Source organism: Nonomuraea sp. LPB2021202275-12-8, assembly GCF_037044575.1.
GTDB lineage: Bacteria > Actinomycetota > Actinomycetes > Streptosporangiales > Streptosporangiaceae > Nonomuraea.
The window spans coordinates 1-112,929 of sequence record NZ_JBAHWD010000012.1; the positions used below are offsets into that span (position 1 = coordinate 1).

General features: G+C 71.9%; 112 protein-coding genes, 1 pseudogene and 2 riboswitches (1 of these 115 only partly in view). Of the genes and pseudogenes, 74 read left to right on the plus strand and 39 right to left on the minus strand.

Features of this window, described 5'->3' with window-relative positions; translation table 11 throughout:
• Positions 1-128 precede the first annotated feature (128 nt).
• The 4 genes from mmuM to V5E28_RS22570 all read right to left on the minus strand — a co-directional run bounded on the left by mmuM (position 129) and on the right by V5E28_RS22570 (position 4,935).
• Positions 129-995, minus strand: coding sequence for a homocysteine S-methyltransferase (mmuM, locus tag V5E28_RS22555; RefSeq protein WP_336209005.1), 867 nt, complete (start codon positions 993-995; stop codon positions 129-131).
• Positions 996-1,078: 83 nt separating this feature from the next.
• The gene (otsB, locus tag V5E28_RS22560) at positions 1,079-1,882 is read right to left on the minus strand and encodes a trehalose-phosphatase (RefSeq protein WP_336209006.1); all 804 of its coding nucleotides are present in this window, start codon (positions 1,880-1,882) and stop codon (positions 1,079-1,081) included.
• A gap of 129 nt (positions 1,883-2,011) precedes the next feature.
• A complete protein-coding gene (locus V5E28_RS22565; protein WP_336209007.1) occupies positions 2,012-4,303 on the minus strand; it encodes a VIT domain-containing protein in 2,292 nt (763 codons plus the stop codon).
• Positions 4,300-4,935 (minus strand): helix-turn-helix domain-containing protein, encoded by a 636-nt coding sequence (locus V5E28_RS22570; RefSeq protein WP_336209008.1) that lies wholly within the window; start codon positions 4,933-4,935, stop codon positions 4,300-4,302. Before V5E28_RS22570 ends, V5E28_RS22565 begins: the two co-directional genes overlap by 4 nt.
• 49 nt (positions 4,936-4,984) lie before the next feature.
• On the opposite strand from V5E28_RS22570, the gene V5E28_RS22575 reads away from it, so the two are divergent.
• Both V5E28_RS22575 and V5E28_RS22580 read left to right on the plus strand, forming a co-directional pair.
• Positions 4,985-5,491 carry a Dps family protein gene (locus V5E28_RS22575; RefSeq protein WP_336209009.1) on the plus strand — a complete coding sequence of 169 codons (507 nt, stop codon included), beginning with the start codon at positions 4,985-4,987 and terminating at the stop codon, positions 5,489-5,491.
• Between the two features lie 246 nt (positions 5,492-5,737).
• A complete protein-coding gene (locus V5E28_RS22580; RefSeq protein WP_336209010.1) occupies positions 5,738-6,772 on the plus strand; it encodes an alkaline phosphatase PhoX in 1,035 nt (344 codons plus the stop codon).
• Here the strand turns inward: V5E28_RS22580 and V5E28_RS22585 are convergent.
• The gene (locus V5E28_RS22585) at positions 6,691-7,353 is read right to left on the minus strand and encodes a TetR/AcrR family transcriptional regulator (protein ID WP_336209011.1); all 663 of its coding nucleotides are present in this window, start codon (positions 7,351-7,353) and stop codon (positions 6,691-6,693) included. The genes V5E28_RS22580 and V5E28_RS22585 overlap by 82 nt on opposite strands.
• 103 nt (positions 7,354-7,456) lie before the next feature.
• Between V5E28_RS22585 and V5E28_RS22590 the strand changes: the two genes are divergently transcribed.
• The gene (locus V5E28_RS22590; RefSeq protein WP_336209012.1) at positions 7,457-9,631 is read left to right on the plus strand and encodes an MMPL family transporter; all 2,175 of its coding nucleotides are present in this window, start codon (positions 7,457-7,459) and stop codon (positions 9,629-9,631) included.
• On the opposite strand, the gene V5E28_RS22595 is transcribed toward V5E28_RS22590, so the two are convergent.
• The gene (locus tag V5E28_RS22595) at positions 9,600-10,502 is read right to left on the minus strand and encodes a bifunctional helix-turn-helix transcriptional regulator/GNAT family N-acetyltransferase (protein ID WP_336209013.1); all 903 of its coding nucleotides are present in this window, start codon (positions 10,500-10,502) and stop codon (positions 9,600-9,602) included. The genes V5E28_RS22590 and V5E28_RS22595 overlap by 32 nt on opposite strands.
• Before the next feature lie 31 nt (positions 10,503-10,533).
• Between V5E28_RS22595 and V5E28_RS22600 the strand changes: the two genes are divergently transcribed.
• Positions 10,534-11,448, plus strand: coding sequence for a lactonase family protein (locus V5E28_RS22600; protein ID WP_336209014.1), 915 nt, complete (start codon positions 10,534-10,536; stop codon positions 11,446-11,448).
• A 3-nt stretch (positions 11,449-11,451) separates the two neighbouring features.
• Here the strand turns inward: V5E28_RS22600 and V5E28_RS22605 are convergent, their stop codons facing one another.
• A complete protein-coding gene (locus tag V5E28_RS22605; protein ID WP_336209015.1) occupies positions 11,452-12,168 on the minus strand; it encodes a Clp protease N-terminal domain-containing protein in 717 nt (238 codons plus the stop codon).
• Between the two features lie 74 nt (positions 12,169-12,242).
• On the opposite strand from V5E28_RS22605, the gene V5E28_RS22610 reads away from it, so the two are divergent.
• On the plus strand, positions 12,243-13,052 hold the full coding sequence (locus V5E28_RS22610; protein WP_442945854.1) for a class I SAM-dependent methyltransferase: 810 nt from the start codon (positions 12,243-12,245) through the stop codon (positions 13,050-13,052).
• Positions 13,053-13,110: 58 nt separating this feature from the next.
• Here the strand turns inward: V5E28_RS22610 and glpK are convergent, their stop codons facing one another.
• On the minus strand, positions 13,111-14,574 hold the full coding sequence (gene glpK, locus V5E28_RS22615) for a glycerol kinase GlpK (RefSeq protein WP_336209017.1): 1,464 nt from the start codon (positions 14,572-14,574) through the stop codon (positions 13,111-13,113).
• 115 nt (positions 14,575-14,689) lie between these two features.
• Between glpK and V5E28_RS22620 the strand changes: the two genes are divergently transcribed.
• Positions 14,690-15,715: a 6-phosphofructokinase gene (locus tag V5E28_RS22620; RefSeq protein ID WP_336209018.1), complete on the plus strand. Its 1,026-nt coding sequence runs from the start codon at positions 14,690-14,692 to the stop codon at positions 15,713-15,715.
• A gap of 136 nt (positions 15,716-15,851) precedes the next feature.
• Here the strand turns inward: V5E28_RS22620 and V5E28_RS22625 are convergent, their stop codons facing one another.
• Both V5E28_RS22625 and V5E28_RS22630 read right to left on the minus strand, forming a co-directional pair.
• Positions 15,852-16,631: an MHYT domain-containing protein gene (locus V5E28_RS22625; RefSeq protein WP_336209019.1), complete on the minus strand. Its 780-nt coding sequence runs from the start codon at positions 16,629-16,631 to the stop codon at positions 15,852-15,854.
• A 91-nt stretch (positions 16,632-16,722) separates the two neighbouring features.
• Positions 16,723-17,667, minus strand: coding sequence for an MHYT domain-containing protein (locus V5E28_RS22630; protein ID WP_336209020.1), 945 nt, complete (start codon positions 17,665-17,667; stop codon positions 16,723-16,725).
• Positions 17,668-17,883: 216 nt separating this feature from the next.
• On the opposite strand from V5E28_RS22630, the gene thiI reads away from it, so the two are divergent.
• A complete protein-coding gene (gene thiI / locus V5E28_RS22635; RefSeq protein ID WP_336209021.1) occupies positions 17,884-19,080 on the plus strand; it encodes a tRNA uracil 4-sulfurtransferase ThiI in 1,197 nt (398 codons plus the stop codon).
• Here thiI and aroF read toward each other — a convergent pair.
• Positions 19,077-20,105 carry a 3-deoxy-7-phosphoheptulonate synthase gene (aroF, locus tag V5E28_RS22640; protein ID WP_336209022.1) on the minus strand — a complete coding sequence of 343 codons (1,029 nt, stop codon included), beginning with the start codon at positions 20,103-20,105 and terminating at the stop codon, positions 19,077-19,079. The genes thiI and aroF overlap by 4 nt on opposite strands.
• A gap of 238 nt (positions 20,106-20,343) precedes the next feature.
• Between aroF and V5E28_RS22645 the strand changes: the two genes are divergently transcribed.
• The 5 genes from V5E28_RS22645 (at position 20,344) to V5E28_RS22665 (ending at position 25,024) form a co-directional block, all read left to right on the plus strand.
• Positions 20,344-20,940 (plus strand): sulfite oxidase-like oxidoreductase, encoded by a 597-nt coding sequence (locus tag V5E28_RS22645; protein WP_336209023.1) that lies wholly within the window; start codon positions 20,344-20,346, stop codon positions 20,938-20,940.
• A gap of 54 nt (positions 20,941-20,994) precedes the next feature.
• Positions 20,995-22,137 (plus strand): histidine kinase, encoded by a 1,143-nt coding sequence (locus tag V5E28_RS22650; protein WP_336209024.1) that lies wholly within the window; start codon positions 20,995-20,997, stop codon positions 22,135-22,137.
• A gap of 66 nt (positions 22,138-22,203) precedes the next feature.
• Entirely contained in the window at positions 22,204-22,944 is a 741-nt protein-coding gene (locus tag V5E28_RS22655) for a LytR/AlgR family response regulator transcription factor (protein WP_336209025.1), read from the plus strand.
• Positions 22,941-23,240, plus strand: a complete 300-nt coding sequence (locus V5E28_RS22660) for a hypothetical protein (RefSeq protein WP_336209026.1) — start codon at positions 22,941-22,943, stop codon at positions 23,238-23,240. The genes V5E28_RS22655 and V5E28_RS22660 overlap by 4 nt, the downstream gene beginning before the upstream one ends.
• Positions 23,237-25,024, plus strand: a complete 1,788-nt coding sequence (locus tag V5E28_RS22665; protein ID WP_336209027.1) for a sodium:solute symporter family transporter — start codon at positions 23,237-23,239, stop codon at positions 25,022-25,024. The genes V5E28_RS22660 and V5E28_RS22665 overlap by 4 nt, the downstream gene beginning before the upstream one ends.
• Before the next feature lie 505 nt (positions 25,025-25,529).
• On the opposite strand, the gene V5E28_RS22670 is transcribed toward V5E28_RS22665, so the two are convergent.
• The 4 genes from V5E28_RS22670 to V5E28_RS22685 all read right to left on the minus strand — a co-directional run bounded on the left by V5E28_RS22670 (position 25,530) and on the right by V5E28_RS22685 (position 29,766).
• Complete coding sequence (locus tag V5E28_RS22670; protein ID WP_336209028.1) at positions 25,530-25,910, minus strand: STAS domain-containing protein; 381 nt, start codon at positions 25,908-25,910, stop codon at positions 25,530-25,532.
• Complete coding sequence (locus tag V5E28_RS22675) at positions 25,907-27,019, minus strand: cobalamin B12-binding domain-containing protein (RefSeq protein ID WP_336209029.1); 1,113 nt, start codon at positions 27,017-27,019, stop codon at positions 25,907-25,909. The genes V5E28_RS22670 and V5E28_RS22675 overlap by 4 nt, the downstream gene beginning before the upstream one ends.
• Positions 27,016-28,626: a PP2C family protein-serine/threonine phosphatase gene (locus V5E28_RS22680; RefSeq protein WP_336209030.1), complete on the minus strand. Its 1,611-nt coding sequence runs from the start codon at positions 28,624-28,626 to the stop codon at positions 27,016-27,018. The genes V5E28_RS22675 and V5E28_RS22680 overlap by 4 nt, the downstream gene beginning before the upstream one ends.
• Before the next feature lie 300 nt (positions 28,627-28,926).
• Positions 28,927-29,766, minus strand: a complete 840-nt coding sequence (locus tag V5E28_RS22685; RefSeq protein ID WP_336209031.1) for a deoxyribonuclease IV — start codon at positions 29,764-29,766, stop codon at positions 28,927-28,929.
• Positions 29,767-29,979: 213 nt separating this feature from the next.
• Here V5E28_RS22685 and V5E28_RS22690 point away from each other — a divergent pair, with 213 nt between their 5' ends.
• The 9 genes from V5E28_RS22690 to V5E28_RS22730 all read left to right on the plus strand — a co-directional run bounded on the left by V5E28_RS22690 (position 29,980) and on the right by V5E28_RS22730 (position 36,480).
• Positions 29,980-30,969: an aldo/keto reductase gene (locus V5E28_RS22690; protein WP_336209032.1), complete on the plus strand. Its 990-nt coding sequence runs from the start codon at positions 29,980-29,982 to the stop codon at positions 30,967-30,969.
• Positions 30,970-30,982: 13 nt separating this feature from the next.
• A complete protein-coding gene (locus tag V5E28_RS22695; RefSeq protein ID WP_336209033.1) occupies positions 30,983-31,567 on the plus strand; it encodes a TetR family transcriptional regulator in 585 nt (194 codons plus the stop codon).
• Positions 31,568-31,682: 115 nt separating this feature from the next.
• Positions 31,683-32,192, plus strand: coding sequence for a 2-oxo-4-hydroxy-4-carboxy-5-ureidoimidazoline decarboxylase (gene uraD / locus V5E28_RS22700; protein ID WP_336209034.1), 510 nt, complete (start codon positions 31,683-31,685; stop codon positions 32,190-32,192).
• Positions 32,189-32,488 (plus strand): hydroxyisourate hydrolase, encoded by a 300-nt coding sequence (gene uraH / locus V5E28_RS22705; RefSeq protein WP_336209035.1) that lies wholly within the window; start codon positions 32,189-32,191, stop codon positions 32,486-32,488. The genes uraD and uraH overlap by 4 nt, the downstream gene beginning before the upstream one ends.
• The gene (gene pucL, locus V5E28_RS22710; RefSeq protein WP_336209036.1) at positions 32,489-33,349 is read left to right on the plus strand and encodes a factor-independent urate hydroxylase; all 861 of its coding nucleotides are present in this window, start codon (positions 32,489-32,491) and stop codon (positions 33,347-33,349) included.
• 4 nt (positions 33,350-33,353) lie between these two features.
• Positions 33,354-34,214, plus strand: a complete 861-nt coding sequence (locus tag V5E28_RS22715) for an FAD binding domain-containing protein (protein ID WP_336209037.1) — start codon at positions 33,354-33,356, stop codon at positions 34,212-34,214.
• Positions 34,214-34,687 (plus strand): (2Fe-2S)-binding protein, encoded by a 474-nt coding sequence (locus V5E28_RS22720; RefSeq protein WP_336209039.1) that lies wholly within the window; start codon positions 34,214-34,216, stop codon positions 34,685-34,687. The genes V5E28_RS22715 and V5E28_RS22720 overlap by 1 nt, the downstream gene beginning before the upstream one ends.
• Complete coding sequence (locus V5E28_RS22725) at positions 34,684-36,051, plus strand: 8-oxoguanine deaminase (protein WP_336209040.1); 1,368 nt, start codon at positions 34,684-34,686, stop codon at positions 36,049-36,051. The genes V5E28_RS22720 and V5E28_RS22725 overlap by 4 nt, the downstream gene beginning before the upstream one ends.
• A 126-nt stretch (positions 36,052-36,177) precedes the next feature.
• Entirely contained in the window at positions 36,178-36,480 is a 303-nt protein-coding gene (locus V5E28_RS22730) for a hypothetical protein (protein ID WP_336209041.1), read from the plus strand.
• On the opposite strand, the gene V5E28_RS22735 is transcribed toward V5E28_RS22730, so the two are convergent.
• Positions 36,434-37,582 carry a winged helix DNA-binding domain-containing protein gene (locus V5E28_RS22735; RefSeq protein WP_336209042.1) on the minus strand — a complete coding sequence of 383 codons (1,149 nt, stop codon included), beginning with the start codon at positions 37,580-37,582 and terminating at the stop codon, positions 36,434-36,436. The genes V5E28_RS22730 and V5E28_RS22735 overlap by 47 nt on opposite strands.
• Before the next feature lie 139 nt (positions 37,583-37,721).
• On the opposite strand from V5E28_RS22735, the gene V5E28_RS22740 reads away from it, so the two are divergent.
• The 3 genes from V5E28_RS22740 to alc are packed head-to-tail and all read left to right on the plus strand — an operon-like array spanning position 37,722 to position 41,116.
• Positions 37,722-38,864 (plus strand): glycerate kinase, encoded by a 1,143-nt coding sequence (locus tag V5E28_RS22740; protein WP_336209043.1) that lies wholly within the window; start codon positions 37,722-37,724, stop codon positions 38,862-38,864.
• A complete protein-coding gene (allB, locus tag V5E28_RS22745) occupies positions 38,861-40,168 on the plus strand; it encodes an allantoinase AllB (protein ID WP_336209044.1) in 1,308 nt (435 codons plus the stop codon). The genes V5E28_RS22740 and allB overlap by 4 nt, the downstream gene beginning before the upstream one ends.
• Positions 40,169-41,116 (plus strand): allantoicase, encoded by a 948-nt coding sequence (alc, locus tag V5E28_RS22750; protein ID WP_336209045.1) that lies wholly within the window; start codon positions 40,169-40,171, stop codon positions 41,114-41,116.
• Positions 41,117-41,122: 6 nt separating this feature from the next.
• Here the strand turns inward: alc and pknB are convergent, their stop codons facing one another.
• The 4 genes from pknB to V5E28_RS22770 all read right to left on the minus strand — a co-directional run bounded on the left by pknB (position 41,123) and on the right by V5E28_RS22770 (position 45,187).
• Positions 41,123-43,003: a Stk1 family PASTA domain-containing Ser/Thr kinase gene (gene pknB / locus V5E28_RS22755; RefSeq protein ID WP_336209046.1), complete on the minus strand. Its 1,881-nt coding sequence runs from the start codon at positions 43,001-43,003 to the stop codon at positions 41,123-41,125.
• 72 nt (positions 43,004-43,075) lie between these two features.
• Positions 43,076-43,831: a thiazole synthase gene (locus tag V5E28_RS22760; protein WP_336209047.1), complete on the minus strand. Its 756-nt coding sequence runs from the start codon at positions 43,829-43,831 to the stop codon at positions 43,076-43,078.
• Positions 43,824-44,024 carry a sulfur carrier protein ThiS gene (thiS, locus tag V5E28_RS22765; RefSeq protein ID WP_336209049.1) on the minus strand — a complete coding sequence of 67 codons (201 nt, stop codon included), beginning with the start codon at positions 44,022-44,024 and terminating at the stop codon, positions 43,824-43,826. The genes V5E28_RS22760 and thiS overlap by 8 nt, the downstream gene beginning before the upstream one ends.
• A complete protein-coding gene (locus V5E28_RS22770; RefSeq protein ID WP_336209051.1) occupies positions 44,021-45,187 on the minus strand; it encodes an FAD-dependent oxidoreductase in 1,167 nt (388 codons plus the stop codon). Before V5E28_RS22770 ends, thiS begins: the two co-directional genes overlap by 4 nt.
• A riboswitch (TPP riboswitch) is annotated at positions 45,177-45,292 on the minus strand. Its footprint overlaps the gene before it by 11 nt.
• Before the next feature lie 58 nt (positions 45,293-45,350).
• Here V5E28_RS22770 and V5E28_RS22775 point away from each other — a divergent pair.
• The 3 genes from V5E28_RS22775 to thiE are packed head-to-tail and all read left to right on the plus strand — an operon-like array spanning position 45,351 to position 47,553.
• Positions 45,351-46,514, plus strand: coding sequence for an NAD(P)/FAD-dependent oxidoreductase (locus V5E28_RS22775; protein ID WP_336209052.1), 1,164 nt, complete (start codon positions 45,351-45,353; stop codon positions 46,512-46,514).
• A gap of 30 nt (positions 46,515-46,544) precedes the next feature.
• On the plus strand, positions 46,545-46,919 hold the full coding sequence (locus V5E28_RS22780) for an Rv2175c family DNA-binding protein (RefSeq protein ID WP_336209053.1): 375 nt from the start codon (positions 46,545-46,547) through the stop codon (positions 46,917-46,919).
• Entirely contained in the window at positions 46,897-47,553 is a 657-nt protein-coding gene (gene thiE / locus V5E28_RS22785; protein WP_336209054.1) for a thiamine phosphate synthase, read from the plus strand. The genes V5E28_RS22780 and thiE overlap by 23 nt, the downstream gene beginning before the upstream one ends.
• A gap of 9 nt (positions 47,554-47,562) precedes the next feature.
• Here thiE and V5E28_RS22790 read toward each other — a convergent pair whose 3' ends face one another.
• Positions 47,563-48,630 (minus strand): polyprenyl synthetase family protein, encoded by a 1,068-nt coding sequence (locus V5E28_RS22790; protein WP_336209055.1) that lies wholly within the window; start codon positions 48,628-48,630, stop codon positions 47,563-47,565.
• Positions 48,631-48,733: 103 nt separating this feature from the next.
• Between V5E28_RS22790 and metF the strand changes: the two genes are divergently transcribed.
• Both metF and V5E28_RS22800 read left to right on the plus strand, forming a co-directional pair.
• Positions 48,734-49,657 carry a methylenetetrahydrofolate reductase [NAD(P)H] gene (gene metF, locus V5E28_RS22795; protein WP_336209056.1) on the plus strand — a complete coding sequence of 308 codons (924 nt, stop codon included), beginning with the start codon at positions 48,734-48,736 and terminating at the stop codon, positions 49,655-49,657.
• 26 nt (positions 49,658-49,683) lie between these two features.
• Positions 49,684-50,286, plus strand: coding sequence for a DsbA family protein (locus V5E28_RS22800; RefSeq protein WP_336209057.1), 603 nt, complete (start codon positions 49,684-49,686; stop codon positions 50,284-50,286).
• A 131-nt stretch (positions 50,287-50,417) separates the two neighbouring features.
• Here the strand turns inward: V5E28_RS22800 and V5E28_RS22805 are convergent, their stop codons facing one another.
• Together V5E28_RS22805 and V5E28_RS22810 are read right to left on the minus strand one after the other, a co-directional pair.
• Entirely contained in the window at positions 50,418-51,008 is a 591-nt protein-coding gene (locus V5E28_RS22805; RefSeq protein ID WP_336209058.1) for a GNAT family N-acetyltransferase, read from the minus strand.
• 29 nt (positions 51,009-51,037) lie between these two features.
• Complete coding sequence (locus V5E28_RS22810; protein WP_336209059.1) at positions 51,038-51,514, minus strand: YbaK/EbsC family protein; 477 nt, start codon at positions 51,512-51,514, stop codon at positions 51,038-51,040.
• A 96-nt stretch (positions 51,515-51,610) separates the two neighbouring features.
• On the opposite strand from V5E28_RS22810, the gene V5E28_RS22815 reads away from it, so the two are divergent.
• On the plus strand, positions 51,611-52,441 hold the full coding sequence (locus V5E28_RS22815) for a L,D-transpeptidase family protein (RefSeq protein WP_336209060.1): 831 nt from the start codon (positions 51,611-51,613) through the stop codon (positions 52,439-52,441).
• A gap of 36 nt (positions 52,442-52,477) precedes the next feature.
• On the opposite strand, the gene V5E28_RS22820 is transcribed toward V5E28_RS22815, so the two are convergent.
• Positions 52,478-53,104 (minus strand): TetR/AcrR family transcriptional regulator, encoded by a 627-nt coding sequence (locus V5E28_RS22820; RefSeq protein ID WP_336209061.1) that lies wholly within the window; start codon positions 53,102-53,104, stop codon positions 52,478-52,480.
• 97 nt (positions 53,105-53,201) lie between these two features.
• Between V5E28_RS22820 and V5E28_RS22825 the strand changes: the two genes are divergently transcribed.
• Together V5E28_RS22825 and V5E28_RS22830 are read left to right on the plus strand one after the other, a co-directional pair.
• Entirely contained in the window at positions 53,202-54,401 is a 1,200-nt protein-coding gene (locus tag V5E28_RS22825; RefSeq protein ID WP_336209062.1) for a cytochrome P450, read from the plus strand.
• Between the two features lie 5 nt (positions 54,402-54,406).
• Positions 54,407-54,598, plus strand: coding sequence for a ferredoxin (locus V5E28_RS22830; RefSeq protein ID WP_336209063.1), 192 nt, complete (start codon positions 54,407-54,409; stop codon positions 54,596-54,598).
• A 36-nt stretch (positions 54,599-54,634) separates the two neighbouring features.
• Here the strand turns inward: V5E28_RS22830 and V5E28_RS22835 are convergent, their stop codons facing one another.
• Entirely contained in the window at positions 54,635-55,483 is an 849-nt protein-coding gene (locus V5E28_RS22835) for a class I SAM-dependent methyltransferase (RefSeq protein WP_336209064.1), read from the minus strand.
• Between the two features lie 37 nt (positions 55,484-55,520).
• On the minus strand, positions 55,521-55,907 hold the full coding sequence (locus tag V5E28_RS22840) for an SdpI family protein (RefSeq protein WP_336209065.1): 387 nt from the start codon (positions 55,905-55,907) through the stop codon (positions 55,521-55,523).
• A gap of 528 nt (positions 55,908-56,435) precedes the next feature.
• Between V5E28_RS22840 and V5E28_RS22845 the strand changes: the two genes are divergently transcribed.
• Positions 56,436-56,822: an SAV_6107 family HEPN domain-containing protein gene (locus V5E28_RS22845; RefSeq protein WP_336209066.1), complete on the plus strand. Its 387-nt coding sequence runs from the start codon at positions 56,436-56,438 to the stop codon at positions 56,820-56,822.
• Positions 56,823-57,569: 747 nt separating this feature from the next.
• Here the strand turns inward: V5E28_RS22845 and bldD are convergent.
• The 5 genes from bldD to V5E28_RS22870 all read right to left on the minus strand — a co-directional run bounded on the left by bldD (position 57,570) and on the right by V5E28_RS22870 (position 62,885).
• Positions 57,570-58,064: a transcriptional regulator BldD gene (gene bldD / locus V5E28_RS22850; protein ID WP_026214021.1), complete on the minus strand. Its 495-nt coding sequence runs from the start codon at positions 58,062-58,064 to the stop codon at positions 57,570-57,572.
• A gap of 315 nt (positions 58,065-58,379) precedes the next feature.
• Complete coding sequence (locus tag V5E28_RS22855; RefSeq protein WP_336209067.1) at positions 58,380-59,246, minus strand: universal stress protein; 867 nt, start codon at positions 59,244-59,246, stop codon at positions 58,380-58,382.
• Entirely contained in the window at positions 59,246-60,667 is a 1,422-nt protein-coding gene (locus tag V5E28_RS22860) for an amino acid permease (protein ID WP_336209068.1), read from the minus strand. Before V5E28_RS22860 ends, V5E28_RS22855 begins: the two co-directional genes overlap by 1 nt.
• A gap of 19 nt (positions 60,668-60,686) precedes the next feature.
• Entirely contained in the window at positions 60,687-61,625 is a 939-nt protein-coding gene (arcC, locus tag V5E28_RS22865; protein ID WP_336209069.1) for a carbamate kinase, read from the minus strand.
• A 15-nt stretch (positions 61,626-61,640) separates the two neighbouring features.
• Complete coding sequence (locus V5E28_RS22870; protein WP_336209070.1) at positions 61,641-62,885, minus strand: arginine deiminase; 1,245 nt, start codon at positions 62,883-62,885, stop codon at positions 61,641-61,643.
• Between the two features lie 146 nt (positions 62,886-63,031).
• Here V5E28_RS22870 and pyrR point away from each other — a divergent pair, with 146 nt between their 5' ends.
• From pyrR to V5E28_RS23030, 32 genes are all read left to right on the plus strand, one after another.
• A complete protein-coding gene (gene pyrR, locus V5E28_RS22875) occupies positions 63,032-63,577 on the plus strand; it encodes a bifunctional pyr operon transcriptional regulator/uracil phosphoribosyltransferase PyrR (protein WP_336209071.1) in 546 nt (181 codons plus the stop codon).
• The gene (locus V5E28_RS22880) at positions 63,574-64,491 is read left to right on the plus strand and encodes an aspartate carbamoyltransferase catalytic subunit (protein ID WP_336209072.1); all 918 of its coding nucleotides are present in this window, start codon (positions 63,574-63,576) and stop codon (positions 64,489-64,491) included. The genes pyrR and V5E28_RS22880 overlap by 4 nt, the downstream gene beginning before the upstream one ends.
• Positions 64,488-65,777, plus strand: a complete 1,290-nt coding sequence (locus V5E28_RS22885) for a dihydroorotase (protein ID WP_336209073.1) — start codon at positions 64,488-64,490, stop codon at positions 65,775-65,777. The genes V5E28_RS22880 and V5E28_RS22885 overlap by 4 nt, the downstream gene beginning before the upstream one ends.
• Complete coding sequence (gene carA, locus V5E28_RS22890) at positions 65,774-66,892, plus strand: glutamine-hydrolyzing carbamoyl-phosphate synthase small subunit (RefSeq protein ID WP_336209074.1); 1,119 nt, start codon at positions 65,774-65,776, stop codon at positions 66,890-66,892. The genes V5E28_RS22885 and carA overlap by 4 nt, the downstream gene beginning before the upstream one ends.
• A complete protein-coding gene (gene carB / locus V5E28_RS22895) occupies positions 66,879-70,166 on the plus strand; it encodes a carbamoyl-phosphate synthase large subunit (RefSeq protein ID WP_336209075.1) in 3,288 nt (1,095 codons plus the stop codon). The genes carA and carB overlap by 14 nt, the downstream gene beginning before the upstream one ends.
• 22 nt (positions 70,167-70,188) lie before the next feature.
• Positions 70,189-71,055 carry a dihydroorotate dehydrogenase electron transfer subunit gene (locus V5E28_RS22900; RefSeq protein WP_336209208.1) on the plus strand — a complete coding sequence of 289 codons (867 nt, stop codon included), beginning with the start codon at positions 70,189-70,191 and terminating at the stop codon, positions 71,053-71,055.
• A 15-nt stretch (positions 71,056-71,070) separates the two neighbouring features.
• Positions 71,071-72,048 (plus strand): dihydroorotate dehydrogenase, encoded by a 978-nt coding sequence (locus tag V5E28_RS22905; protein WP_336209076.1) that lies wholly within the window; start codon positions 71,071-71,073, stop codon positions 72,046-72,048.
• A complete protein-coding gene (gene pyrF, locus V5E28_RS22910; RefSeq protein ID WP_336209077.1) occupies positions 72,045-72,743 on the plus strand; it encodes an orotidine-5'-phosphate decarboxylase in 699 nt (232 codons plus the stop codon). The genes V5E28_RS22905 and pyrF overlap by 4 nt, the downstream gene beginning before the upstream one ends.
• Before the next feature lie 703 nt (positions 72,744-73,446).
• Positions 73,447-73,770, plus strand: coding sequence for an integration host factor, actinobacterial type (gene mihF, locus V5E28_RS22915; protein WP_020541698.1), 324 nt, complete (start codon positions 73,447-73,449; stop codon positions 73,768-73,770).
• Between the two features lie 100 nt (positions 73,771-73,870).
• The gene (gene gmk / locus V5E28_RS22920) at positions 73,871-74,482 is read left to right on the plus strand and encodes a guanylate kinase (protein ID WP_336209078.1); all 612 of its coding nucleotides are present in this window, start codon (positions 73,871-73,873) and stop codon (positions 74,480-74,482) included.
• A 5-nt stretch (positions 74,483-74,487) separates the two neighbouring features.
• Positions 74,488-74,757, plus strand: coding sequence for a DNA-directed RNA polymerase subunit omega (gene rpoZ / locus V5E28_RS22925; protein ID WP_336209079.1), 270 nt, complete (start codon positions 74,488-74,490; stop codon positions 74,755-74,757).
• An 8-nt stretch (positions 74,758-74,765) separates the two neighbouring features.
• The gene (coaBC, locus tag V5E28_RS22930) at positions 74,766-75,965 is read left to right on the plus strand and encodes a bifunctional phosphopantothenoylcysteine decarboxylase/phosphopantothenate--cysteine ligase CoaBC (RefSeq protein WP_336209080.1); all 1,200 of its coding nucleotides are present in this window, start codon (positions 74,766-74,768) and stop codon (positions 75,963-75,965) included.
• A 316-nt stretch (positions 75,966-76,281) separates the two neighbouring features.
• Positions 76,282-76,611, plus strand: a complete 330-nt coding sequence (locus tag V5E28_RS22935; protein ID WP_336209081.1) for a hypothetical protein — start codon at positions 76,282-76,284, stop codon at positions 76,609-76,611.
• 125 nt (positions 76,612-76,736) lie between these two features.
• Positions 76,737-77,924: a methionine adenosyltransferase gene (gene metK, locus V5E28_RS22940; protein WP_336209082.1), complete on the plus strand. Its 1,188-nt coding sequence runs from the start codon at positions 76,737-76,739 to the stop codon at positions 77,922-77,924.
• Positions 77,925-78,184: 260 nt separating this feature from the next.
• Positions 78,185-80,650, plus strand: a complete 2,466-nt coding sequence (locus V5E28_RS22945; protein WP_442945855.1) for a primosomal protein N' — start codon at positions 78,185-78,187, stop codon at positions 80,648-80,650.
• 49 nt (positions 80,651-80,699) lie between these two features.
• On the plus strand, positions 80,700-82,202 hold the full coding sequence (locus V5E28_RS22950; RefSeq protein WP_336209083.1) for a hypothetical protein: 1,503 nt from the start codon (positions 80,700-80,702) through the stop codon (positions 82,200-82,202).
• A gap of 37 nt (positions 82,203-82,239) precedes the next feature.
• Positions 82,240-83,562 (plus strand): hypothetical protein, encoded by a 1,323-nt coding sequence (locus tag V5E28_RS22955; protein WP_336209084.1) that lies wholly within the window; start codon positions 82,240-82,242, stop codon positions 83,560-83,562.
• Between the two features lie 36 nt (positions 83,563-83,598).
• The gene (gene def / locus V5E28_RS22960) at positions 83,599-84,147 is read left to right on the plus strand and encodes a peptide deformylase (RefSeq protein ID WP_336209085.1); all 549 of its coding nucleotides are present in this window, start codon (positions 83,599-83,601) and stop codon (positions 84,145-84,147) included.
• A gap of 2 nt (positions 84,148-84,149) precedes the next feature.
• Complete coding sequence (fmt, locus tag V5E28_RS22965) at positions 84,150-85,079, plus strand: methionyl-tRNA formyltransferase (protein WP_336209086.1); 930 nt, start codon at positions 84,150-84,152, stop codon at positions 85,077-85,079.
• Positions 85,080-85,264: 185 nt separating this feature from the next.
• On the plus strand, positions 85,265-86,761 hold the full coding sequence (locus V5E28_RS22970; RefSeq protein ID WP_336209087.1) for an RsmB/NOP family class I SAM-dependent RNA methyltransferase: 1,497 nt from the start codon (positions 85,265-85,267) through the stop codon (positions 86,759-86,761).
• A gap of 80 nt (positions 86,762-86,841) precedes the next feature.
• Positions 86,842-87,501, plus strand: a complete 660-nt coding sequence (gene rpe / locus V5E28_RS22975) for a ribulose-phosphate 3-epimerase (RefSeq protein ID WP_336209088.1) — start codon at positions 86,842-86,844, stop codon at positions 87,499-87,501.
• A gap of 96 nt (positions 87,502-87,597) precedes the next feature.
• Complete coding sequence (locus V5E28_RS22980; RefSeq protein ID WP_336209089.1) at positions 87,598-88,407, plus strand: oxygenase MpaB family protein; 810 nt, start codon at positions 87,598-87,600, stop codon at positions 88,405-88,407.
• An 87-nt stretch (positions 88,408-88,494) separates the two neighbouring features.
• Positions 88,495-88,625: riboswitch (FMN riboswitch) on the plus strand.
• Between the two features lie 99 nt (positions 88,626-88,724).
• Positions 88,725-89,867, plus strand: a complete 1,143-nt coding sequence (gene ribD, locus V5E28_RS22985; protein ID WP_336209090.1) for a bifunctional diaminohydroxyphosphoribosylaminopyrimidine deaminase/5-amino-6-(5-phosphoribosylamino)uracil reductase RibD — start codon at positions 88,725-88,727, stop codon at positions 89,865-89,867.
• Positions 89,867-90,457, plus strand: a complete 591-nt coding sequence (locus V5E28_RS22990; protein WP_336209091.1) for a riboflavin synthase — start codon at positions 89,867-89,869, stop codon at positions 90,455-90,457. The genes ribD and V5E28_RS22990 overlap by 1 nt, the downstream gene beginning before the upstream one ends.
• On the plus strand, positions 90,454-91,125 hold the full coding sequence (pnuC, locus tag V5E28_RS22995) for a nicotinamide riboside transporter PnuC (RefSeq protein ID WP_336209092.1): 672 nt from the start codon (positions 90,454-90,456) through the stop codon (positions 91,123-91,125). The genes V5E28_RS22990 and pnuC overlap by 4 nt, the downstream gene beginning before the upstream one ends.
• A complete protein-coding gene (locus V5E28_RS23000; protein ID WP_336209093.1) occupies positions 91,122-92,342 on the plus strand; it encodes a bifunctional 3,4-dihydroxy-2-butanone-4-phosphate synthase/GTP cyclohydrolase II in 1,221 nt (406 codons plus the stop codon). Before pnuC ends, V5E28_RS23000 begins: the two co-directional genes overlap by 4 nt.
• The gene (ribH, locus tag V5E28_RS23005; protein WP_336209094.1) at positions 92,339-92,809 is read left to right on the plus strand and encodes a 6,7-dimethyl-8-ribityllumazine synthase; all 471 of its coding nucleotides are present in this window, start codon (positions 92,339-92,341) and stop codon (positions 92,807-92,809) included. Before V5E28_RS23000 ends, ribH begins: the two co-directional genes overlap by 4 nt.
• Before the next feature lie 19 nt (positions 92,810-92,828).
• Complete coding sequence (locus V5E28_RS23010; protein WP_336209095.1) at positions 92,829-93,281, plus strand: PH domain-containing protein; 453 nt, start codon at positions 92,829-92,831, stop codon at positions 93,279-93,281.
• Between the two features lie 60 nt (positions 93,282-93,341).
• Positions 93,342-94,208, plus strand: coding sequence for an AAA family ATPase (locus tag V5E28_RS23015; protein ID WP_336209210.1), 867 nt, complete (start codon positions 93,342-93,344; stop codon positions 94,206-94,208).
• Positions 94,201-95,268: a vWA domain-containing protein gene (locus tag V5E28_RS23020; protein WP_336209096.1), complete on the plus strand. Its 1,068-nt coding sequence runs from the start codon at positions 94,201-94,203 to the stop codon at positions 95,266-95,268. The genes V5E28_RS23015 and V5E28_RS23020 overlap by 8 nt, the downstream gene beginning before the upstream one ends.
• Positions 95,261-96,349 carry an XdhC/CoxI family protein gene (locus tag V5E28_RS23025; protein ID WP_336209097.1) on the plus strand — a complete coding sequence of 363 codons (1,089 nt, stop codon included), beginning with the start codon at positions 95,261-95,263 and terminating at the stop codon, positions 96,347-96,349. Before V5E28_RS23020 ends, V5E28_RS23025 begins: the two co-directional genes overlap by 8 nt.
• Before the next feature lie 9 nt (positions 96,350-96,358).
• Positions 96,359-96,919 carry a nucleotidyltransferase family protein gene (locus tag V5E28_RS23030; protein ID WP_336209098.1) on the plus strand — a complete coding sequence of 187 codons (561 nt, stop codon included), beginning with the start codon at positions 96,359-96,361 and terminating at the stop codon, positions 96,917-96,919.
• Here the strand turns inward: V5E28_RS23030 and V5E28_RS23035 are convergent.
• Positions 96,905-97,792: an endonuclease/exonuclease/phosphatase family protein gene (locus tag V5E28_RS23035; RefSeq protein ID WP_336209099.1), complete on the minus strand. Its 888-nt coding sequence runs from the start codon at positions 97,790-97,792 to the stop codon at positions 96,905-96,907. The genes V5E28_RS23030 and V5E28_RS23035 overlap by 15 nt on opposite strands.
• 92 nt (positions 97,793-97,884) lie before the next feature.
• On the opposite strand from V5E28_RS23035, the gene V5E28_RS23040 reads away from it, so the two are divergent.
• Together V5E28_RS23040 and V5E28_RS23045 are read left to right on the plus strand one after the other, a co-directional pair.
• Entirely contained in the window at positions 97,885-98,925 is a 1,041-nt protein-coding gene (locus tag V5E28_RS23040) for an LLM class F420-dependent oxidoreductase (RefSeq protein WP_336209100.1), read from the plus strand.
• Between the two features lie 290 nt (positions 98,926-99,215).
• Positions 99,216-100,613 (plus strand): serine/threonine-protein kinase, encoded by a 1,398-nt coding sequence (locus V5E28_RS23045; protein ID WP_336209101.1) that lies wholly within the window; start codon positions 99,216-99,218, stop codon positions 100,611-100,613.
• A 245-nt stretch (positions 100,614-100,858) separates the two neighbouring features.
• Here the strand turns inward: V5E28_RS23045 and V5E28_RS23050 are convergent.
• Positions 100,859-101,272, minus strand: a pseudogene (locus V5E28_RS23050) (glycoside hydrolase family 9 protein); the annotation flags it as partial.
• Positions 101,209-101,439 carry a cellulase N-terminal Ig-like domain-containing protein gene (locus tag V5E28_RS23055; protein WP_336209102.1) on the minus strand — a complete coding sequence of 77 codons (231 nt, stop codon included), beginning with the start codon at positions 101,437-101,439 and terminating at the stop codon, positions 101,209-101,211. The gene V5E28_RS23055 and the pseudogene V5E28_RS23050, both read right to left, overlap by 64 nt.
• Positions 101,440-101,551: 112 nt before the next feature.
• Between V5E28_RS23055 and V5E28_RS23060 the strand changes: the two genes are divergently transcribed.
• The 3 genes from V5E28_RS23060 to nusB are packed head-to-tail and all read left to right on the plus strand — an operon-like array spanning position 101,552 to position 103,586.
• Entirely contained in the window at positions 101,552-102,589 is a 1,038-nt protein-coding gene (locus tag V5E28_RS23060; protein ID WP_336209103.1) for a M24 family metallopeptidase, read from the plus strand.
• 24 nt (positions 102,590-102,613) lie between these two features.
• A complete protein-coding gene (efp, locus tag V5E28_RS23065; protein ID WP_336209104.1) occupies positions 102,614-103,174 on the plus strand; it encodes an elongation factor P in 561 nt (186 codons plus the stop codon).
• A 1-nt stretch (position 103,175) separates the two neighbouring features.
• Entirely contained in the window at positions 103,176-103,586 is a 411-nt protein-coding gene (nusB, locus tag V5E28_RS23070) for a transcription antitermination factor NusB (RefSeq protein ID WP_336209105.1), read from the plus strand.
• A gap of 77 nt (positions 103,587-103,663) precedes the next feature.
• Here the strand turns inward: nusB and V5E28_RS23075 are convergent, their stop codons facing one another.
• Positions 103,664-104,047, minus strand: a complete 384-nt coding sequence (locus tag V5E28_RS23075; protein ID WP_336209106.1) for a MerR family transcriptional regulator — start codon at positions 104,045-104,047, stop codon at positions 103,664-103,666.
• A gap of 64 nt (positions 104,048-104,111) precedes the next feature.
• Here V5E28_RS23075 and V5E28_RS23080 point away from each other — a divergent pair, with 64 nt between their 5' ends.
• Entirely contained in the window at positions 104,112-104,291 is a 180-nt protein-coding gene (locus V5E28_RS23080) for a hypothetical protein (RefSeq protein WP_336209107.1), read from the plus strand.
• A 7-nt stretch (positions 104,292-104,298) separates the two neighbouring features.
• Here V5E28_RS23080 and V5E28_RS23085 read toward each other — a convergent pair whose 3' ends face one another.
• Complete coding sequence (locus V5E28_RS23085) at positions 104,299-105,864, minus strand: MDR family MFS transporter (protein ID WP_336209108.1); 1,566 nt, start codon at positions 105,862-105,864, stop codon at positions 104,299-104,301.
• Between the two features lie 71 nt (positions 105,865-105,935).
• Positions 105,936-106,538, minus strand: coding sequence for an acyl-CoA-like ligand-binding transcription factor (locus V5E28_RS23090; protein ID WP_336209109.1), 603 nt, complete (start codon positions 106,536-106,538; stop codon positions 105,936-105,938).
• Between the two features lie 156 nt (positions 106,539-106,694).
• Here V5E28_RS23090 and V5E28_RS23095 point away from each other — a divergent pair, with 156 nt between their 5' ends.
• From V5E28_RS23095 to V5E28_RS23105, 3 genes are all read left to right on the plus strand, one after another.
• On the plus strand, positions 106,695-107,447 hold the full coding sequence (locus tag V5E28_RS23095; protein WP_336209110.1) for a methyltransferase domain-containing protein: 753 nt from the start codon (positions 106,695-106,697) through the stop codon (positions 107,445-107,447).
• A gap of 60 nt (positions 107,448-107,507) precedes the next feature.
• Positions 107,508-108,749, plus strand: a complete 1,242-nt coding sequence (locus tag V5E28_RS23100; RefSeq protein ID WP_336209111.1) for a DNA polymerase IV — start codon at positions 107,508-107,510, stop codon at positions 108,747-108,749.
• Positions 108,750-108,951: 202 nt separating this feature from the next.
• Positions 108,952-109,347, plus strand: a complete 396-nt coding sequence (locus V5E28_RS23105; protein ID WP_336209112.1) for a DUF3040 domain-containing protein — start codon at positions 108,952-108,954, stop codon at positions 109,345-109,347.
• Positions 109,348-109,423: 76 nt separating this feature from the next.
• On the opposite strand, the gene V5E28_RS23110 is transcribed toward V5E28_RS23105, so the two are convergent.
• Complete coding sequence (locus tag V5E28_RS23110) at positions 109,424-111,862, minus strand: transglutaminase TgpA family protein (protein WP_336209113.1); 2,439 nt, start codon at positions 111,860-111,862, stop codon at positions 109,424-109,426.
• Positions 111,859-112,929, minus strand: partial view of a DUF58 domain-containing protein gene (locus V5E28_RS23115; RefSeq protein ID WP_336209114.1) — the 3' portion only. It continues 186 nt past the right edge of the window; the window shows 1,071 of its 1,257 coding nt (coding positions 187-1,257); its start codon lies off the right edge, out of view; the stop codon is at positions 111,859-111,861. The genes V5E28_RS23110 and V5E28_RS23115 overlap by 4 nt, the downstream gene beginning before the upstream one ends.

The window sequence follows — 112,929 nt, forward strand, 5'->3', positions numbered from 1 at the left end:
CCCGGGGGGGGGCCGGCGGCGCGGGGCGGGGGGGGGGGCCCGCCCCGGGCCGGGGGGGCCCGCCGGGGGGGGGGCGGGCCCCGCCGCGTGGCGCCGGGGGGGGGGGGGGCCCCGCCGCCGCCCGCCGCTCAGGACAGGTGGGAGCGGATCTGCCTGATGTGCTCGGGAGTGGTGCGGCAGCAGCCGCCGATCAGCGAGGCGCCCGCGGCCTGCCACTCCTTGGCCGCCTGGCCGTACTCCACGGGGTCGGCGAGGCCCAGCCACCGCCGCTGGTCGGCGTCCCAGGTCTCGCCCGAGTTGGGGTAGACGACGACGGGCAGCATCCCGGTGAGCGAGGCGATGAGGCCGGGGATGTGGCGCGGCGCGGTGCAGTTGGCGCCGACGGCCACCACCTGCGGGTTGCCGGTGAACAGCGCCGCCGCCTCGGTGATCGGGGTGCCGTCGTTGATGCTGGTGGCGTCGCGGCAGGAGAAGCTCACCCACGCCTTGACCGACGGCGTCTCGGTCAGCAGCCTGGCCAGCGCCCGGGCCTCAGGGTAGGAGGGGATGGTCTCGCAGGCCAGCAGATCGGCCTCCGACGAGGCGAGGATCTCCCAGCGCGGCCGGTGCCAGGCCAGCAGGCCCTCCTCGTCGAGGTCGTAGTCGCTGGTGTACTCGGCGCCATTGGCGAGAAAGGCGCCGTAGGGGCCGATCGAGGCGGCAACCAGGCCGCCACCGGCCTCGTCGCGGGCCTGTGCGGCCAGCTCCACCGACAGCCTGATCAGCCGCTCCGCCAGCGCCCCGTCCAGCCCTCTGCGGGCGAAGCCGGGAAGGGAGGCCTGATAGCTCGAGGTGATGGCCACGTCCGCGCCCGCGGCGAAATAGGCGGCGTGCGCGCTCAGGATCAGCCCGGGATCCTCCAGCAGCAGCCGCGCAGACCAGAGCTCGTCGCCTAGGTCGGCGCCGAGCGCTTCGAGATGGGTGGACAGGCCGCCGTCCAGGACGAGTGTGGTCACCTGTCCAGAGTATGGTCCCCGCACCGCTGCCCGGCGCCGCGCGTCCCTCTCCCTCACGCCGACGGTCGCACCGGTGGCGGGAGTCACCGCGCGAACGCGCGGAGGACGTCGTCGAGCAGCGCAGGAGTGTCCTCGGGGGAGCCCACGGTGAAATCGGCGTGGCGGGACAGCTCGTCGCCGGTCTCCGGGCCGGCCACCGCCACCCTGATGCCGAGAAAGGCCGGATCGCGCTCCTCCCTGGCCCGCAGCGCCTCGAAGGCCCGCAGGTCGCCGAGGTCGTCGCCGAAATACCACGCCAGGGCCAGCGCGCCGATCTCCCGGGCCACCACCGTGCCCTGGTCGTCGCCGCCGGGCGGCCCGAGCTCCACCACCGTGCGGCCGAGCCGCTCGGCCAGGCCCAGCTCCGCCGCTCTGGCCGACGACCACCTCTCCACCGCGCCACGCAGCTCCGGCGCGCCCCTGTAGTGCAGCGCCACCATCAGCGCCGTGTCCTGCACCAGCACCTCGCCCGGCAGTTCCAGCGCGGCCCGCTCGGCCAGGCGGCGCATGACCGGGCGCCACGGCTCGACGGCGCTGTGCGTGCGGATGCCGCCCCCGGCCTCCGTCTGCATCCCGTACAGGCCGAACAGCCGCACGCCGGGGGCGGCCGAGAGGCGCTCGCGCAGGAACGCCACCGGGCGGGCGGAGACGACGGCGACCCCGCGCACCAGCTCCGACAGGGCGCCCAGCCGTGCCACCGAACCGGCGACCGGGAGGGCCGTTTCCGGGTCGCTCGTCACGGGCGCGATGGTGCCGTCGAAATCGAAGAAGAAACCCGTGTCGCGGGCGGCGGAAACGGTGGCGGAGACCGCCTCGTCAAAGCGGAGCCGGGCGCGTGCGGTCGCCATGACGGCGACGATAGAACAGCCCGGCGACCTCCGATAGACACCCGTCCGTACGGCCCGCCTGTCCGCGCGGTCAAGCAGCGGACCCCCGAAGACCGGCGGCGCCGAATGGCCGGCGCCGCCGGAGGAGGGTCAGGCGCGCTTCCAGAAGGGGCGGCGCGGCTCGTCCCGCCCCGTCGCCGGCGAGCCGCCGGTCAGGGACGTCAGGACCTCGACGGCGTGCCGTCGCAGCGCCTCCGGGTCGGTGCCCGGCTGCTCGGCCGCCTCCAGCTCGCGGGCCAGGGCAACGAGCTCGGCGTGCCCGCCGAGGAACGCCGACAGCGCCGACAGCCGGGAACCGAGGTCCGCCAGGTAGAGCACGTCCGGCGTGCGCAGGGCCCGCAGACGGTCGAGCTCGGCCACGAGCTGTGCCCTGATCGTGTCCAGGGAACGCGTCGCCTGGCGGGCCGGCGCGGGCCGGGCGAACATCGGGCCGCGCGGGCCCCCTGAACCGCCTGCCAGGCCGGTCGGTTGCCCTTCGGCGCTGAGGGCGGCCGAGAAGCCGGGCGCGGGCGGGGTCATGGGGCTCATCCCGCGGGGAGCCGGCGCCGCCATCGCGGTGAGGCCGAAGGACATCGGCGCGTTCGCGGGCTGCTCCCAGCCGCTCGGCGGCTCCACCGGCTGGATGACGCGGTGCTCCGGGCCGCCTTCCGCGACCTGCCGGCTGTCGACGGCCACGTAGGCGGTGAACCGGCACAGCACGCCGTACTCCAGTGAGGTCCGCACGATCTGCGACTCCAGCTCGTGCTCGCCCATGGCGTAGCGGTCCTCCAGCTCGCGCAGGTGGGCCCGCGCCCACACGGCCCGGATCGCCGGGTTGTCCACGACCGTGCCGGAGACCTGCCGCTCCCACGGCGCTCCCGCCGCCAGCCCGCGGACGGTCACCGACGAGCCGCCCCGGTAGCGGCCGTGCACCCGCAGCGGCACGCCGGGGAAGATCGAGCCCAGGTGGGTGACCGTGCCGGGCTCCACGTCGAGGTCCTTCAGCGACAGGTCGGTGACCAGCGGCGCGCCGATCCGCCGGTGGATCTGCTCCATGGCGGCGTCCAGCCGGTCCTCCGACTCGACCAGCTCGCAGCGGCCCGCGCCGATCCCGGCCAACCGGCCCAGGAAGGCCGCGTTCACCGCCCGGTCGATGCCGACCGCGTGCACCCGCATGGCCGACAGCGCCCCGCCGGCCTGCTCCAGGATCTGGTCCTCGTTGCCCACCTGGCCGTCGGTGACCAGCACCACGACCCGCTCCCTGCCCTCGTGGCCGTCCAGCAGGGCGATCGCCCGGCGCAGGGGCTCCAGCAGCTCGGTGCCGCCCCGGGAGTCCACCCGCGCCAGATGCTCGACCGCGCGGTAGCGGTTGCGGTCGGACCCCTCGGCGAGCCCCTCGAAGGCGGACTCGACCACCGAGTCGAAGGTCAGCACCGCGAAGCGGTCCTGCGGGGTGAGCGTGTCGACGATGCGCGCCGCCGCCCGGCGGGCGGCGACCATCTTCCAGCCGCCCATGCTGCCCGACCGGTCCAGCAGCAGCACCAGATCGCGCGGTCGGCGGGCTGACTCCAGCGCCGGCGGCACGACGGTCAGCGCGAACGTTCCCGCGCCGTCGAGCTGCAACGACGTGGACGCGTCGAACGCCAGCCGCAGGATGAAGTCGCGGTCCAGCCGCTCGCCAGGGCGCAGCCGTACGGTGCCGGCCTCCTCCTCGACCACGTGCAGGCTGGAGGCCAGCTCGCGCAGCTCCAGGCCGCCGGCGTCGACCACGGCGGTGAGGGAGAGCCGCACCGGGTCCGGGAAGCCGGGCAGCAGCACCGGGGGAGTGATCCTGGAGGCGTCGGGCACCGCGTCGGTGTCCGGCGCGGTGCCGTCGCCGGCGGGCGGGCCGTCGATCGGGCTGCCGGGGATGTAGCGCGGCGCCACCACCAGCGGGAAGCGGAACGTGGCCGCGCCGTCCTCGTACGGCAGCGGCTGGCTCATCGTCAGCCTGACCGTGACCCGCTCGCCGGGCAGGATGTTGCCCACCCGGATGGTGAACACGTCGGGCCGGTCCTCCTCGGCGATCGCCGCCCGCCTGCCCTCGCGCAGAGCCCGGTCGTAGTCGGCCCTGGCCTGGCCGCGCTCCTTGAGCACGCCCTCGATCACCCGGTCGTCCGCCTCCATGGTGAACGCCGTGACCGCCGCCCTGTCAGGCAGCGGGAAGACGTAGGTGGCCTCCAGCGTGACGTCGAACGGGTTGCGGAACCCCTGCGCCACCTCGACCCCGGCGTCGAGCCCCGAGATGCGGGCGGCGACGTCGACGCTCTCCAGCGGCAGGTTGCCGCGCTCGGTCCGCAGCGCGCCGAACCCGGCGTCGGGGACAGGCACGCATCGGGCGGGCTCGAGCGACGTGATGTTCATATCAGTTTCCTCTCTTCGAGCACCGCGAGCAGCGGCCCCGCCGCCGCGAGCACGGCCTGGATGTCGTCCTTCGCCGGGGTGCGGCCGGGCCCGTCGAGCAGCAGCGTGACGCCGCGGCCCAGCCGGACTCCGCGCACCGGCGTCCCCGCGCCGTCGTCGTTCCCGCGCCTGCCCGCATCACCCGTCGCGCCGGCCACGGCGTGCTCGGGACCCCGGGCCCAGAACCTGGCTGGGACCCCGTCCGGGGCAGCGTCCGGAGCAGCGACTGGGGCAGCGGGCGGGGCGCCGTCGGGAGTGCTGCGCGGGGTCGCCGGCTGAGGAGCCTGCGATCCGGCGGCCTCCTCCAGCATCGCGTCCGTCGCTCCGGTGAGGGCCGCCTGGATGTCGGCGATGGACATCCCGGCGGCCTGCAGCCGTTTGACGGCGACGAGCTGGAGCAGGTGCCGCCTGCCGTAGCGGGCGATCCTGCCGCGTCTGGTCAGCGGCGGGTCGACGAGCCCGATCGTGGTGTACCACCTGATCAGGCGCTCGCCCGGCACCTCGCGGACCCGGCCGTTGAGCGGCTGCCCGCGCGCGCGCAGCGCGTCGGCCGCGCGCTCCGCCAGTTCGCCGATGGTCCAGGTGTCGCTCATACCCTCACAGTGACACTGTCACTATTGCACTGTCAAGCGGACGGCGGGTGTGGGGAATGAAGGCCTGTTCGGCGGGGAGGAGTACGACATGGCTACTATTTCCGGCCCGATTTCGGGTGACGATAAAAACACCACCGTCCAGGCGCTTCAGGGGGCACTCACCGACCTGATCGACCTCTCGCTGGTCGCCAAGCAGTCGCACTGGAACGTGATCGGCTCGCACTTCCGTCCGATCCACCTGCAACTGGACGAGCTCACCGATCTCGCGCGCGAGCACGCCGACACCGTCGCGGAGCGGATCGTGGCGCTGGGCGCCAACCCCGACGGCCGCGCCGCCACCACCGCCAAGTCCACCAAGCTCGCGCAGCTGGAGCTCGGCTGGATCGAGGATGGCAAGGTCGTGGCGACCATGACCGACACCCTCGACGGGATCAGCAAGCGGATGCGCGAGCGCATCGACGCCACCGAGGAGCCCGACCAGGTCTCGCAGGACATCCTCATCGCCGTCACGCAGGACATCGAGAAGCAGCGCTGGATGTTCCAGGCACAGCGCTGAGCGAGGTCCGTCAAGCCCGGAGCCGGCAGGCCCCGGGCTTTCGCGTGTCATCAGGCGTTGCCGGGTGGCGGGGCCGGGCACACCGGTTTCCTCCTCGCGGACCGGGCAGGAAAGGCGGGGCGCCGGTTCGCCGTCCCGTGCGGCGGAGGCGCATGGCGGGGAGTTTCCACAGTGTTCGACCTCGGGAGTCCTTGCCATTCACGTGCGTGCGGTCGACTAGCGTGGCACCTAGAGGGAGGCCCAACGATGTCCCGCAAGACTCTCCTCCGCGCGGGCCCGCTCTGGCAGGGCGGTGTGAGCCCGTACGGCCTGATCGAGGATCCCGGCGCCGGCGGCCTGGCCCTGCCCGCCGGTTTCGGCGGCAGGGTGGTGGCCCGTTCGGGGCGCAAGGTGGCCGGGCTGACGTGGCACGCCGCGCCCGACGGCGGTGCCTGCTTCCCTGACGGCACCGGCTGGATCTACGTGTCCAACTCCGCGTTGCCGCTGGTCGGCGGAGCCTCGGCGCTGCGGTTCCGCGCCGACGGCTCGATCGGCGACGCCTACCGCATCCTGTCCGGCACCGAGCTCAACCGCGCCGGCGGCGCGACGCCGTGGCACACGTGGCTGTCGTGCGAGCTCGGCCATCGCGGGCGCGTCTTCGAGTGCGACCCCTACGGCACCCGCGCGGCGCGTCCCCGCCTGGCCATGGGGCGCTTCAAGCACGAGGCGGCGGCCTGCGATCCGGACCGGCAGGTGGTCTACCTGACCGAGGGGGAGCGCGACGGCTGCTTCTACCGGTTCAGGCCGGGTGACTGGGGTGACCTCACCGAGGGCGCGCTGGAGGTGCTGTGCGCCTCGGGCGGCTGGGAGCCGGTGCCGTCGCCGGCCGCCCTGCTCAAGGGGACCCGGCACCAGGTGCGTGGCGCGCGCCGCTTCGACGGCGGAGACGCCTGCCACTACACGGGCGGCGTCTGCTTCTTCACCACCAGGGGCGACGGAGTTCTGTGGGCGTACGACGCGCGGACCTCGGCGCTGGAGCGGGTCTGCGACGGCGTCCTGGCGATCACCTCCGCGCCGTCCGGTGACCTCTACGTGGCCACGCGGGAGGCCCGCGTCGACGTGATCACGCCGGAGCGGGCGGTCGCGCCGTTCCTCAGGCTCGACCGGCCCTCCGGGGCGGAGCTGACCGGGCTGGCGTTCGCGCCCGGCGGCGGGCGGCTCTACTTCTCCGCCAGGCGTGGCCGCACCGGTGGGGAAACCTTCGAGGTGGCGGGGCCCTTCCGCGGCGCCTGGGCCAGATAGGCGCCGAGCGCGAGCTTGAGCTCGTCCACCAGCTCCCGGGCTCGCTCGGGGGTGGCGGCGGAGACCAGCGGCATGACGGCCTTGACCATCGCCACGGCCATGGTGCCCATCAGCAGGGCGTGCTCCTCGGTCAGGTCGGGGGAGCGGCGGCGGAGCAGCGCGGCGACCTGCCGGGCGATGGCGTCGTGCAGTAGTTGCGAGGCCGAGGCCAGCTTGTCGCCGGTGGCGCTGCCGTACAGGAGCGACCAGTAGGCGGGCGAGCGCCCCTTGAAGGCCACGCTCTCGTCCACGACCCGGCCGACCAGCGTCTCCAGCGGCACCTGGGGAGTGACGGCGGTGAGCAGCGTCTCCCAGAACTCCTGCCGTTCGATCGTGTAGCGGGCCACCAGGGCGTCGAGGATCTCCTCCTTGTTGCGGAAGAACTGGTACAGCGAGCCCGGTGACAGGCCCGCCCTGGCGGCGACCTGGTTCGTGGTCATGTCCGGATAGCCGGCCTCGGCGATGACGAGCTCCGCGGCGTCGAGGATCTCCGCCATGCGCTTGAGCCCGCGCGCCTGCCGGCGCACCGTGCGCTCAGTCATGGAGGGCCACGTTGACAAATGCGAGCATTTACTTGTATTCCTTGCTCCGAAGGATAAAACACGAGTAGTTTACCGAATTTTGCTCGCGGGATGGAGCGTGGACGTGGTGCTGATCACAGAGAGGCCGGCGGTGCGTGAGGAGGCCGGGCCTCCGCTGCGCAGGCTGGGGTTCTTCCTGGTGAGGCGGCGGCGAGCGGTGCTCGGCCTGGCCGTGGCTCTGGCGGTCGTGGCGGGAGTGCTCGCGGCGGGGGCGGTGCCGCAGATGTCGCTGGCCAGGTTCGAGGCGCCGGGATCGGAGTCCGACCGGGCGCAGGCCGAGCTGGTCGAGCGGTTCGGCACCGGCAGCCCCGACATGATCTTCCTGGTGACCGCGAAGAAGGGGACCGTCGACGATCCCGAGGTCGCCGCAGCCGGGCAGGAGCTGGCCGAGCGGGTCGCGCGACACGAGGGCGTGGCGGAGGTCGAGTCCTACTGGAGCCGGGGCCGGCCCGCCACGCTGCGCAGCGGCGACGGCGAGCACGCGGTGATCCTCGTGCGCATCCCGGGCGACGCCGACCACGTGCGCGCGACGGTGCTGCCCGCGCTGGTGCCCGAGATCACCCGGGGCGGCGAGCTGCTCCAGGTGCGCGCCGGAGGCGGGGAGGAGGTGTTCAGGGCCACCGTGCCGCTGGCCAGGCAGGATTTCGTCCGGGCTGAGCTGGTGATCTTCCCGCTGGCATTCGCGCTGCTCTGGCTCTATCTGCGGCGCGCCATGGCCGCGCTGGTGCCGATCCTGGCCGGCGTGTTCGCCATGGTCATCGCCCTGGCGCTGCTGCGCGTCCCGCTGCTGTTCGTGGACATCTCCACCTTCGCCCTGAACCTGACCCTCGCCATGGGCCTGGGGCTCGGCATCGACTACTGCCTGTTCGTGATCTCGCGCTTCCGCGAGGAGGTGCGCGCCGGGCGGGACCGGGCCGCGGCCGTCGCCGGAGCCGTGGAGCACGCCGGTCGGACCGTGCTCTTCAGCGGGGCCACCGTCGCGGCGTCGCTGGCGGTGCTGTTCGCGCTGCCCTTCGACTTCCTGCGGTCCTTCGCCTACGCGGGCATCGCGGTGGTCGCCGGAGGCGTGGTCGCCGCCGTCATCGTGCTGCCCGCCGTGCTCGCCGCCATCGGCGGCGCGCTGCTGCCGCGCCGGGAAAGGAGCGTGCGAGGAGCCGGATTCTGGCGCTGGCTGGCCGTCCGGGTGATGCGGCGGCCGCTGCTGTCCGGCGCGCTCGCCTCGGCGCTGCTGCTCGTGCTGGCCTCGCCGTTCCTGGGCCTGCGCCTGGGCGCCGCGGACGACCGGATCCTGCCCCTGGACGCCCCGCCCCGGCAGACGCAGGAGATCATCAGGCAGGGCTTCCCCGCCGAGGAGACCGACGCCGTGCAGATCGTCTCCAGAGGCGCCGCCGAGCAGGACGTGACGGGCTACGCGAGCGCGCTGTCACGGGTGCCGGGGGTCGCCCAGGTGGACTCGGCGGCGGGGGCCTTCGCCGGCGGGCAGCGGGTGGGCGGCGGCGACGCGTCCAGGTTCGCCGGGAGCGAGGGCACCTGGCTGTCGGTGGTGCCCTCGGCCGAGGCGCTTGCCGATGACCCCGTCCGGTTCGTCGACGCGGTGCGCGCCGTCCAGCCGCCCTTCGAGGTGCTGCTCGGCGGCTACCCGGCCGAGCTGGCCGACTACCGCGCCTCGGTGGCCGACCGGCTGCCGCTGCTGCTCGCACTGATGCTCGGCGTGACGTTCCTGGTGCTGCTGCTCATGACGCGCAGCGTGATCCTGCCGATCAAGGCGACCATCCTGAACCTCCTCAGCCTGGGCGTCATGTTCGGCGCGATCGTCTGGGTCTTCCAGGAAGGCAACCTGTCCGGGCTGCTCGGCTTCACTCCCACCGGCACGCTCGACCCCAGCATCCCGATCCTCATGCTCTGCGTCGCCTACGGGCTGTCGATGGACTACGAGGTGTTCCTGCTGTCGCGGATCAAGGAGGAGTACGACCGGACCGGCGACACCGAGGAGGCGGTGGCGTCGGGGCTGCAGAACGGCGCCCCGCTGATCACCGCCGCGGGCGGCGTCCTGGCGCTCACCTTCGCCGCCTACGCCACCGCCTCGGTGTCGTTCGTGCAGATGCTCGGCCTCGGCATGGCGGTCGCGGTGCTGGTGGACGCGACCGTGATCAGGGCGGTGCTGGTGCCGAGCCTGATGCGCCTGGCCGGGCCGCTCAACTGGTGGCCTAGAGGTCGCGCGACCACATCTGCTCGCTGACCTCGATCCCGTTCTCCATCCCCTGCTCCTCCGAGTCCAGCCCGAACCCGGCCGCCTGGTAGATGCGCCTCGCGCTCACCAGGCTGCCGCGGGTCCACAGCACGATCCGCCTGTAGCCCTGCGCCCTGGCGTGTCGAAGGCACTCCTCGACCAGCCGCCGCCCCAGGCCGAGCCCGCGGGCGGACGGTTCTACCAGCAGCAGCCGCAGCCGCGCGGTCGTGTCGTCCTCGCGCACGCAGAACACGCAGCCCGCGCGCTCCCCGCCGGCCTCGGCGATCCAGCACATGTCGCGGGCCTGGTCGAAGTCGGCGACGATCCGCGCGACGGTTCGCTCGAAGTCCATGCCCCAGCCGTACTCCTGGGCATAGAGCGCGCCGTGCCGCTGGACGACCCAGCTCAGGTCGCCGGTGCGGGGCGGCCTGATGAGGGACGGCGGTCGCTCGGCGGGGGTGTCGAGCAGGCCCCTGATCGTCCTCATGCTGGTGACCAGCCGCTCCTGGCCCTGCTCCGGCAGACCGGCCAGCAGGCGCTCGATCTCCTTGGCGGAGCTCGCGTCGAGGGCGGCGAAAGCCTCGGTGCCCGCCGGGCTGAGCCGTACGACGTGCTTGCGGGCGTCGGTGGCCGAGCGCTCCCTGGCGATCAGCCCGTCACCGTCGAACCGGGCCAGGATCCTGCTCAGGTAGCCGGCGTCGAGGTCGAGCAGCCCGCGCAGCTCGCCCGTCTCCATCCGGCCCGCCTGCGCGATCTCGTACAGCACCCTGCCCTCGGTGAGCGAGTAGGGCGAGTCGTGCACGCCGGCCTGCAGGACTCCGATCACCTTGGTGTAGAAGCGGTTGAAGGCCCTGACTTCGGCGACTCTTGCTTCGGTCAACGAACTCATTGCCTCAGTCAACCATGAGAGAATGATCCCTGTGAAGAGGCAGCTCTGCATAGGCGGCTACGGCCCAGGCATCGTGACGATCGGCGAGGGGCTGACGAGGCTCGCCTCGCCGTCGTTCCTGGCCGGACACCCCACGCTGAACATCCTCTACGCGGTGGGCGAGCTCTCCCAGGGCTGGATTACCGCACTCGGCACCGAGGGCGGGCTCTCGCCGTGGGACGAGCGCTCCACCGCGGGCGACAGTCCCTGCCACGTCGCGGTGCACCCGTCGGGCACGCTGCTCGCGGTCGCCAACTACGGCGACGGCACCGCCAGCATGCACCGGCTCGACTCGCGCGGGGTGTTCGCCGGCGAGCCGATCGTGCTCCGGCACCAGGGCTCCGGGCCGGTCGCCGACCGCCAGGAGGGCCCGCACGCCCACCAGTGCGTCTTCCACGACGACCTGCTGCACGTCTCCGACCTGGGCACCGACGAGATCCGCCGCTACACGCTCGACGGAGCCGCGCTGGAGTCCATCGAGCTGCCTCCCGGCACCGGGCCGCGCCACTTCGCCTTCTCCGGCTCCCGCCTCTACGTGTCGGGCGAGCTCGACGGCACCGTCACGCTTGTCGACGGCGCCCGCGTCACCCGGGTGCCGGCCTCGCGGAACGAGGCCGGCAACTCCCCTTCCCACCTGGAGCTCGCGGGCGACCTGGTGTACGTGGCCAACCGCGGCCCCGACACGATCTCCGTGCTGCGGGCCGAGGACCTGAGCCCGGTGGCGGAGGTGCCGTCGGGCGGGGCGTGGCCCAGGCACTTCGCCATCGACGGGGACCGCATGTACGTGGCCAACCAGCACTCGGACGGAGTCGCGGTGTTCGCGCTGGAGGACGGCGTCCCCGAGCCGACCGGAGAGGTGTTCGAGGTGGAGCGGCCCGCCTGCGTGCTCCCCTGGTGAGGCCTACTCGCGCTGGTCCGTCAGGCGCATGACGTGCTCCTCGGCGAGGTCCTTGGTGACGCCGAGCCCCGTCAGCGCCGCCACGGCGGGGCCGTCCTCCAGTGACAGGATGGCGAGCAGCAGGTGCTCGGTGCCCACGTGGTCGTGGCCGAGCCGTAGCGCCTCGCGCATCGTCAGCTCCAGCGCCTTCTTGCCCTCGGCGGCGAACGGCGGCGTCTCGGGGACCGAGGCGCTCGCCGGGCCGAGCGCGCGCTCGACGGCCTGCCTGACAGCGTCGAGCGACGCGCCGGCCGCCTGGACGGTCCTGGCGGCCACCCCTTCGGGCTCGTGCAGCAGGCCGAGCAGCAGGTGGCCGGCGCTGATCTGGTCGTGCCGGAGCCTGCGCGCCTCCTCCTGTGACTTGACGACCGCCACGCGCGCCCAGTCTGTGAACCGGGCGTAGCTGCGCAGGTCGTCGGAGGGCGAGCCGGAGCCGCCGTCCTTGGGGACGAACCGCTTCTGGGCGGCCTGCTTGGTGACGCCCATGCTGCGCCCGATGGCGGTCCAGGAGGCACCGGCGTGTCTGGCGCGGTCGACGAAGTGGCCGATCAGGTGGTCGGCCACCTCACTCAGGTGCTCGCCGAGCGTGACGGCGTCCGACAGCTCACCCAGCGGGTCGCTGTCAGGATGGCGGCTCTTGATCGCGTGGATCAGGTCGTCGAGGCGGACGGTGTGTTCCATGCGTCAACCATAGGTTGACGCATGGCGTGCGTCAACCCGAAGTTGACGCGATGGGATTTCGCTAGGCTGCGACGATGGAACGCGTAACCGACGGCCCCGAGACTTTCACACCAGTGCGTCCTGCCTGGGTTTCGCCCGCAACCCGGCCTGCAGATCCGTCGGCCCGGGTGAACGACTACGACAGCTTCGCCGAGGCGTACTCGGCCGAAACCGAGAACAGCATCATCAACGCGTATATCGCGCGGCCCGGGATCATCGCCCTGGCCGGAGACGTGGCCGGCCGCCGGATCCTGGACGCAGGCTGTGGCTCGGGCCCTCTGTTCGCTGCACTGCGGGACCGCGGTGCCGTCGTCACCGGCCTCGACTCCAGCGCCGGGATGCTGGCGGTGGCGAGGCGGCGGCTCGGTGACGACGCGGACCTGCACGTGGCCGACGTGAGCCAGCGCCTGCCGTTCGCCGATAGTGCGTTCGACGACGTGGTCGCGTCGCTGGTGCTGCACTACCTGGAGGACTGGGGGCCGACGCTGGCCGAGATGCGGCGCGTGCTCAGGCCTGGCGGCCGGCTGATCGCGTCGGTGAACCACCCGTTGGTGGACTACCTGGTCCAGGATCCCCGGCCCAACTACTTCGCGACCACCAGCGATACCGACGAGTGGACGTTCAACGGGCAGTCCTTCCCGATGATCTTCTGGCGCAGGCCGTTGCACGCGATGACCGACGCCTTCACCGCCGCCGGGTTCCGCATTGCCGTCATCAGCGAGCCGCAGCTCGACCCGGCCGCCCGTGAGCTGGTCCCCGACGACTTCGATGACCTTTCGACCAAACTCAGCTTCCTGGTCTTCGTCGTCGAGGTGCCGCCGTCGGCTGCCGGATCGGACGGCTAGCCGACCGCCCCGGCGAGCGACCACCTCACTCCAACATGCGCTGGACACCCAGTGACAGTTATCGCTGGGAGTCACACGCCAGCCGCACGGCGGCACGCCACCGCTCGTACGCCTCGTCGTCCCGCGCGCCCGGCTCGAAGCGGCGATCGAGCTGCCAGGTCTTGCGCAGCTCGTCGCGCGAGCCCCACACCCCGGCGCCGAGCCCGGCGAGGAAGGCCGCACCCAGCGCCGTGGTCTCCTGGATCACCGGGCGTTCCACCGCGGTGCCGAGCTGGTCGGCCTGAAACTGCATCAGCAGGTCGTTGGCGCTGGCCCCGCCGTCGGCCTTGAGCACCGGCGCGGTGCCGTCGGTCATCACCCCGACCACGTCCCGCACCTCGAACGCGATCGCCTCCAGCGTGGCCCTCACCAGGTGCGCCCGGGTCGTGCCGCGGGTGATCCCGGTGATCAGGCCGCGGGCCTGAGGGTCCCAGTAGGGGGCGCCGAGCCCGGTCAGCGCGGGCACGAACACCACGCCGCCGCTGTCGGGCACCGTGCGCGCCACCGCCTCGGACTCCGCCGCCGTGCCGATCAGGCCGAGGCCGTCACGCAGCCACTGCACCGCGGCCCCGGTCACGAAGATCGACCCCTCCAGCGCGTAGGTGCGCTCCCCTGTGGGCGCCTGCCAGGCGACCGTGGTCAGCAGCCCCGCCTGCGAGCGGACGATCTCGCCGCCGGTGTTGGTCAGGATGAACGAGCCCGTCCCGTAGGTGCACTTCACCTCGCCGGCGGCGTAGCAGGTCTGCCCGAACAGCGCAGCCTGCTGGTCGCCCGCCACGCCGCTGATCGGCAGGTCGAGCCCGAGGAAGGCGCCGGGGTCCGTCCTGCCGAGCTCGCCGAAGTTGGGCACGATCCGCGGCAGCGCCGCCTCGGGCACGCCGAACAGCTCGCACAGCTCCGGCTCCCACGTGCCCGAGCTCAGGCCGTACAGCAGGGTGCGCGAGGCGTTGGACGGGTCGGTCACGTGCTGGGCGCCCGCGGTGAGCCTGGCGATGAGGTAGGAGTCGACGGTGCCGAGCGCGACCTGCCCGGAGGTGACGCCCTGCCAGGCGCGGGGATCGTGCTCGGCGATCCAGGTCAGCTTGGAGGCGGTGAAGTAGGGGTCGAGGCGCAGGCCGGTCAGCTCGGAGACGCGCGGCTCGTGGCCCTGCTCGCGCAGGCGCCCGCAGATGCCGGCCGTGCGGCGGTCCTGCCAGACGATCGCGCGGCGCGGCGCGGCCAGGGTCCGCCGGTCCCACAGCACCGCCGTCTCCCGCTGGTTGGTGATCCCGACGCAGGCCGGCGTCGTGGCGGCCCCCCTCAGGGCGGCGGCGCAGGCGCTCAGCGTGGCCTGCCAGATGTCCTCCGGGTTGTGCTCCACCCAGCCCGGCTCCGGGAAGTGCTGGGCGAACTCCTCATAGCCCCTGGACTCGATCCGGCCGTCCTCGGTCACCACGAGCGCGGTGACCCCCGTCGTCCCCGCGTCGATGGCCAACACGCTCACGAAATCGCCTCCCGGCATGGATTCGCTCAGTACGCTCTGGTTTGGTCTAGACCAGTGCCCGCGGGTACGGGCACAATGCGATTCTGGTCGTGAACCCCATCGGGAGGAACCCGTCATGCGTATCGGAGTGCTCACCGGAGGTGGCGATTGCCCCGGTCTCAATGCTGTGATCAGGGCCGTCGTCCGCAAGGGCGTGAGCGTCTACGGCCACGAGTTCGTCGGTTTCCGTGACGGGTGGCGAGGCCCGCTGGAAGGCGACACGATGCCGCTGGACATCCAGGCCGTGCGCGGCATCCTGCCGAGAGGCGGCACCATCCTCGGCTCGTCCCGCACCAACCCCATCAAGATCGAAGGCGGCGTCGACCGGATCAAGGAGAACCTCGCGAGCACCGGCGTCGACGCGCTGATCGCCATCGGCGGGGAGGACACGCTCGGCGTCGCCAAGCAGCTGTTCGACCGCGGGGTCAAGGTCGTGGGCGTGCCCAAGACGATCGACAACGACCTGTCGGGCACCGACTACACCTTCGGGTTCGACACCGCCGTCAACATCGCCACCGAGGCCATCGACCGGCTGCACACCACCGCCGAGTCCCACCACCGGGCGCTCATCTGCGAGGTCATGGGCAGGCACGCCGGCTGGATCGCGCTGCACGCGGGCATGGCCGGTGGCGCCAACGTCATCCTCATCCCGGAGAAGCCGTTCGACATCGACCGGGTCTGCGAGTACGTCGAGTCGCGCTTCCGCACCCGCTACTCACCGATCCTGGTCGTGGCCGAGGGCGCCCACCCCGTCGAGGGTCAGATGGAGTTGCAGGCCGGCGAGCTCGACGCGTTCGGGCACGTGCGCCTCGGCGGCATCGGCGAGGTGCTGGCCAAGGAGATCGAGAAGCGCACCGGCAAGGAGGCCCGCACCACCGTGCTCGGCCACATCCAGCGCGGCGGCACCCCCACCGCGTTCGACCGGGTGCTGGCCACCAGGTTCGGGCTGCAGGCGATCGACGCGGCACACGAGGGCGAGTACGGCACGATGGTCGCGCTGCGCGGCACCGACATCGTCCGGGTGGGCCTCGACGAGGCCACGGCCGAGCTGAAGACCGTGCCGGTGTCGCGTTACGCCGAGGCCGAGGTGTTCTTCGGCTGACTGTAAGCGGCTTGCAAGCGGGCGGCCGTAGCTTGGGGACCAGCGGGGTTACCGCTCAAAACCCCCTCAGGGTACGGCTTGCGCCGCGGAGAGTCGGCGGCCCACCACGCGTCGCAAGCCGTACTTGGGAGATAGCTCAACCGCGGGGCGTGCCGAAGAAATCCACTTCCGGCGCGCCCTTGGCGTGCAGGCGGTCGAGGAACTCCTGCTCCTTGCGCAGCTCCCGCTCCGACGGCGAGAGCACCACGGCCAGCAGCAGCCCCATGGTGACCACGCTGATGCCGACGATCAGGGGCAGCATGAAGTCGATCGGCCTCGCTCCGGCGATCGGCGCGGTCATCTCGTGCACCTCCACCGACATCGCGTGCATGCCCGTGTAGTGCATGCCCGTCACCGCGACGCCCATGACCAGGGCGGCTCCGCCGATCCGCAGCGCGCCGCGGACCCGGATGGTGAACCAGAGCGCCGTGGTCGCCGCCGCGACGGCGATGGCCATCGAGGCCGCGACGATCAGCGGGTCGTAGGAGAGGTGCGCGGACATGTTCATCGCGGCCATGCCGAGGTAGTGCATGCCCGCCACGCCGAGCCCGGCCAGCGCGCCGCCGGCGAGCAGGAACGGCCGCCGCTCGCCGCCGCGCTGGACCAGGAACAGCCCGGCGCCCACGACCGTGATGGCGATGACCGCCGAGACGACGGTGAGGGGCACGTCGTAACGGATCACGGTGCCGCGCACCGCGAAGCCCATCATGGCGATGAAGTGCATGGTCCAGATGCCGGTGCCGCCGATAGCGACGGCGGCTCCGACCAGCCAGAACCGGCCCTCCTTGGCGCTGACCAGGCGCGCACGCGACGTCAGCAGCAGGCCCAGCATCGAGCCCACGCTGGACATGACGTAGGCGAGTACGGGAGTCAGCAACCCGTAAGCATAATGGTCAATAGCTGACATACCTGCCCCTTGTCTCGATTTAGGGAGTATGCGGGGCAGGTAGTGGAAATGGCAACTTTCTCTATCGGCGGCGACTCCGCATCGGGACCTGCTGCGGGACAGGGGCGGGATAGACGGGCTGCTGCCCGTACACCGGAGCGTGCTGCTGGCCCTGGGCGCGGACGGGGGCGGGGAAGGCGGGCCGACGGCCCTGGGCGGGGGCGGGGTAGGTGAGCTGCTGCTCCTGCGTGGCGCGCCTGCGCAGCTCCAGGCGGGCGACGAGTTCGGCGTCCTCGGTCAGCTCCTCCTCGGACGGCGAAAGGATCACCATGAGCAGCATGGTGAGCGTGATGAGGCTGATCACCGTCATGAGCGGCACCAGGAAGTCGAGCGCGTCGGCCCCGGCCACGGCTCCCGGCTGCGGGTCGATCGACACGAGCATGGCGAACATGCCGGTGTAGTGCATCCCCGCCACGGCCAGGCCCATGACCATGGCGGCCGCGGTGATCCAGATGGGCCGCTTGACGCGGAGCGTGAACCACAGGGCGACGGTCGAGGCGACCACGGCGATGACCACGGACGCGATGACGAGCGTGCGGTCGTAGGAGACGTGCGCGGACATGTTCATGGCGTACATGCCGAGGTAGTGCATGCTGGCCACGCCGAGCCCGGTCAGCAGGCCGCCGCCCAGCAGCGCCAGCACCCGGCCGCGGCCGTAGGAGACCAGGAACAGGCCGGTGCCGACGACCACGATGGCGACGACCACCGAGGCGACGGTCAGCGGCACGTCGTACCTGATCTGGGTGCCCTCGACCTCGAAGCCCATCATGGCGATGAAGTGCATGACCCAGATGCCCGTGCCGCCTATGGAGACGGCCGCGCCGAGCAGCCAGCGGATGCGCGCACCGCCTCGCGAGGCGTGGGCCTGGGCGGTGAGCCGCAGTCCGAGCATCGATCCCATACACGACATCACGTAGGCGAGGACCGGCGTGAGCGGACCGTGGGTGAAATGTTCAACAGCGGACATTCGGGAGAATCCTTGCATTAGGGGTCTCCGGATTGTGCCAGGAGTCCTGTCCCTTTCGCTTGGATACTTCAACTATCTGTCAACCGGCGTGTCGGAAACGTGAGAGGTGCTCGTAGCCGATCGGGGGATCGAGCGGAGGGGGAAGCCGGACTAAACTCGATGGATCGAAGCGTTGGTACCAGCGGCGCATTCCCCGTCTTCCCCGGAGGTTCCACCATGACGATGTCCGCCCTGGGCGAGCCGTGCGTTCTGCTCAAGCTGGGCGAGATCGTCCTGAAGGGCAAGAACCGCGAGGTGTTCGAACGCCGCCTGATCAGCAACATCCGCGACGCGCTCCAGGACCTCAACCTCAAGCTCGACGTGCGCAAGCGGCACGGCGTCATCGCGATCCTCCTGCCCGACGGCGCCACCGCCGATCAGGCGCAGGCGGTGGCCGAGCGCGTCGCCGACGTGCCCGGGCTCGTCTGGATCCACCCCGCCTGGCGGGTCGCCAAGGACCCCGAGGCCGTGCTCAAGGCCGGCCTGGAGCTGGTGAGCGAGCGCGAGGAGGTCAAGCGCAAGGCGTCGTTCGCGGTCCGCTCCCGGCGCCGCGACAAGCGCTTCCCCCTGCGCTCCAACGAGCTCGACCGGCTCGTCGGCGGCGCCATCAACGACGAGTACGGCCTGCCCGTCGATCTGAAGAACCCCGCGCTGACCCTGTTCATCGAGGTCGACAGGGACGAGGTGTTCGTCTTCACCGGAGGCCTGCCGGGCCAGGGCGGCCTGCCGGTCGGCAGCAGCGGCCGGGCGCTGGTGCTCATGTCGGGCGGCATCGACTCGCCGGTGGCCGCCTACCGGATGATGCGGCGCGGCCTGCACGTGGACTTCCTGCACTTCTCCGGCATCCCGTTCACCACCTCCGAGTCCATCTACAAGGCCTACGCCCTCGTCCGCAAGCTCGACCGGTTCCAGGGCAGGTCACGCCTGTGGGTGGTGCCGTTCGGCAAGGCGCAGCAGTCGATCCGCAACTCCGGTCAGGACCGGCTCGCGGTGATCGCCCAGCGGCGGCTCATGCTCAAGACGGCCGAGGAGGTCGCCCACCGCATCCGCGCGAGCGCGCTGATCACCGGTGACGCGCTCGGCCAGGTCTCCTCGCAGACGCTGGCCAACATCACGGCCCAGGACCACGCGGTCGAGCTGCCGATCCTGCGCCCGCTGGTGGGCTGGGACAAGACCGAGATCATGGCCGAGGCCCGGCGCATCGGCACGCTGGAGATCTCCGAGCTGCCCGACGAGGACTGCTGCAGCCTGCTCGCCCCCAAGCGCGCCGAGACCCGTGCCAAGATCGAGGACCTCAAGCAGATCGAGAAGCGGCTGGACGCCGAGGAACTCGCCGTCCAGCTCGCCGACTCGATCCAGGAATACACCCTCTAGCTGTAGGCCAGGGCGGCCGACTTGCCGAGCAGCGCCGGGAAGTCGCGCATCACCTGCGCCAGCTCGCCCAGGTCGGTGTCCACCAGGGCCTGCGGGCCGTCACAGAGCGCTTGCTCCGGGTGCGGGTGCACGTCGATGATGACGCCGTCCGCGCCCACCGCGATGGCCGCCCGGGTCAGCGGCAGCACCAGGTCGCGGCGGCCGCCCGAGTGCGACGGGTCGACGATCACCGGCAGGTGCGACAGCCGCTGCGCCATCGGCACGGCGGACACGTCGAGGGTGTTGCGGGTGGCGGTCTCGAAAGTCCTGATGCCACGCTCGCACAGGACCACGTCGAGGTTGCCCCGCTGGGCGATGTATTCGGCGGCCATCAGCCACTCCTCGATCGTGGCGTTCATGCCGCGCTTGAGCATCACCGGCCTGCCCGCCGCCCCGACCGCCTGCAGCAGCGCGAAGTTCTGCGCGTTGCGCGTGCCCACCTGCAGCATGTCGGCGTAGGAGGCGACCAACTCGACGTCATGCGCGTCGACCACCTCGGTCACGATCGGCAGGCCCGTCTCCTCGCGCACCTCGGCCAGGATCTCCAGCCCCCGCTCGCCCAGCCCCTGGAACGCGTACGGCGAGGTGCGCGGCTTGTAGGCGCCGCCGCGCAGCAACGTCGCTCCCGCGGCCTGCGCCATCCGCGCCGCCAGGAGCGTCTGCTCCGGCGTCTCCACCGCGCACGGCCCCGCGATCAGCGTCACGGTGTCGGGTCCGATCGGCACCCCGCCCACGTGCACCGTGGAGCGTTCGGGATGGTTCTCCCTGCTGACCAGCTTGTACGGGGTCGAGACCCGCATCACCTCGCGCACCCCGGGCATGCCGCGCAAGTTCGCCGCGTCGAGCTGGGCCACGTCGCCCACCAGGCCGACGATCGTCCGCTCGACACCCTTGCTCACGAACGCCTCCACGCCCGCCGTCCGCACGACGCCGACGATCGCGGCGACGTCGTCGCCGGTGGCTTCCGGGCCCATCACGATGACCATGTTCTCTCCCTTGGAAATGCAGAAGGCCCCGGATCCTTTCGGACCCGGGGCCTTCTGTTCGCCTGTCTGCTAGCGCAGCGTCAGGTGGCGAACGGTCCGACCAACAGGTCCGTCGCCATACCAAAACACGAAAGCGGTGCGCATAGTGCGCCCATGCTACCGCACCCAACCCTCTGGCGAACCGGCCGCGGTCCGGTGGCAGGATGGCCCAAGACCGAGACCCGTGAGGAGAGTGATCGTGGCGGATTCGCGCCTTCCCCCAGGCCAGTACATCCCCCGCGGCCTACCCGTGATCCACTACGGCAGGGTCCCCCCGTTCAGGCCCGACACCTGGGACTTCCGCGTGTCCGGAGCCACCGCCTCGGGCCAGGAGCACAGCTTCACCTGGGACGATTTCGCGCGCCTGCCACGCACCAGCGTCACCGCGGACTTCCACTGCGTCACCAAATTCACGATCATGGACCAGGAATGGCGCGGCGTCAGTCCCGCCGCCATCCTGGAGGCCGCCCCGCCCGCCCCGGGCGTGCGGCACGTGATGATCTGGGCCGAATACGGCTACAGCGCCAATCTCAGGCGCTCCGACTTCACCGCCCCCGGCACGCTGCTGGCCACCGAGCTCGGCGACGAGCCGCTCACCGCGGAGCACGGCGCCCCGGTGCGGATCATCGTGCCGCACCTGTACGCCTGGAAGAGCGTCAAGTGGGTGCGGGCCATCGAATATCTGACCGAGGATCGCAGGGGGTTCTGGGAGGAGCGCGGCTACCACAACGTCGCCGACCCCTGGCGCGAGCAGCGCTACTCCTACCAGGAAGAACCCGGCGAAGGTCCGCCCTAGGCCACCGCAGGGTTTCCGCCCGAACACGGGGCGTTGTTGGCTACGGTTGCCCGCATGCTGACCACCGCGTGCGTGGTGCTCCCCTGCCTGACCTTCGTCCTGGGCTACACGCTTGCCCGCGCTCCGTGGCGCCGCCCCCGGCCCGAGGGCCGCTGGCACGACGAGGCGACCTTCACCACGCTGCACCTCGCCGCGATGGCCGCCCCCGCCCTGCGCACGGGGCTCCATCGCGACTCCGCCCGCAAGACCGTCCGTCACCTGCACGCCCTGCTCGGCACCTACGCCGTCGCGATCACCTCGACCGACGCGGCCCTCGCCTGGGACGGCCCCTGCACCGACGAGGTCCTCACCTACGCCCGCACCGCGCTCGCCTCCGGGCGGGCACAGGTGTTCGCCAGCGAGCCGTACGGCGCGGTCGTGGTCCCGCTGACCGTCGACGGCAAGATCATCGGAGCGCTGGCGGCCTTCGACGACGAGCTGAGCGCGGCACTGGTGCGCACGGTCACCGAGGTCGGCCGCTGGGTGTCGGGGCAGCTCGAGCTGGCCGAGCTCGACTCCTCGCGGCGGCGCGCGCTCGATGCCGAGATGAGGGCGCTGCGGGCGCAGATCTCGCCGCACTTCGTCTACAACGCGCTGACCACGATCGCGTCGTTCGTCCGCACCGACCCGAAACGCGCCCGCGAACTGCTCCTCGACTTCGCCGACTTCGCCCGCTACGCGCTGTGCAAGGCGCACGACTTCACCACCCTCGCCGACGAGCTGACCTGCGTCGACCGCTATCTGCTGCTGGAGCGGGCGAGGTTCGGCGACAAGCTGCGCTTCAGCCTGCAGGTCGCCCCCGAGGTGCTGCCGGTGCCGGTGCCGTTTTTGTGCCTGCAGCCCCTGGTCGAGAACGCCATCAAGCACGGCATGCGCAGCCGGGGCGGCACCGGCGAGGTCCGCGTCGTGGCACGCGACGCCGGTCCGGAGGCGCACATCACCGTCGAGGACGACGGCGCCGGCATGGACCCGGAGCGGGCCAGGCGGGTGCTCGACGACGACCCGGCACGCGAGGGCAGCGGCATCGGGCTGGCCAACGTGGATCTGCGCATGCGCCAGATCTACGGCGACGGCTACGGTCTCGTGGTCGAGACGGCCCTGGGCGCGGGCACCAAGGTGAGGCTCCGGGTTCCGAAGGCACAACTTAGCTCATTGTGACGCAAATTTTACGTTCGGTAACCGAGGGGCTTGTGACCGTTGCCTTCTTACGGCAGCGTAGGGGCCATGCTACGTGTTCTGGCCGTCGACGACGAGGTGCCCGCGCTGGAGGAGCTGGCCTACCTGCTGCGCCAGGACAGCCGGGTCGAGCAGGTGATGACCGCCTGCGACGGGGTCGCGGCGCTGCAGGACATGGTCCAGATGATCGGCGGGGGCGAGCGGCTCGACGCGGTGTTCCTGGACATCAGGATGCCGGGCCTCGACGGGCTCGACCTGGCCAGGCTCGTCGGCGGGTTCCCCAGCCCGCCGAAGCTGGTCTTCGTCACCGCGCACGACGAGTGCGCGGTCCAGGCGTTCGAGCTCGAAGCCGTCGACTACCTGCTCAAACCGGTCAGGGCCGAGAGGTTGGCCGAAGCGGTGCGCAGGCTGGAGGTGGCCGCCTCGCCCACTCCCGAGCCCGGCCAGGACGACGTGATCCCGGTCGAACTCGGCGGCCGCACCAGGTTCGTGCCGCAGCAGGCCGTCCGCTTCGCCGAGGCCAAGGGCGACTACGTCCGCCTGCACACCGTCGACGGCAGCTACCTGGTGCGCATGTCGCTGGCGGCGCTGGAACGGCGCTGGGCCGAGGCGGGCTTCATCCGGGTGCACAGGAGCACGCTCGTCTCCACCCGCCACGTCAGCGAGCTCAGGTTCGAAGGCGGCCGGTTCACCGTCACCGTCGGCACCGAGACGCTGCAGGTCAGCAGGAGACACAGCCGCCAGGTGCGCGAGCAGCTCGTCCGCCAGCACAGGGGAGTGATCTCGTGACCGCCCGGCGGGTGGTCGTGACCCGCCTGACCCGCCGCCAGAGCGCCGCCCGGCGCCCGCGCGGCCCGCTCGCCGCCGAGGGCGAGGCCCCCGACGTGCGAGAGCTCGTGGCCCGGCAGTTACGACAGGCGCTGACCACCACCGCCGCGGCGCTCGCCCTGCTCGCCGGGCTGCCCGCGGTCACGCTCTGGACACGCGCCCCCGGCGCCCTCGTGGCGCTGACGCTGGCGGTGCAGCCCGCCCTCGTGGCGCTGGCCGTACGCCATCTCAGACGCGCGGAGCGGCTCGAACGATGACGGTCGCGGTGCTGACCTGGATCGCCTTCGTCCTGCTGCTGGGCATCTCGGTGAGCGCCGCGCGACCGCGCCGCTACGACGCCCCGTCCGCACTGCCTGCCCACGCGGTGCGGCCCTGGCGCAACGGAGCCGCCATCAGCTCCGAGTTCACCTCGACCGTCGCCTGCCTGGGCATGGCCGGAGTCGTCACCGCCGGCAGCGGCCCGGTGCTGTGGTACCCGGCAGGCGTCGCCGGCGGGCTCATCGTCGTCCTGACCCTCGTCGTCGCGCCGCTGCGCCGCTCCCGCACCTACACGCTGCCGGACTTCGCCGAGTGGCGGCTGGGGTCGGCGCCGCTCCGGCTGGTCACCACGGTGCTCGTGGTGGTCGTCGGCATGGCGTTCCTGGTCGCACAGCTGCACGCGGCGGGGATGGTGGTGCGGCTGCTGGCCGGGATGCCTCCGTGGACCGGATGGGCCGCGGTGGCCTCCGCCGGGGTCGCAGTCGCCCTCGCCGGGGGGACGGGGAGCGTGACGAGCGTCCAGGCCTCGCAGTTCTGGCTGAAACTGATCGTGTTCCTCGGCGTGGCCGTGGTGCTGTGGGGGGTCTGGTGGCAGAGCCTGTCGTCCAGTGACGTCGCGGCCTTCACGGTGGGTCTTCCCGGTGAGCTCTGGGACGGCCTGTCCGGAGGCTCTCAGGGTGGACCGTCGTACGACTCCTCGGACGGCGGCGACGGCGCGACGCCGGCGACGAGCGGGCCTTCGGACGGTGATCAGGGCGGATCGTCGTCCGGCGCTGAGGGTGGCGTTGAGGGTGGCGCTGAGGGCGGCTCTGTGGACGGCGCTTCGGACGGCCCCGTCCTGTCGAGCGTGTTCGCCGTGCTGCTGGCGTGCGCGCTCGGCACCATGGGGCTGCCGCATGTGATCGTCCGCCTCCACGTCAGCCGGGACGGCCGCGACGCCAGGCGTTCCATCGTGGCGGCCCAGGCCATGCTGGCGATGTTCTGCGTCGTGCCGGCGCTCTTCGGCCTCCTGGGCGGTGTTCCAGGCGGTGTTCCAGGCGGTGCCCCGAGCGGTGTCGTGGACGGAGTCATGGACGGCGCCCTGAGCGGTGTCCATGCGCCGCGGGGCGATGCGGGCGGGACCGTGGAAGGCGGCTACGCCGACGAGATGCTCCTGACGCTGCCGGCCAGGATGCTGCCGGGGCCGGCGGGGGACCTGCTGACCGGGCTGCTGGCCGCCGGCGTGTGTGCCGCCTTCCTGGCCACCACATGCGGCGTGCTCGCCGCGGTGGGGGGCGCCGTCTCGTCGTGCGTGTCGCGGGCCACGGGGGCCAGTGCCTACCGCGGCGCCGTGGTCGCGGTGGCGCTCGCCGCGCTCGGCCTGACGGCGGTCACCGGCGCCGGCGTGTCGATGCCGCTCGTGCTGCTCGGATTCAGCCTCTCCGCGGCCACCTTCTGCCCGCTGCTGCTGCTCGGCATCTGGTGGCGGCGGCTCACCGACGCGGGGGTGCTGGCCGGGTACGCGCTCGGCGGGGGCGTGACGGGTGCGCTCGTCGTGTTCGAACAGGCAGGCGTGAACATGGGCGCGCCGGCTTCCCGCCCCGCACTGGTCGCCGTACCGGTCGCGGTTGCCGCGATGGTGCTGATTTCCCTGGTCACGCCGGGTCGGGTGGCCCCGGGAGTGGGTCGCATGATGGCCAGGATGCACCTCCCGGAGCCCTCGGAGAACCCACGGGACGACCGCTCGTCGCACCCTGGTGACCGCTCGCCGAGCCAACACTCTCCGTACAGCGCTGACTACTGACCGTTTATCGAGCTGTCAGCCAACGGGGTTTCGTACACAAGATCGCAACCGTAGTGTTTCGGCATCGGAGCCACTCCGGTGCAGCAGGAGGGCGAGTCGCAAGGCTCCCCGGATGCGCCGGATCCGCTGGCGGCCCCCACGGGCCGCCACGGCTGTCGGGCCCTTGACCGGGGGGTAGGGCCCGCCGCCGACCACCTGAAGGGGCGCCCGCTGTCGCCGCGGGTCGGACCGCGGTCCGGCCAAACGGGGGCGGCCGGATCGCGCGAGCGGGCGCCCCTGTCACGTGCCGGGAGAATCCCGAGCCTCCGATGCCCCAGGAGAGCCGCCTTCTTCGCCGGGACGGGCGAGCCCGCGCATGGCCGCTTCGCCGCAGCGGGCGCGGTGGCGTCGGATGATCGCCGGTTCCGGCGGCGCCGAGCGCGTCGCCATCGCGGATTCGGTGTGGAGCGCGGCGGACCTGCTGCGCGCGGGCGCGCGCAGCGGGACCCGGGCGGTGTGAGGCGGGTCAGTCCTGTCCGGTGGAACCCTGCCCGGTGTGGTGCCGGGGCAGGGGCTCACCCGTGAGGTGCCCCAGGATTCCGGTGACGGTGAGGATCCGATCGAGCGCGGGACCACGCCGGTCCAGGTGCAATCGCACGCCCGCGCCGGTCGCGCGGCGGTGGATCATCAGGAGCGCTGACAGGCCGCTGGAGTCGCAGACGCGGAGCTCGGCACAGTCTATCCGCAGCTCACGCAGGTCCTGAGGGTCCGCCAATGCCGCGGCGGCGGTGTCCATGAGCTCACCGTGGGTGGCGTGGTCCAGGTCGCCATGCACGGCGATCCGGAGCGTGTGCGGATCGGGGGAGACCAGGATGAGGGTCAGCGGGCTTGGCACGAAAGCGGTCATGCGGTCTTTCCGGGGTGAGAAACGGGAGGAGAGGGGCTGTCGGCGGGCTCGGGCAGAGCCTGGCGCGCCCGGGCGAGCAGACCGGCGGCGCGCGGGAACTCGGTGAGCCGCCCGGCCAGCAGGTCGAGCGTGGGGGACAGCGTCGAGGCGGGCACGCCCCGGGCAGTCAGGATCCCGGCAGTCCAGGCCAGGAAGCCGCCGAACAGGTCGGCGTCGTCGAGGTAGACCGCCGCGCCGAGGAAGTCGACGATGTGCGCGACGTCCTCGGCTGTGTGGCGGCGCTGCTGGGCGGTATAGGCGGCCATCGCGGGGACACGCTGCTCCAGCTCGCCCATGACGTGCCTGACCAGCTGCCGGGACGACCGGGTGATCAGCGCGTACTCCTGGTCGTCCAGGTGCGGCAGATGGTCGGCGGCCTGCCGTGCCGCCGGCGGGCGGGGCGGCGGCCCGCTCTCCAGCAGGTCCGCGGCGGAGCGGGCGTCGGGGGCCCAGGCGTCGGCGCCGAGGAGATCGGCGTAGCGGCCGTCGGAACCGTAGGCGGCGCCGCCGACCAGGACCGGCGTCCCGGTCGCCTGGCACGCCGTGATGGCCGCGTGCGCGGTGGGCAGCCGGGTCGCGATCGAGCTGGACAGCGCGACCGCGTCAGGGGCGGTGCGGTGCAGGTGCGCGATCAGATGCGGGGTCGGAACCTGCGCGCCGAGATAGTCCACCTGCCAGCCGCGCAGGCGCAGCACCTCGGCCAGCAGCCGCGCCGGGAACGCGTGCCACTCGCCGTCGATGCAGGCCACGGTGATCCTGCCAGGCGCCGGGTCGCCGGCAGATGCCGCGGCGCGGGCGGCCGGGTGATGCGCCAGGGCGGCGAGCACGCGCTCGTTCACGGCCGTGGCGGTGTGCTCCTGCGCGACCGTGATCCGGTTGGCCGCCCATTCGCGGCCGACACGTGCCTGGACCGGAGCCACCACCTCCAGCAGCAGGGCCTCCATGGCGGTGCCGGCATCGAGGGCGCCCAGGACGGCGTCGGCCGCGGCGTACTCGTCGCCCGCCACCGCCGCCTCCCACAGATCACCGGCGCAGGCCTCGAGCCTGGCCTGCTCGCTGGTCGCGGTCATGCGGTGAACCTTCCCGGCCCGTGCCCCCCGACCGCGCTGAGATGGGCTCCGCGGGGGGCCGTGATGGCGATGACGGCCATGTCGTCATGGTCACCGTCGCCCACCCACTGGGACGACAGCATCTGGACGCGTTCGGTGAGCGCTTCGGGTGGCATCCCCGCGCACTGCTCGAGCTCCTCGCGCAGCCGCTCCTCGCCGAACATCTCGTTGCCCAGCGGGCCGCCCATGGCCTCGGTGATCCCATCCGTATAGAGCAGGCACGTCTCGCCGGGCTCGAGCACCACGGTGGCGGTGCAGCTGGTGATGTTCTCCAGCATCCCGATCAGCGTGCCTCTGGTGCTTGCCGCCTCGACCCGGCCGCCGGAACGCACGATCAGCGGTGGCGCGTGCCCGGCGCTGGTGAGCCGCAAGGTCACCTGCGAGCCCGTACGGCGAACCGACGCCAGCACGAGCGTGACGAACCTGGACCGGTCACCGCTCAGCAGCACCCCGTTCAGCAGGCCGAGAACGCGCTGGTGGTCGCCGGACATCGGCAGCAGAGCCTGCAGAGTGTTGCGGATCTTGCCGGTGAGCACCGCGGCTTCCAGGCCCTTGCCGCACACGTCGCCGAGCACCACCAGGGCCTCGTGATCGGCGTCCACGGAGGGGTGCAGGTCGTAGAAGTCGCCGCCCACCAGCTCGGTGGCTCCGGCCGGCCGGTAGCGGGCGGCCAGCTCCACACCGTCCAGGGCTCGCGTCCTGGGGGGCAGCAGCTCCCGCATCAGGGTGTCGGTGATGGAGGACTGCTCGGCGTAGAGGCGGGCCGCCGACATCGCCGCACCGGCCCGCGCGGCGAACAGCCGGGCGACCACCTCCTCGCCTTCGGAGAAGGACGCCCGCCCGGACCGCCGAAGCAGCAGCAGCGCGCCGGCCGGCACGCCGTGACCCGGCAGCGCCGACACCACCATGGAACCCACCTCGCCGAACCCTTCGCGGGCCAGCCAGGCGGGGGCGGAGGTGGGGTCGATCCAGCGCGAGGGCGCCGGCGGGAACCCCTGCAACGCCTCTGCCAGCCCCGGCACCTCCTGCGGGTCGATGGCCAGATCCTCGCGGGCCACCTGGCCGTCGGGGCCGCAGTAGGCGATCGGATGCCTGCGACCGGCCCTGGGCACGATCACCAGCGCGGCGTCGGCCAGATGTCGTGCCGCCAGCCGCGCGGTGACCTCCATGCAGCGGTCGAGGTTGAGGGACGACAGCAGCTCGTGCGACGCCTCTGCCAGGAACGCGGTCCGCTCCCGCTCGATCCGCAGCGCCTCGGCGAGCCGCTGGTTCTCGGTGCGGTCCAGCAGCCACCACGCGACGCCGGTTCCGTCGGGTGCGGGATGCGCTTCGAACATCTGCCCGCCCACCAGGCCGTACGCCACGCCGGGAGCGGGGGGCTCGGCATCGGGGCCGGCGCCGGGCGAGGCGGCGCCGGTGGGCGCGTTGTGGCCGACGGCGAGAAGGTGCGCTCGCACCAGCCATTCCGGGGCGGCGTCCATGAGCGGCACTCCCGCCGCGGCCGCCTTGGGCAGCAGCACGGCGGCTGCCTCGTTGACGTGGCGTACGATGCCGTCCGCGTCGGCCACGAGCACCGGATGGGGTGCGCTCGGCCACGCCTGCCCGGTGGCACCGCGCCCTGCTTCACTCGTCAGACCTGCCAAAACAGCGAGCCCGCGAGGGGCCCTGCCTCCTTAGTCGACATTTCGTCCAGTAGCACGCTTTCTGCCACTTTAATGGACCACGCCACGGTGACCACTGCCTCCGATGAAACGCCGTTCCCTACCCAGGGCGGAGAGGTGTAGTCGTTGCGCTGCGACGGAAATATCGTCAAGCGGAGCCGGGCGACGTCCCGCGGATGGCGTCGCCCGTCGCCGACGGTCGGCCGGCTACGCGTCGCGGAGCTTCTTGAGGGTCGCGATGTCCTCGCGGTGCTGGTCGGCCTTGCCCGGGGTCTCGATGCAGAAGGGCACACCCGCCACCGCGGGATGGCGCATGATCTCCGCGAACGGGCGGGCGCCGATCTGGCCGGCGCCGATCTTCTCGTGGCGGTCCTTCTTCGAGCCGCACGCGTCCTTGGAGTCGTTGGCGTGGATCAGCTTCAGGCGCCCCGGCGCGATCTTGTGGAGCAGGTCGAACGTCTCCTGAACGCCTGTCTCGGCCGCAAGGTCGTGCCCGGCGGAGAAGGCGTGGCAGGTGTCGAGGCAGATGGTCGCCCGGGGGTGCCAGTCGAGCGCGGCCAGATAGGGCTCCAGGTCCTGCACGGTGGCGCAGAGCATCGCGCCCTGGCCTGCCATCGGCTCCAGCAGCAGGTCGGGCCCGCCGTCGGGGATCCCGTCGAGCAGCGGCAGGAGGTGCTCGCGCACCTGGCGCATCGCGTCGTCGCGGGGCTGGGTCACCGCGGAGCCGGTGTGCACCACGACCCCCTTGGCCGCGATGTCGACGGCGCGCTGGAGCGTGTGGCGGACGATCTCGACCGAGCCGGCCAGCGTCTCGGGGTTGGGAGAGCCGAAGTTGGCGAGGTAGGGGACGTGGACGAAGGTGTCGACACCCGCCTCGGCCAGCTTGGCGTCCTGCTCCGGCTTGCCGGGGGTCAGCGCCCAGCCGCGCGGGTTGGTGACGAACACCTGGATCATTTCGGCGCCGATGTCGGCCATGTAGGCCAGACCGCCCGTTGCCAGGCCGCCGCTGACGGAGACGTGTCCGCCGATGAGAGAGCTTGGGGTCATGATGCCTCCCAGTGTACGGCCGGCGGCCGACGTTCCCAGGTCAGCGGCCCCGCGGGCACCGGCCCCGCCCCCCTTTCCCGGCCGCGCCGGGCGCCCTGGCCAGGCCCGCACGGATGTCGTCGGCCCGAGGCGGCAAGAGGAGTTTGCGTTCGGGAGGCAGGCCATTGAATGACAGAAGTTGAAATCTGTCATCTGATAGGCAATACTTCAAACATGAGAACTCTGGGAAACAACGGACCGCGGGTCAGTGCTCTCGGGCTCGGATGCATGGGGATGTCCGATCTCTACGGTCCCGCGGACGAGGGTGAGGGCATCGCCACGATCCGCGCCGCGCTCGATGCCGGGATCACTCTGCTCGACACCGGCGACTTCTACGGGATGGGCCACAACGAGCTGCTCATCCGGCAGGCGCTCGAAGGGCGGGACCGCGAGGCGGTCCAGATCAGCGTCAAGTTCGGGGCGCAGCGCGACTACGACGGCGCCTGGCTCGGGTACGACGCGCGCCCGGCCGCCGTCAGGACAGCCCTCGCCTACACGCTCCGCCGCCTCCGCACCGACTACGTGGACGTCTACCGCCCGGCCAGGGTGGATCCCCAGGTGCCCGTCGAGGAGACCGTGGGCGCCATCGCCGAAGAGGTGAAGAAGGGCCACGTTCGTCATATCGGACTGTCGGAGGTGAGCGCCGGGACGATCAGGCGGGCGCACGCCGTGCACCCCATCACCGACGTGCAGATCGAATACTCGCTGCTGTCGCGGGGGATCGAGAGCGAGATCCTGCCCACCTGCCGCGAGCTCGGGATCGGCGTCACCGCGTACGGCGTGCTGTCGCGCGGGCTCCTCGGCGGCCACTGGGCGAAGGACCGCACGCTGGCGGCGGGCGACTTCCGGGCCTTCTCTCCCCGCTTCTCCGGCGACAACCTGGCGCGCAACCTCGGCCTGGCCGAGGCGCTGCGCGAGCTCGCCGTGGGCAAGGGCGTGACGGTGGCTCAGCTCGCGATCGCCTGGGTGCTCGGACGCGGCGACGACATCGTCCCGCTCGTCGGCGCCCGGCGGCGCGACCGGCTCACCGAGGCGCTGGGAGCGCTCGACGTGACGCTCGGAGCCGAGGACCTGGCCCGCATCGAGGAGGCGGTGCCCGCCGACGCCGCCGCCGGCGAGCGCTACCCCGCTCCGCAGATGGCCCACCTCGACAGTGAGCGCTGACAGAATCGGGGATATGACCGATGGCATTCTGACGCGTGACCAGATCCTCAGCGCGGCGCAGGACGTCCTGCGCCGGTACGGTCCCGCCAAGGCCACGGTGGTGGACGTCGCCCGCGCGCTCGGAGTCAGCCACGGGAGCGTCTACCGGCACTTCCCCAGCAAGGCGGCGCTGCGGGAGGCGGTCACGCAGCGGTGGCTGGAGGAGTCTCACGTCCTGCTGGCGGCCGTGATGACCAGCGGCGGTCCCGCCGGCGCCAGGCTGCGTGCCTGGTCGTCATCCCTGTTCGCGGCCAAGCGGAAGAAGGCGCTGGACGATCCGGAGCTGTTCGCGACGTACATGGCGCTGGTCGGTGAGGCGAGCGAGGTGATCGACCGGCATGTGGCCGACCTCGTGGGGCAGCTCCAGGAGATCATCTCCGACGGGGTGGCCCAGGGGGAGTTCGCCGCCCCGGACCCGGCCTCGGCGGCGCGTGCCGTGTTCGACGCCACCATCCGCTTCCACGATCCCGCCCACGCGGGCGACTGGGGGCGGCCAGGGATCGAGGACGAGTTCGACGCGGTCCACACCCTCATCCTGGCCGGGCTCGCTCGCCGCTGACCCGCCCGGGAGAGTCCGGGTTGGAGCATGACACGAAAAGTCTTGGCCAACGCCGCCCGCAGTTGGGAGTTCTGGCGGGTGGACCGGGCACGACCGGCTTGTGTCTACTCGTGTCATGCCCAACACGCCGACCGGCCTGGCCCGCTTCAACGCCCTTGACCCCGGCGACGCCGAGAAGGAGCTGCTCGCCTGCTGCGCCTCGCCCGCCTTCGCCGGGCCCGTGGCCGCCGGGCGCCCCTTCGCGGACGAGGAGGCGCTGGCCGAAGCCGCCGCCGCGGCCGTGCGCGGGCTGGCCTGGCCGGACGTGCTGGAGGCGCTGAGCGCGCACCCGCGGATCGGCGAGCGGGCCGGCGGCGCGTCGCGGGAGTCGTCGTGGTCCCGGCAGGAGCAGTCGGGCGTCGAGGAGCACCTGCGCGCGTCCCTCTCCGAGGGGAACCTGGCCTACGAGCGCCGTTTCGGTCACGTCTATCTCGTCTGCGCCACCGGGCTGACCGGCGCCGAGATGCTCCGGCGGCTGCGCGAGCGCCTGGACGCCGACGAGGAGGGCGAGCGCCGCACGGTCCGCGAGGAGCTGGCGAAGATCACTCGCCTGCGCGTCGGCAAGCTCGTGGGGGAGGCCCCGTGAGCTTCTCGACGCACGTGCTCGACGCGGTCACCGGACGGCCCGCCGCCGGGATGGCCGTTCGCCTGGAGCACGAGGGACGGGTGGTCGCCGAGGGGCGCACGGACGACGACGGCCGGATCAAGGGCTGGGAGCCCGGGGCGGGCGTGCATCGGGTGGTCTTCGACACCGGCGGCTATCTGCCGGACACCTTCTATCCCGAGGTCGTCATCACGTTCACGGTGACCGATCCCGGTGATCACCATCACGTGCCGCTGCTGCTCAGCCCGTACGCCTACTCCACCTACCGAGGGAGCTAGATGTCGATCTTTCTCGGAGCCAACCGCTACGGCAAGGCGGAGACGAGGCTGGTGCGGGTCGTCAGGGACGGCGACGTGCACCATCTCAAGGACGTCAACGTCAGCTCCTCCCTGTCCGGCGACATGGCGGCCGCGCACCTGACCGGCGACAACTCCCGCGTGCTGCCGACCGACACCCAGAAGAACACCGTCTACGCCTTCGCGAAGCAGCACGGCGTGGACCAGATCGAGGACTTCGCCGCCCTGCTCGCCAGGCACTTCGTCAAGGAGCAGCCGTCGATCCACCATGCCAGGGTGGAGATCGAGGAGTACGCCTGGGACCGCAGGGGCGGGCACTCGTTCGTGCGCAGGGGCGGCGAGGTGCGCACCTGCCTGGTGCACCATGACCGCGACGGCCGCACCTCCGTGGTGTCGGGCCTGAAGGGCCTCGTGGTGCTCAATACGACCGGCTCGGAGTTCCACGGCTTCGTCGTCGACGGCTACACCACGCTCCAGCCGACCACCGATCGCGTCCTCGCCACCGCCGTCGACGCCCGCTGGCGCCACGCGGGCGAGGAGGGGGACTACGCCGGCTCGTACGCGGCCGTACGGGAGCGCATGCTGGAGGCGTTCGCCGGGACGTACAGCCTCTCGCTGCAGCAGACGCTGTACGCGATGGGCGAGCGGGTGCTGGAGTCCTGCCCGGAGGTGTGCGAGATCCGGTTCGCGATGCCGAACAGGCACCACTTCCTCGTGGACCTGTCACCGTTCGGGCTGGACAACGACAACGAGGTCTTCTACGCGGCCGATCGGCCCTACGGCCTGATCGAGGGCAGTGTGCTGCGGGAGGGCGCTCCTGATGCCGGATTCGCCTGGGAGTAGAGCGATGGACTTCTTGCGTCCCACGACATGGGCGGAGGCGCTGGCCGCCAAGGCGGACCAGCCGGAGGCGGTGCCCCTCCAGGGAGGCACCGACGTGATGGTGGAGATCAACTTCGATATGCGGCGGCCGGTGGCGCTGCTGGACCTCACCCGGGTGGCCGAGCTGGCGACCTGGTCGATCGAGGACGGGCGTTACCGGGTGGGCGCGGCGGTGCCGTACAGCGTGATCATCAGCGAGCTCGGCGGCGCGCTGCCGGGGCTGGCGCAGGCGGCGCGGACGGTCGGCTCGCCGCAGATCCGCAACCGCGGATCCGTCGGCGGGAACCTCGGCGCCGCCTCGCCCGCGGGCGACAGTCACCCGCCGCTGCTCGCCACCGACGCGGTGATCGAGGTGGAGTCGCGGGACGGCGGAGTCAGGCTGATCCCCGCGGCGGAGTTCTACCTCGGCGTCAAGCGCAACGCGCTGCGGCCGGACGAGCTGATCAGGGCCTTTCACGTCGCCCCCGCGAGCGGCCCTCAGTACTTCTCGAAGGTCGGCACCCGCAACGCCATGGTGATCGCGGTCTGCTCGTTCGCCGTGGCGCTGCATCCCGGCGAGAGGCGGGTCGGCACCGGGCTCGGCTCGGCGGCGCCCACCCCGCGCAGGGCGCCGGAGGCGGAGGAGTTCCTGGCCGGCGAGCTCGACTGGGGCGCGCCGCTCGACCCGGCCGTGCTGGGACGGTTCGGCGAGCTGTGCTCGCTGGCCGCCTCGCCGATCGACGACGTGCGCGGCACCGCCGGCTACCGCAGGCACGCCATCAGCGTGATGGCCCGCCGCACGCTCACCTGGGCGTGGGACGACCACCTGGGAAGGAGGGCGGCCTGATGCGCGTCACGTTCACCGTCAACGGCCGCGAGGAGACGGCAGAAGACGTGTGGGAGGGCGAGAGCCTCCTGTACGTGCTCCGCGAGCGGATCGGCCTGCCCGGCTCCAAGAACGCCTGCGAGCAGGGCGAGTGCGGATCCTGCACGGTCTACCTCGACGGCGCGCCGGTCTGCGCCTGCATGGTCGCCGCCGGGCAGGCCGAGGGCCGCCAGGTGCGTACCGTCGAGGGCCTCGCGGAGGGGGGCCGGCTCGACCCGGTGCAGGAGGCGTTCGTGGAATGCGGCGCGGTGCAGTGCGGCTTCTGCACGCCCGGTCTCATCGTGCAGGCGCACGACCTGCTCGAACGCGTCGGGGTGCCCTCCGACGCGGAGATCCGCGAAGCCCTCGCGGGCAACCTGTGCCGCTGCACCGGCTACGAGAAGATCCTCGACGCCGTCCGGCTCGCGGCGGCGCGGAAGGCGGAGACCGGGTGACCGGAGTCCTGATCGAGAACGTGCACATCGCGCCCGTCAGGGGCCCGGAGATCGAGTCCGGATACATCCGCGTCGAGGGGGACCGGATCGCCGAGCTCGGCCCCATGGCCCGGCCGCCTGACGCGCCGGGGACGACGAGGATCGACGCGACCGGCTGCCTGGCCACGCCGGGCCTGGTCAACACCCACCACCACCTCTACCAGTGGGCCACGCAGGGGCTCGCCCAGGACGCCACGCTGTTCGAGTGGCTGGTCGCCCTGTACGAGGTGTGGGCCGCCATGGACGCGGACGTGGTCAAGGGCGCGGCTTCGGCCGGGCTCGGCTATCTGGCGCTGTCGGGCTGCACCACCTCCAGCGACCACCACTACGTCTTCCCCAAGGGCCGGGGCGACCTGTTCGCCGCCGAGATCGAGGCCGCCCGCGAGCTGGGCATCCGCTTCCACCCGGCCCGCGGCTCGATGGACCGCGGCCAGTCGGCGGGCGGGCTGCCGCCGGATGTCGTCGTGGAGGAGCTGGACGAGATCCTCGCCGCCACGGCCGAGGCCGTCGACACTTACCACGACCCCTCCTTCTCCTCCATGCTGCGGATCGCGGTCGCGCCCTGCTCGCCGTTCTCGGTGAGCGAGGAGCTGATGACGGAGGCCGCCTGGCTCGCCAGGGACAGGGGCGTGCGCCTGCACACGCACCTGGCCGAGACGCTGGACGAGGAGGAGCACTGCCTGGAGCAGTTCGGCGTGCGCCCCGTCGACTACATGGACCGGCTCGGCTGGCTCGGCCCGGACGTGTGGTTCGCGCACGCGGTGCACCTGAGCGACGGCGACATCGCCAGGTTCGCGGCCACCGGCACCGGCTCCGCGCACTGCCCGTCGTCGAACGGGCGGCTGGGCGCCGGCATCGCCCGCGTGTCGGAGATGCTGCGGCGTGGCGCGAACGTCGGGCTCGGCGTCGACGGCAGCGCCTCCTCCGAGCTGACCACGATGGCCGGGGAGATGCGGCAGGCGCTGCTCTTCCAGCGTGCCAGGTACGGCCCGAAGGCGCTGTCGGCCAGACAGGCGCTGGAGCTGGCCACGCTCGGCGGCGCGCGCAACCTCGGCCGCCAGGACGAACTCGGCTCGCTGGAGCCCGGCAAGCTGGCCGACCTGGCGCTGTGGCGGGTGGACGGCCCGTTCGCGGCGGCCGTCGACGACCCCGTCTGCGCGCTGGTCTTCGGGCCGCCGCCGCCGCTGGCCCGGCTGCTGGTCGGCGGGCGGACGGTGGTCGAGGACGGCGAGCTGCGAACCGTCGCGCACGACGCCGCCGGCCGCGCGGGAGCCGAGGCGCACCGTCGCCTGATGCGCCTGGCCGGGGAGCGCGGGGCGTCCTAGACCCGCTTGCGCTCGCGGTAGGAGCTCGACGGGCCGTTCCAGGCCCAGTGACCGCCGGAGCGCCTCGCGGAGCTCCACGAGCTCGGCCAGGTCGAGGCGGTCCACGGGCACGCCGGGCGGCTCGGCGTGCCAGCGTGCGGGGTCGGCGGCCAGCTCCGCCACGCCCTGGCCTACGGGGCCCGAGCCTGGAAGGGCACGCCGCTCACCCACGCCGCGCTGCTGGCGACCGGCTTCTCCGGCATGTACGCGGCGGGCGGGCTCGGCTACGGCGCCGCCGGGCTCGCCGTGGCCTGGCTGCTGGACCGGGCGGGCGCGCAGGCCGCGATCGGCCTGTGCGCGCTGGCCGCCGCCGTGCTGGCGCTGGGCTCGTCGGCGCTGGAGGTCAGATCGACAGCTCGCGTTCCAGCGGGGTACGGAACCGGGGGGTGACCTTGATCCCGCCGAGCCACGCGGTCAGCCCGGCCACCTCGGCCTCGATCGCCGCGGTGGCGTCCGCGCCCACCTCGGTGAGCGGCCGCCACGTGATCTCGCCGTCGGCGCGCTGGGCCCAGCCGCCCACCACCTCGCCGTTCCACCACACGGTCGGCCCCACGTTGCCGGTGCGGTCGAACAGCTCGGCCCGGTGCGCCTGCGGCAGATACCAGTCGCGGGACTGCCAGCCCATCGGCGTCGGGTCGAGCGCGGGCAGCAGCGCCGCCCACGGCTCCGGCTCCGGCACCTCGTCCAGGTCGTCCGGCAGAACGAGGCCGATGCCGCCGTCCAGCTCCACCTCGACCGAGCCGTTGGCGGCCAGCGCCTCGCGCACCTGGCCCAGCGTCCAGCCGGTCCACCACTTGAGGTCGGCCTCGGTGCCCGGCCCGAACGCCGCCAGCCACCGCCGCACCAGCTCCGCCCGCGCCTCGTGCGCCGCGAGCTCGGCCATCGCCGGGCCGACGCCCCATCGGTGCTGGCCGCTGATCCACGTGCCCGCGGGGCGGCCCTGCCGCAACAGCCTGCCCTCCATCGCCATCACGTGCAGCAGGCGGCTGGCGAGGCTCTGCGTGCCCTCGTTGGGTTTGCCCACGGCCACCCTGATCTGCTCGCGCAGCCGCGGCTCCAGGCCGCCCAGCTCGCTCGCCGTGGCCTCGCCCACCTCGGCCAGCGAGCGCAGCACCGAGGCGGCCACGTCGTCGGCCCACTCCTCGTCCCTGCCGTTCTCGCCGAGGAGCTTCACCAGCGACCGGCGCTCCCGCAGCGCGATGGCCAGCGTCGAGGAGTGGTGCACGACCGGCGCCAGCTCCGTCGGGACCACGAACATCGTGCGCCGCATCCCGGTCATCCGCACCAGCGTGCGCTCCTCGTACAGCGCCCTCTCGACCGGCTCGGGGCCGGGCGCCGTCAGCCGCGCGCCCGCCGACAGGAACACGGTCGCCGGGTCGGTGGCGTGCAGCGCCACGACGCTGCGCGCCGCCTCTTCGACGCTCGCCGCCTTGCGGGCGAGCCCATGCCGCGCCCCCAGCCGGGCGCGCCGCTGCGTGGTGGAGATCCGCACGTCACCCCTCCTCACGATCCGGTACGGCGGAGCATAGACGAGGTGAGCCATGGGCGGGTTCGGACGGGTCGCCGCCGGAGTGTGATGATGGGGCATCGCCGGCGCACCGGCCCGGGTCAGTCTCGTGTGGGAGTTCGCAGTGGTTGAGCATGTCCTTGTCGCCCCGGACAAGTTCAAGGGTTCGCTGACGGCGGCGGAGGTGGCCGCCGCCGTGGCGGGCGCCCTCGGTGTCCCGGCAGTCGAACTGCCGGTCGCCGACGGCGGTGACGGCACCGTCGACGCGGCCGTGGCCTGCGGCTTCGCCCGCGTCTCCCTGCGGGTCACCGGCCCGACCGGCACGCCCGTCACCGCCTCCTACGCCAGGCGCGGTGAGACGGCCGTGGTCGAGCTCGCCGAGGCGTCAGGCCTGCGCCGCCTGCCCGGACGCCCGGAGCCGCTCACCGCCACCAGCCACGGCACCGGCGAGCTCGTCGCCGACGCCGTCAAGCAGGGCGCCACCCGCGTCGTCCTGGGCCTCGGCGGCAGCGCCTGCACCGACGGGGGAGCGGGCATGGTGCGGGCACTCGGCGCCCGCCTCCTGGACGCCGCCGGCGACGACCTGCCGCCCGGCGGTGCCGCGCTGCGCGACCTGGACCGCATCGACGTCGCGGGTCTCCTCGACCTCTCCGGCGTCGAGTTCGTCGTCGCCAGCGACGTCGACAACCCCCTGCTCGGCCCGCACGGCGCGGCCGCCGTCTACGGCCCGCAGAAGGGCGCCACCCCTGAGCAGGTCCGCCTCCTCGAAGCCGCGCTCTCCCGCTTCGCCGCCGTGGCCACCCGCACCCACGGCCTCGTCGGCGCCGTCGAGCACGACGGCAGGCCGCGCCCCATGGGCGTCGCCGGAGCCCCCGGCGCCGGAGCCGCCGGCGGGGTCGGCTTCGCCGCGCTGGCCTTCCTGGGCGCCGACATCCAGCCCGGCATCGACTACCTGCTCGACCTGCTCGGCTTCAACGACCTGGTCAAGGGCGCGCGACTGGTGATCACCGGCGAGGGCTCGCTCGACGAGCAGTCCCTGCGCGGCAAGGCCCCCATCGGCGTCGCCCAGGCGGCCGCCAAGGCGGGAGTCCCCGTGGTGGCGGTCTGCGGCCGCCGCACCCTCTCGGACGCCGACCTCCACGCGGCGGGCATCCGGGCCGCCTACGCGCTCACCGACCTGGAGCCGGACCCGGACCGCTGCATGGCGGAGGCGGCCCCCCTCCTCCGGCGCCTGACGGCCCGGCTCGCCGCGGACCAGCTCTCGTGACCGCGTACGACCTGGTGGTCAGGTCACGCAGGACCGTGACGGCCGAGGGGGAGCGGGCCCTGGCCGTCGCCGTCAAGGACGGCAGGATCGCCGAGCTGGCCGGCTACGGCGCGGCGCTGCGGGCGGCGGAGGACATCGACCTGCGCGACCTGGCGCTGCTGCCCGGCCTGGTCGACACGCACGTGCACGTCAACGAGCCCGGCCGCGCCCACTGGGAGGGCTTCGCCTCCGCCACCAGGGCCGCCGCCGCCGGAGGCGTCACCACCATCGTCGACATGCCGCTCAACTCGATCCCGCCCACCGTCAGCGTGGACGCGCTGGAGGCCAAGCTGCGTGCCGCAGACGGGCAGTGCCACGTGGACGTCGGCTTCTGGGGCGGCGCGGTGCCGGGCAACACCAAGGAGCTCAGGGCGCTGCACGACCGGGGCGTCTACGGGTTCAAGTGCTTCCTGTCACCGTCGGGGGTGGAGGAGTTCCCGCCGCTCGGGCCGTCGCAGGTGCGGGAGGCGATGGCGGAGATCGCCGGATTCGGCGGCCTCCTGGTCGTGCACGCCGAGGATCCCGCGCTGCTGACGGAGTGCGAGGGGCCGTCGTACCCGCAGTTCCTGAGCTCGCGGCCGGGAGCGGCCGAGCGGAGCGCGGTCGAGCAGGTCGTCGAGCTGGCCCGCCGGACCGGCGTGCGGGCGCACATCCTGCACGTCTCCAGCGCCGACTGCCTGCCGGTGCTGGCGGCAGCCCAGGCGGACGGCGTACGGATCACCGCCGAGACCTGCCCGCACTACCTGACGCTCGACGCCGAGCAGGTGCCCGAGGGCGACACCTCCTACAAGTGCTGCCCGCCCATCAGGTCCGCGGCCAACCGCGACCTGCTGTGGGAAGGGCTCGCCGCCGGCGTGCTGAGCTGCGTCGTCTCCGACCACTCGCCGTCCACCGCCGACCTCAAGGTGCCCGACTTCGCCGCCGCCTGGGGCGGTGTCGCCTCACTCCAGCTCGGCCTGCGGGCGGTCTGGACCGAGGCGTCCCGCCGGGGGCACGGGCTCGACGCGGTGGTCCGCTGGATGTCCGCCAACCCCGCCGCGCTGGCCGGTCTGGCGGGCAAGGGCGGGATCGAGCCGGGCAACGACGCCGACCTCGTCGCCTTCGACCCGGCGGCCACCGAGCCGGTGGACGCCCGGCGGCTGCACCACAAGAACCCCGTCACGCCCTACCACGGGCGCGAGCTCAGGGGCGCCGTCCTGACCACCTGGCTCAGGGGCAGGCCGGTCGACGGCACACCGCACGGACGTTTCCGGTTGGGAGAATAGATGCGCCACAGCTTCACCAGCCTGCCCGACCTCGCGCTCCGCGGTCACGGCGGCTCGGTCGTCGCCGCCAGCGACGAGTCGTTCGCCGACAAGGAGTGCCTCATCCGGCCCGGCCGTCCCGCCTTCCAGGAGGCGACGTTCGGCAGCAAGGGACAGGTGTACGACGGGTGGGAGACGCGCCGCCGCCGCGAACCCGGGCACGACTGGGCGCTGGTGCGGCTCGGCATGCCGGGCGTGATCCGCGGCGTGGTGATCGACACGGCGTGGTTCAAGGGCAACTACCCGCCGCACGCCTCCGTCGAGGCCGCCGAGCTGACGGGACACCCCTCACCGGCCGAGGTGGCGCAGGCCACCTGGACCGAGATCGTGCCGAGGAGCGCGCTGAGCGGCGACGCCGAGCACCACTTCGAGGTGGCCGATGGCGGCCGCCACACCCACGTGCGGCTGAACATGTTCCCCGACGGCGGCATCGCCCGCCTGCGCGTGCACGGCGAGCCCCGGCCCGACCTGTCCGTCTACGACGGGCTCGGCTTCGACCTGGCGGCCCTGGCCCACGGCGGGCTGGTGACCGCCTGCTCCGACGAGTTCTACTCCTCGCCCAACAACGTCCTGGCCCCCGGCCTGGCCCGCCACCAGGCGGAGGGCTGGGAGACCGCCCGACGCCGGGTGGAGGGCAACGACTGGCTCGTCATCCGCCTGGCCGGACGCGGCCTCATCAGGCTGGCCGAGATCGACACCACGAACCTGCTCCACAACGCGCCCGGCTGGGTGTCGCTCACCGGGCTCGACGGCGACCGCGAGACGGAGCTGCTGCCCAGGACCAGGCTCCAGCCCGACACCCCGCACCGCTTCCGCCTCCAGCACGCCGAGCCGGTCGGCGAGGTGCGCGTCGACATCTATCCCGACGGCGGCCTGGCCAGGGTGCGCCTGCACGGCGTCCTGGCCTGACCGGCGTCACTGCCAGAGGAAGACCTCCGAGCCGGGCGGCCGCTCGCTGTTGGGCGCCGGGCGCTGGAAGCGGACCACGCCGCCGTTGCCCAGGTTGCGCACCCGCACCCTGAAGCCCTGCGCCTCCAGCTCGGCCTTGGCGTCGCTGATGCTCTTGCCCATCACGGCCGGCACGATCCGGACGTCGTGGTCGTCGCGGGCCTCGTTGTCACCCTTGAACCACTCCCAGAAGTCCCCCTGGCAGCGCGCCACCGTGATCATGGCGGGCGCGCCCTTGTCGACCTCCGACTTGGCCTTCGGCGACTGCGCGATCACCGTGCACGGCTCGGCGTCGTCGACGACCTCGTTGACCTGCACCTGGAAGCCCTGCTGGCCCAGGTAGGCGGCGGCCTCGTCCTTCGGCATGCCGCCCAGGTCGGGCATCACCAGGCCCGCGCTCACGTAGATGTCGACCCTGGCGCCTTCCTTGACCTTCTCGCCCACCTGGGGCGAGGTGCGGATCACGGTGTTGCGCGGCGCCTCGAGGTTCTGGATGCGCCTGACCTTGCCCACGGTGAGCCCGGCCTCGGCGACCGCGTTGCGGGCGTCCGGCTCGGTCAGACCCTGGACCTTGGGCACCAGCACCCGCTTGGGTCCCAGCGAGGGCACCAGCGTGATCGCGGTCCCGCTCTCGACCTCGGTCTTGCCCGCCGGGTCCATGCTCAGCACCAGGCCCTCGGCCACCTTCTCGCTGTGCTGGCCCGCCACCTTGTTGACCTTGAAGCCGAGCGTCCTGGCGTTCTGCTCGGCCACCGAAATGTTCTTGCCGACGAGGTCGGGCACGGTGGTGTAGCTCTTCTGCGAGAAGTACAGGCCCGTCAGAGCCACCGCCACCACCATGACCGCGGCCAGCGTCACCAGGAACCAGTTGACCCTGAAGCGGGCGGGCGGCGGCGCCTCGGCGCGCGGCTGGATCAGCGTGTGGCTGGGGGAGGCCTGCGGCGGCATCGTGTGCGGCATGGAGTGCTGCCGCGTCTGCGACATCTGCGGATTCGTCAGCCGGGGCAGCATCCGGTGCGCGTCGACGGCCGCCACCAGCATCGCGGTCGCGTCGGCCGGGCGGTTCTGCGGATCCCGGGCGGTGGCGTGCGCCACCAGCGAGTCGATCAGCGGCGGCACGTCGTGCGCCACCGACGACGGCGCCGCCACGGTGTCGTGGACGTGCCGGTAGGCCACCGACATGGGCGTCTCGCCGTCGTACGGCTGCTGGCCCGTCACCAGCTCGAACAGCATGATGCCCGCGGCGTAGACGTCGCTGCGCACATCGGCGCCGCCGGTCGTCACCTGCTCGGGCGACATGTAACCGATCGTGCCGATCATCACGCCGGTGCGGGTCTGGTTGGTCGCCTCGATCGCCCTGGCGAGGCCGAAGTCCACGACCTTGACCCGGCCGTCGTCGGTCATCAGCACGTTCTCGGGCTTGACGTCACGATGGACGAGCCCTGCCTGGTGGGCCGCGCCGAGCGCCGCGAGCACCGGAATCATGATCTCCAGGGCCTCGCGGGACGGCACCCTGCCGCGCTCGCGCAGGATGTCGCGCAGCGTCTTGCCCGGCACGTACTCCATCGACAGGTAGACGACGTCGTTGTCGGTGCCCTGGTCGAAGACGTGCACGATGTTGGGGTGGGAGAGACTGGCCACCGACTTGGCCTCGCCGATGAACCTGCGCACGAACGCCGGGTCCTCGGCGAGCGAGCGATGCATGACCTTCAGCGCCACCGTCCGGTCAAGCCGGATGTCCAGCGCGAGGTAGACGGTCGCCATACCGCCCCGGGCGATCCGGGACTCGATGCGGTAGCGCCCGTCGAGCAGCCGGCCGACCAGGGGGTCCGCAGTCGTCGTGTCCACCCCGCTGAGTTTACGGGCGTTTCGCCCCCCGTAGGGCCTGACCATCCGAAACCGATGCGGACCCGTGCCCCTTCATGGCGTTACCGGTGATGAGGCCTCCGCGTAGCGCCGCCGCGGGATGCGCCCCGCCTGCCGCGCGAGCCTACCGGCTCGCACCGCGCCCTTCATCGCCGCCGCCATCAGATCCGGGCGCTGCGCTCTGGTCACCGCCGTCGCGAGCAGCACGGCGTCGCAGCCGAGCTCCATCGCCAGGGCGGCGTCGCTGGCCGTACCGATGCCCGCGTCGAGGATCACCGGCACCCCGGCGGCCTCCACGATGAGCTCGATGCTGTGCGGGTTGCGGATGCCGAGCCCGGAGCCGATCGGCGAGCCGAGCGGCATCACCGCCGCGCAGCCGGCCTGCTCCAGCCGGCGCGCGAGCGCCGGATCGTCGCCGATGTACGGCAGCACCACGAAACCGTCGGCCACCAGCCGCTCGGCCGCGTCGAACGTCTCGATCGGGTCCGGCAGCAGGGTCCGCTCGTCGGAGATCACCTCGAGCTTGACCCAGTCGGTGCCGAGCGCCTCCCTGGCCAGCCGCGCCGTCAGCACGGCGTCGCCGGCGGTGAAGCAGCCCGCCGTGTTGGGCAGCACCTTGATGTCGCGCCGGCGCAGCACGTCCAGCACCGAACCGCCGGCGCCGGGGTCGAGCCGCCGCATCGCGACCGTGGTCAGCTCGGTGCCGGACGCCACCAGCGCGGCGTCGAGCACCTCCAGCGAGGGCGCGCCGCCCGTGCCCATGATGAGCCGGGAGGAGAACTTCTCCCCGGCGATGATCAGATCATCCACCTTGCACCGCCGTCAGCACCTCCACGCGGTCGCCGTCGCGCAGCGCCGTCGACTCCCAGGCGCTCCGCGTGACCACCTCGCCGTTCACGGCCACCGCCACGCCGGTGGTGGCCGCCGTCAGATTCCGTACGGCCTGCGCCACGGTCATGCCGTCAGGCACCTCGTGGCCGGCCCCATTGACCATCAGTTTCATGAGATATCCCGAAATCTAGCCGGTGAGCAGAATGTCGCGAGGTCGGCCTCCTCGCCCTGCACGATCGCGGCCGTGAGCGGGGCAAGCAGCACCCCGCCCCGGTGGTGCCCGGTGGCCAGCGTGAGCCCGGGCGTCCCGCTCGGCCCGACGATCGGCAGGTTGTCCGGTGTCCCCGGGCGAAGCCCCGCCACCACGTCGGCCACCTCCAGCTCGGTCACGCCGGGCACCAGCTCCCTGGCGTCCCGCAGCAGCTCGTACAGCCCGCCCGCGGTCACCCTGGTGTCGAAGCCCAGCTCCTCCTGCGTGGCACCGACCACCAGCTCCCCGTCGCCCCTCGGCACCAGGTAGACGGGCGTCCCGTGCACCGTCCCGCGCACGCACCGGCCGAGCAGCGGCTGCGCCGCACGCAGCCGCATGATCTGCCCCTTGACCGGCCGGACCGGCACGTCGGCCAGCCCGCCACTCCACGCCCCCGCCGCCAGCACGACCCGCTCGGCGGCGATCTCCCGCGGCCCGGTCGCCGGCTCCAGCCGTACGCCGGTGACCCGGTCGCCCTCGCGCAGCAGCTCGCTCACCCGGGCCCGCACCACCGGGACGCCGCGCCGCTCCAGAGCGGCGAGCAGCGCCGCGGTGACGCGGCGCGGATCCACCCAGGCGTCGGTCCTGGCCAGCAGCCCGCCGCGGACGGAAGGCGCCAGCATCGGCTCCAGCCGCCGGCACTCCCGCCCGGTCAGCCGCTCGACCGGCAGCCCCAGCTTCTCCATGAATGCGGCCAGCTCGCCGAGCGCGGCCAGATCGTCGGCCCCGAACGCCACGTCCAGCGTGCCGTCGGCGCGAAGGTCGAGCCCGGCCCTGGCCGCGGCCAGCAGCCCCCCGTCCGCGCCCAGCCCGCCGCGCGGGTCGGGGCCGGCGTCGGCGCTCAGGCCCGCGTCGGCGGCGAGCTCGGCGGCGAAGGAGGGCCAGCGGGCAAGGGAGGCGACGCCGAGCCGGAGCAGCGGCTCCTCGGTGTAGGAGACCTCGCTGACCGGCGCCAGCATGCCCGCCGCTGCGTGGGAGGCGCCTGAGGCCGGCGCCGGGTCCACCAGAGTGACCGGCCGGCCAGAGCGGGCCAGGCGCCAGGCGATCGACAGCCCGACGACTCCGCCCCCGACGACCAGGTCCATGTCCGCTCCCTTCGCCGGCATGATCCGGATCAGGTGTGTTGCGGTCGAAGGCCCGTCAAGCCTTCCTCTCAGCCCGGTTGTGGCCGGACTCCCGCGCGTCTTACGCCCCCAGCCTACGGCCTCGCCGCGACGGCCAGGCACGCCCCCCGTTATGGTCACTAACGTGAATCATGTCGTAGTGGTGGGCGCGGGGCTGGCGGGTGTGCGCAGTGTCGAGGCCCTGCGCGCGCGGGGATTCGACGGCAGGATCACGCTGATCGGCGAGGAGCGGCACCGGCCCTACGACCGTCCGCCCCTGTCGAAGGCGGTGCTGCTCGGCGACTCCGACTCCAGCTTCGTCGACTCCGACCTGTCCGCGATGGGGATCGACTTCAGGCCGGGCGTCTCCGCCAAGGCGCTGCGGGCGGGCGTCGTGGAGACCACCGAGGGCGAGCTCGGCTACGACGGCCTGGTCATCGCCACCGGAGCCGAGCCGATCACCCTGCCCGGCGACGGCCCGCAGCATGTGCTGCGGACCCTCGACGACTCGCTGGAGCTGCGGGCCAGGCTGGTCCCCGGCGCCAGTGTGGCGGTCATCGGCGCGGGCTGGATCGGCGCGGAGGTGGCCACGGCCGCCCGCCGGGCCGGGTGCGCCGTGACGGTGATCGAGGCGGCGTCCGCCCCGCTCGCGCAGGCGATCGGCGCCGAGCTCGGCGCTCGCACGCTGGGCTGGTACGACGGCATCGACCTGCGCCTCGACACCATGGTCGGCTCGGTGGACGAGGGCGGCGTGGAGCTGGTCGGCGGCGGGTTCGTGCAGGCGCACGTGGTGGTCGCCGGGATCGGCGTGCGCCCGGCCGTCGAGTGGCTCGCCGACGCCGACCTCGACCTGCACAACGGCGTCGTCACCGACGAGCACCTGCGCACCTCGATGCCGGGCGTGGTCGCGGTGGGCGACTGCGCCGCCTGGTGGTCGCGGCGCTTCGGCGCCAGGCTCCGCGTCGAGCACTGGGACACCGCCCTGAGCGCCCCCGAGGTCGCCGCCGCGACACTGCTCGGCGAGGAGGCGGTCTACGACCCGGTCCCGTACTTCTGGTCGGAGCAGTTCGGCCACATGGTCCAGTACGCGGGCCACCACCCGGCCGGCGAACGGCTGCTCTACCGGGGCAGACCAGAGGGCAAGTGGTCGGCCTGCTGGCTCACCGGCGACGACACCCTGGCCGCGGTGCTGGCCGTCGACCGGCCCCGAGACCTCGTCCAGGGCCGCAGAATCATCCAGGCGGGCCATCGTCTGGACACGGAACGCCTGGTGGATCCAGACGTACCCCTACGAGATTGTGTTGTTTGAGCAAGCGCGGCGTGTGGTAGTTGTGGTTTCGTGACGCTTTCTGTTGCACAGATCGACCGGGAGACCGACCAGCTCGTTGACGAGTGGCTCACTCTCCCCGAAGTGGCCCAGCGCCTGGGGGTTCCCCTGGGGCGGGCCAAGCAGCTCCTCAAGGACCACAAGCTGCTCGGCGTAAGGCGGGGCAGCGGCGGACCACAGGTGCCCGCGGTGTTCCTTGAAGGAAAGGACGTGATGAAGGGCCTCCCCGGCACGTTGACCGTGCTGCAGGATGCCGGCTACGACGATGTCGAGGCACTGCGCTGGCTCTTCACCCCCGACGACTCGCTTCCAGGCTCGCCCGTAGAGGCGATCAGGGCGGGTCGTCACACAGAGGTCAAACGGCGTGCCCAGGCCCTCGCTTTCTGACGCCCGCCTCTACCTGTGCACCGACGGGCGGCGTGACCGCGGCGACCTGGCCGACTTCCTCGACGCGGTGCTCGCCGCGGGCGTGGACATCGTCCAGTTGCGGGAGAAGGGGCTCGAGGCGCGCGAAGAGCTCGCGCTCCTGGAGGTCTTCCGCGACGCCTGCGACCGGCACGGCCGGCTGCTGGCGGTCAACGACCGGGCCGACATCGCCCACGCCGCCCATCCAGACGTGCTCCACCTGGGGCAGGACGACCTTCCCGTGACGGTCGCGCGAGAGATACTCGGCGACGACATCGTCATCGGACGGTCCACCCACTCCGCCGACGAGGCATCCGCCGCGGCGGTGGAGGAGGGCGTCGACTACTTCTGCTGCGGCCCGATCTGGCCCACGCCGACCAAGCCCGGCCGACACGCGCCCGGCCCGCCGCTGCTCAGGCACGCGGCGTCGCTGGGCGCCGACCGGCCGTGGTTCGGCATCGGCGGCATCGACCTGTCCAACCTGGACGAGGTCATGTCGTACGGGGTGTCCAGGGTCGTGGTCGTGCGCGCGATCACCGACGCGGAGGACCCGGGCGCCGCGGCGGCCGAGTTCGCCAAGCGGCTCACGTCCTCCGGGACGGCGGCCGGGCCGTAACGGCGCGGGTCACGTCCTGCGGGATGTGGCCGCGACGGCCAGTTCGGCCAGCGCGGTGCGGGCTTCGGGCGTGATCGGCGCCTGCTGGAGCGAGGCGAGGGCCTCGCCGAGATAGTCGCCGATCATGTCCTCGCACTCGCGCAGCGCTCCGGTGCGGTCGATGATCTCGCGCAGGGTGGCCACGCCCCGCTCGTCGAGGGCGGGGTCGCCGAGGAGGCGGCGCACCGTGTCCGCCTCCGCCGTGGAGGCCGCCGCCAGTGTGCGGGCCACGAGCATCGTCCGCTTGCCCTCACGCAGGTCGTCGCCCGCGGGCTTGCCGGTCTGCGCCGGGTCGCCGAACACGCCGAGGATGTCGTCACGCAGCTGGAAGGCGATGCCGACCCGGGTGCCGTAGGTGCTGCACAGCTCGTCCATCCACGGCTCCAGCCTGCCCGCCGCCAGCACCAGACCGAGCCTCAGCGGGTGCTCGACGGAGTATTTGCCGCTCTTGTAGAGCGCGACGCGCAGGGCCGACTCGAAGGTGTTCTCGCCGCCCGCCTGCTCCAGCAGATCCAGATACTGGCCGCACATCAGCTCGGTGCGCATGTGGTCGTGCACCGGCTGGGCCGCCGCCAGCGACTCCGCGGGCAGGCCGCTGGTGCGCCACATCTCACCCGACCAGATCAGCAGCAGGTTGCCCAGCAGGATCGCGGCCCCCTCGCCGAACTGCTCGGCCGAGCCCTGCCAGCCGGACTTCTCGTGCAGCGACTGGAAGCGGCGGTGCGCGGCCGGCATGCCGCGGCGCAGGTCGCTGCGGTCCATCACGTCGTCGTGCACGAGCGCGCTGGCCTGCAGCAGCTCCAGCGAGGCCGCCGCGGTGAAGACGCCCGGCACGTCGGCGCCGCCCGCGCCGCGCCAGCCCCAGTAGCAGAAGGCCGGGCGCAGCCGCTTGCCTCCCGACAGCAGGTCCTCTGCGGCCGTGCGGAGCGGCTCCAGCTCGGCGTCCCCGGTGGCGGGAAGCTGCCGTTCGACGAACTCCCTCAGGCGTCGGTCCACCTGGGCGCGCAGGTCGTCCATGCTCGCGGCGTCTGTGCTCATGCCTTGAGACTAGTGGCCGGGCACCGGCGCCCAGAGAGCGCCTCGGACGGGCCGATTCCCCTGCGGCCGGTGGTGCCGCCGGGTACCGGGTAACCTTGGGTGCATGGCGCTTGGTCGACCCTCCGTCCTGCCCGATCGTGTCCCCACCGTTCGCGAGCTTCTCGCCTCCGGAGCGCGATCGTTCTCCTTCGAGTTCTTCCCTCCCAAGACCGACGAGGGAGAGCGGCAGCTGTGGAAGGCGATCAGAGAGCTGGAGTCGCTGCGGCCGACGTTCGTCTCGGTGACCTACGGCGCCGGCGGCTCCACCCGTGACCGCACGGTCGACATCGTGGAGCGGCTCGCCCACGGCACCACGCTGACGCCCGTGGCCCACTTCACCGCCGTCGACCACTCCATCCGCGAGCTGCGCCACCTGGTCGGCCGCTTCGCCGACGCCGGGGTGCGCAACATCCTCGCGGTGCGCGGCGACCCGCCCGGCGACCCGTCGGCGGAGTGGGTGCAGCACCCCGAAGGCGTCCTCTACGCCGAGGAGCTGGTGCGGCTGATCCGCCAGGCCGGCGACTTCTGCGTGGGCGTGGCAGCGTTCCCCTACAAGCATCCGCGCTCGCCGTCCATCGAGTCCGACACCGAGCACTTCGTGCGCAAGTGCGGGGCCGGGGCCGACTACGCGATCACGCAGATGTTCTTCCAGGCCGACGACTACCTGCGGCTGCGCGACCGGGTGGCGGCGCGAGGCTGTGACACCCCGATCATCCCGTGCATCATGCCGGTGACGCAGATGAGCACGATCGCCCGCTCCGAGCAGCTGTCCGGCGCGCCGTTCCCGCCGGACGTGGCGGCCCGCTTCGAGGCCGTCGCCGACGACCCGGCGGCGGTGCGCAGCCTCGGCATCGACCACGGCGCCGAGCTGTGCCAGCGGCTGCTCGACGAGGGCGCGCCGGGCATCCACTTCATCACCTTCAACCGCTCCAGCGCCTCCCGCGAGGTGTTCCAGCGCCTGCAACCGGCTCCGGCGCTGTCGGCCTGACCCGTGCCGGGGTGTTGACTGGTGGGATGATCGCTGATTTCTGGTTCGATCCTGCCTGCCCCTTCACCTGGATCACCTCCCGGTGGCTGCTCGAGGTGGCGAAGGTCCGGCCGGTCGAGATCCGCTGGCACGTGATGAGCCTCTCGGTGCTCAACGAGGGCCGCGACGACGATCCCGAAGGCGACCCCGAGGGCTATCTCTGGGTGCCGGTGCGCGTCGCCTCGGCCGTGCGGCACCTTCACGGTCAGGAGGCGCTCGGGCGCTTCTACACCGCGCTGTGGACCAGCCGCGACGACGGGCAGGACTGGATCGGCGAGCTCGAGAAGGCGCTGACCGTCGCCGGCCTGCCCGCCGGCCTCGCCGAGGCCGGCCAGACGGACACCTACGACGACCTGGTACGCGCGTCGCACGCCGAGGGCGTCGCGCTGGTCGGCGACCACGTCGGCACGCCAATCTGCGCGGTCACCGGCGCCGCTGAGGAGCGGATCGCCTTCTTCGGCCCCGTCGTCTCCCGCCTGCCCACCGGTGAGCAGGCCGGGCGGCTGTGGGACGGCACGCTGCTGGTGGCGGGCACCCCGCATTTCCACGAGCTCAAGGGCCGGGCACATGAGGAGCCGGAGCTTCCGTGACCGGGGGGCCGCCACCCGCCCGCAGGGGGACCGGGCGGGTGGCGCTGGGGGAAGGCGAGCGGAGAGTAAAGTGAACGCCACTCTCTGTCATGCACTGTGCCCGTCGCGGTGCGGATTCAACCCTCAGCGGGTCAAGCGGTGGCCAGGGGGAGCGGAGAGCCGACGATCGCGTACTCCTCGTGGCCGCCGGGGAAGACGAACCCGCTCAGCAGGTCCGTGAAGCCCATGCCGGCGTAGAGGTGGCGGGCGGCCGTCGGCTGGTCGTGCGTGGACAGCACCGCGGAGCGCTCCGGGCGGCCCGCGCACAAGGTGTTGATCATCGAGCGGCCGATCCCCTTGCCCTGGTAATCGGGATGGACGTGGATCTCGGCCAGCTCGAACGCGTGCCCCATCCAGGCCTCGGCCACCTGATGGCCGGCCCGTTCCTCCAGTGCCCGGTAGACCACGTCGTGCCACCACTGGCCCGCCACGCCGCGGAACCCGTAGGCGAACCCCACCACAAGGGGGGCCGCCGACGCCGTTCCGGCCGTGGCGGTAAGCGGCAAATCGTGCCATTCTGCGAAATAGCACTGGAAATAGGGATATGTCCCATGATTTCGCATGATGGTCTTGCGGCCGGCGATCTGCTCCGCGGGCGGGCGCATGGCGGCGGCGTAAATCTCGATCACCGTGTCCAGGCGTTCGGCGAACTCGGCGGGGCCCGCTCCGCGAAACTCGATCACCGTCGAACCCTACTCCCGTCCCGCACGCCTCACTCGACGTCGACGGGCGTGCCACCGGTCATGCGCACGAGCTCGTCGAACGTGGTCGGGAAGACCGTGTGCGGATGGCCCCCGGCCGCCCAGACCTGCTCGTGCTTGCTCAGCCAGTTGTCCACCAGCGTCCGCACCGGCGCCGGATGCCCGACCGGTGCCACTCCGCCGATCGGCTGCCCGGTGGCCTGCCTGACAAACTCCGGCGTCGCCCGCCCCACCTTCTGGACGCCCGCCGTGCGGGCGATCAGCTCCACGTCCACGCGGTGCGCGCCGCTCGTGAGCACGAGCAGCGGCTCGCCGTCCGCTTCGAAGATCAGACTGTTGGCGATGGCGCCGACCTCGCAGCCCACCTGGGCCGCCGCGGTGGCCGCGGTGGGCGCCTTCTCGGGCAGTACCACGATCTCACCGGCGACTCCGAGGCTGCGGAGCGCGTTTTCCACCCGTATCGCGTTAGCGGGCAACTTCTCTGGCATGCGCACACTCTAAACAGATTGACCACTGGATTACGCGGTCTCGTGGTGGTGTAGGGTCCTTTGATTCTCTTGTTAATGATTTGAGAGGTGGTTGTGGTGAGGGCTCGACGGCTGGCAGGGGTAACCGCTCTCCTGGCGGCGGGAGCCGTCGCACTCGCGGGCTGCGGCACGGCCGCCACCGAGGCGCCGCAGCCACTCGCCGCGCGGATCACGGCACCCGCGCCCTCCTCCGGCGCCGTGGGTGCCGGCGCCGGCCCCACCGCGCCAGTCACCGCGCCCGTCACCGCGCCGGACGGCAAGCTCAAGCTCGGCGCCAAGGGCAAGGCGGTCGTCTGGCTGCAGAGGCGCCTCAAGGAGCTGGGCTACCGCCCGGGCAAGATCGACGGCCGCTACGGCGGCACCACGCTGGCGGCGGTGTGGGCGTTCCAGAAGGTGAACGGCGTCAAGCCGACCAGCACCGTCGGCCGCGCCACCTGGTCGGCGCTGGAGGTGCCGAAGAGCCCAAGGGTGCTGGTCAGGAACGGCAAGGCCACCCGCGCCGAAGTCGACCTCACCAAGCAGGTCATGGTCCTGTACGTCCGCGGCGAGGTGAAGCTCATCACGCACGTCTCCTCCGGCAGCGGCATCCCCTACTGCGAGACCACCACCTGGCAGGGCAAGGAGCAGCGCTTCTGCGGCTCGGCCGGCACGCCGACCGGCAACTACCGGACCACTTGGCGCCGGGACGGCTGGCACAAGTCCTACCTCGGCCAGCTCTACAACCCGATCTTCTTCAACGGCGGCATCGCCTTCCACGGCGCGCTGTCGGTGCCGCTGTATCCGGCTTCGCACGGCTGCGTCCGCATGCCGATGAACGTCGCCGAGGAGCTCCCCGGCCTGCTCGGCGCGGGCGTCCCGGTACACGTGCGCGGCAAGTTCCGCCGCTGACCGTGCCGGTGCCGGGCCTGTCGCGGCCCGCCCGGCTCAGGCCGCGCCGCGCCCGCTGCCGGGCAGGTCGTGCAGGCCGCGCACGGCGATCTCGGCGGCACGGCGCACCGCCTCCCACACCTGCTCGCTGGGATCGCCGCCCGTGAGGCTGGCCATGGCGGCGAGCTTGACCGCGCCGATCAGCGAGCCGACGACCGCGGCCGACTCCACGAGGTCCAGCTCGTCCGGGTAGGCCTCCCGCAGGGCCCGCGCGAGCTGGAGCTGGCTGTCGAACAGCAGGTGCAGGGCGCGGGCCTGGAGCGCGGGGACGGTCATCATCAGGTCGAGCCGCGCCTGCGCCTCCTCCAGACCGAAGTTGTCCTCGCGACCGGCCCAGTCGAGGCTGCTCTGCACCACGCGGAGCAGCAGGGCCGCCACCGGCTCTCCCGGCATCCTGTCGTGGAGCAGGGCCAGCGCGCCACCCGTCCGCTCCTGGCTGTCGTGGAAGATCACGTCTTCCTTGCTCGCGAAGTAGCTGAAGAACGTCCGCGTTGACACCTCGGCCTCGGCCGCGATCTCCGCGATCGTGGTCTCCTCGTAGCCCTTCTCGTTGAACAGCCGGAGCGCGGCATGCACCAGCGCCCGGCGCGTGCGCTGCTTCTTGCGCTCCCGCAGGCCCACCATGGGCGAACTCTACTGCATCGATACGCGTATTTCACTCATTGCAATTTTGCACTCGATGTTGTTTCGTGGGAGGGAGAACGGGAGAGGAGACCTTGACATGACCGAACTGACCCTGACCACCGAACGCGAGCGTCCCTTCGATCCGCCCGACGCATACACGCGCATCCGACAACAGGCCGCCGTGCACCCCATGACCTACGCCGACGGCCACCTCGGCTGGCTGGTCACCGGTTACGCGGCGGCCCGCGCCGTGCTCGCCGACCCGCGCTTCAGCAACCGGCCCGAGCTCATGCACCCGCCGCTCCCCAGCCGGATCGAACTCGCCGAGGAGGTGCGCGAGCAGCAGTTCAAGGTGCCGCCCGGCTTCTTCCTGCGCATGGACGCCCCGGAGCACACCCGGTTCCGCAAACTGCTGACCGGCCAGTTCACCGTCCGCAGGATGAAGCAGCTCGAGCCCAGGATCCAGGAGATCGCCGAGTCCTGCCTGGACGCCATGGAGGCCGCCGGGCCGCCGGTCGACCTGGTCAGCGCCTTCGCGCTGCCCATCCCGTCGCTGGTGATCTGCGAGCTGCTCGGGGTGCCGTACGAGGACAGGGCGCAGTTTCAGGACGACTCCAAGATCCTGGTCAATCTCGAGACCAAGGCGGAGGACGCGATCGGCGCGCTCGGCAGGATCTCCGCGTACCTGTACGGGCTGATCCAGCGCAAGCGCGCCGAGCCCGAGGACGACCTGCTCAGTGGCCTGGTGGCGGGCGGCGAGCTGAACGACGAGGAGCTGACCGGCGTCGCGGTCCTGCTGCTGATCGCGGGACACGAGACCACCGCCAACATGCTCGGCCTCGGCACCTACGCGCTGCTCACCAACCCCGACCAGCTCGCCGCCATGCGCGACGACCCGGCACTGGTGGACAACGGCGTCGAAGAGCTGCTCCGCTACCTCACCATCATCCACCTGGGCCCGATCAGGACCGCCCTGGAGGACGTCGAGATCGAGGGCCACCTGATCAGGAAGGGCGACGCGGTCACCCTGCACCTGCCGGTGGTCAACCGGGACCCGGCCAAGTTCCCGGGCGCCGACCGCCTCGACGTCACCCGCGAGGCCACCGGCCACCTGACCTTCGGGCACGGCATCCACCAGTGCCTCGGCCAGCAGCTCGCCCGGGCGGAGATGCGCATCGGCTACAGTGCGCTGCTGCGCCGACTGCCTGGCCTACGCTTGGCCGTACCACCTGAGGAGGTGCCCATGCGCTCGGACATGAGCATTTACGGAGTGCACCGCCTCCCCGTCACCTGGTAGGAATCATGAAGATCGAAGCCAACGCCACCCTGTGCATCGGAGCGGGCATGTGCGCCCTCACGGTGCCGCAGGTGTTCGACCAGAGCGAGGACGAGGGCACGGTCGTGCTCCTTCAGCAGGCCCCGTCCGCCGACCTGGAGGAGGCGGTGCGCCGCGCCGTCAACCTCTGCCCGTCGGGCGCCATATCGGTCGTCTGACCCCCGATGACGGCCGCCGCCACGGTGGCGGCCGTCTCAGAACGCCGCCCCCTGTCCGTTCGTGCCTGGACCGGTGACGGCGTAGACGCGGGTCGTGCCGAACACGCCGCCGACCGTTCGCCGCCTGGGCGCCACCGTGCGCAGGTGCCGGAAGCGGCCGGTTCCGAGCAGGAACGGCTCCTCGACGGGATTGAAGTAGACCAGCGTGATCGGGCGCGGGCACCGGTCGGCCGAGGCGATCAGCCTCTCCATGGCCATGGCGAAGATCGCACCCCTGAACGGGTTGTTGAGGAACACCACGCTCACGTCGTCCGGGATCGCGAACTCCAGCGCGTCGGATTGCACGAACTCCACACTCCCGGCACGCACCCGGAGCCGGGTGCTCGCCAGATTGGCCCGCGCGACCTCGGTGAGCTCCGGCGACAGCTCGACGCCGATCACCCGCCTGAACGGATAGCTGCTGGCAGCCTCCAGCGCCATCCGGCCCTTGCCCGCGCCGAGGTCCACGAACACGTCCCGCTCGCCCACGTCCCGGGGCGGCAGCGCGCGCCGCAACGTGCCCCAGTGGGCGGGGGAGTAGTAGACCCGCTCCGGGTGGTCGAGCCCGAAGTCGGCCAGGTCGGCGAAGTCGGCGGTGCTGACGCCGTACCTCTGGTCGTACAGCAGCCTGGACAGCCGCTGGCGCACCCTGCGCAGGGCCACCGGCCCGCCGAGGTGCATCACCTCCTCGCCGAGCTGCAGTTGCGCCTCCCAGGCCAGCGCGGCGGGCGCGCCCAGCGCGAGCGCCCCCACCAGCAGCGGGACGCGCCCCCGCGCGGCGCCGGCGAATCTGCTCCACGCGGGGGCGAGGGGGTTCGGCCGGCTCGCGGGGTAGTCGACGGTCATGGGGGTCTCCTCGCAGGAGTCGGCTGGTGGCGGGTCGTCATGAGGGGCGATCAGCCGCGATCCTGGAGTTGGTCTCGGCGGCCACGCGGTTCGCCTGCCGGCAGATCACCAGCAGGCCGCCCACGAGCAGGAGGGCCTGGCCGGTCACGACCGCGGCTTCGGCGGCGTCCGGCGGGCCCAGCACGAGCTCGGCCACGACGGAGACGGCGACGACCATGACCATGAGCAGCGCGAGGCGGCGCATCGGCGCCTTCGCCCACGCGTGGGCGGCGTCCCAGGCCTCGCGGGACGCGAGCGTCTGCCGGGTGCGCAGGCCCGCCAGCCCGTTGCGAGAGTCGACGGCGCCCGACTCGTCGTAGAGGGGAATGATGAGCAGGGCCAGCGCGGGAAGAGTGAGGATCGCGGTCATGAGGATCGAGCCCATGCTGGCATCGTAGCCAGGACGGGTGCGGGCGCCAGTGCGATCAGTGAGAGGCCCCGTCCCTCTCACGCCGGGACGCTGCCGGGCGTTCGCCCGGACCGTGCTAGTGCGTCTTGTACGGCGCCGGAACGGGTATTTCCGTCATGGTCATCGAACCTGTGTTCGTGGAACAGGTTGACACCGAACGTGATCGAAATTATGTTCGACCTAGTGACGTGAGGCTCGCGGCTCACGTCGAAGGACCTGGTCGCGGGCCATCGCTTCCCCCAAGCGAGACCCCGCGATCAGGCTCCACGGGCGAAGGGCGCGTCCTCGTCGTCGGCGGAGACGAGTGGGCGTGTCCTGGCCGGACGGGGAGAGGGGAAGCTCCTCGTCCGGCCAGCCCGGCGGAATTGTCGGTGGAGTCTGCGAGTCTGGGCTTCACCGGTGGAGACGCCGGGAGTCGCCCACGACTCGAAGGAGGCGAGCAAGATGGCACCACGGCTCAGAGATACGCCCGGGCCCCGGCCTTCGCCTGCGGTTCGGGCACATTTGACTGATTCGCGTTCCTGCCTGGCGGAGGCGGCTGCGGCCCGCACCCCTGCATCGCGCTACGTGGCGGCGCACCTGGCGGCGCTGCGAGCGGCCGCGGCGATCCTCGCCGCCCGCCCGAAGCCCACGGAAGGCCGCAGGCGACGGCTGCGCAGCGCCTGGGAGCTGCTGCCCGAGGCAGAGCCCCAGCTCGCCGAGTGGGCCGCCTACTTCGCCGTGAGCGCCGCCAAGCGCGCCGCCGCCGAGGCCGGCATGGTCCGGGGCGTCAGCGCCGCGGACGCGGACGAGCTCCTGGCCGAGGCGGACACCTTCGTCTGCACCGTCGAGGACATCCTCGGCGTCCCCGCCCAGCCCCAGCTTCCCGTGGACGTGCCCCTGGCGGGCTGACACCCCACCCACCCCCCACGAGCGCCCCCGTCTCCGAGGGCACCACTTCCTCACCTCCCGAGGCATGACGAGGGCCAGGCGAACGTTCGTTCCGCACGAACACCGCGCCGGTGGGATGTCACCGCCACCACCCCAGCCACCACCCCAGCCACCCCGCCCGTGCCTGCCCGCACGGGTCCCTGCCCGCGCCTTTGCCCGCGCCCACATCGGTTGTGCCTACGCCCGGCCCGCGCACACGACCCGCACCGCCTGCCCACGCCCGCACTGGCTGCCCGCACTGGTCGTGCGCCCGGCCGCACGGGTGCCCACGCCACCCTTCTGCGCCCGGCCGCACGGCTGCTCCGCAGCACCGGTCGTGCCCGGTTGCACGGCCCTGCCCAAGTGATTTCGCGCCTCAGAGCGGGGACAAGTTGTCGGTGTCCGGGAGCCGCCCGGCGATCGCTGGAGCAACCGGAGACGCCGGTGTGGTGCTCGTTCTCCGGGGCGTTGATCTGGACGCGAGTCCCGGTGGGACTGCGTGCCGTGCCGAGCCTGCCTGCCCCACCTCGACGTGCCCGGGGGGCCGGAAACCTGCCTGAGGGCTCGCCTGCGGTCGGTGGGGTTCCGCTTCACGGTGTCTCGCGGGGCGCGCTCGGACGGCGGCGTGGGACGCGGTGAGCGGTTCGGCGGTGGGTGGGGAGGGGCCCGGGTGCGCGAAAGGGGCGCGCCGTGGGTGCGGCGCGCCCCTTTCGCGATGTGCGGAGGGTGTCAGAAGGACTCGACGGCCCGGCGGGCCTCGGCGTCGAGGACGCCCCAGCTGATGAGCTCCTCGGTCAGCTCGCTCGGCGACTTGTCATAGATCACGGCCAGGGAGCGCAAGTCCTCCTGGCGGATGGACAAGACCTTGCCGTTGTAGTCGCCGCGCTGGCTCTGGATCGTCGCGGCGTAGCGGGCGAGGGCACCCGCCTTCTCCTTCGGCAGTGTGGCAAGCCGCTCCAGGTCGATCACAAGTTTCGGGGTCGGCCCGAGCGGGCTGGGTGCGGCACCACCGGGCAGCAGCTCCGAGACGGGCACTCCGTAGAAGTCGGCAAGCTCGGCAAGCTTCTGCACCGTGACCGCACGGTCGCCACGCTCGTACGAGCCAACGACGACGGCCTTCCACCGGCCGCGCGACTTCTCCTCGACTCCGTGCAGGGACAGGCCCTGCTGGGTGCGGATGGCGCGGAGTCGTGCACCCAGCGACTTTGCGTACTCAGACGGCATTTGTGTGGCCCCCCGGCTCTCGTATGTGTAGCTCTTAGTAGATTGTGCTCCCTTGCGGCGAATGCCTGAGCCACCGGGGGTCCGGTGCCGGGGTTCGGCACCATTCGGTGGCGATGGCCCCTGGTCTGCTCCAGGGCGCCGCGCGGTTTCGGTTACGCACAGTGACGGTAAAGGGGTGGACGCCGAAGGTCAAGCTGATTGGAAAAAAGATGCCGAATCCGGTCCGGTATGGAACGCCTCATAGGTCCCCGATGTCCCACTGGTAACGGTACTTCGGCACAGTTTGCCGAGTGTCCGGCCGTCAGGCCGCAAGGGTCAGGTCTGGCGCGTGAGAATCATGACGGGGCGGGTCGCGGCCCGGACGATCTTGATGCTGGTGTCGCCGAGGAAGACCCGCCGCAGGGGGCCAGAGTCGCTGGAGGCGCAGATGATGAGCTCGCCCGGCAGCCAGACGCCGGAGTGCACGGCCTGGGGGACGCTCCTGCCCTCCAGGATCTCCACCTCGACCTCGGCGCGCCGGCGGTGCCCGCGGGCCGCGGCCTTGAGGTCCGCGGTCGCCTGGTCGCGCAGCCGCAGCAGCATGTCCTCCTCGACCTTGGCCGGCTTGGCGCTGCTGACCAGGAGCGTGACCAGCCGCAGCGGGAGATCGAGGGCGCCCGCGAGCCCGGCCGCGTTCTTGAGGAGCGGGTCGGCGCAGGGACCGCGCCGGTAGGCGACGGTGATCCGTTCCAGCGCGGGCGGCGGGGCCTCGGAGTAGCCGAGCGGGGCGAGGACCACCGGCACCGGTGAGGCGTGCAGGAGCTGGTCGGCGGTGCTGCCGAGGGCGATGCGGCCGACGGTGCCGCCCGGCGCCGAGCCGATCACGACCGCGGCGGCGCCGCGCTTGCGCGCCAGCTCCACCAGCCCTCGCCCGCTGCCCTTGTGCGTGTGGGTGATGTAGTCGGCGTCGTCGCCCGCCAGCTCGCGCGCCTGCGCGAGGGCGGCGGTGGCCTGCTCCTCCAGGTAGGCGGCCCACGCGCTCGCGTCGGCCCTGGCCGGTCCCGGCGCGCCCCATGCGGGCGGCTTCACGGTCGCCACCGTCAGGTGCGCGCCTGTCTGCCTGGCCAGGAGTACGGCCAGCGCCAGCCCGTCGCGCCCCTGCGGCTGAGGGATGAAACCGGTCAGCAGGTTGTCGAACTTCATCAGGACACCTCGGCGTTCAGCCGCGAGTGGCGGTAGCCGTACAGGAAGTAGCAGATCACGCCCACGAGCATCCACAGCCCGAACGCCACCCAGGTGACGCCGGCCAGGCCGGCCATCACCAGGAAGCAGAAGATGGTGCCGAGGACGGGCGTGAGCGGGAACAGCGGGGTCCGGAAGCTGCGCGGCAGGTCGGGGCGGCGATAGCGCAGGATGAGCACGCCGACGTTGACGATCGCGAACGCGAACAGGGTGCCGATGCTGGTCGCCTCGGCGAGCTGGCCGAGCGGGATCAGCCCGGCCAGCACGGAGATGAACGCGGTGACGATGAGCGTGTTGGCGACCGGCACCTGGCGGCGCGGGTTCACCCGCTGGAAGATGCGCGGGATGAGCCCGTCGCGGGACATGGCGAACAGGATGCGGGTCTGGCCGTACATGACCGTCAGCACCACGCTGGCGATCGCGATCACCGCGCCGAACGACACGATGAGGCCCGCCCAGGTGCCGCCGGTGGCCACGTCCGCGATCAGCGACAGGCTCGCCTCGGTGCTGTCGGGGTCGAAGTCGGTCCACGGCATGGCGCCGATGGCGCTCAGCGCGACCAGCACGTAGAGCAGCGTCACGATGCCCAGCGACAAGATGATGGCCAGAGGCAGGTCGCGGCGGGGGTTCTTGGCCTCCTCACCCGCGGTGGAGGCGGCGTCGAAGCCGATGTAGGAGAAGAACACCTGGGAGGCGGCGGCCGTCACGCCCGCGACGCCCATCGGCGCGAAGGGGCTGAAGTTCCCGGCGCTGAAGCCGGCGAACGCGACCGCGCAGAAGAAGACCAGCACGGCGATCTTGATCAGCACGAACACCGCGTTGGCCGAGGCGCTCTCCGACGCACCGCGCAGCAGCAGCCAGGTGGCCAGCACCACGATCAGGATCGCGGTGACGTTCACCACCCCGCCGTCCTGGCCGGGGGAGCGGGTGATCGCGTCGGGCAGGCTCCAGCCGAACAGGCTCTCCAGGAAGGCGTTGAGGTATTCGCCCCAGCCCACGGAGACCGCCGCGACCGAGACGGCGTACTCCAGCATGAGGCACCAGCCGCAGATCCAGGCCACGATCTCGCCCATGGTGGCGTACGCGTAGGAGTAGGAGGAGCCGGACACCGGGATGGTCCCGGCCAGCTCGGCGTACGACAGGGCGGAGAACAGCGCCGTGATGGCGGCCAGCACGAACGCCAGCACCACCGCAGGGCCGGCCTTGGGCACGGCCTGGCCGAGGATGACGAAGATGCCGGTGCCGAGCGTGGCGCCGACGCTGAAGAGCGTGAGCTGCCACAGGGACATGGTGCGGCGCAGTTCGCCGCCCTCGCCGTGGCCGCCTTCGGCCACGATGCGCTCGGTCGGCTTGGTGCGGAACAAAGCTCTCGCCAGTGACACCTCAAGACCTCCTCGACGCCTAAAGCGTGCTGGTCAGCGGCCATCTGGCGTTCGGTGTGACGATCGTTCCCGCGTAGCCGCCGAGTATGCGCTCCGCCTCGTCCAGCTTGCCGATGGCCGCCATGTCGCCGGTCGTCTCGACGAACCGGCAGACAGCCTCCACCTTCGGCCCCATCGAGCCTGCGGGGAAGTCCATGGCGCGCAGCTCGTACGGGGTGGTGTGCGCGATCTCCTCCTGCCGCGGCGTGCCGAAGTGCTTCATGACGCGCGGCACGTCGGTGAGGATCAGGAACGCGTCGCAGTCGAGCGCCTCGGCCAGCATGGACGCGGTGAGGTCCTTGTCGACGACGGCCTCCACGCCCGACAGGCGGCCCTGCGCGTCGCGGATGACCGGGATGCCGCCGCCGCCCGCGCAGACGATCACCACGCCCTCGCGGACCATCTTGCGCACCAGCCGGGTCTCCACCACGCGCTGCGGAGCGGGGGAGGGGACGACGCGGCGCCAGTGGTGGGGCCCGTCGGGCTTGACGGTCCAGCCGTACTCGGCGGCCAGCTTCTCGGCCTCCTCGCGCTCGTACACCTGGCCGACGAACTTGGTCGGGTCGTCGAAGGCCGGGTCCACCGCCGACACGAGGGTCTGCGTGACCATGGCCAGGACCTGCCTGCCCGGCAGCGCGTTCTGCAGCGCCTGGAGCAGCCAGTAGCCGATCATGCCCTGCGTCTGCGCGCCGAGCGTGTCGAACGGGTACGGCCTGGTCAGGTTCGGGTCCGCGGCGCTCTCCAGGGCCAGCATGCCGACCTGGGGGCCGTTGCCGTGGGTGATGATCAGCTCGTGCTTCCTGGCGAGCTGGGCGAGCGTCTTGACCACGGTGCGCAGGTTGCCCATCTGGGCGTCCGCGTCCGGGCTCTGGCCCCTGCGCAGCAGCGCGTTGCCGCCGAGTGCGACGATGACCCGCATCCCGTCCGCCTCCCGTCAGATGCCGTCGCGCTCGAGCGGGCAGCTCATGCAGCGCGGCCCGCCGCGCCCTCTGCCGAGCTCGCTGCCCCGGATCGTGATGACCTCGATGCCGTTGTCGCGCAGGTAGTTGTTGGTGGTGGTGTTGCGCTCGTAGGCGATGACCACGCCGGGTTCGACGGCGAGCCCGTTGCAGCCGTCGTCCCACTGCTCACGCTCGGCGGCGTAGACGTCCTGGGTCGGCGTGAGCACCGTGATCTCCGGCAGGTCCAGCGCGTGGGCGATGGCCCGGTGCATGTCCTGCGGGGGATGGTCGGTGACCTCGAGCTCCTTGTCGGTGCGCCCCGGCTCGATCGTGTAGGCGGGCAGCATGCCGAGCCCCGCGTACTGGGTGAAGACCCCCGCGTCCAGCATCGTCATGACGGTGTCGAGATGCATGAACGCGCGGCGCTTCGGCATGTCGAGCGCCACGATCCTGGTGGCCGAGCCGGCCCTGAAGAGGTTGCGGGCGAGCATCTCGACGGACTGCGGCTGGGTGCGCTCGCTCATCCCGACGAGCACCGCGCCCCGGCCGATGACCAGCACGTCGCCGCCCTCCAGGGTGGCGGGCGCCACCGCCTGGCCGGGCATCCAGACGTGGTAGCCGCTCTGCCCCGGCCGGCCGAACCCGTCGGCGAACGTCGGGTGGAACTCGTAGATCGCCTCCATGTTCACCGTCTCGCGCATCCGCGCCTTCTTCTTCATCGCGTTGATCGACACGCCGTCGTACACCCAGCAGGAGGTGTCGCGGGTGAACAGGTGGTTCGGCAGCGGCGGCAGGATGAAGTCGTCCGGGCCCATCGTGTGCAGGACCACCGACTTGGGGGAGCAGCCCAGCGCCGCCAGCTCGCGCACGGTGATGCCCCCGGTCAGGTAGGTGCCGAGGGTGGCGGAGTCCATCGCGTCGAGGGTGTTGCGGATGTCGTCGACGGCGACCGGGCCGAGCCAGCGCTCGTCGACGACAGCGTCCAGGATGTGCTTGCGCGCCTCGGGGATCTCGACGGTCTCCCGCAGCAGGTCCGAGAGCATGTGGATCTGGATGCCGCGCCCGCGCAGCACCTGCTGGAACTCCTCGTGCTCCTCCATCGCCCGCTGCACCCACAGCACGTCGTCGAAGAGGAACGCGTCCTTGTTGGTGGGGGTGAGCCGTTTGAGTGCCAGCTCCGGCTTGTGCAGGAGGACCTGGTGCAGCCGGCCCACCTCCGAATCGACATGGAATGTCATCTTTCGTCTATCCCCCAAACGCCGGTCGTCACGCCAGGCGGGGCGCATCCCCCGGCGAGTTGTGGCTGGTAGCGCCTGGTACTGTGTGTCGCGACCAACACCCTTTAAGACCCGTCCCGTGAGGCGGGAAAGGTGGTGAATCCCTCATGTCCGAATCCAGGGCCGTTCTCGAAGGCCCCGACATCCATCGGGCGCTGACCCGGATAGCGCACGAGATCCTCGAGCGCACCAAGGGCGCCGACGAAGTCGTCCTCCTCGGCATCCCCACCCGCGGCGCCACGCTGGCCCGCCGGCTGGGCGACCGGATCGAGCAGTTCGAAGGGGTCAAGATCCCCGTCGGCTCCATCGACATCACCATGTACCGCGACGACCTGCGGCTGAAGCCGGCCCGCCCGCTGGGCCGCACCGAGCTCCCCTCCGACGGCGTCGACGGCAAGATCGTCGTCCTCGTCGACGACGTCCTCTACTCCGGCCGCACGGTCCGCGCCGCGCTCGACGCGCTCAACGACCTCGGCCGCCCCGTCGCCGTCCAGCTCGCCACCCTCGTCGACCGCGGCCACCGCGAGCTGCCCATCCGCGCCGACTACGTCGGCAAGAACCTGCCGACCGCCAAGAGCGAGAAGGTCAAGGTCTTCCTGCAGGAGACCGACGGGCGCGACGCCGTGATCCTGATGAAGGAGGCCGCCAAGTGAACCGGCACCTGATCTCCGCGGGCGACCTCACCAAGGACGACGCGCTGCTCATCCTGGACACCGCCGAGGAGCTGGCCAGGGTCTCGGAACGATCCATCAAGAAGCTGCCCACGCTGCGCGGCCGCACGGTGGTCAACCTGTTCTTCGAGGACTCCACCCGCACCCGCATCTCCTTCGAGGCCGCGGCCAAGCGGCTGTCCGCCGACGTGATCAACTTCTCCGCCAAGGGCTCCAGCGTCTCCAAGGGCGAATCGCTCAAGGACACCGCGCTGACCCTGGAGGCGATGGGCGCCGACGCCGTCGTCATCCGGCACAGCGCCTCGGGCGCCCCGCACCGCCTGGCCAACTGGGTGCACGGCAGCGTGGTCAACGCCGGCGACGGCACCCACGAGCACCCCACCCAGGCGCTGCTCGACGCCTTCTCGATGCGCCGCCGCCTGGGCAACCTCGACGGGCGCAGGATCACGATCGTCGGCGACGTGCTGCACAGCCGGGTGGCCCGCTCCAACGTGCTCCTGCTGCACACCCTCGGCGCCGACGTCACCCTCGTCGCGCCGCCCACGCTGCTGCCGGTCTCCGTCGGCACCTGGCCCTGCGAGGTCTCCTACGACCTCGACGCGGTGCTGGCCAAGTCGGACGTGGTGATGATGCTGCGGGTGCAGAAGGAGCGGATGAACGCCGCCTACTTCCCCAGCGAGCGCGAGTACTCCCGCCGCTACGGCCTCGACCGCGCCCGCTTCGCCAAGATGCCCGACGACGCCATCGTGATGCACCCCGGTCCGATGAACCGGGGCATGGAGATCGCCGCCGAGGTGGCAGACTCCCCGCGCTCGACCATCGTCGAGCAGGTCGCCAACGGGGTGACCATCCGCATGGCCGTGCTGTACCTGCTCCTCGGGGGAGAGATCGCGTGATAATTCGCAACGTACGGATCCTCGGCGGCGAGCCCGCCGACATCCGCGTCCAGGACGGGCTCGTCACCGAGATCGGCCCCGGCCTCCTGGGCGACGACGAGCTCGTCGACGGAGGCGGCGCCATCGCCCTGCCCGGCCTGGTCGACCTGCACACCCACCTGCGCGAGCCCGGCCGGGAGGACGCCGAGACCGTCCAGACCGGCACCCAGTCGGCCGCCCGCGGCGGCTACACCGCCGTGCACGCCATGGCCAACACCTCGCCCGTCGCCGACACCGCCGGCGTGGTCGAGCAGGTCTGGCGGCTCGGCCGTGAGTTCGCCCACTGCGACGTGCAGCCCGTCGGCGCCGTCACCGTCGGCCTGGAGGGCAGGCAGCTCGCCGAACTCGGCGCGATGGCCGACTCCGCCGCCCGGGTCCGCGTCTTCTCCGACGACGGCAAGTGCGTCTCCGACGCGGTGCTCATGCGCCGCGCCCTCGAGTACGTCAAGGCGTTCGACGGCGTCATCGCCCAGCACGCCCAGGAGCCCAGGCTCACCGAGGGCGCGCAGATGAACGAGGGCGACGTCTCCGGCAGGCTCGGCCTGACCGGCTGGCCGGCCGTCGCCGAGGAGGCGATCATCGCCCGCGACTGCCTGCTGGCCGCGCACGTCGGCTCCCGGCTGCACGTCTGCCACGTGTCCACGGCCGGCTCGGTGGAGATCCTGCGCTGGGCCAAGTCCAAGGGCTGGAACGTCACCGCCGAGGTCACCCCGCACCACCTGCTGCTCACCGACGACCTCGTCGAGGACTCGCCGGGCGGCGCCTACAACCCCATCTACAAGGTCAACCCGCCGCTGCGCACCCGCTCCGACGTGGAGGCGCTGCGCGCCGCCCTCGCCGACGGCACGATCGACATCGTCGCCACCGACCACGCACCCCACCCGGTCGAGGACAAGGAGACCGAGTGGTCGGCCGCGGCCATGGGCATGGTCGGCCTGGAGACCGCGCTCAGCGTCGTGCAGGAGGCCATGGTCGAGACCGGGCTGCTCGACTGGGCCGGCGTCGCCGAGCGCATGTCGGCCGCGCCCGCGCGCATCGGCCGCCTGTCCGGTCACGGCCGGCCGATCGAGGCCGGCGCGCCCGCCAACCTCACCCTGTACGACCCGTCCGCCCGCACCGAGGTGGACCCCTCCGCCTTCGCGTCCAAGAGCCGCAACACCCCGTACGCCGGCATGACGCTGCCCGGCCGGGTAGTGGCGACGTTCCTGCGGGGCAAGCCCACCGTTCTCGAAGGGAAGCTGGTGTGACAAATCCCGCGACCGGCGCGGTGCTCGTGCTGGAAGACGGCCGGGCATTCCACGGAACGCCCTACGGCGCCGTCGGCGAGACCTTCGGCGAGATGGTCTTCAACACCGGCATGACCGGCTACCAGGAGACCCTGACCGACCCCTCCTACCATCGCCAGATCGTCGCGATGACCGCCCCGCACATCGGCAACACCGGCGTCAACGACGAGGACCCCGAGTCGGGCCGCGTCTGGGTCGCCGGCTACGTCGTGCGCGAGCCCTCGCGCGTGGTGTCGAGCTGGCGGGCCGACCGCTCGCTCGACGACTACCTCAAGGAGCAGGGCGTCGTCGGCATCGCCATCCCCGGCACCCGCGCGCTCACCCGCCACCTGCGCGAGCGCGGCGCCATGCGGGCCGGCATCTTCACCGCGCCCGCCGAGCCGCTGGAGGACCTCGTCGAGCGGGTCCGGCAGGCGCCCGCCATGGCAGGCGCCGACCTGGCCGCCGAGGTGGCCACCACCGAGCCGTACGTCGTTCCCGCCCTGGGCGCCAAGCGGTTCACGGTCGCGGCCGTGGACCTCGGCATCAAGGGCATGACGCCGCACCGGATGGCCGAGCGCGGCTGCGAGGTGCACGTGCTGCCGGCCACCGCCACGTTCGAGCAGATCATGGCGATCCGGCCGGACGGCGTGTTCCTCTCCAACGGCCCCGGCGACCCCGCCACCGCCGACGTCTCCGCGCTGCGCGCCGTGCTGGAGGCCCGCGTGCCGTTCTTCGGCATCTGCTTCGGCAACCAGCTCTTCGGCCGCGCGCTGGGCCTTTCCACCTACAAGCTGCGCTACGGCCACCGGGGCGTCAACCAGCCCGTCCAGGACGTACGGACGGGCAAGGTGGAGATCTCCGCCCACAACCACGGCTTCGCGGTCGAGGCGCCGCTGGACGGGCCGTTCGACACCCCGTACGGGCCGGCCGAGGTCAGCCACGTCAACCTCAACGACCGCTGCGTCGAAGGGCTGCGGCTGCTCGACGGGCGCGCGTTCAGCGTCCAGTACCACCCCGAGGCGGCCGCGGGCCCGCACGACGCGGCCTATCTGTTCGACGAGTTCTGTGAGGTCATGAGCCGTGCCCAAGCGTGAGGACATCAGGTCGGTCCTGGTGATCGGCTCCGGGCCGATCGTGATCGGACAGGCGTGCGAGTTCGACTACTCCGGCACCCAGGCCTGCCGCGTGCTGCGCGACGAGGGGTTCCGCGTGATCCTCGTCAACAGCAACCCGGCGACGATCATGACGGACCCCGAGTTCGCCGACGCCACCTACGTCGAGCCCATCACCCCCGAATTCGTCGAGAAGATCATCGCCAAGGAGCGACCGGACGCGCTGCTGCCGACGCTGGGCGGCCAGACCGCGCTCAACACCGCGGTCGCGCTGCACGAGGCCGGAGTGCTGGAGCGCTACGACGTCGAGTTGATCGGCGCCGACTTCGACGCCATCCAGGCCGGCGAGAACCGCGAGAAGTTCAAGGAGATCGTCGCCAAGGTCGCCCGCGAGCGCGGCCTCAACGCCGAGTCGGCGCGCTCGGTCGTCTGCCACACGATGGACGAGTGCCTGGCGGCCGTCTCCGAGCTGGGCTATCCGCTGGTGGTGCGGCCGTCGTTCACCATGGGCGGCGTCGGCTCCGGCTTCGCCTACGACGAGACCGACCTGCGGCGCATCGCCGGAGCCGGGCTCGACGCCTCGCCGACCACCGAGGTGCTCCTGGAGGAGTCCATCCTCGGCTGGAAGGAGTACGAGCTCGAGGTCATGCGCGACAGGCACGACAACGTGGTCATCGTCTGCTCCATCGAGAACATCGACCCGATGGGCGTGCACACCGGCGACAGCGTCACCGTCGCCCCGGCGCTGACCCTGACCGACCGCGAGTACCAGAACATGCGCGACGTCGCCATCGCGGTCATCCGCGAGGTCGGCGTCGACACGGGCGGCTGCAACATCCAGTTCGCGGTGGACCCGCGCACCGGACGCATGATCGTCATCGAGATGAACCCGCGCGTGTCCAGGTCGTCCGCCCTGGCCTCGAAGGCCACCGGCTTCCCGATCGCCAAGATCGCCGCCAAGCTGGCCATCGGCTACACGCTCGACGAGATCCCCAACGACATCACCAAGGAGACCCCGGCCTCCTTCGAGCCGACGCTCGACTACATCGTGGTCAAGGTGCCGCGCTTCGCCTTCGAGAAGTTCAAGGGCGCCGACCAGACGCTCACCACGCACATGAAGTCCGTGGGCGAGGCCATGGCCATCGGCCGCTCCTTCTCCGAGGCGCTGCAGAAGGCGCTGCGGTCCCTGGAGAAGAAGGACTCCTCGTTCACCTGGGCGGGCGAGATCGCCGGCAAGCAGGACCTGCTGGCCGCGTGCCGTGTCCCCCACGACGGGCGGCTGCGCACCATGCAGCAGGCCATCAGGGCGGGAGCCGGCGCCGAGGAGCTGTTCGAGGCCACCAGCATCGACCCGTGGTTCCTGGACCAGCTCTTCCTGCTGCACGAGGAGGCGCAGGAGCTCGCCGGCGCGCCTGAGCTGACCGCCGGAGTGCTCCAGCGGGCCAAGCGCCACGGCTTCAGCGATGCGCAGATCGGTGAGATCCGCGGCATCGACGAGGCCCGCGTCCGCGACCTGCGCCACGCGCTGGGCCTGCGGCCCGTCTACAACACCGTCGACACCTGCGCCGCGGAGTTCGCCGCCAAGACCCCCTACCTCTACTCGGCCTACGACGAGGAGAGCGAGGTCCCGTACGGCACCCGGCAGAAGGTCATCATCCTCGGCTCCGGCCCGAACCGCATCGGGCAGGGCATCGAGTTCGACTACGCGTGCGTGCACGCCTCCTTCGAGCTGTCCAGGGCCGGGTTCGAGACCGTCATGGTCAACTGCAACCCCGAGACCGTCTCGACCGACTACGACACCTCCGACCGGCTCTACTTCGAGCCGCTCACGCTGGAGGACGTCCTGGAGGTCGTGCACGCCGAGCAGCAGACCGGCCCGGTCGCGGGCGTCATCGTGCAGCTCGGCGGGCAGACGCCGCTCGGCCTCGCCCAGGCGCTGAAGGACGCCGGGGTGCCCGTCGTCGGCACCTCACCGGAGTCCATCCACCTGGCGGAGGAGCGCGGCGCGTTCGGCCGGGTGCTGGCCGAGGCCGCCCTGCCCGCGCCCAAGCACGGCACCGCCACCACGGTCGCCGAGGCGCTGGCCGTGGCCGAGGACGTCGGCTACCCGGTGCTCGTGCGCCCCTCCTATGTGCTGGGCGGCGCGGGCATGGCCATCGTCTACGACGACGAGACGCTCACCACCTACATGGCGGCCCAGGAGGGCGGCCACCCCGTCCTGGTCGACAAGTTCCTCGACGAGGCCATCGAGATCGACGTGGACGCCCTCTACGACGGCGCCGAGCTCTACCTCGGCGGCGTCATGGAGCACATCGAGGAGGCCGGCATCCACTCCGGCGACTCGGCGTGCGCGCTGCCGCCCATCACGCTCGGCAGCCACGACATCAAGCGCATCCGCGCCGCCACCGAGGCCATCGCCAGCGGCGTCGGCGTGCGCGGCCTGCTGAACGTCCAGTACGCGATGTCGGCCGGTGTCCTGTACGTCCTGGAGGCCAACCCGCGGGCCAGCCGTACGGTGCCGTTCGTGTCCAAGGCGACGGCGGTGCCGCTGGCCAAGGCCGCGGCCCGCGTCATGCTCGGCGCCACGCTCGCCGAGCTGCGCGCCGAGGGCATGCTGCCCGCCACCGGCGACGGCGGCACGCTCCCGCTGGACGCCTCGATCGCGGTCAAGGAGGCGGTGCTGCCGTTCAACCGCTTCCGCGGCGTCGACATCGTGCTGGGGCCGGAGATGCGCTCGACCGGCGAGGTCATGGGCATCGACGAGTTCTTCGGCATCGCCTTCGCCAAGTCCCAGGCGGCCGCCTACGGCGAACTTCCCACCAAGGGACGCGCGTTCGTATCCGTGGCCAACAGGGACAAGCGTGCGATGATCTTCCCTGTGCGGGCGCTCGCCGATCTCGGATTCGAGATCCTCGCCACCGAGGGCACGGCAGAGGTGCTGCGCCGCAACGGCGTCCGTGCCAAGATCGTGCGAAAGCACAGCGAGGGGACCGGTCCCGGAGGTGAGCCCACGAGCGTGCAGTGCATCCTCGACGGCGAGATCGACCTGATCGTCAACACGCCGTTCGGCAGCCCCGGACAGTCGGGGCCGAGGCTCGACGGCTACGACATCCGCACCGCCGCGGTCCTGCGCGGCATCCCGTGCATCACCACCGTCTCGGGGCTCGCCGCCGCGGCGGCGGGCATCCAGGCGATCGTGCGGGGCGATGTCGGCGTACGGTCCCTCCAGGAGCACGCGCAGGCACTACGGGGCTAGCTCCCCCAGGAGGTGAAGCAGACTGGCCGGCACTCCGGTGCAGGTGACAGGCACGGTGCTGACGACGCGCCGCGTCGACGCGTACCATGCGCTGACCGTGGTGGCGCCCGGCATCGCCGAGCGCTACCGCCCCGGCCACTTCGTCTCCGTCGCGGTCGGGGGTGAGCGGACGTCCATGGTGACCCGGCGCGCCCTGTCCATCCACGACGTCAAGTCCGACTACGGAGGCACGGTGGAGCTCGTCTTCACCGTGCGCGGCTCCGGGACCGCCTGGCTCGCCGAGCGCCGCGCCCGCGACACGCTCGACCTGGTCGGGCCGCTCGGCCGCCCCTTCCCGCTGCCGCGCGACCCGGTCCACTGCGTGCTCGTCGGCGCCGAGTACGGCTCCGCGGTGCTGTTCCCGCTGGCCGACGCCCTGCTGGAGCGCGGCTGCCGGGTCGACTTCGTGCTCGGCGGGGCGAGCGCCGACCGCGTGTTCGGCGCCATGCGGGCCCGCCGCATGGCCGAGACCACCACCCTCACGACGGAGGACGGCTCGCTGGGCGTGCGCGGCAAGGTCACCGACGCCCTGCCATCGGTGATCGCCGACACGCGCGCCGACGCCGTCTACGCCTGCGGCCCGATGGAGTCGCTGCGGTCGGTCACGGCGGTGGCGATGGAGTTCGACATCCCGGTGCAGGTGGCGGTGGAGGAGTCGATGGCGTGCGGCATCGGGGTCTGCATGACCTGCGTGCTGCCGGTCATCGGCGACGACGGCGTGACCAGGATGGTCCGGGCGTGCGCGGAGGGGCCGGTGTTCCGGGGGGAGCGGGTGCGCTTCGAGGACGTGGGAACGATCCCGTTCGACGCTCTCGGCGCGCCGGGAGGCGGTGCCCGCCATGCCAGCTGAGGGGTGGTGAGGACTATGTCGGTTGATATGCGTACATTCCTGGCGCATGTGGAGCTGACGAACCCTGTCACCACGGCCGCCGGCTGCGCCGCCTCCGGGCGGGAGCTGGCCCAGTTCTTCGACCTGCACCGGCTGGGCGCCCTGACCACCCGGTCGATCACCATGGCGCCGCGCGCCGGGCGGCCCACGCCCCGGATGGCCGAGACGCCCTCCGGCATGCTCAACGCCGTCGGCCTCCAGGGGCCGGGCATCGACGCCTTCCTGGAGCGGGAACTGCCCTGGCTGGCCCAGCGGGGCATCAAGACCATCGTCTCCATCGGCGGGGGCACCGTCGCCGAATACTCCGAGCTGGCCCGCAGGCTCGCCGACGCGCCCGGCGTCACCGCCCTCGAGGTGAACCTGTCCTGCCCCAACATGGAGGACCGGGGCCGCGTCTTCGCCCGGGAGGGGAGCGCCGCCGCGGAGGTGATCGCCTCCGTGCGGTCCATCATGCGCTACGACGTGCCCGTCGTGGCCAAGCTGGCCCCCGACGTGGCCGACATCGTCTCCGTCGCCAGAGCCTGCGTCGACGCCGGAGCGGACGCCCTGTCCATGATCAACAACCCGCTGGGCATGGCCATCGACACCGAGGCGCTGCGGCCGTCGCTGGCCGCCGTGACCGGCGGGCTGTCCGGCCCCGCCATCCTGCCGCTCGCCGTGCGGTGCGTCTGGCAGGTGCACGCCGCCCTGCCCGGCGTCCCGCTCATCGGCGTCGGCGGCGTGATGAGCGGCCGGGACGCCTTCCAGCTCATCCTGGCGGGCGCCTGCGCGGTCGGTGTCGGCACGGCCCTGTTCCACGACCCGTACGCGTGCCTGCGCATCGAGCGCGAGCTCGAGGACCTGCTGCAGGCGCGCGGCTTCCACCGCCTGGCCGACGCCGTCGGCCTGGCCCACCGCCCGCCGGGCAGTGCCCCACGGCACCTGCTCGTCGACTCCGAGGAGAGCACGCCTTGACGCCCGCACCCATCGCCGTCGCCCTCGACGCCCCCGATCTGGAGACCGCCGCCAGGTGGGCCGGGCTGGTGACCCCGCACGTCAGCACGGTGAAGGTGGGCCTGGAGCTCTACCTGCGCTACGGGCCCGACGTGATCGCCTCCGTCCGCGGAGCCAGCGGAGTCCGGGTCTTCCTCGACCTCAAGCTGCACGACATCCCCAACACCGTCTCCGGCGCCGCCAAGGCCGTCGCACGCCTGCGCCCCGCCATCCTCACCGTGCACGCCTCCGGCGGCCCAGCGATGATCAAGGCGGCCGTCGAGGCCGCGCCCCACACCCAGATCGCCGCGGTCACCGTGCTGACCTCCCTGTCCGAGGCGGACCTCGGCCGCATCGGCATCGCCGGGGCCGCCGACGACGCGGTCCGCCGTCTGGCCGCCATGTCCGTCGAGGCCGGCGTCACCGCCCTGGTCTGCTCCCCGAACGAGGTGTCGGCCGTCCGCGCGGAGGTGGGGCCGGGCATCACGCTCATCACCCCCGGCGTGCGGCCCCCCGGCACGGACAGCCAGGACCAGGCCCGCGTGGCGACCCCGGAGCAGGCCATGGCGGACGGCGCCGACCTTCTGGTCATCGGCCGGCCCATCACCGGCTCCCCGGACCCTGGCGCGGCCGCGGCGGCCATCGCGGCGTCCCTGCGCCGCACCAGCCACGCCTGAGAGGCGTTCCCCTGTGACCTCACGGCGGCCGGTGGATCAGGGCTTCGCGGTGGCAGGCTTCATGGCGCCCGGCGTCGTCGCCGCCCCCTCTTCCCGCTGCCGGATCTCGCGCCCCCAGCTTGGTCATGCGAGCCGGGTCCGCACAGCGGCCGGCTGACGCCGCGGCCATCCTCACGCCACCCGTGTGCCTCGCTCGGCCGGACGGGTGGACTCGCGCCGTACTTTGTGCGGGTTTGTGAGGAATGTGCCCACGCGCGCTTTATGTCTTGAATGTGTGTCGCGTTCGATTTGTATGGGTCTGGGGGTTAATGCATCTTCTTGGCTATGCGCTCGCGCGAAAAGCCGGTGCGGGCCTGGCTGTGGAGGCCGGGTCGCGACCGCCCGAGCGAAGGCGTCGCGGGTCGTGTCCGGCCCGCCCGCGCCGTACCGGCCGAGGGTTACGGACACAGGTCAGCCCTGCTTTCGGACATGCGGCGCGTGCCCTCACATGATCATCGTAGCGCCCTCCGAACGTGCGGCGCGCACGGCGAAGAAGTGGGAAGTGAGGGCGATTTGATCAGCAGAAGGTGATTTTACCATCACGCAGAGTGATGAAGTGGACTTTGTGGCGAGAGAAACCGCTCTTGACGTTGCTTAGGGGCCGATGACCAGCTAGTTTCCCTTCCCGTCCGAGTACATCGACAGAAATTCGAGGTGACCCGGCGTGGCTCTTCCTCCCCTGACCCCTGAGCAGCGCGCCGCAGCCCTGGAGAAGGCTGCCAAGGCCCGTAAAGAGCGTGCCGAGGTCAAGAACCGGCTCAAGCATGGCGCGGTTTCTCTGGCTGAGGTGCTCAAGGATGGGCAGACCGACGACGTCATCGGCAAGATGAAGGTGTCGGCATTGTTGGAATCGCTCCCCGGCGTGGGCAAGGTCCGCGCCAAGCAGCTCATGGAGCGTCTTGCCATCGCCGAGTCCCGCCGCGTGCGGGGTCTCGGCGCGAACCAGAGGGCTTCCCTCGAGCGCGAGTTCGGTGGCAACGAGAGCTAATCTCGGTTCCACACGAAAACGCTGGTTCAACGGGGGGTAGGAAGTGACCGACAGGTCCTGGTCCGGCAGTGTAAGGGCCCACGAGGCAGTCGGAACGGGCATGCGAGTCGGCGGCTTCCTCCCCTCGGACGACAGACGCCTGACGGTCCTATCCGGGCCGTCAGGCGTCGGCAAGTCCACAGTCGTCGCCGAGATCCGGCGGGCACATCCCGAGGTGTGGCTGTCGGTCTCGGTGACCACCAGGAGGCCCCGGCCCGGCGAGGTGCACGGGCTGCACTACTTCTTCGTCGACGGCGAGGAGTTCGACCGGCTCGTGGCGCAGGGCGAGCTGCTCGAGTGGGCGGAGTTCGCGGGCAACCGCTACGGCACGCCGCGCCAGGCCGTGCTGGACCGGCTCGCCAAGGGCGTGCCGACCCTGCTGGAGATCGATCTCGAGGGTGCGAGGCAGGTGCGGCGCAGCATGCCGGAGGCGCTGCTCGTGTTCCTGAAGCCGCCGAGCTGGGAAGAGCTGGAGAATCGGCTGCGCGGCCGGGGGACCGAGCCGGAGGACGTCATCGCCAGGCGCCTGGAGGCGGGGCGGATCGAGATGGCGGCCGAGCAGGAGTTCGACCTCACGCTGGTCAACACGGATGTGAAGGACGTGTGCCGGCGGCTGATAGCCTTGATGACTGACCCTCAGGGGGTCACGACATCCACCAACCGAGAGGTCTGACAATCGTGGCAGGAATTGCCCCGGTCGCTGAGGGGATCACCAACCCGCCGATCGACGCGCTGCTCGACATCGTCGACAGCAAATACTCCCTGGTGATCATGGGTGCCAAGCGGGCACGTCAGATCAACGCCTACTACTCCCAGCTCGGCGAGGGCCTGCTGGAGTACGTCGGGCCGCTGGTCGAGACGCACGCCCAGGAGAAGCCGCTGTCCATCGCGCTGCGCGAGGTCGCCGAGGGCCTGCTCAACGCCGAGCCCATCGAAGGCGCGGCCTGACCCCTTCGATGAAGGTCGTCCTGGGTGTCAGCGGCGGCATCGCCGCATACAAGGCCTGTGAGCTGCTTCGTCTGTTCACCGAGTCAGGGCACACCGTGCGGGTCGTCCCGACCCGTGAGGCCCTGCGTTTCGTGGGCGAGCCCACCTGGGCCGCCCTGTCGGGGAATCCGGTGGCGACCGACGTGTGGGACGACGTGCACGAGGTGCCCCACGTACGGATCGGCCAGACGGCCGACCTCGTCGTGGTGGCCCCGGCGACGGCCGACATCCTGGCCAAGGCCGCCCACGGGCTCGCCGGAGACCTGCTGACCAACACGCTGCTGACCGCGCGCTGTCCGGTGGTGTTCGCGCCCGCGATGCACACCGAGATGTGGCAGCATCCCGCCACCCGCGCCAACGTCGCGACACTGCGCGAGCGCGGCACCGTCGTGATCGACCCCGCGGTGGGCCGGCTCACCGGCGCCGACACCGGCCCGGGCCGCCTGCCCGACCCCGCCGAGATCTTCCAGGTCTGCCTGCGCGCGCTGAGCGGCCGGCCGCTCGACCTGGCCGGGCTGAAGGTCGTCGTCTCCGCGGGAGGCACCCGCGAGGCCATCGACCCCGTACGCTTCATCGGCAATCGCTCGTCCGGCCTGCAGGGATACGCCCTGGCGCGCACCGCCGTCGCAAGGGGCGCCCAGGTGACCCTGGTCACCGCGAACGTCGCGCTGCCCGACCCGGCCGGCGCCACGGTGGTGCGGGTCGAGTCCACGGCCGAGTTGCGCGAGGCGGTGCTCACCGCCTCCGGCGACGCCGACGTGGTCGTCATGGCCGCCGCCGTGGCCGACTTCCGGCCCGCCCTCCGCCACGATGCCAAGATCAAGAAGAAGGATGGCGCCCCTGAGCCCATCCAGCTCACGAAAAATCCCGACATCCTGGCCGAGCTGGGGGAGCGCCGCAAGGCCGCCGTGCCCGGCGCGCGCCCGCGGGTGATCGTCGGGTTCGCGGCGGAGACCCACGACGTGCTCGCCAACGGCCAGGCCAAGCTCGCCGGCAAGGGATGCGACCTGCTCGTGGTCAACCAGGTCGGTGAACACCTCGCCTTCGGCACCCCGGACAACGCGGCCACCGTGCTCGTCGCGGGAGGCGATCCGATCGAGGTGCCGCGCGGGCCCAAGGAGGACGTGGCCGACGCCGTCTGGGACGCGGTCGCGACCCGTCTGCCCTGAACCCACCGGGACCGGAGCGCGGCGCATTCCCTGAGGCGGGATGTGGCGCGCATCCCCTGACGCGGCGGTTTCGCGCCGGCCGCTGACTGTTCGTCCGGGGCCGCCTGCCCATGCCGATCTCCCCTGCCGCCGCGCCGGCACGCCCGCGAAGGCCGCCGGGGTGTCCGGACGGCCTGTCGCGGGGGCGTACAGGAGGCTTACCGGGCAGGTTGATTACCCGATCAGCTGTTGCGGCATATCCCTACGCCTACGGATACTTGGGGCAAAGGGGGACGGTATGCCAGTGAATGCTGCTGTCAGGGACCGTTGCAGGACAGTGCTGGGCCATCAGGGGGCGATCCGCTATGTCTTTCCCGCGCTGTCCGTCGGGCCGCCCGGAGCGGCCAATTTCCTGATCGTGGTCACCGACCTGGCCGTATCCGTACTCGCCACCAGGATGCTGAGGAACGACCGGCCGGTCTCGGTCCACGCGACCTTCCCCCGTCAGACCCGGCTCGGGCCGATCATGCAGGCGCCTGGGCCGGTCATCGAGTTGGGGAGCATGGTGTTCGAGTTCGACGACGAGTACGCCGCCGTGGTGGCCGCCGCGGACGCCGAGGTGTTCGCGCCGGAGACGCTCCCGCCCGATCCGCTGCCTCACCTCTGACGCGCGCCACGCGGACGGTTTCGCGACCTGGCGCCGGGTAGGGCTAGACTTCGGCGAGGCTCTGGCGTGTCAATCCGTCCTGAGCCCCAAATCCGTCAGCAGCCGCTGCATGAGGAGCCACTGAGTTGTCACGTCGCCTGTTCACCTCCGAGTCGGTCACCGAGGGCCACCCGGACAAGATCGCCGACCAGATCAGTGACGCGATTCTCGACACCATGCTCAAGGACGACCCCAAGAGCCGGGTCGCCGTCGAGACGATGATCACTACCGGCCAGGTCCATGTCGCAGGCGAGGTCACGACCGAGACCTACGTCGACATTCCCGGCGTCATCCGGGAGAAGATCCTGGAGATCGGTTACGACGCCTCCCACAAGGGCTTCGACGGCGCCTCCTGTGGCGTGTCGGTGTCCATCGGGGCGCAGTCGCCCGACATCGCCCAGGGCGTCGACGACGCCTACGAGCACCGGGTCGACGGTGACGGCGACGAGCTCGACCGCCAGGGGGCGGGCGACCAGGGCCTGATGTTCGGCTACGCCTGCCGCGAGACGCCCGAGCTGATGCCGCTGCCGATCACCCTCGCGCACCGGCTGGCGCAGCGCCTGTCCGCGGTCCGCAAGTCCGGCACCGTCCCCTACCTGCGGCCCGACGGCAAGACCCAGGTCACCATCGAGTACGACGGCGACCGCCCGGTCCGCCTCGACACCGTGGTCGTCTCCACGCAGCACGCCGCCGAGATCGACCTCAAGGAGATGCTGACGCCCGACATCAAGGAGCACGTGGTCGACCCCGTGCTCGCGGGCCTCGACATCGAGACCGAGGGCTACCGCCTGCTGGTCAACCCGACCGGCCGCTTCGAGATCGGCGGCCCGATGGGCGACGCCGGCCTCACCGGCCGCAAGATCATCATCGACACCTACGGCGGCATGGCCCGCCACGGCGGCGGCGCCTTCTCCGGCAAGGACCCGTCCAAGGTCGACCGCTCGGCGGCTTACGCCATGCGCTGGGTCGCCAAGAACGTCGTGGCGGCCGGCCTCGCCGACCGCTGCGAGGTCCAGGTCGCCTACGCCATCGGCAAGGCCCAGCCGGTCGGCCTGTTCGTCGAGTGCTTCGGCACCGAGAAGGTGACGGTGGAGAAGATCCAGGCCGCCGTCCTCCAGGTCTTCGATCTGCGTCCGGCCGCGATCATCCGCGACCTCGACCTGCTGCGGCCCATCTACTCCGAGACGGCCGCCTACGGTCACTTCGGCCGCGAGGGCTTCTCCTGGGAGTCCACGGACCGCGCCGAGGCGCTCAGGTCCGCCGCCGGTCTGTGACATGAGCTAGCTGACGGATGCCGCATCTCGTTTTTGAGATGCGGCATCCGCGCATTTCTGGCTTCCTGGCTGAGCGGTGTCCATGTGCGCCGTGGGCCATACGGCTTCGTGCGTGGTCGGGTGCCGATGCCGACGTTCCGGCTCGTGGGGTTCGCAGGTCGGGCGGGCCCCTCGCCAGGTGACGGTACGGGCTGTCGCCTGAAGGAGGCCGGAGGGGGCAGCGCGGCATGTGCGGGGGTCACGTCTGGTAGACGTAATGCGTGACCCACTCCGACGACGCTCTCCTGCCGCTGGACGCCGTGCGGCCCCCGATGTCGTCGAAGAACACCAAGGGAGCCGTGGTCCCGGCGCCCGAGCTGCCGGTGGCCAGGGTGGCGGTGGACAATCCGCTGCCCCACCTCGACCGGCCCTTCGACTACCTGGTGCCCGCCTCCATGCACGAGACGGCCGGGCCGGGGGTCCGGGTCCGGGTGCGGTTCGCGGGCAAGCTGGTCGACGGCTTCGTGCTGGAGCGGGCCGAGCACAGCGACCACACCGGCAAGCTGACTCCGCTCGAACGCGTCGTGTCGCCCGAGCGGGTGCTGACCCCGGAGATCGCCGACCTGGCCAGGGCGGTGGCCGACCGCTACGCCGGCACCCTCGCCGACGTGCTGCGCCTGGCCGTCCCCCCGCGGCACGCCAGGACCGAGTCGGCCACCCGCCCCGCCGGCTCCCCGGTCGCCGCCGCACCGGCCCCGGTGTCGCAGCAGGGTGCCTCCTCGACGCCGTCGGCGGAACCCGCACCGGACACCGGGCCGCCGCTCGCCCATGCGGCATCGGGGCGCGCCGCCGCCCGGGCGCGGACGTACGTGGAAGCGCCGCAAGCACCGGAGCAGGCGAGACCGGAGCAGGAGGACGTGCCGGCGACGTCCGAGCCGGAACAGCCCCAGGAGAGGACCGAGCCGAGCGTGGCCGAGCCGGTCGGGGGAGAGGAGCTTGCCGGTCATGAGCCGGCGGTGGCCGAGCGGCCGGGCGGGGAGGCCCGAGAGGACGCCGGGGCCGGGCATGAGGCGGCGGTCGCCGAGGGCGGTGCCGGACGGCGCGCCGAGGAGATCGACGCCGGCGCGTGGGCGGACTATCCGATGGGGCCCTCGTTCCTCGACGCGCTGCGCCACGGCAGGACGGCGAGGGCCGTGTGGTCGGCGCTGCCGGGGGGCGCGGGCTGGGCGGTGGCCATGGCCGAGGCGGTGCGGGCGACCCTGGAAGGGGGCAAGGGCGCGCTCGTCGTCGTACCCGACGGCAAGGACGTGGCGCTGCTCGACGCGGAGCTCAGCCGGGCGCTGGGAAGCGGGCGGCATGTCGCGCTCACCGCGGATCTCGGCCCGGCGGAGCGCTACCGGCGGTGGCTGAGCGTCCTGAGAGGCCAGGTGCGGGCCGTAGCCGGTACGAGGGCCGCCATGTTCGCGCCGGTGTCCGGGCTCGGCCTGGTGGCGATCTGGGACGACGGCGACGACCTGCACGCGGAACGCCTGGCCCCCTACCCGCACGCCCGCGAGGTGCTCGGCGTCAGAGCGCATCGGGCCGGCGCGGCGATGCTGATCGGCGGCTACGCACGCACGGCCGAGGCGACCCAGCTCATCGCCTCCCGCTGGGCCAGGCCCATCGTGGCGGCCCGCCAGACGATCAGGGACCGCGCGCCGCGCGTGCGGCCGGCCGGTGAGGACGCCGAGCTGGCCAAGGACCAGGCGGCGCGCGCTGCGAGGTTGCCCAGCCTGGCCTGGCGGGCGCTGCGTCAAGGGCTGGAGGAGGGGCCGGTGCTGGTCCAGGTGCCCCGGCGCGGATATCTCCCCGCCCTGGCCTGCCAGCACTGCCGCACCGCCGCCCGCTGCGCGCAGCCGCCCACCCGTACGGGTCTCACGATGGGCCCGCCGGTCGAGGACACCCAGCCGGACGACGGCTCCCCGCACCGGCCCGGGATGCTCTGCCATGGCCCGCTGGCGCTGCGAGCCGGGCACACGGCGCCCTACTGCCGCTGGTGCGGCCGGGTGGACGCCGCCTGGAAGTGCCGGCACTGCGGCAGCCCGAGGCTGCGGGCCGTGGTCGTGGGCGCCCGCCGCACCGCCGAGGAGCTCGGCAGGGCCTTCCCCTCCGTGCAGGTGCGCACGTCGGGGCGCGACGGGGTGCTGGCCACCGTGCCGGCGGGCAGGTCGCTGGTCGTGGCCACGCCGGGGGCCGAACCCGTGGCCGAGGACGGCTACGCCGCCGCCGTGCTGCTCGACGGGTGGGCGCTGCTCGGGCGGGCCGATCTGCGATCCGGCGAGGAGGCGGTGCGCCGGTGGATGAACGCCGCCGCCCTGGTCAGGCCCGGCGGCGAGCTGGTGGTGCTCGCCGATGCCGCGTTGCCGGCCGTACAGGCGCTGCTGCGGTGGGATCCCGTCACGCACGCCGAGCGCGAGCTCGCCGACCGGGCGGAGCTGGGATTCCCGCCCGCGGTGCGGATGGCGACGCTCACCGGGACGGCCGCGGCGGTGCGGCAGATGCTGGGCGAGACGCGGCTGCCGGAGGAGGCGCAGGTGCTCGGGCCGGTGCCGGTGGACGACTCCGGGCAGGAACGTGCCATGATCCGGACCCCGCGAGGAGGAGGAGCGGCGCTGGCCGCCGCGCTCAAGGGGGCCAGCGGGGTGCGTGCGGCGAGAAAGACGCCAGATGTCGTGAGGGTATGTGTCGACCCGCTCGACCTGATTTAGCCTGTTTCCCCGATTCGCTCATCTGTAAGCCAGCCGTTAGCGTGCCCCTGTGTCGATCGAATGGGTAAACCTGGCCATCGACGACCTGCGTGCCTGGGGGCGCGCGCGGGAAGTCGAGGTGGACGCGGACGAGGTCCGCCTGCTCTGCGACTACGCCAGCGACTACCTGAACGTCAACGAGCTCGGCGACTTCACCCCCGCCACTTTCGACGAGCTGCTGCTCTCGCTCTACCCGCGCAAGGTCATCGCGCCTCCGGAGAGCGCCCATGAGACGGTGGCCGCGGCCCGCACACTGGTCGACTACCTGCAGCACTCCGGCGCGGTCGGCCTGGACACGGCCTCGCGGATGCGCGACCGGCTGGCCGACATCGCGACGAGGATGCCCGAGGCGCTCGCCGACCCGGCCAACTTCGGCATGGCCAAGAGCCTGTTCAGCTCGATCGGGCCGGAGTCGCTCGAGCAGTCGATCGCGATCCCGTCGGGCGAGGTCCCCGATCTCGGCGAGGCGCCCTGCGACTGTCCCGGCTGCACGCCACGCCCGGCCGTGCGGCTGGCCCCGCAGGAGGACCTGCTCGCCGCGCTGGAGGACGTGCCGCTCCTGGCCGAGCTGGACCTGGGCGGTGTGCCGCACCTGCGAGAGCTGCGGCTGGTCGGCGGCGGCGAGCCGCTGCGCCGGTGGGCCGCGATCGTCGCGCATCTCGTCGAGCACGACACCGGCGGCGCGGTCACCGGCTCGGCCGAGGTGGACGAGGAGCTCTACGACCTGTTCGACATGCTCTACCGGCTCCAGGTGCCGGTGCCCGTCAGCGTGATCGGCGACTACCTGGCGGAGCTCGTGGAGGACGGCGACGTCGACGTGCCCGCCGTGCTCGACCGGCTGACCTGGTGCGGCATGGTCGAGGTCGCCGGCGACACGGCGGGCCTGACGCCGGCGGCCGTGTGGGCGCTGCGCGAGCACTACCTCGCGCTCGGCCTCGACGCGCCGCAGGCGGCCGACCTGGCCGACACCGACGCGCGCGGCCTCATCGAAGGGCTGCTCGACGGGGTCCCGACCGAGCTGGCCGAGGACGACATCACCCGCTGGCTCGCCGCCAAGCCCCCCGCGGAGGCCGCGGCCGAGCTGCTGGCCGCCGCGTCGGGCGCGCCGGCGGTGGCCCGGGGCATCGCCGTGACCATCGTCGACCGGCTGGGCGCCGAGGCCGAGCCCGAGGTGCGTGCCTGCCTGGACGACGAGGAGCTGCGCCCGCACGCCATCCACTGGCTGGCTGCCAGAGGTCTGCCCGCCCCGCCGCTCAGCGAGAAGGAGCTGCTGTGGGTCAGCGTCGACATGCTCGCGCTGGCGATGCCCGCGGCCGAGGACGACCCCGACGTCTTCGCCGAGAACATGTCCGCCTCCGGCCCGCCGACCCACATGATCGACGAGATGTGGCGGGTCGACCACCCCGACGTGGTCGAGGTTCTGGAGTTGCTCGGACGCTCGCTGCCCGACGGCACGGCAGCCAAGGCGGCGCGCAAGGCGGCCTTCAAAGCGCGCTCCCGAGGTATCCGATGAGTACGTCTCTGTGACTCCTGTGCAGTAAGTTTCGTGGGTGGCAAACAACGTCTTCGACCTCGCCGAGCTGCGCAAGCTGATCGATGAGCAGGCCGTCGTGCCTCCCCGGCCGCCTGAGGAGACCCCCGTCGAGCAAGAGGCGCTCACCTTCCCGCCCGTCACGCTCGCGGACGACGCGGAGCTGGCGCGGTCGATCCCCACGGTGCCGCTGGTGGCGGACGCCATCCGGCTCACCGCCTGGACCGGCACCCGCCTGGTGACCGCGGAAGGACTGCTCCCCGAGGCCGACGCGCGGGCCGCCGTCGCCGAGCTCGGGCTGGACGCCACCCGGCTGCGCCTCATCTGGATCGTGGCCGTCAACACCGGCCTGCTCCAGATCCTCGGCGGCCAGGCCTCCCGAGGGCCGCTGCCGCAGCTGCTCACGCTGGAGGCCACCCTGGAGTTCTGGGACGGCGTGGTCATGGACGTGCTCGACCGGGCCGAAGAGGGCCTGACGGGCTCGGTCGTGGTCGACGGCCACCTGGCCGAGATGCTCGCGACGATCTATTCCGTACGGTCCGGCGTCGCCATCGCCAACCTGGCCAGAGGCATCCTGCAGTCGCACGAGGTCGCCTGCGACCCCGGCCAGGTCGAGATGCGCAGGCTCGCCGCCGCGCTCCCGGCCGAGCTCCTGGAGGCCCTGTCGCTGCTCACCTACTGCGGCCTGGTCGAGCAGACCGCCTCCGGCCGCACCGCGCTCACCCCCCTCGGCGTCTGGGCCATCAGGAGAGACCTGCTGCGCGAGGGCCACGACGCGCCCACCGCCGCCGAGGTCGAGGTCTTCGCCGACCTGTCCGCCATCGAGCTCGTCGAGGCTCTGGTGCAGGGCTCCGCCACGCAGAGCGCCGTCGCCGGCTGGCTGGAGCGCCGCTCGCCGGAGGAGGCCGCCCGCGGCCTGATCGCCATCGCCGCCGACGGCACGGCAGGGCAGCGCGGCGCCGTCGGCGCCATCCTGGAGGAGCTCGGGCCCGAGGCCCAGGAGCCCCTGCGCGAGGCGCTCGACCTGCCGCTCATGCGCCGTTACGCCGCGTCCTGGCTGCACATCCGCGACCTCGAGGCCCCCACCCTCAGCTCCGAGGACCACACCTGGATCGCCGTCGACTCGCTGGCGGCGCTGATGCACCTGTCCGGGCACGCGGCGGGCAGGCTCGACACGCCCGAGCCCGGCGACGAGCTGATCAAGCTCATCGTCGAGATGCCGGCGATCGGCCACCCCGACACGATCGCCGTGCTCGAGATGCTCGCCGGCGCCCACGACGATCAGGCCGTCGTCAAGGCCGCACGCAAAGCGGCGATGAAGGCCCGCTCGCTCGCACACTAAACTGGATTGATCCACCTACGAACAGGAGTGACCCCCTTGGCGATCCAGGCGATCCGGCTGTTCGGAGACCCGGTGCTGCGCACCCCGGCGGCTCCGGTGGCCGACTTCGACAAGGAGCTCCGCAAGCTGGTCAAAGACCTGACCGACACGATGATGGACGCCCCCGGCGCGGGCCTGGCGGCCCCCCAGATCGGCGTCGGCCTGCGCGTGTTCACCTACTACGTCGACGACCAGCTCGGCCACCTCATCAACCCCGACCTCGACCTGTCCGCGGACGTCGACGAGGAGGGCGAGGAGGGCTGCCTGTCCTTCCCAGGACTGTCGTTCCCGACCCCGCGCGCCATCCGCGCCGTCGCCAAGGGCTTCAACGTGTACGGCGAGCCGATCGTGCTGGAAGGCACCGATCTGATGGCGCGCTGCTTCCAGCATGAGACCGACCATCTCGACGGCATCCTGTTCATCGACCGCATGGACCCCAAGCAGCGCAAGCTCGCGATGAAGGCCATCCGCGAGGCCGAGTGGAACGGCGCGGACGCCCCCCAGGTCAGGTTCTCCCCGCACGCCACCGGCGGAAAGGCACTCTGAGGATGCGCCTGGTCTTCGCGGGCACGCCCGAGACGGCGCTGCCGTCGCTGCGTACCCTGATCGACTCGCCACGCCACGAGGTGGTCGCGGTCGTCACCCGGCCCGACGCCCAGTCCGGGCGCGGGCGCAAGGTGCACCCGTCGCCGGTGGCGGAGCTGGCCGAGGAGGCGGGCATCGAGGTGCTGCGTCCGGCCAAGGCGGGCGATCCGGCGTTCCTGGAGCAGCTGCGCGCCCTGGAGCCCGACTGCTGCCCCGTGGTCGCCTACGGCGCGCTGCTGCCCCAGTCGGCGCTCGACGTGCCCCGCCACGGGTGGATCAACCTGCACTTCTCGATCCTGCCCGCCTGGCGTGGCGCCGCCCCGGTGCAGCACGCCGTCCTGCACGGTGACGAGATCACCGGCGCCACGACGTTCCGGATCGTCAAGGAGCTCGACGCGGGGCCCGTCTACGGCGTGGTCACCGAGGAGGTCAGGACCGGCGACACCAGCGGTTCGCTGCTCGAACGGCTGTCGATCTCCGGCGCCGGACTCCTCGCCGCCACGCTCGACGGCGTCGAGGACGGCACGCTCGAGGCGCGCCCCCAGCCGTCCGACGGGGTGACCGTCGCTCCCAAGATCAACGTCACGGACGCCCGCGTCGACTGGACAGGCCCCGCCATGCGCGTCGACCGGCTCATCCGCGCGTGCACCCCGAGCCCGGGAGCGTGGACCGAGTTCCGGGGGCAGCGGGTGAAGCTCGGGCCGGTGCGGATCGCGGCCACCCAGGAGCGGCTCGCGCCCGGCGAGATCGCCGCCGGCAAGCACAGCGTGCTGGTCGGCACGGCCACCGACCCGGTCGAGCTGGGCGAGGTCCAGCCGCAGGGCAAGCGGCTGATGAGCGCTGGTGAGTGGGCCCGGGGGATACGCTCGGGGAGCACAGAGGAGTTCACGTGAGCGACGGTGCGGACCGCTGACACCGGCCCCGGCGGCGGCACCGGGTGATGGACCGCTCGCCACAGGCGATGGCATGGACAGCCCGCGGTGCCGGAGGGCCCAAGACCGGCATCGTCGATGTGGAGGCGCTGCCCGGTGAGGTTCTCGACAGGCTGCCGCCGCAAGCGTAAGGAAAGTCGGAGGTCATGAAGGCACGGGGGGATCGGCCGTCCGGAGGCAGGGGCGCAGGCCGTACGGCGAGGCCACGTGGGCCCGCGCGCGATCAGGCGCGCAACGCGGCCTTCGACGTGGTGCGCGCCGTCGACGAGCGCGACGCGTACGCCAACCTGCTCATGCCGCGCATGCTGCGTGAGCGTGGCATCAAGGGGCGAGACGCCGCGCTCGCGACAGAGCTGGCCTATGGGACGTTGCGCGGGCTCGGCACCTACGACGCCATCATCGAGATGTGCAGCGACCGGGCGCCCGACCCCGACGTGCGCGACGCGCTGCGACTTGGCGCCCACCAATTGCTCAAGATGCGCATCCCGCCGCACGCGGCGGTCGGCACCACGGTGGATCTGGTGCGGCTGCGCATCGGGGCGGGAGCGGCCAAGTTCGTCAACGCCGTGCTGCGCAAGATCGCTTCCAGGACCATCGACGAGTGGGTGCCGATCGTGGCGCCCGACGCCGCCGAGGACCCGGCAGGTCATCTGGCCGTCGCCCACAGCCATCCGCGGTGGATCGTCAGCGCCTTCCGCGACGCGCTCGGCGGCGCCGCGGACGAGACGCCCGACCTGCTGGCGGCCGACAACGCCCGGCCACTGGTGACACTCGTGGCGCGGCCGGGGCGCAGCTCGGTCGAGGAGCTCGAGGACACGGGCGCCGAGCCGGGCCGCTACTCGCCGTACGCCGCCTACCTGCCTGAAGGCGACCCGGGACAGATCCGGGCCGTGTCCGAGACCCGCGCCGCCGTGCAGGACGAGGCCAGCCAGCTCGTGGCGCTCGCCCTGACCAGGGTGCCGCTCGACGGGCAGGACGAGCTCTGGCTGGATCTGTGCGCGGGGCCGGGGGGCAAGGCGGGCCTGCTGGACGCCATCGCCACCCACGGCGACCTCGAAGGGCTGAGCGCCGAGGCCAGGCGCGCTCGCGCCGCCGACGCTCCGGCAGCCGCGGTGAAGGAGACGATCGAGGCGTTCCCCGGCGGGGCACGCGTGCTGGCCAGCGACGTCCAGTATCACCGGGCGCGGCTCGTCTGGCAGACCACCAGGGACGCCGCCGTGATCACCGCCGACGGCACGGAGCCGGCGTGGCGGCCCGGCGTGTTCGACCGGGTGATGCTCGACGCGCCCTGCACCGGGCTCGGGGCGCTGCGCCGCCGGCCCGAGGCGCGCTGGCGGCGCGATCCGTCGAGCATCGCGGAGCTGGGCAGGCTGCAGCGGCGGCTGCTCGACGGCGCTCTCGACGCGGTGCGCCCCGGCGGCGTGGTCGCGTACGTGACCTGCTCGCCGCACCTGGCCGAGACCCGGGTCGTGGTGGGCGACGTGGCCGGGCGCCGCGATGACGTGGAGCAGCTCGACGCTCGCGACTACCTGCCCGAGGTCGACGGGCTGGGTGACGGGCCGCACGTCCAGTTCTGGCCGCACCGCCACGGCACCGACGCGATGTTCCTGGCGCTGCTGCGCAAGACGGGGCAGGACCACTGATCCCAGGCACTGTTCTCGGGCGCCGTCAGGAGCGCGGGAGTCCTGTCCCGCGGGAGACCGTTCAATAGACTCGGAGCATCATGGCCGTACAGATCTCGCCCAGCATCCTGTCCGCCGACTTCGCCAGGCTCGCCGACGAGGCCGCGGCGGTGCCGAACGCCGACTGGCTGCACGTGGATGTCATGGACAACCACTTCGTGCCCAACCTGACCCTGGGGCTGCCCGTCGTCGAGGCGCTGCTGAAGGCGACCTCGCTGCCGATCGACTGCCACCTGATGATCACCGACCCCGATCGCTGGGCCCCGCCCTACGCCGAGGCCGGTGCGGGCAGCGTGACCATCCACGCCGAGGCGTCCTCCGCGCCGGTGCGCACGCTGCGCGAGATCCGCTCGCTCGGCTCCCGGGCCGGGCTCGCGCTCAACCCGGCCACCGCCGTGGAGCCGTACGAGGATCTGATCGGTGAGATCGACATGCTGCTGCTGATGACCGTGGAACCGGGGTTCGGCGGGCAGAAGTTCCTCGACATGGTGCTGCCCAAGATCCGCCGGGCGCGGGCGCTCATCGAGCGGCGCGGCGGCGAGGTGTGGCTGCAGGTGGACGGCGGCGTGTCCACCGAGACCATCGAGCGCTGCGCCGAGGCGGGCGCCGACGTGTTCGTGGCCGGCAACGCGGTGTACGGCGCGGGCGACCGGGTGGCGGCCGTCGACGCGTTGCGATCGCTGGCCTCGGGCGCCGCCTGAGCAGGAGCGCCGGACGGCTCCGAGATCCGGCGAAAAGCGGTTAACTGCGGCACAGTCTTGACATACACCTCCTGCTTCGTGGGTAACCACTTACTTATGGAGGACCTCGGACTGTTCGGCCCCGAGTCCGTCACGTGGCGGGTGATGGGGGAGCCGATCCTGCTGGTCGGCGGGTTCCGGGCGCTGCTCATCCAGGGCCTGCATCCACGTACGATGCGCGGCGTCCTGCAGAACTCCGCCCTCATGGACCCGGCCGAGGCGTGGTCCCGTTTCATGCGCACCACCGAGTTCGTCCGGGTCCGTACCTACGGCACGCGGGCGGAGGTCGAGAAGGCGGGCCGCCGGGTCCGCAAGATCCACGCGAAGCTGACCGCCTACGATCCCGACACCGGCGAGCGCTTCCGGCTGGACGAGCCCGACGGCCTGCGCTGGGTTCACGTCGGCGAGGTCGACTCCTACCTGTCGGTGGCCCGCAGGGCCGGCGTGCGGCTCAGCGACGCCGACGCGGACACGTTCGTGGCCGAATGGCGGCGCGCCGCGGAGGTGGTCGGCCTCGACCCGGCCGATGTGCCGGGCACGGTCGGCGAGATGCGCGACTACATCGAGGCGCAGCGCCCCGGGCTCAGGTTCGTGCCCGAGGCGGCCCACCCGCTGCGGCTGTCGCTCAAGGCGCCACTGCCGCGGCTTCTCACCCCGCTCAAGCCCGCGCTCCCCGCCCTCACCCTGCTGGCCTTCGCCACCCTGCCGCGCTGGGCCAGAAGACTGTACGGCCTGCCTGCCACCCCGGTCGGCGACCTGTGGGCGACCACCACGCTGCGTGCCCTGCACACCGGGCTGGCTCTGGTGCCTGCGGGCGTGCGCTACTCCCCGGACGCCCGCCGTGCGCGCCGGATCATGGCCGCCTGACCGCTGTATTAGCGGGCGCTTGGTTGATAAAGTAGGGGTGGTCGCATGCGTTCTCACGCGCGTGGCAGACTATGAGAACAACAGAGCTAGCGTGCTCCGGGGTCGGTGAAAGTCCGAACCGGCGGTGACAGTCCGCGACCCGGCCGATGCCATCGGCCGGTTGACTCGGTGAAATTCCGGGACCGACGGTTAAAGTCCGGATGGGAGGAAGCACGCGGGTGTCCGGCGTCAAGCCGGGCGCCACTGTGGTGCGTTCGTGCACCGCACCCCCCGGGGCCCGCCATGGCTTGGAGCTACTGGCGAGTAGGAGGCCCGGGGTGGAGGACGACACCCAGGACGCCGCGGACACCGGCGCGTCACGCGTCGACGCCGCGCACATGGCGCGCGCCGTCGAGCTGGCCGCGCGCGGGCACGGCGGCACCAGCCCCAACCCGGTCGTCGGCTGCGTGGTGCTCGACGCCGGCGGTGCGGTCGCGGGAGAGGGTTTCCACGCGTACGCGGGCGGCCCGCACGCGGAGGTGGCGGCCCTGCGCCAGGCGGGGGCACGCGCCCGCGGCGGCACGGCCTACGTGACGCTCGAGCCCTGCGACCACACCGGCAGGACCGGCCCCTGCAGCCGTGCACTGCTCGACGCGGGCGTCGCCCGGGTGGTGATCGCGGTTCCCGACCCCACGCCGAAGGCCGCCGGGGGCGCCGCACGGCTGCGGGCGGGCGGCGTCGACGTGGCGTCCGGGCTGCTCGCCGAGGAGGCCGAGCGGGTCAACGCCGAGTGGCTGACCTACGCCCGTCTCGGCCGGCCGCACGTGACCTGGAAGCTCGCCGCCACCCTCGACGGCAGATCCGCCGCGGCCGACGGCACCAGCCAGTGGATCACCTCTCCCGAGGCCAGGGCCGACGTCCACCGCCTGCGCGCCCGTTGCGACGCCATCGTCGCCGGCATCGGCACCGTCCTGGCCGACGACCCCCGCCTCACCGCCCGCCCGGCGGCGGCTCCTGATGGTCCCGCCCCGGTCAGCGGCCGTCCCCTCCGGGTCGTGGTCGACACCGGTGCGAGGACTCCGCCGCATGCCAGGGTGCTCGACGGCCAGGCGCCCACGCTGGTCGCGATCGCCGAAGACGCCGTCACCAGCCTCGACGCCGACCTCCTGCGCCTGCCCCGCCACGACGGCGGCCTGGACCTGCACGCCCTGCTCAAGGAGCTGGCCGCGCGCGAGGTCGTCAGCGTGTTCCTGGAGGGCGGCCCCACGCTCGCGGGCTCCTTCGTCGAGCAGGGGCTCGTCGACCGCGTCGTCGCCTACGTCGCGCCCGCCCTCCTCGGCGCCGGGCCCGCCGCGCTGGGACAGGCCGGGGTGGGCAGCATCGGCCAGGCGCACCGCCTGGTCTTCGACGAGGTTTCCCGCATCGGGCCGGATCTGCGGCTCACCGCCCGGCCCGTGCCCCCACAACACAGGGAGAAGTGATGTTCACCGGAATCATCGAGGAGAAGGGCGAGGTCGTCGCCGTCGAACCCGCCGGCGACTCGGCCAGGCTGTCCGTGCGCGGCCCGATCGTCGTCTCCGACGCCCGGCACGGCGACTCGATCGCCGTCAACGGCGTCTGCCTCACGGTCGTGGACGTGCGGGGCGAGGTGTTCACCGTCGACGTGATCAAGGAGTCGCTGGACCGCAGCTCCCTCGGCGCCCTCGCCGAAGGCTCCGCCGTCAACCTGGAGCGGGCCGTGCGCGCCGACCAGCGCCTCGGCGGCCACATCGTCCAGGGCCACGTCGACGGCACCGCCGTGCTGCTGTCCAGGCAGCCCGGCACTAACTGGGACAACCTGCGGTTCTCCCTGCCGGAGGCGCTGAGCCGCTACGTGGCCGAGAAGGGGTCGATCGCGATCGACGGAATCAGCCTGACCGTGACGACTGTTGACGATGAGAGCTTCGGCGTGAGCCTCATCCCCACCACGCTGAAACTGACCACCATGGGCGAGCGCCAGGTGGGCGACCTGGTGAACATCGAAGTCGACGTGATCGCGAAGTATGTGGAAAGGCTGGTGGTCAGGCAGTGAACTGGGCCGATGCCGGATTCGACGTGTTCGGCACACACGTGCTCTGGACGGACCTGGTCGGCAACATCGCCGCACTGGCCACCGTCCTGTTCGCCATGCGCAAGTCGATGTGGACCTGGCCGGTGCAGTTCACCGCCTCGGTGCTGCTGTTCATCGCCTCGGTCAACGCCGGCATCACCGGCAACGCGCTCAAGCAGGTGCTGTTCGGGGTCCTGGCCGTCTATGGCTTCTGGGCCTGGCGCCGCGGCACCGAGGGTGGCAGGGAGCTCGCCGTCAGGCCCGCCAGCAGTCGGGAGCGGCTGCTGATGATCTCCGTCATGCTCGCGGGCACCGTGCTGGTCGGGCTGTTCTTCTACGTCACCGGCCTGTCGTGGGGCGCCCACGAGCCGCTGCCGAAGGGCGCGTTCCTGGTGGCCGCCGACGCCTACATCTTCGTCGGCAGCGCCGTCGCCACCTGGGCGCAGGGCAGGGCGCTGGTCGACTTCTGGATCGTCTGGGTGGCCGTCGACCTGGTCGGGGTGCCGCTCGCGTTCAGCTCGGGGCTGGTGGTCTCCGGCTCCGTCTACGCGGTGTTCTTCGTGCTCGTCCTCGTCGGGTTCGTCAAGTGGCTGCGCGAATACCGCGGTGCCGCGGGCGAGCCGGGAAGCCGGATGGCGGTGGCCTCGTGAGCGACATCATCTTCGATCCGGTCGAGCGGGCCGTCGAGGACATCCGCGCCGGCAAGGCCGTCGTGGTCGTCGACGACGAGAACCGCGAGAACGAGGGCGACATCATCTTCGCCGCCTCCAAGGCCACCCCCGAGCTGCTGACGTTCACGATCAGGCACACCAGCGGCGTGATCTGCGTGCCCATGGAGGGCAGGGAGCTGGACCGCCTCGGCCTGCCCCTCATGGTCGTGCACAACAGGGAGCGGCTGCGGACGGCGTACACGATCAGTGTGGACGCCCGCGACGGCGTCACCACCGGCATCTCCGCGGCCGACCGCTCCAGGACCATCCGCGCCCTCGCCGACTCCGCCACCGAGCCGAACGAGCTCGTCCGCCCGGGGCACATCTTCCCGCTGCGTTACCACGACGGCGGCGTGCTGGCGCGGCGTGGCCACACCGAAGCGGCCGTGGACCTGGCCAGGCTCGCCGGACTGAGCCCCGCCGGGGTCCTGGCCGAGGTCGTCAACGACGACGGCACCATGGCCAGGCTCCCGCAGCTGCGGGCGTTCGCCGACGCGCACGACCTGGCGCTCATCTCCATCGAGCAGCTCGTCGACCACCGGCGCAGGACCGAGAGCATGGTCACCAGGGTCGCCGAGACCAACCTGCCCAACGCCTACGGGATGTGGCGGGCCTACGGCTACGCCAGCGCCCTCGACGGCGGCGAGCATGTCGCGCTCGTCTACGGCGACCTCGACGGCGGCGAGAACGTGCTGGTCCGGGCCCACTCCGAATGCCTGACCGGTGACGTTTTCGGCTCGCTGCGCTGCGACTGCGGCGTGCAGCTCGACCACGCGATGTCCGCCGTCGCCGAGGAGGGCCGCGGCGTGATCGTCTATCTGCGCGGGCACGAGGGCCGCGGCATCGGCCTGCTCGCCAAGCTCAGGGCCTACAGCCTGCAGGACGGCGGCGTCGACACCGTGGACGCCAACCTCGAGCTGGGGCTGCCGATCGACGCCCGCGAGTTCTCCAACGCCGGGCAGATCCTGGCCGACCTCGGCGTCAAGTCGGTGCGGCTGCTCACCAACAACCCGGCCAAGCTCAAGGGCATGGACGGCTACGGCATCAAGGTTCTCGGCCGCGAGCCGATGCCGGTCGCCGTCAACCCCTACAACGAGCGCTATCTCGAGGCCAAGCGTGACCGTCTCGGCCATGACATCATCTCGGAGGCTTCATGAGCGGCGATGGACGCCCGGCGGCGACGGCCGTGCCGGACGCGGCTGGACTGACCGTCGGCGTGGTCGCGGCGAGCTGGCACGCCAAGATCACTGACCAGCTGGTGGCGCGGGCCGTCCAGGCCTGTGACGACTCAGGTGCCGTCGCCACCGTCGTCCGGGTGCCGGGCTCGCTGGAGCTCCCGGTGGTCGCCCAGGCGCTGGCCCGCCGCTGCGACGCGGTGGTGGCGCTCGGCGCGGTCATCCGCGGCGAGACGGCCCACTTCGACTACGTCTGCGACTCGGTCACGGCCGGTCTGACCCGGGTCTCGCTCGACGAGCGGACCCCCGTCGGCAACGGCGTGCTCACCTGCGAGTCGCTCGACCAGGCTCTCGATCGTTCCGGGGTGCCGGGAAGCAAGGAGGACAAGGGGTACGAGTCGGCGATCGCCGCGCTGGAGACCGCCCTCCTCCTGCGGACCCTCGACTGACCTGCGGTAAATTTCGTCCGTGTCTGAGCCCGTCCCGCCTCCGCCCCTGCCTGTCACCTGGCGCCCGCGCCGGGGAAGGATCGTCGCCTACGGCTTCGCCGTGCTGATCGTGATCGGGGCGATGGTGATGGCCGTTCTCATCGCCGCCCCCTTCAAGCTCCCCGACCGGCTGGCGATCGTGGCGTTCGGGGGCGCGGTGGCCTACGTGCTCCACCTGCTCGGCCGGGTCCGGGTGGATGCCGACGAGGAGGGCATCACGGTCGTCAACGCCCTGCGCACCCACCGCTACACCTGGCCGGAGGTGCTCGACGTGACCCTGCTCACGGGGGATCCGTGGCCGAAGATCGATTTTTCCGACGGCCGCACGATCGGCGCCATGGGGATCCAGGGGTCGGAGAAGCCCCTGGCCCGCCGCGCCACCGCCGAGCTGGCCGCGCTGATCCACGAACGCGGCGAGGCGCGCGAACGATGAATGTCCAAGAAAGTGCCGGGCGCGTAGCCTGAAGGCGTGCTGCGGCGGACAATCAGGGCGATGGACATCGAGTCGCCCGAACAGCTCACCGAACTGCTCGACCGGCATGCCTACCTGGCTGACGAGGGGCTGGCCACGGCCGCCTTTCTGGCGCTGCGGATGCGGCGGCCGCTGTTTCTCGAAGGGGAGGCAGGGGTCGGCAAGACCGAGCTGGCCAAGACGCTGGCCGCGCTGCTCAAGGCGCCGCTGATCCGCCTGCAGTGCTACGAGGGGCTCGATGCCGCTCAGGCGCTCTACGACTGGGACTTCGCCCGGCAACTGCTGCATCTCAAGGCCGCGGAGGCGGCGGGGATCACCGACGTGGGCAGGCTCGAGGGCGAGATCTACGGGCGCAGGTTCCTGATCGCGCGGCCGTTGCTCAAGGCCCTGGAGACGCAGCCGAGCGTGCTGCTCGTGGACGAGATCGACCGGGCCGACGACGAGTTCGAGGCGTTCCTGCTGGAGGTGCTGTCCGACTTCACCATCTCCATCCCCGAGCTGGGCACGATCACGGCCGCCACGCCGCCGGTGGTCGTGGTGACGTCCAACCGGACGCGAGAGGTGCACGACGCGCTCAAGCGGCGCTGCCTCTACCACTGGCTGGAGCATCCAAGCTTCGACCGTGAGGTGGCGATCCTGCTGCGCCGCCTGCCGGCGTGCACGGAGACCCTGGCCATGCAGGTGGCCCGCGCGGCCGAGCGGCTGCGGCGGGCCGATCTGGTGAAGCCGCCCGGCGTGGCCGAGACGCTCGACTGGACCGAGGCGCTGCTCACGCTCGGCGCCAAGGAGCTGGATCCGGACCGTGCGGCGGCCTCGCTGGGCGCCGCGCTGAAGTACCGCGAGGACGTCGAGCGCGTCCTGGGCAACGGGCTGCTCCGGCATGAATGAGCTGGCCGGCACCCTCACCGGGTTCGTCAGGACGCTGCGGGCGGCCGGGGTGGCGGCCGACCACGAGCGGGCCCAGAACCTGCTGCGGGCGCTGGACCATCTCGATGTGACCGCGCAGGACGAGGTCTACTGGGCGGGGAGACTGACCCTCTGCGCGGGACCGGATGACCTGCCCCGCTATGACCGGTGCTTCGCCGCGTACTTCGGCGGCGCGAGGGCGGCCGTGAGCCGCGCCGGGACGACGTCCGTCACCCGGCACACCGCCGCGGCCGCCGAGGGCGAGCGGCGGGAGGGGGAGGCGGCCCCCGCCACCGCCAGCCGGACCGAGGTCCTGCGGCACCGGGACGTGGCCAGGCTCACCGACGCCGAGCGGGCCGAGGTGCACCGGATGCTGTCGATGCTCAGGAGCGGGCGCGCCAGCAGGCGGTCGCGGCGCTACGAGAGCGCGCACCGGGGGGCGCTGGACCAGCGGCGCACGATCCGCGAGGCGCTCAAGAAGGGCGAGGTGGCCACGCTCCGGCATCGCCGGCACACCACCAGGCCGCGCCGGGTGGTGCTGTTCGTCGACGTCAGCGGGTCGATGTCCCCGTACGCGGAGACGCTGCTGCGGTTCGCGCACGCCCTGGTCAGGAACGAGCCGCGGGCCACCAAGGTGTTCTCGGTGGGCACCAGGCTCACCGCGATCACCGGCGAGCTGCGCCACCGCGACCCCGGCACCGCGCTGAACGAGGTGTCCCGGGCGATCCCCGACTGGAGCGGGGGGACCAGGCTGGGGGAGGAGCTGAGGGAGTTCCTCGTCCGGCACAGCGCCCGGGGCGCGATCGCGGTGATCGCCTCGGACGGCTGGGAGCGCGGGGATCCGGAGCTGCTCGGCACGCAGATGGCCAGGCTGGCCCGCCAGGCGCACCGGGTGATCTGGGTCAATCCACACAAGGGGTATGAGGACTATCAGCCGCTGACCGGCGGCATGCGGGCCGCCCTGCCGTACCTCGACGACCTGGTCGCCGGTCACAGCTTGGCCGCCTACGAGGAACTCAGCGAAAGGCTCGCCCATGCGTGACGTGCTGCCGGAGATCATGCGCTGGTGGAGATCCGGGCTCAGGTTCGGGCTCGCGACGGTGGTGAGCACGTTCAGCAGCGCGCCCCGGCCACCGGGCGCGGCCATGGCGGTGCGCGGCGACGAGGTGGTCGGCAGCGTGTCGGGCGGCTGCGTGGAGGGCGCGGTGTTCGAGCTCGCCACCGAGATCGACACGCCCGTCCTGCAGAGGTACGGGGTCAGCGACGACGACGCGTTCGCCGTGGGACTCACCTGCGGCGGCATCATCGACATCCTCGTCGAGCCGATCTCCATCGAGACCTTCCCCCAGCTGGGAGAGGTCGCGGCGTCGGTGGACACGCACGAGCCCGTCGCCGTCGCCACCGTGCTGTCCGGACCCGGCCGCATCGGCGCCCGCCGCATCGTCTGGCCCGACCGCTCCGCGGGGACGCTCGGCCCGCGGCGGCTCGACGAGGCCGTGGACGACGACGCGCGCGGCATGCTGGCCCAGGGCCTGACCGGCATCCGGCACTACGGCGGCGAGGGCGAGCGGAGGCTGGACGACCTGGCGGTGTTCGTGCACTCGTTCGCGCCGCCGCCCCGCATGCTGGTGTTCGGCGCGATCGACTTCGCCGCCGCGGTCGCCCGGGTGGGCAAGTTCCTCGGCTACCACGTCACCGTGTGCGACGCCCGGCCCGTCTTCGCCACCCCCAAGCGCTTCCCGGAGGCCGACGAGGTGGTGGTGAAGTGGCCGCACGACCATCTGGCCACGGTGCAGGTGGACGAGCGCACGGTGATCTGCGTGCTGACCCACGACCCCAAGTTCGACGTGCCGCTGCTGGAGGTGGCGCTGCGCACCGAGGCCGGCTACGTGGGCGCGATGGGCTCGCGCCGCACCCACGAGGACCGGCTGGCCAGGCTGCGCGAGGCGGGCCTGAAGGAGGACGAGCTGGCTCGGCTGCGCTCGCCCATCGGCCTGGACCTCGGGGCGCGAACCCCGGAGGAGACGGCCGTGGCGATCGCCGCCGAGCTGATCCAGCTCCGCTGGGGCGGGTCGGGACGGCCGCTGACCCACACCGAGGGCCGCATCCACCACGACGGATAGGGGCAGCGCATGAGGCGATTCCGGGTGGCCGGGCTGCTGCTCGCAGCCGGTCAGGGCGCGAGGCTGGGCAGGCCCAAGGCGTTGCTGGAACATCAGGGCGAGCGGCTGGTCGACCGCGGCGTGCGGCTGCTGGAGGAGGGCGGCTGCCATCCCGTCGTGGTGGTGCTGGGCGCCGCCACGGTGCAGGTGCGCCGGGCGGTGACCGTACGCAATCCCGACTGGCCCGACGGCATGGGCTCGTCCCTGCGGATCGGCCTGGCGGCGCTGCCCGCCGAGGCGGAGGCCGTCGTGGTGGCGCTGGTGGACCAGCCGTTCGTGCGGCCGGAGGCGGTGCGCGCACTGATCGCCTCCGGAGCCGAGGTGGCCGTCGCGACCTACGGCGGCAGGCGCAGGAACCCGGTGCTGATCGGCCGCCGGCACTTCGCCGAGGTGGCCGCGATGGCGCGGGGCGACGTGGGCGCGCGGCCGTTCCTTGCGGCCCATCCCGAGCTGGTCACCGACGTGCCGTGCCCCGGCGACCCGGCGGACATCGACACGCCCGAGGATCTGAAGCTGCTAGAAGCGGAGTGAGGCGACGGCGGCCCGGTGGTCGCTGCCGGTCGCCGGGGCCACCCCCGCCTGGGTCGCCGTCATCCCGCGGAACAGGATGTGGTCGGGCCTGGTGATGGGGAAATCGGCGGGCCAGGTGAAGCCGAACCCGTCTCCGGCCGCCGTCTGCGCGTCGGTCAGCGGCGGCGTCAGCCCCCGCATCCCGCGGTCGGTGGTGGCGGTGTTGAGGTCGCCGAGCAGCAGGAGCCGCTTGCTGGTGTCGGCGTCGACGAGCTTGCGCGCCTGGGCCAGCGAGGTGTCGCGGGAGGCGGTCTGCCCTGGCCGCGCCGAGGCCAGGTGCATCACGTAGACGGTGACCTTGCCCTTCGGCGTGGACACCACCGCGCGCAGCGCCCGCACCCAGCCCATGCCAACGTCCAGTGGCTTGCGCTCGGTGATCGGATAGCGGCTCCACAGCCCGACCGTGCTCACGGCGTAGCGATGCCTGTAGGTCTTGTTCAGCTGCTTGGCCGCCGGGCCGCCAGGGGTGAGCTCCTGGGCGGCCAGCAGGTCCAGGTCGTCGGCGATGGCCCGCACCGCCTCACCGGAGGCGTTGTTGCGCACGCCCACGTTCACGGTGCCGACCGACAGGTCGCTCGGCCCGCCGGGCGGCGACTGCAGCAGCGTGGAGCCGAACATCGCCGCCCACACCACCCCGGGCACCAGCGCGGTGACCGTGGCCACCGCGGAACGTGCCAGGACGGCGGCCACGAGCAGGAGCGGCACGATCCACCCGAGCCACGGCAGCACGCTCTCCATGACCGGCGTGAACCCGCCCAGTACCGGGATGAACCGGTGCCCCGCCAGCCCCACGGCCAGCACGGCGGACACCACGATGACGACCCTTTTCAACACCCTGACCAAGCTAGTGGCTCGCTGGCCGACACGCCGACGCGCTAACCTTTTGCCATCGCAACGGAACATCATTCGGTTCACGGGAGCCCGGCATGCGCATCGGTATGGCACTCAACTACTCGGGCGGTTTCAAGGAGACGGTCGCCGAGCTGGCCGACTACGAGAAGGCCGGACTCGACATCGTGTTCGTGGCCGAGGCCTACAGCTTCGACGCCGTCAGCCAGATGGGCTACATCGCCGCCAGGACCGAGCGGCTGCAGATCGCCTCGGGCATCCTGCCGATCTACTCGCGCACGCCGACGCTGCTGGCGATGACCGCCGCGGGGATGGACTACGTCTCCGACGGCCGCTTCACGCTGGGCCTGGGCGCCTCGGGCCCGCAGGTGATCGAGGGCTTCCACGGCGTGCCGTACACCGCGCCGCTGGGCCGTACCCGAGAGGTCATCGAGATCTGCCGCCAGGTGTGGCGGCGCGAGCGCCTGCAGTACGACGGCAAGCACTACACGCTGCCGCTGCCCGCCGACCAGGGCACCGGCCTCGGCAAGCCGCTCAAGCTCATCAACCACCCGGTACGGTCCCGCATCCCGATCGTGGTCGCGGCAATCGGCCCCAAGAACGTCGAGCTGACCGCGGAGCTGGCCGAGGGCTGGGAGCCGATCTTCTACATGCCGGAGAAGGCCGCCGACGTATGGGGGGCGTCGCTGGCCGCGGGCAAGGCCAGGCGGGACCCGGAGCTGGGCGAGCTGGACGTGATCGCGCAGGCCTCGCTGGCGATCGGCGACGACGTGAGCGGGCTGCTGGAGTTCGGGCGGCCGATGGCGGCCCTCTACATCGGCGGCATGGGCGCCAAGGGCCGGAACTTCTACAACGACCTCGCCAGGCGCTACGGCTACGAGAAGGAGGCCGAGCAGATCCAGGAGCTCTACCTCGACGGCAAGAAGGACGAGGCGGCGGCGCTCGTCCCGCACGAGCTGCTGGAGAAGATGTCGCTGATCGGCAGCGAGGGGTTCGTCCGCGACCGGGTGCAGGCGATGAGGGAGTCGGGCGTCACCACGCTCAACGTCGCCCCCTTCGGAAAGACGCACGAGGAGCGGGTGCGGCTGATCGAGACCATCAAGGAGATCGCCTCCTGACGCCTCGCGGACGGGCGCCGGGGAATGTCCGGCCGCGGGAGTTGGTTACCTGAGGCGTGGCCGGTGTGTCCAGTGTCCCCGGGCCTCACCTATATCGCCTTCGCGGACTACCGTTCGGCTGGAGCCGCGTTGTGCCTTTCGCCGAGAGGCGACCTGCACACCGGTACGCACGCGTCGGGACGCCCCGTCCTCCCCTGGGAGGGCGGGGCGTTTCGCGTTGCGAGCCGAAGATCGGGCGACGGGCTCTATGGTTGGTCGGAAACTGATGTTTGCTGAGTATTGGCGGAGATATGTCCGACGCGACGCCCTCTCTGATCGCGGGCCGGTATCGGCTTGATGAGCGCATCGGCAGCGGGCCGATGGGCGAGGTGTGGCGGGGGTACGACACCCGCGCAGACTGGACCGTGGCCGTGAAGATGCTGGGGGCCAAGGCCGTAGGGGCGGCGACCAGGCAGGTGCTGAGGCAGCACGCTCAGGCCGTCGCCCGGGTGATCCATCCGAACGTGGCCATGGTGCTCGACGTCGGCGACCACGAGGGCGCCCCGTTCCTGGTGATGGAGTTCCTCACCGGGCCCAGCCTGGGCGAGGAACTGGCCGCCCGCGGGCCGATGAAGGTCGTCGAGGTGTGCGATCTGGTCGGGCAGGCCGCGGCGGGGCTGGACGCGGCGCACCGGGCCGGAGTGGTGCACGGGCAGGTGAAGCCCGACAGCCTCCGGCTGGCCGGCAGCGGGGTGTTGAAGGTCGTCGGGTTCGGGCTGGCCGAGCAGGAGGCCACCGACGCCGATCGCCGCTACCGGGCGCCCGAGCAGCTCGACGGGCGTGGTGGCGAGGCGGCGGATCTGTACGCGCTCGGGGTGATCTGTTACGAGCTGCTCACCGGGCAGGCCCCCGCCGGGCAGGCGCCGAGCTCGCTGCGGCCCGAGGTGCCCGAGGAACTGGACCGGCTGGTGCTCGCCCTGCTCGCCGAGGACCCCGCCGAGCGGCCCGCCAGCGGGGAGTCGCTGCGCCGGACGCTGGCGGGCATCGCCAGGCCGCGGGCCAAGGTGGTGGCGAGTCCCGCGCCCGAGTTCCAGCCGCCGGTCCCGCGGGCCGGAGACACGGCGGTCTTCGACGCCGCCGAGCTCGCCCCGCCCGTCAAGGACTCCTCCAACGGGCGGCTGTTCATCCAGTTCGGGGTGGCGGTGGGCGCGATCGTGGCCGTCACCGTCGCGATGGTGGTGATGGCGGGGATGGGGGACGAGGAGCCCGTCGCCGCCCCCACGCCGACCGTGACGCTCGCACCGACCGGGACGTCCACCCCGGACCGGACGCCGAGCACGGACCCGACACCGAAGGCGACCATCGCCCTGCCGAGTTCGGAGCCCACCGGCCTGCGGGAGACGGACGTGCCGAATCCCAAGGGCACCGTCGGCGTCGGCGAGCCGCCCGGTGGCTGGAAGACCTGGGCGGAGCGGTTCGACGAGGCGGTGCAGAGCCAGATGACCTTGGGCGGGATCGACCCGCGTACGGCGAGCAAGGCCCAGGAAAAGATCAGGAAGGCCGGCCGTAAGATCGCCGAAGGCAACGTCGCCGCCGGACAGGGCCAGCTCGAGGACGTCATGCGCGACCTTCTCAGGGCCAGGGAGAAGGGCGAGATGACCGGCGCCGGCCCCCTGTCGTCCTGGCTGGACGAGTGGCGGCTCAGATAGCGCCCGCGATCGAGGTCAGTCCCGCGACATGAGCGTGAGCGCGTACAGGGCGACGGCGGCGAAGTCGTCCGCCGGCTCCGACGCCTGCCACGAGCGCACGTCGTCGACGAACCTGCCGCCCCTGCCCGTGAAGGCCGCGTACGGGTCCGCGCCGCCCTCCGGGCAGGGAGCATGCCGTCCTGGTGGTCGCCGAGGCCGTCCTCGAACAGCGAGGTCGCGTTCGGGCCGTTCACCACGGCAACCGCCGGCGGCCTGCCGGTGAGGTTGGCGATCTGGTGGTGCGGGCAGCGGACCGCGCTCTCGCCCACCCCGGCGACGAACGACACGCCCCAGGGGTTGGCGCCGAGCGCCCAGCCGCGCTGCCGGGTGCCGAACGCGTCGTAGGCGCCGTCCCCGCTGACCGAGCGGTACAGGCGCGAGGTCGCCAGGCCGAAGGCGTGCGGTACGGAGTCGAAGGCGTCGTAGGCGGCGCCCGCGCCGAACGGGTCCTTGGCGGCCCTGGCCGTGCCGATGTCGAGCTGTGCCCGCAGATCGGCCAGCAGGGCGCGCTCCGTGACCTCCGGCCGGACGGCGGCGGCCCGGCGCAGGCCGGTGATCAGGTCCCCTCGAGGACCTCGCGCCCGCGCTGGTCCACCACGCTGAAAGCGGCGCCGGCGGATCCGGTGCGGGTCATCAGGTAGGCCCGCTTGCTCTCGCCGGGCGCGAACCCCACCTGATCGACGCGGATGTGGCCGGACGCCTCCGGCCGCGCCAGCGCCGGACTCGCGGCCGTCATGAGGCCTGCCACGGTCACGACCGTCAACCCGATCGCCAGGGCGTTCCGCATCGGCTCTCCTGTCTAGTTAGGAAACCTTCCTAACCGCTCCCTAGGGTCGTTCATCGTACGTGGCGTGAGTCGTCAATAGTGACAGGGCGGGCGATACACGTACATTGGCGAAATGACCGTCAATTACCAGGAGCGGCGGGCTCGGCTCGCGGCCATGCTGCCCGCGCACGAGGTCGACGCCATGCTGGTCACCTCGAGCGTCAACGTGCGTTACCTCACCGGCCTGGCCAGCTCCAACGCCGCCGTCCTGGTAAGGGCCGACGGCTCGGCGCTGCTCGTGACCGACAACCGCTACATCGACAAGACGCACGGGCTGGACGTCAAGGCGGTGGAGGCGACCGACGTGGCGAGCAGGCTCGCCGCGCCGGGCGTCGGCATCGAGGCGGCGAGCATGAGCGTGGCCACCTTCAACCGGCTGGGCGGCGGGCTGGTGCCGCTGGAGCCGCTGGTCGAGCGGCTCAGGACGGTCAAGGACGACGACGAGCTCGAGCTCGTCCGCACGGCCTGCGCGATCACCGACCAGGCGTTCGCCGACATCTCCCGGAACATCGGGCCGGGCGTCACCGAGCGCGACCTCGCCCGCCTCCTCGACGCCCGCATGATCGAGCTCGGCGCCGACAAGCCCGGCTTCGAGACCATCGTCGCGGCCGGCGAGAACGGCGCCATCCCGCACCACGCCCCCACGGACAGGGAGCTGCGCTCCGGCGACCTGGTGACCATGGACTTCGGCGCCCTCTACCAGGGCTATCACGCCGACATGACGCGCACGGTCTGCCTGGGCGAGCCCGCCGGCTGGCAGCGCGAGATCTACGACCTGGTCGCCGAGGCCCAGCGCGCGGGCTGCGCGGCGGTCCTGCCCGGCGCGCAGGCCAAGGAGGTGGACGCCGCCTCCCGATCCGTCATCGAACTCGCCGGCCACGGTGACCACTTCCGCCACGGCCTCGGCCACGGGGTGGGCCTGGAGATCCATGAGGAGCCGTTCCTGGGCCCTTCACGTACCGGTAGACTAGAGGACCGAGTTCCGATCACCGTCGAGCCGGGGATCTACCTCCCAGGCCGGGGCGGCGTTCGCATCGAGGACACTCTCGTGACACGTGGGAGCGGGGCGGAACTTTTCACCAAGACGACCAAGGAGCTGCTCGTTCTTTGAGCGGCCACACGCGGGAGAGAACGAGTGGCGACGACCAACGACCTCAAGAACGGCATTGTGCTGAAGCTCGACGGTGGTGAGCTGTGGGCCGTCGTGGAGTTCCAGCACGTCAAGCCGGGCAAGGGCGGCGCGTTCGTGCGCACCAAGCTCAAGAACGTGCTCTCCGGCAAGGTCGTCGACAAGACCTTCAACGCCGGAGTCAAGGTCGACGTGGCCAACGTCGACAAGCGTGAGATGCAGTACTCCTACAAGGACGGCGAGGACTTCGTGTTCATGGACACGGAGACCTACGACATGGTCAACGTGCCCAGCAAGACGGTCGGCGACGCCGCCAGCTACATGCTCGAGAACACCCTCGCCACGGTGGCCTTCAACGAGGGTTCCGCCCTCTACGTGGACCTGCCCGCCGCGGTCGAGCTGACCATCGAGGCCACCGAGCCGGGCCTGCAGGGCGACCGCTCCACCGGCGGCACCAAGCCCGCCACCCTGGAGACCGGCGCCGAGATCAAGGTCCCGCTCTTCATCACCACGGGCGAGCGGGTCAAGGTCGACACCCGCAGCGGCGAATACCTCGGCCGGGCCTGAGGTGTCGGCACGAGGCAAAGCACGCAGGCGGGCTCTGGACATCCTCTTCGAGGCCGAGCTGCGCGGCGAAGACCCCCTGAAGATCCTCGGCGAGCGGGTGGAGCGCCAGGAGCCTCCGGTGAACGAATACACCTCGGCCATCGTCGAAGGTGTCGCCAGGCACAACGCTCGCATCGACGAGCTGATCACCACCTACTCCGAGGGCTGGACCCTCGACCGCATGCCCGCGGTCGACCGCAACCTGCTGCGCGGCGGCACCTACGAGCTGCTGTGGATGCCGGACGTCCCCGAGGGCGTGGTCATCAGCGAATGGGTGCACCTGGCGGGGGAGCTGTCGACGGACGAGTCGCCGCAGTTCGTCAACGGCCTGCTGGCCCGCTTCAAGCAGCTCAAGCCCAGCCTGACGCTCTGACGGCACGGGCCGGCCGCGAGGATCACGCGGCTGCCCGTGTCACGCCCTCGTACGCCGCCGTACGCCGCTGTGCGGCCTCACCGCGCGCGCCGTACGGCCTGCTTGAACTCGGGGCACTCCACCAGCGGGTCGTGCTCGCAGACGGCGGCGTGGCGCAGGCTGTCGCGCAGCCGGGTGAGCTGGTCGACGCGTTCGCCGACCTCCCGCTCCTTGGCCGCCATCCGCTCGCGCAGCTCCGTGTCCGACGGCCTGGCCCGCAGGAAGCCGGCGATCTCCGCCAGCGTGAACCCGGCGTCGCGGGCGCAGCTGATCAGCGCGAGCCGGTCCAGCGTCTCCGCGCGGTAGGCGCGGCGCAGGCCGTTGCGGCCGTCGGCGGTGATGAGGCCCTTGCGCTCGTAGAAGCGCAGGGCTGACGGGGCCAGCCCGGACCGCTGGGACACCTCGGCGATGTCGAGCAGCATTCGCGCTCCCTTGGCTTGAACCGCGCTTCACGTCGCAGTCTAGGGCCACCGCTGGGCGGTGCTCGTGGCGGCGCGGGCTCGAGGGCGTCCGTACTGGACGGGGCTGCCGCCGGAGATCCTGCTGATACCACTGCAGCTCGACGCCCAGGTGGACGCCGAGCTGCGGATCGCGGACCCGGCGAGGCCGCGGGCGGTGCCGATGTCGTCGGCGCGCGACCCGTGGGAGCCCGCCCGCTACCTCTGAACGGCTGTCAGTGACCCGACGCCGCCCGCTCCTGGACCAGTCGCTCCTCGCCCGTCAGCGTGTGGAGCGGCTTCTCCTTGATGAACAGCACCGCCACCAGCGCGAGCGCCGTCAGCGGCACGCCGATGAGGAACAGGTCTGCCGTGGCCGTCGCGTACACGTCCTGGATGACCCGGACCACGGGGGCGGGCAGCTTGGAGATGTCCGGGACGGCGTCGCCTCCGGCGGGCAGCGGGCCCAGCTTCTCCGTCATCAGCGTGGTGATCCGGTTGGCGAGCACCGCCCCCAGGGCGCTGACGCCGACCGCGCCGCCCATGCTGCGGAAGAAGGACAGCACCGAGGTGGTGACGCCGAGGTCCTGGGCGTCGATGTCGTTCTGCGCCGCGAGCACGAGGTTCTGCATGAGCATGCCGACGCCGATGCCGAGCACCGCCATGTAGACGCCGAGCACCAGCGTGCTCGTCCGCCCGTCGATGGTGCTGAGCAGGCCCATCCCGGCGAGCATGACGACGCCGCCGGCCACCAGGAAGCCCTTCCAGCGGCCCCAGCGGGTGATGAGCTGGCCGGCGACGGTCGAGGAGATGAGCAGGCCGAAGACCATCGGCAGGCTCATCAGACCGGCGACCGTCGGCGACTTGCCGAGAGCCACCTGGAAGTACTGCGACAGGAAGACCGTGCCGCCGAACATGGCCACGCCGACCAGCACACTGGCGACGGTGGCGAGGGTGACGGTGCGGTTCTTGAAGATGTGCAGGGGGATGATCGGCTCGGCGGCGCGCGACTCCACCCAGACGGCCAGCGCCAGGACGAGCACGCCGCCGCTCACCAGGCCGGCGGTCCACCACGAGCCCCACTCGAACTGCTGGCCCGCCAGCGACGACCAGATCAGCAGCGTGGAGACGCCCACCGTGATGAGCAGGGCGCCGAGGTAGTCGACCTTCACCTGCCTGCGCACCACCGGCAGGTCGAGCGTGCGCTGCAGCAGGATGATGGCCACGATCGTGAACGGGACGCCGATCAGGAAGCACCAGCGCCACCCCAGCCAGGAGGTGTCCACCAGCAGGCCGCCGATGAGCGGGCCGGCGACCGTGCCGACGCCGAAGACGGCGCCGAAGATGCCGGCGTAGCGGCCGAGCTCGCGCGGCGGGATCATGGCCGCCATCACGATCATGGCCAGCGCGGTCATGCCACCCGCGCCGACGCCCTGGACCACGCGGCTGACGATGAGGATCTCCACGTTCGGCGTCAGGCCCGCGATCAGCGAGCCCACCACGAACAGTCCCAGGGAGAGCTGGATCAGCAACTTCTTGTTGTAGAGGTCGGCCATCTTGCCCCAGAGCGGCACGGTGGCCGTCATGGCCAGCAGCTCGGAGGTGACGATCCAGGTGTAGACGGTCTGCGAACCCTGCAGGTCGGTGATGATGCGCGGCAGGGCGTTGGCCACGACGGTCGAGGCCAGGATGGACACGAACATGCCCACCATCAGCCCGGACAGCGCCTGCAGGACCTTCCGTCGGGAGGTTCGCTCGGCGGGCGCGGCCTCTGGTTCTGGCTGCGCGCTGGTCGTTGTCATGCTTCCTCTGTTTCTCGGGCAGGTGCGGGCGCGCGGCATGCGGATGCCGCAGAAGAAAGAACGAGAGTGGTTTACGGGTTGGGCAGACCTGCGGCGAGCCGGTCGAAGACCTCGTCGACCAGACCGGTGAGCTCCGGGCCGCCGTCCTGGGAGCTCCAGCGCAGCACCGCCGTCCGGAATGCGGCCAGGGCCACGGCCGTGACGAGTTCGGCGAAACCGGCGGCGGGGGCGCGCTCGGCGATCGCGGTCGCCATGGCACGCTCGGTCTGGCTGCCGCCGGCGACGAGTCTCGGCAGGAGCGAAGGGTTCTGCTCGAACACCTTCAGCCGGAGCAGCCACTGTTCGCGCCGCTCCTGGATGTCCTCGGCGACGTCCAGCATCGTCAGGCGCAGCGCCTCCAGAGCGGGAACGTCCGAGGGGACTGCGGCGAGCCTGTCTCTCAGCTCGTCCTCGTCCATCCGGCTCCGGCCGATCAGGGCGTCCTCTTTGGAGGGGAAGTAGTTGAAGAAGGTGCGGGAGGAGACGTCGACCGCCCCCGCGATGTCCTCCACCGTGACCTTCGCCAGGCCGCGCTCGGCGACCAGCCTCAGGGCGGCGCGCTCCAGCGCCGTGCGGGTTTCGAGCTTTTTGCGGTCTCTCCGCCCAAGCTCGTCACTGCTGTCCACGATGGTCACAAAGAGCAGAATAGAGGTGAAGTTTCAGAGTCTGCAACTTTTCAGGATGTGAAGTGGGGTAAATCACCCTGTTGATCGGTCAGGCGCCGGGGAGCGGGCGATCACCCGCACGGCGTAGGCTGGGCGCGTTCGTGGAAAGAGGGAGGCGAGCCGACGTTGCGTGCTGAAGGCGTCACGAGGACCCCGGCGGTCCGGACCGCCGTCGTCTGGGACGCGCTGCGGGCGGTGCTGGCCGAGCTGGCCGCCGCCACCGGGCGCGACGTGCTCGACATCGTCGACGCCGGCGGCGGCACCGGCGGGTTCGCCGTGCCGATGGCCGTGCTGGGCCACTCGGTGACCGTGGTGGACCCCAGCCCCGACTCGCTGGCCGCGCTTGAGCGCAGGGCCAAGGAGAAGGGCGTGCGGGTGCGCGCGCTGCAGGGCGACGCCGCCGGCCTGGGTGACCTGCTCAGCCGCGACAGTGCCGACCTGGTCCTGTGCCACAGCGTGCTGGAGTACGTCGAGGATCCGGTCAGCGCGCTGACCGCCATGGCCCAGCTCGTGCGCGCGGACGGCGCGGTGAGCGTGCTGGCCGCCAACCCGGTGGCCAGCGCCATCCATCGCGCGCTCGCCGGGCAGTTCGACGAGGCCAGGACCGTGCTGTCGGACCCGCAGGGGAGCTGGGGCGACCGCGACCCCACGCCGCGCCGCTTCACCGGCGAGACCCTCACCCAGCTGCTGACCGTGGCGGGGTTCGCCCCCGGCGTGGTCCACGGCGTGCGGGTCTTCGCCGACCTGGTGCCGAGCCGCCTGGTCGACGCCGAGCCGGGCGCCGCCGAGGCGCTGGTGGCGCTGGAGCAGGCCGCCTCGGCCCATCCGGTGCTGAGAGACATCGCGACCCAGCTCCACGTGCTGGGCCGCCGGCGGTGAAAGGTGCGAGGATGAGGCGGACCATCGGCATAGAACACGTGTGCGGATAGAATTGGCGGCGTGTCTCGCAAGCAGATCACCGGCATCGGCCCCGCTCCGGAGACCGGGGGCGACGACAGCGGCTGCCCCATCCTGCATGTCGACATGGACGCCTTCTTCGCCAGCGTCGAGCTGCTCGAGCGCCCGGAGCTGCGGGGGCGTCCGGTGATCGTGGGCTCGCCCGCCGGGCGGGGGGTCGTGCTCAGCGCCACCTACGAGGCCCGGGCCCAGGGCGTGCACTCGGCGATGCCCATGAGCAGAGCGCGCAGGCTGTGCCCGCAGGCCACGATCATCCCGCCCAGCCACGGCAAGTACACCGAGGTCTCCAAGGGCGTCATGGAGATCTTCCACTCGATCACCCCGCTGGTGGAGCCCATCGCGTCGGACGAGGCGTTCCTCGACGTCGCCGGTGCCCGGCGCAGGCTGGGATCGCCCGCCGAGATCGCCGCGATGATCAGGTCGGAGGTTCTGGAGCGCTACGGCATCACCTGCTCCGTGGGCATCGCGAGTAGTAAATTCATCGCAAAACTCGCCTCGAAACAGTGCAAGCCCGACGGCATGCTGGTGGTGCCCGCCGAAGAGGTCGTGGCCTTCCTCCACCCGCTGCCCGTGTCCGCGCTGTGGGGCGTCGGCGAGCGCACCGAGCAGTCCCTGGTCCGCCTCGGCATCCGCACGGTTGGCGACCTGGCCAGGGTGCCCCCGAGCACGCTCCAGCGCGAGCTCGGGCAGGCGGCGGGCGGCCACCTCGCGGCGCTGGCCTGGGGGCGGGACGAGCGGCCGGTGACCGCGCACGTCCCCGACAAGAGCATCGGCAACGAGGAGACCTTCGCCGCCGACGTCGACGATCCCGAGACGATCAAGCGTGAGTTGCTGCGCCTGTCCGAACGCGTGGCCGCCAGGATGCGTAAGGGCGGACACGTGGGCAGGACTGTAAGTGTGAAGCTGCGTCGCGCCGACTTCTCCACGATCACTCGGTCCCGGACACTGCGGGAGCCCACCGACGTCGCCCAGGAGATTTACGCCACAGCCTGTGAGCTCTTCCAGGCGGCGGGCCTGGAGCGCGTTCGCCTTCGCCTCGTCGGGGTCCGGATGGAGGGCCTGCGTCCTGCCGATTCGGCATCACGCCAGCTCAGCCTGGGAGAGCGGGAAACCGGCTGGCGTGAGGCCGAGCAGGCCATGGACAAGGCAGTGCAGAGATTCGGGCCCGATGCGGTGCTCCCCGCTTCGCTTGTGCGGGCCAGGCTTGATGAAATGGAGGCGTGAGGCGATGTCACGACTTCGGGGGAGGAGTGAAAAATGGCCCAGAATGAAGCCATGACGTCACCTCCGGTTTGGTCTGCGTTGGACGTTTGCTTTCGCCTACGTCTACAGCCTCGTATTCTGGGGATAACCGACCGCGAGGTTCGGACACCCCGTGTCGTCCGTTGCCGTATTCCCCGTCCTGGGGCCGTCCTTGGGAGGCGCCGTGCCGCTCTCTGAGCACGAGCAGCGCTTGCTCGACCAGATCGAGCAGGCCCTCTACGCCGAGGACCCGAAGTGGGCCAACACCGTAAGGATCAGTGACCCGCGCAGCCATTACAAGCGTCGCCTGGTCAAAGCCTCCATAGGCTTTGCCCTCGGCGTCGTCCTGCTGATGGTCGGCGTAGTGATCAACTTGATCCCCCTCGGCGTCGGCGGTTTCGTGGTCATGCTCGCCGCGTGTCTGTGGGGTCTGTCCAGTTGGAAACGAATGAATGGGTTCGGTGACTCCGCCTCGGCATCCGAAGCGAGCGTCCCGGGCAAGCAGGTCCGCCGGGGTAACCGGGGGAGCTTCATGGAGCGCATGGAAGAGCGCTGGCGCCGTCGCCATGACGAACGCTGAGCTCTAGCACCCCAAAAGACGAACGTGCGGCCGTTCCCCGCAGGGGGAACGACCGCACGCACGTTCGGTCAGATCGTCATGCGCCCTTCTGTGCTGCCGTCCGCCGCAACCTGATGTTCTCCAGCCGGTCGAAGCCGTCCAGCAGTCCCTCGCCCATGAGCCGCAGCCGCCGCATCGTCGACGGCGGCAGCAGCACCGCCCGCAGCCGCCTGCCCCGTGACACCGTGGCCGCCAGAGCCTGGCGCACCCTGCGCAGGTCCTTGTTCATGGGGCCGATCTCACCCGGATCCCGGGCGAACAGCACCCGCTCCACCGTCCCCGCGATCGCCGCGACGGACGCCGCCGACTCGGCGTCGAACTCGTACCGCTCGGTCAGCCGTCGCGCCAGCGCCCGCGGCGTCTCGCTGGGCTCGCGCGCCATGCCGTAGTCGCAGAGCGCGTCGTCCAGCTCCGCCCAGGCGGCCGCGACCGACGGATGGCTCACCGCCACCACCCTGGCCGTCACCTCGTCCGACGGCTGCGACACCTTCCAGCCGAGCACGCGGACCCGCCTGCTCCTCGTCACCAGCCTGATCGCGGCCGGGATCAGCAGGAGCAGCAGGAGCGCGCCCGCACCGATGCCGATCTTGGCGATCAGCGGCATCGAATCGTCCGGAGGCAGCCCGCCGCTGGCGATGAGCGCCTCACGGTCCAGCTCGCGCGGGTTCTGCCGGCTCTGCGGATCCAGCGGCTCGTCGGCCGAGGAGCTGGTGGCCCCCGGCGACGGGGTCGCGCTGCTGGTCGTGGAGCGCGGCTGCGGCTGCGTGTAGGTGGGCACCCGGGCGCTGCCCTGGCCGAGCGAGCCCGCGGGCGTCGGCTCGAACGGCAGCCAGCCCACGCCCTCGAAGTACAGCTCGGGCCAGGAGTGGGAGTCGTTCGTGCCGACGGTCCACTGGCCGCCGATCTGCGTGCCGCCGGTGTAGCCGATCGCCACCCGCGAGGGGATGCCGGCGATCCTGGCGAGCAGCGCCATCGAGGCCGCGAACTGCTCGCAGTAGCCCGCCCTGCTGCGCAGCAGGAAGTCCTGCAGCGCGGAGTTGCTGTGGCCCTGCGTCTTCAGGCTGTAGACGAAGCCGCCGTTCTTGGTGAAGAACTCCTGCAACCGGACCGCGGCCTGGTAGCTCGTCTCCGCGCCCTGCGTCTGTTCGAAGGCCAACTCCCTGATCTCCAGCGGCAGGTCCTCCGGCACCTCCAGGTAGCGCGGGTCGGCTCCCTCCCTGGTCGAGGGGAGCGAGTCCAGCAGGTCGGCCGTGGGCTCCGGCTCGCTCGTGGCGACCTCGTACTCCAGTCCGGCGGCCTGGTCGCGGGTGGAGAAGACCATCAGCGTGCTGACGTCCGCGCGCCAGTCGCCGTCGACCCTGATCTCCCTCGCCGGGTACGGCAGCGGCAGGAACGAGAGCTTGGCGATCTCCTCGCTGATGGTGATGGTGGAGCGGACGTTGCTGACCTTCACCCCCTGCCCCAGCCCCGGCGGCGGTGGCAGCGGGCCGTTCTCCGTCCTGTTCTCCGGGGCGCCCTCCGGCTGCGTCATGCCGAACTGGTCGCCGTCGAAGGTGTCGAGCGCGTAGATCCTCAGGTAGCGAGGCTTGTTGTCGCTGTTGGTGTAGGTGAGGACGGTACGCCGCTCCGGCAGCTCCAGCTGGCCCTTCAGGTTGGCGATCGGATTCGGGATGCTGATCGAGTTGCCCCTGCCCGAGCCGCTGCCGCCGACGCCGAAGGTGAAGAAGGAGACCGGCTCCATCGCGGGCAGCGCGGCGGGCAGCAGCACGGCCAGCGCGATCGCGGCGAAGCCGATCCGCTTGCCCGACAGGCGCAGGCCGCGCGTGTCCGCCGGTGCGCGCGCCTGCATGTCCGCGGTGGTCCGCAGGTCGGGCCGGGCCGAACGGTTCCGGCGCACCAGCACCGCCCTGCCCCAGTGCCCCACCCGCTCGCGCCCGTCGGCGATCAGCATGCTGGTGAACCCGAGCGCCGCGAGGATGAACGCGGGCCAGCTGATCGGATCGGGCAGGATCGTGGCCGGCACCGTGGCCAGCGCGAGCAGCGGCAGCCCGGCCAGCGCCGCCCTGCGCAGCCGCGCCGCGAACAGGTCGACGATGATCGCGATCAGGCCCACGCCGCCCGCGGTCAGCAGGGAGATGCCCTCGTTGGCCGGGACCGGCGCCGCGAACCGCTGGATGTCGTCCCAGCCGGTGGCCAGCAGCTCGGCCAGCTCCAGCACCGACGCCTTGGTCGGCACCAGCAACGCCCAGGCCTCCTCGGCGGCGAAGGACGCCGTCAGGAAGATCCACAGTGCTGCCACGCTGACCAGCGGCGCGGCCCAGGCGGGCAGCGACAGCCGGCCGCTCAGCACGCTCCCGGCCAGCACGGCCACCACCGCGCCGAGCGAGGCCCAGAACCAGGACCCGCCCTCGAAGAGCGGGTAGAGCAGGATGGACGCGGTGAACGTCGCCACCGCGGCCGCTACCGAAAGCCTCATGCCGAACCTCCGCTGAGGGCGTACCTGCCGCGGCTGGCGGCGTCCTGCCAGACCGAGGCGATCGAGACGCCGGCGGGCAGCCGGACGATCCGCCAGCCGTAGCCGGCCAGCACGGTCTGCACGGCCTGGGCGTTCTCCGCCGAGTCCTGAGTCTCCCCGTCCCACGTGTCCACGTCGAGCAGCACCGCCACTCCGGTGATGCCGCTGTGCCTGAGCCTGGCCAGCTCCCGCGCCTCCTCGGGATCGAGCGCGCCGACCACGGCCACGATCAGGCCGTCACCGCCGCCCTGCCGCAGCGCGGACACGCCCATCTCCAGCGAGCGGGCGGAACTGCTGCGCACCATGGCGAGCGTGTCGAGCAGCGACCAGCTCAGCCCCGAGTCGGTCAGGTGCTCGGCGCCCTGGTCGGTCACCAGCCGCAGGCCGAGGCCCTCGCGCGCCAGATGCACGCCGATGGAGGCGGCGGCCGAGACCGCCACCTCGAAGGAGGAGCGCGGGCCCTCGCCGCGGTGGGCGTACCTGCGGGTGTCGAGCAGGAGCGCGCCGCGGCTCTGCCACTGCTGCTCCTCGCGCCGTACCATCAGCTCGCCGTGGCGGGCGGTGGAGCGCCAGTGCACCCGGCGCAGGTCGTCGCCCTGCCGGTACTCGCGCGGGGCCACGTCGTCGTCGCCCGCGGCCGCCACGCTCCTGGTGCGGCTGTCGCCGCCGCCGGTCCACTCGCCGGACAGCCGTACGTGCGGCAGCGCCACCACCTGCGGGGTCACCACCAGCGTGTCGCTGATCGTGAACGCGCGGGTCAGCTCGACCAGCCCGAACGGGTCGGCGATGCGCACCGACAGCGGGCCGATCGGGTAGCGCCCGCGCAGGTCGGAGCGGACCCGGTAGTCGATCTCCCGGACGCCGCGAGCCTCCACCCTGTCCAGCACGAACCTGGGCCGCACGCCCAGCGCGTACGGCACCGTGTCCTCGATCAGCAGCAGACCGGTCGGCAGCCTGGTCACGTTCTCCAGGCGGAGCGTCACGGTCGCCTCGCCGCCCACTTCCGCCCTGCCCGGATCCAGCCGCCG

Bases quoted from the DNA above. Each gene is read 5' to 3' on its own strand.
- pyrR (WP_336209071.1), top strand. From the start codon at position 63,032: ATGTCCGAATCCAGGGCCGTTCTCGAAGGCCCCGACATCCATCGGGCG.
- aroF (WP_336209022.1), bottom strand. From the start codon at position 20,105: ATGGTCATCGTGATGGGCCCGGAAGCCACCGGCGACGACGTCGCCGCG.
- V5E28_RS22870 (WP_336209070.1), bottom strand. From the start codon at position 62,885: ATGACATTCCATGTCGATTCGGAGGTGGGCCGGCTGCACCAGGTCCTC.
- V5E28_RS22990 (WP_336209091.1), top strand. From the start codon at position 89,867: ATGTTCACCGGAATCATCGAGGAGAAGGGCGAGGTCGTCGCCGTCGAA.
- thiS (WP_336209049.1), bottom strand. From the start codon at position 44,024: ATGAAACTGATGGTCAATGGGGCCGGCCACGAGGTGCCTGACGGCATG.
- V5E28_RS22605 (WP_336209015.1), bottom strand. From the start codon at position 12,168: ATGGAACACACCGTCCGCCTCGACGACCTGATCCACGCGATCAAGAGC.
- V5E28_RS22630 (WP_336209020.1), bottom strand. From the start codon at position 17,667: ATGTCCGCTGTTGAACATTTCACCCACGGTCCGCTCACGCCGGTCCTC.
- V5E28_RS23030 (WP_336209098.1), top strand. From the start codon at position 96,359: ATGAGGCGATTCCGGGTGGCCGGGCTGCTGCTCGCAGCCGGTCAGGGC.
- V5E28_RS22565 (WP_336209007.1), bottom strand. From the start codon at position 4,303: ATGAACATCACGTCGCTCGAGCCCGCCCGATGCGTGCCTGTCCCCGAC.
- arcC (WP_336209069.1), bottom strand. From the start codon at position 61,625: ATGCGGGTCATCGTCGCACTCGGCGGCAACGCGCTGCTGCGCAGGGGC.
- V5E28_RS22810 (WP_336209059.1), bottom strand. From the start codon at position 51,514: ATGCCAGAGAAGTTGCCCGCTAACGCGATACGGGTGGAAAACGCGCTC.
- V5E28_RS22790 (WP_336209055.1), bottom strand. From the start codon at position 48,630: ATGAGCACAGACGCCGCGAGCATGGACGACCTGCGCGCCCAGGTGGAC.
- ribH (WP_336209094.1), top strand. From the start codon at position 92,339: ATGAGCGGCGATGGACGCCCGGCGGCGACGGCCGTGCCGGACGCGGCT.
- V5E28_RS23045 (WP_336209101.1), top strand. From the start codon at position 99,216: ATGTCCGACGCGACGCCCTCTCTGATCGCGGGCCGGTATCGGCTTGAT.
- V5E28_RS22980 (WP_336209089.1), top strand. From the start codon at position 87,598: ATGGAGGACCTCGGACTGTTCGGCCCCGAGTCCGTCACGTGGCGGGTG.
- metF (WP_336209056.1), top strand. From the start codon at position 48,734: ATGGCGCTTGGTCGACCCTCCGTCCTGCCCGATCGTGTCCCCACCGTT.
- V5E28_RS22905 (WP_336209076.1), top strand. From the start codon at position 71,071: ATGTCGGTTGATATGCGTACATTCCTGGCGCATGTGGAGCTGACGAAC.
- V5E28_RS22770 (WP_336209051.1), bottom strand. From the start codon at position 45,187: ATGGACCTGGTCGTCGGGGGCGGAGTCGTCGGGCTGTCGATCGCCTGG.
- coaBC (WP_336209080.1), top strand. From the start codon at position 74,766: ATGAAGGTCGTCCTGGGTGTCAGCGGCGGCATCGCCGCATACAAGGCC.
- V5E28_RS22675 (WP_336209029.1), bottom strand. From the start codon at position 27,019: ATGACCGCGACCAGCGAGCAGGCCAGGCTCGAGGCCTGCGCCGGTGAT.
- V5E28_RS23025 (WP_336209097.1), top strand. From the start codon at position 95,261: ATGCGTGACGTGCTGCCGGAGATCATGCGCTGGTGGAGATCCGGGCTC.
- bldD (WP_026214021.1), bottom strand. From the start codon at position 58,064: ATGCCGTCTGAGTACGCAAAGTCGCTGGGTGCACGACTCCGCGCCATC.
- V5E28_RS22685 (WP_336209031.1), bottom strand. From the start codon at position 29,766: ATGACCCCAAGCTCTCTCATCGGCGGACACGTCTCCGTCAGCGGCGGC.
- rpe (WP_336209088.1), top strand. From the start codon at position 86,842: ATGGCCGTACAGATCTCGCCCAGCATCCTGTCCGCCGACTTCGCCAGG.
- V5E28_RS22650 (WP_336209024.1), top strand. From the start codon at position 20,995: ATGCTGACCACCGCGTGCGTGGTGCTCCCCTGCCTGACCTTCGTCCTG.
- V5E28_RS23110 (WP_336209113.1), bottom strand. From the start codon at position 111,862: ATGAGGCTTTCGGTAGCGGCCGCGGTGGCGACGTTCACCGCGTCCATC.
- gmk (WP_336209078.1), top strand. From the start codon at position 73,871: ATGCGAGTCGGCGGCTTCCTCCCCTCGGACGACAGACGCCTGACGGTC.
- V5E28_RS23040 (WP_336209100.1), top strand. From the start codon at position 97,885: ATGCGCATCGGTATGGCACTCAACTACTCGGGCGGTTTCAAGGAGACG.
- fmt (WP_336209086.1), top strand. From the start codon at position 84,150: ATGCGCCTGGTCTTCGCGGGCACGCCCGAGACGGCGCTGCCGTCGCTG.
- V5E28_RS22665 (WP_336209027.1), top strand. From the start codon at position 23,237: ATGACGGTCGCGGTGCTGACCTGGATCGCCTTCGTCCTGCTGCTGGGC.
- V5E28_RS23060 (WP_336209103.1), top strand. From the start codon at position 101,552: ATGACCGTCAATTACCAGGAGCGGCGGGCTCGGCTCGCGGCCATGCTG.
- V5E28_RS22655 (WP_336209025.1), top strand. From the start codon at position 22,204: ATGCTACGTGTTCTGGCCGTCGACGACGAGGTGCCCGCGCTGGAGGAG.
- V5E28_RS22620 (WP_336209018.1), top strand. From the start codon at position 14,690: ATGCGTATCGGAGTGCTCACCGGAGGTGGCGATTGCCCCGGTCTCAAT.
- V5E28_RS22800 (WP_336209057.1), top strand. From the start codon at position 49,684: ATGATCGCTGATTTCTGGTTCGATCCTGCCTGCCCCTTCACCTGGATC.
- V5E28_RS22670 (WP_336209028.1), bottom strand. From the start codon at position 25,910: ATGACCGCTTTCGTGCCAAGCCCGCTGACCCTCATCCTGGTCTCCCCC.
- V5E28_RS22970 (WP_336209087.1), top strand. From the start codon at position 85,265: ATGAAGGCACGGGGGGATCGGCCGTCCGGAGGCAGGGGCGCAGGCCGT.
- V5E28_RS22855 (WP_336209067.1), bottom strand. From the start codon at position 59,246: ATGAAGTTCGACAACCTGCTGACCGGTTTCATCCCTCAGCCGCAGGGG.
- V5E28_RS23015 (WP_336209210.1), top strand. From the start codon at position 93,342: ATGGACATCGAGTCGCCCGAACAGCTCACCGAACTGCTCGACCGGCAT.
- V5E28_RS23020 (WP_336209096.1), top strand. From the start codon at position 94,201: ATGAATGAGCTGGCCGGCACCCTCACCGGGTTCGTCAGGACGCTGCGG.
- V5E28_RS22720 (WP_336209039.1), top strand. From the start codon at position 34,214: ATGCGCGTCACGTTCACCGTCAACGGCCGCGAGGAGACGGCAGAAGAC.
- V5E28_RS22610 (WP_442945854.1), top strand. From the start codon at position 12,243: ATGGAACGCGTAACCGACGGCCCCGAGACTTTCACACCAGTGCGTCCT.
- V5E28_RS22600 (WP_336209014.1), top strand. From the start codon at position 10,534: ATGATCCCTGTGAAGAGGCAGCTCTGCATAGGCGGCTACGGCCCAGGC.
- pucL (WP_336209036.1), top strand. From the start codon at position 32,489: ATGTCGATCTTTCTCGGAGCCAACCGCTACGGCAAGGCGGAGACGAGG.
- V5E28_RS22825 (WP_336209062.1), top strand. From the start codon at position 53,202: ATGACCGAACTGACCCTGACCACCGAACGCGAGCGTCCCTTCGATCCG.
- V5E28_RS22585 (WP_336209011.1), bottom strand. From the start codon at position 7,353: ATGACTGAGCGCACGGTGCGCCGGCAGGCGCGCGGGCTCAAGCGCATG.
- V5E28_RS22830 (WP_336209063.1), top strand. From the start codon at position 54,407: ATGAAGATCGAAGCCAACGCCACCCTGTGCATCGGAGCGGGCATGTGC.
- V5E28_RS22835 (WP_336209064.1), bottom strand. From the start codon at position 55,483: ATGACCGTCGACTACCCCGCGAGCCGGCCGAACCCCCTCGCCCCCGCG.
- V5E28_RS23055 (WP_336209102.1), bottom strand. From the start codon at position 101,439: ATGCGGAACGCCCTGGCGATCGGGTTGACGGTCGTGACCGTGGCAGGC.
- V5E28_RS23075 (WP_336209106.1), bottom strand. From the start codon at position 104,047: ATGCTGCTCGACATCGCCGAGGTGTCCCAGCGGTCCGGGCTGGCCCCG.
- V5E28_RS22840 (WP_336209065.1), bottom strand. From the start codon at position 55,907: ATGGGCTCGATCCTCATGACCGCGATCCTCACTCTTCCCGCGCTGGCC.
- V5E28_RS23085 (WP_336209108.1), bottom strand. From the start codon at position 105,864: ATGACAACGACCAGCGCGCAGCCAGAACCAGAGGCCGCGCCCGCCGAG.
- V5E28_RS22695 (WP_336209033.1), top strand. From the start codon at position 30,983: ATGACCGATGGCATTCTGACGCGTGACCAGATCCTCAGCGCGGCGCAG.
- V5E28_RS22570 (WP_336209008.1), bottom strand. From the start codon at position 4,935: ATGAGCGACACCTGGACCATCGGCGAACTGGCGGAGCGCGCGGCCGAC.
- thiI (WP_336209021.1), top strand. From the start codon at position 17,884: ATGACGATGTCCGCCCTGGGCGAGCCGTGCGTTCTGCTCAAGCTGGGC.
- V5E28_RS22820 (WP_336209061.1), bottom strand. From the start codon at position 53,104: ATGGTGGGCCTGCGGGAGCGCAAGAAGCAGCGCACGCGCCGGGCGCTG.
- uraD (WP_336209034.1), top strand. From the start codon at position 31,683: ATGCCCAACACGCCGACCGGCCTGGCCCGCTTCAACGCCCTTGACCCC.
- V5E28_RS22715 (WP_336209037.1), top strand. From the start codon at position 33,354: ATGGACTTCTTGCGTCCCACGACATGGGCGGAGGCGCTGGCCGCCAAG.
- alc (WP_336209045.1), top strand. From the start codon at position 40,169: ATGCGCCACAGCTTCACCAGCCTGCCCGACCTCGCGCTCCGCGGTCAC.
- V5E28_RS22690 (WP_336209032.1), top strand. From the start codon at position 29,980: ATGAGAACTCTGGGAAACAACGGACCGCGGGTCAGTGCTCTCGGGCTC.
- V5E28_RS22580 (WP_336209010.1), top strand. From the start codon at position 5,738: ATGTCCCGCAAGACTCTCCTCCGCGCGGGCCCGCTCTGGCAGGGCGGT.
- otsB (WP_336209006.1), bottom strand. From the start codon at position 1,882: ATGGCGACCGCACGCGCCCGGCTCCGCTTTGACGAGGCGGTCTCCGCC.